This is a genomic window from Dolichospermum heterosporum TAC447 (assembly GCF_024584745.1).
In the GTDB taxonomy this organism is placed as follows: domain Bacteria; phylum Cyanobacteriota; class Cyanobacteriia; order Cyanobacteriales; family Nostocaceae; genus Dolichospermum; species Dolichospermum heterosporum.
The window spans coordinates 4,977,970-5,080,000 of the sequence record NZ_CP099464.1 but is presented as its reverse complement, the minus strand read 5'-3'; the positions used below and the strand labels follow the sequence as shown (position 1 = coordinate 5,080,000).

The following is a 102,031-nucleotide window of genomic DNA, read 5'->3' as shown; positions in this document are numbered from 1 at the left end:
ATTATATTTCCTAGCCAGTGATCACAGCAAGCCGGAAAATTAAGAAAATTAACCCAACGATAAACAGGAAATTGTTGGGATTTATCGAATTTCTTATCTCCAGCACAACTACCAGCTAAAACAATTACCCGATCTGGATCTTGTAAACAGCGATTATAGACATATTCACCAATTACAGCCTCGTCTGGGCGAAATATTCGGGAAATAACGAGGATATCTGGGTAAGCTGTTTTATGTCTAACTTGTGACCCTAGTTGTGATATATTTTCCATAATTAAGCTTGATAAATTAACTGGAATTAGGGTATTATCTTAAATTCAATAAAAAGCTGTTACTTCTGTTCGGTTGTAGCACTACTAAATTCTTGCTGAATTTTGCCGGATATAGAAATAAAGTTTTTAGATATTGCTGATTCAAAAAAAATGCAATACCTTTATTAAATTTGTGAGCATTCAGATTCAGTCAAAATAATAACGGATTTTAGAGTTGTCTGAGATTATTTTTATCAAATATTTCTCCTCTATATTCCCGACTTACCAAGTATTATGACTCCTGAATTGTTATTAAAATTATCAAACACCTGACTGACAAAACTACAAATTGTTACCCTATTTTACCGCTGATCATTGTCCGATTTGCCCAGGTTTACTAATGCTAGATAATTTACCTGCATAATTAAAGATAGTCATGATTTAGAGCTAATACTGCCAAGAGATTACTCAGAAACTGCTTGGAAAATTGTTAAATCTAACTATTTCCCTTAGAATACCCTAAATACTGGCTATTTTAGTGCCAAATCGCCAGAAAATATTAGTGGTCTTGTAATCTGAGTCATAGCATTTACTTGCAAATAATGATTTAATAACCCTGATTATTTCTACCTTTGTTGATTAGGGGTATCAATCATTGCATTTAGCCCAGCTTAAATTTGAATACCTTTAAATGGTAATCGTAGATATATTTCCCATAATAAAGCCTATTTTCAAGGCTAATTTCTTAATCCAACTCAACAATTGATAAATGGCAAGTGTAAAATTTATAATTGTCACTGCACTTACATCACTGATAAAAAGTAAAACCCCCTAAAATATAAGTGCTGAATATTCCATCTCTATCCGGAAAAAATTAGTTAGTAGCAACAATACCTTGTCCATTTTTTGTAGGTCGGGTTAAGCGACAGCGCAACCCGACGCACTTGTTGGGTTTCGTACCTCAACCCAACCTTGTATCTGAGTAATTCATAAGAGTTGTTTTAAAGATCAAATAAAGAGTATCCATTGAGAATGGATACCAGTACAAAAGTATTTAAAGCTATCTTAGCAACCTATAGCATCCCTAAGTTTGCGCTTCAAATCGCTAGAAATAGGTAAATCGTCAATTTCTTTACACAATTTTGCTACTGGCTCTTTTTTCTTTCGCTCCAGATATATTCCTGTTAAAAGACCATCAATACCATATTTACCTAGAGCATCTGCTACTAATCCAGCAACTCCAAGAGCCGCAATACCACCTATCATTCCAAATGGTCCGCCCAAAGCTGCTAAGGCCGTAGTTATAGCAGCACCTCCAGCTAGACCAGTAGCGGCCATTGTCACTACAAGCAATACACCAGGTAAACCTAAAGCCGCAACCTTTCTGACTACTTCATCCATATAGTTATTGAATTAACTTAACTGGGTTTAATTTGATACGGAGAATGGGTATAAGAGTATTCCAACTAAAAAAATGCCCAATTGTCATTGAGTGGGTGTTCTCTTCCCGTAGGATAGTGACAGGTTTTAGATCATTTATTGCTTGAAACACTCTAAGAGACTTCCAAATGAAAAAATGTCCCAAAACTGATGCAGAAATTCTCTCTCTGTGTACTCTGTGCCTCTGTGGTTCGTTTCTTAGGATAATTTATTTCTTGGAAGTCTCTAACTATAAACACTAATATAAAAAAAGCAAGTAGCGAAGGTTAAAATATTCGCCCTCACTACTCACTCTTCTTACCTACGCACCTACAGATTCCTTAGCTGCATACAACACCTCAGCGGAGATATCTTTAAACCCACGTTCACGGGCAAACTTTTCGGTATTTCGCTTCACTTTTCCGCGCACGAAACCAGGAATCTTATTCAATTCCGCTTGACCATCTTTTGTCCAATTCAAACCAGATTCTGCGGAAATTCCTTTGGTAATTACTTCCTTTGTATCGTGTCCACCAAAGATTTCTAAAAGGTGATCTTCCATTCCCAAAGTGAAGGAATTGTAGATTAAATCAGTGATTTGATTTGTGCCTTCATAACCCATAAATGGTTTGTAACCAATGGGGAAATTCTGCACGTGAATTGGTGCTGCAATGACACCACAAGGAATATCCAACCGCTTACCAACGTGGCGTTCCATCTGTGTACCAAATATAGCAGAAGGTTCAACGCGAGCGATCGCATCCCCGATTTCACCATGATCATCTGTAATCAATACTTCATCGCAATATTCGCTCACCTGTTCTCTAAACCAGTCAGCATCATACTTGCAATAAGTACCAGCCCACACCACGTGAATCCCCATTTCCCGTGCCAGAATCTTGGTTAAAGCCGCCGCATGAGTATTATCACCAAAAACCACCGCTTTCTTCCCAGTCAAGTTCTGACAGTCAATAGAACGGGAGAACCAAGCCGCTTGGGATACGTGCAAAGTTTGTTCATTAATGAAGTCTTCATAATTAACTTCCGCACCTTGGGCGTTAATCACTTGCTGAATTTTACGGATACATCTAGCAGTTTCCACCACACCCATCGGCGTAATATCTACGTAAGGTGTCCCGAATTGTTCTTCTAAATATTTAGCTGTAGTTAACCCCAGTTCCCGATAAGGAATTAAGTTAAACCAAGCTTGAGGCATAGTTTTTAACTCGTGAACAGACGCACCTTCAGGAATCACAGTATTTACCTGAATTCCCAAATCAGTCATTAACCGCTTCAGTTCAGTGACATCATGGTTATTGTGGAAACCCAGAGTAGAAACCCCGATAATGTTAACTGAGGGTTTAGCCGTTTTCTCTGTGGTTAATTCCCCGCGCTTCCGGGCTTTCTCAATGTAATATTGGACGATTTGTTGTAAAGTCCGGTCTGCGGCTTGTAATTCATTGTAGCGGTAATGGTTCACGTCCGCCAGCATTACGTCCCCTTTCGCTTCCAACTGCGCCCGTTCGACAAAGTTATGCAAGTCCTCTTGCAAAATACTGGAAGTGCAGGTAGGAGTTAAAACGATTAAATCTGGGTGTTCTTCCGCGTCTTTGCGGATGATGTTGTCTACTACCTTTTCTTGAGAACCTCGCGCTAAAACGTTTCTGTCAACGACGCTGGTTGTAACTGGGGTAAAGTTCCTCTCCCGCGATAGCATAGAACGCATAACGTTGAAGTAATCATCACCCAGGGGTGCGTGCATGATAGCATGAACGTTTTTAAAAGAACTCGCAATCCGCAAAGTTCCAATGTGAGCGGGTCCCGAATACATCCAGTAAGCTAACTTCATCCTGTGTTCTCCCTTGACAAGTTAAATAACTATAAGTGCTTGATTATTAAATCGTTTCTGATTTTCTCAAACCTAACCGCTTTGAACAAATAAGGTTTGTTGCGAGGTTATTTGACGTGAGAGAGGGTGAAACCTAGTTGCTGACTGGGTTATGGCTGATTATTTAAACAATATTTATGTTGTTTAAGTAAATAAATCTTAATGATTTGCAAAATATTTATATCAAAATCAACCATTGTTGAAAAAATTCATTTTAATAAACCTCATCATGGCTGCCAATATCTATCAATAAAATAACCATTTCTAATAACTCCTCATCCTCAGAGAAGTTAAAGATAATTCTACAGTCATACGCAACAGAACAAGACCATAAACCTGCTAACTCTCCTCCTAATTTATGAGACTTCAAAGACGGGGTAAATGGATCATCTGCCAAAAGTATTAACACGTTAATAATTTGATTTTTTAATTGTGGGTTTTTCTTTGTAATCTTCTTGAAAGACCTCTTAAATCCACTACTCCAAACAACTTCCATCATCATCTCCTAGTAAATCAGCAATCAAATCATCAACAGTTCCTCTCTTTGCTGTACCATTTTTAAAAGCCTGTTTAACTTCCTCTGCATTAGTTAAAATTTCAGTTCGTTTTTGATTAATTCGTTGTTTTTGCAAAAACTCAAATAAATACTCTCGATCTTCTGTGGGTAAATTTTCGATAGAATTAATAATTTCCTGTAAAGTCATCATAGAACCTCCTAGTTAAGTAAATCATACGTTTTTTAATTCTATTTTAAGTCATAAAGCTATTTCTTCAGAAATTGGCTCAACGGTATGATTCTGTATTTCATCTCTGCGTTTTTTAGCTTCTGTGTTCCAACTTTTTTGGATATTTTGATCAATACCAGATTCTTCTAGACTTTCAATTAGTTTTTCTACTAAAAATACTCTAGTAGAACTGGGTAAAGACAAGGCTTCCTGAATTAATTCTTCAACTGATAGCATAATTATTTATATTCTTGTGTAAATTGAATTGAGAATAGGCACAAAGAAAGACTTTATCCACAAGCTATTTTATCATTCTTTCTGTGGAAATGTGATATTAACTATGACTGTGTTTCTACATTATTTCGTTTTGACTAAATTTCATCGTGTATTTCTCTAGTGCAACCGTTTTACAGCGGTTTCCGCTCTTATGAGGTACATCTTAGCCCCCTCATCGCTTGCGGGGAGGGGGTTGGGGGTGGGGTTCTTGTACCTCATAACACCGAGAAGTGCTGTATTTCAAACACCTTCTATCAACCAGGAAAAATTTTACCAGAAAGTTGACTTAAACTTAATAGGTGTGTACTATACATTAGTCTGTATATTTTATAGGTGAGTATATGTCTCGTGTATTAGAAGCAGTAATAAATAGTCTTGATAGTTTAATAAAGGAAGAAGGTTCTCTTTATGAACGGTTAATTGTTGCGTCTAAGAGCATGGAGACTGTTTGCGCTGAGTTAAATATTCCAAAAATCACGGAACCTACCCCAGAAGACATAATAGAACAGGTTAAAAAAGTTGCACAACTTTTAAACAGTTTAGATCCAGCGACTAATCAGGATAAACTTGAAGAAGTAGTTGATGAGATAATGGCTTTATATCATGTTTCTATGAAACAACAAAATTATTAACTAAAAAAATATAATTTTAGGTATCATAGGTAATATTTAAAGCTATTTTTTAGCAAGATAGCTGATTTTGATTTGGGGTCGCTTATGGATAGTAGTTCACAGATTGATACTGTTCAAAAGTTTGCAGAGGTTATTGGTGATAATGATGACCTATGGAGTCTTTTAATTGAAAGAGAAGTGAGTCGCTTTGATAGCAATCTTGGATATGAGCATATAATCGCAAAAGGACGTATCATTGATGATGTAACATTTAGTAACAAGGGAAAAGTGATTGAAATCAAACATTTAAAGTCTTCTCATTTATTAGTGATAGTAGATTATGGAGTAGGCTTAATGTTTCATTATGATAAAAAACAATTTATCAGAAAATTTAATCATATTGAACCCTCTATAATATTTGACCAAGGTAAAAAACTATCTTTACTACAAAACATAAAGATTGAACGCTCTATAATATTTGACCAAGGTAAAAAACTATCTTTACTACAAAATATAAAAGACGAATTTGAAAACAACTTTCTTAATGCCGACAACTTTTATCAACTTCATTGTACTGAATACATATCATCTCAAGAATATAAATCTGAAAAATCAAAGTACATACAAAATTGGGTGAAAACAAATTTAAACTTCTCTCATGACCTTGAACAAGCAGCAGCAATTGGTACTGTTGAAAATCATATACAAGTAATAGCTAGGGCTGGTAGTAGTAAAACATCAACCTTAGTCAACCGAGCGATATTTTTACAGAAACATTGTGATATTGCACCAGGGGAAATGTTACTTTTAGCCTTCAATCGCAAAGCAGCAGAAGAAATACGAGAAAGTCTAAAGTTACAATTACAAAATTCTGTTCCCCATGCAATGACTTTCCATGCCTTAGCTTATGCCTTAGTTCATCCCGAAAATATTCTTTTTGATGAACCAGATGGAGAACAGAAGCAAAGCCGCGCTCTACAGATTGTAATTAATGATTACTTACGCGACACAATATTTTATGCAAAAATACGCGACTTGATGATGGCAGCATTTCATGAAGACTGGGAGCGCATAATTTCAGGTGGCTATGATAAAACTCCAGAAGAAATGCTGCGTTATCGTCGCTCATTACCAAGAGAAGGAATTGATGGTAAATACTATAAATCTTTTGGTGAAAAACTAATTGCTGACTTTTTATTTGAACATGGTATTAAATACAAATATGAACGTAACTTTTGGTGGAATGGCATAAATTACCGTCCTGATTTTACAATATTGACTGGAGAAAAAGAGGGAATAGTTATTGAATATTTTGGACTAGAAGGAGATCCAGATTATGATGATATGTCTCATGAGAAGCGAGAGTATTGGGCAAATCGTCCTAACTGGCAGTTAATAGCATTATCACCAAAACCTCTTAAAGATCAAGGAGCAGAATTTTTTTGTGAATTACTCAAGGATAAGTTAGAAAATTTAGGTATTCAATGTAACCGATTGAGTGAAGAAACAATTTGGTCAAGGATAAAAGATAGATCAATAGATAGATTTACGACAGTAGTAAAAGGATTTATTCAACGATGCCGTAAACTTTCTTTAACTTCAGAAGAGTTAGGACAAATTATTTATAAACACGAATGTGTGAGTAAGATTGAAAAACAATTTTTGGATTTAGCATATAGATTTTATAAATCCTATTTAAGATGCCTTGAGGATAGAGGTGAGGAAGATTTTGATGGACTAATGCAAAAAGCTGTAGAGGTACTTGCATCAGGACAAACTATATTTCGCCGTAAATCAGGAGTTGGTGATTTAAAGAGTCTCAGATACATCATGATTGATGAATATCAAGACTTTTCGGAACTATTCTATAATCTAATAGAAGCCATCAGAAAGCAAAATCCTCAAGCACTATTTTTCTGTGTTGGTGATGACTGGCAAGCAATAAATGGGTTTGCTGGTTCTGATCTGCGATTTTATCAGAATTTTCACCAATTTTTCCAACCATCACAGCAATTACATATAGCTACAAATTACCGTTCAGCTTATTCTATTGTTGGTATTGGTAACAAGTTAATGCAAGGATTGGGTACTCCTGCTCGCGCTCATAAAACTATCTCAGGAATAGTTAATATTGCTGATATGTCTAGTTTTGAACCAACTCCCACAGAGCAAGAAAATTATTCTGGTGACAATATAACACCTGCTATCTTACGTCTAATTAACAAGACTATTAAACAAGGTAAAAAAGTAGTATTACTCAGTCGAAAAAATAGTTTACCTTGGTATGTGAATTATCAAAATAAAAGGAGTAAATATAAAAATAGTACACTTGATAGTTTTTTAGAATTAGTGCGCTCATACCTTCCTGAAGAATCAAAAAAATCAGTAACTATATCAACTGCACACAAATATAAAGGTCTTCAAAAAGATGCAGTTATAATACTTGATGCTATTCCTCGTTGTTATCCCTTGATACATCCTGATTTAATGTTTACCCGTGTCTTTGGTGATAGCATTGAGTCTGTAGTAAATGAAGAAAGACGTTTATTTTATGTGGCTTTAACTCGTGCAGTTGAAACTTTATTTATTATTACAGAAAGTACAAATTCATCACCTTTTCTTGACGAATTAAACAGGAGAACAGAAATTTCTATATTAAATTGGTCAGATTATCAAACTTTTATTGGTGTGGGGACTGTACAGTATATTACTGTTAAAGTTGGTAATCAAATTGGTAAAGGTAGCAATGGTACTTACACAATTAGCCATTTGTTGAAAGCTGAAGGTTATGAATGGAATAAAACAAAAAAAGTTTGGTATCGTACCTATCCAGCAGAAGGTTTTTCAATTCCAGAATATTTTAATAATGCAAATTGTATTTCTCAAGCTGTGGGAATTGAAGTGCGGTTTTATGACGACGCGGAAAATGAATTAGCATTTTATCATATTGACTAATATAGCTATGAATATATGTTAAAATTGGATTACCATAAATAGTGGAAAATTATTGCAATGGAAATTACTAAACTATCAACTCAAGGTCAAATTACTATTCCCCAAGTTTTAAGAGATCAGTATCATTGGCAAGATGGACAGGAATTAATAATAATTAATTTAGGGGATGGAATTTTATTAAAGCCTAAAAAAACTTTTCCAGAAACAACATTAGATGCTGCTGCTGGTTGTTTGAATTATCAAGGAAAAGCCAAAACAATTGAAGAAATGGAACAAGCGGTAGCACAGGGAATAGAAGAATTAGGTCATCAATGATTGCTATTGATACTAACATTATGTTTAGAGATGAAAAATTTATTAAAAAGTCTCAAAATTTTACAGTGTTTAACAACTTTTTAAAATGAAAACAGACAGCATATTTTACCGATTATTTCAAGAAATACCCAGCATATTTTTTGAACTCATTGGTAACTCTCCCCAACTAGCAGAACTTTATCAATTTTCATCAGTTGAAGTCAAACAAACAGCCTTGAGAATAGATGGAGTTTTCTTACCTAACCAAAATACAGATAACCCCATCTACTTTTTAGAAGTACAATTTCAATCAGATAAGGATCTCTACCATAGACTTTTTAGCGAAATATTTCTTTACATTCGCCAAAACAACCCCAAAAATCACTGGAGTGCTGTAGTTATCTATCCAACCAGCAGCATAGATACAAAAGATATTCAGCATTATCAAGAATTTTTCACCAGTCAACGAGTGAGAGTGATTTATCTCGATGAATTAGCAGAAACAACATCTTTACCCATTGGTATTGCTACAATAAAACTAATCATCGCTAACGCAGATAATTCCATTACCCAAGCTAGAGAATTAATCACCAGAACTAAACAAGAGATAAATTCTCAACTTCAACAGCAACAACTCTTACAAATTATCGAGACAATTTTAATTTACAAGTTTCCAAGAATGAATAGGGAGGAAATAGAAGCCATGTTTGGATTAAGTGAGTTAAAACAAACCCGATTTTATCAAGAAGCAAAAGAAGAGGGAAAGGAAGAAGGTGAACGCAAAGCTAAGTTAGATGCAGTTCCTGGTTTGATAGGATTAGGTTTAACTAAAGAACAAATCGCACAAGTTTTAAATTTAAGTCTGGAAGAAATTAGCCAGATTATCCAACAACAGAATATCAACACAAAGGACAAATAAAAATGATTTAATCAGTTCCAGAAAATACTACTGTTGAAGAAAAGGAGATTACCTAATCAATAGAATTAAACAAGAGATAGATTCTCCACTTCAACAGTAATACGTATTACAAATCATCTAAACCAGTTTAGTGTATAGAACTTCACAAAAATAAATCTTCAATGAAAGTGACACAAAAAATGATAAGGTTATTACCTTTAAAATACCCTATCGTTTATCAGTATGTCAGTCTCTATCACTATCTCTCAACTGCTTGAAGTTCTTATCGCTGAACCTGTGAATGTATCTGTATCTACCTTAACTCAGTTGGCTATGGGGATACAAACAGATACCCGCATTTTGCAACCAGGGGAAGTGTTTTTGGCTTTGCGAGGAGAAAAGTTTGACGGACATGATTTTGTACCCACAGCGATCGCTCAAGGGGCTATAGTTGCAATAGTTGATCATCATTACGAAAATCCCGGTTTTCCGGTTTTGCGGGTTAAAGATACTTTAAAGGCATATCAACAAATTGCTAAATGGTGGCGCGAAAGCTTTGCTATTCCTGTAATTGGGATTACAGGTTCAGTAGGTAAAACCACAACCAAAGAATTAATTTCCGCAGTTTTAGCCACAAAAGGCAAAGTTCATAAAACCTACGGGAATTTTAATAATGAAATAGGTGTTCCCAAAACTCTTTTAGAATTGACGAAGCAAGATAACTTTGCTGTGATCGAAATGGCTATGCGGGGAAGGGGACAAATTGCCGAATTGACAGAAATTGCTAAACCGACAATTGGGGTAATTACTAATGTAGGCACGGCGCATATTGAGTTACTTGGTTCAGAAGAAGCCATTGCAGAAGCTAAATGTGAATTATTAGCAACCATGCCAAATGATAGTATTGCTATTCTTAATTATGATAATCCATTATTAATGGAAACGGCAGCGAAGTTCTGGCAGGGTAAAGTTATCAGTTATGGTTTTTCTGGTGGCGATATTCAAGGAGAATTAACTGATAATGAAACTGTAGAAGTTGCAGGAATGCGTCTACCTTTACCTTTACCAGGTCGTCATAATGCTACCAATTTTTTAGCAGCTTTAGCAGTAGCCAAGGTATTAGAAATTGATTGGCAATTATTACAATCTGGTATTATGGTAAATATGCCCACAGGTAGAAGTCAACGCTTTACTTTAGCTAATGATGTGGTGATTTTAGATGAAACCTATAATGCCGCCCCAGAAGCCATGTTAGCAGCTTTGCAGTTGTTAGCAGACACACCCGGAAAGCGAAAAATTGCGGTTTTAGGGGCAATGAAAGAACTAGGAGAAAGATCCCCAGAACTTCATCGAAAAGTTGGAGAAATGGTCAAGAATTTGCATCTGGATGGTTTATTGGTATTAGTTGATGGTCAAGATGCGGAAATTATTGCTAATAGTGCCGATAATATATCTTGCGAATGTTTCACAAATCATGCTGATTTGGTAACAAGATTAAAAACATTTATGCAAACAGGCGATCGCTTATTATTCAAAGCCGCCCATTCTGTGGGATTAGATCGAGTTGTTAACCAATTGCGGGCAGAATTTACCAATTAAAAATTCCTGGTATTTCAGACAAAACAAACTTAATTAAGTCTGGTTTTTCGGATAAATATAATACACCGAAAAAATAACTTTTTTCTAGAGATGTTGCATGAAACATCTCTACCATATAGCAAAAAATCAAAATAAAAAGTCTTTTAGTCAAGAAAAAATAATTACTAATTGCCATCAATAACTAGACAAAACTATTTCAATAACGTCTTATTCATTGGGATTAAAGCCTTGAATTTATAAATTCTTTTTGAAAGAATAAAAACTAAGGTTAGTGCATATCACATCTAATCTTACTTATCTTTTATCAAGATAATACATACAAGGAGGAATTATCATGGCTAATATCCAAATATCCGCATTACTTCCTGTTGGTTATGATTTATTTAATGATGCTGCTAGTTTTATGAATGAACTAGCTACCGATGAAGTACAAAACGTTCTCGGTGGTGGTTATCATCATCATCATCATAGCTGTCATTCTCATCACAACCATCATTACTCTCACAAAAGTCATAACGGGAGATATTGGGGTTATTAAAATTCAAAAGATAGCTGTTAACTAACAGCTATTACTAATAGTTAGAATAGTAATTTCTACTTTTACTACTATTCTGACTGTTTATGTATTTTTGGTCAAGAAAATATCTCAAAGAGGAATGATCGTGGCTAATATCCAAATATCCCCACTACTTCCTGTAGGCTATGATTTATTTAATGATGATACTAGTTTTCTTAATGAACTAGCTACCGACGAAATACAAACCATTCTCGGTAGTGGTCATCATGGCAGTCATTATGGTGGTTATAGCGGCAGTTATAGCGGCAGTTATAGCGGCAGTTATATCGGCAGTTATGGCGGCAGTTATAGCGGCAGTTATGGCGGCAGTTATAGCGGCAGTTATAGGGGTGGTTTTTCTCACTAACACTAAACATTGCTAGAGTAAAATCCCCGACTTCTTTAAGAAGTCGGGGATATAGAAAGTTGAAATAAAATTACGTTTTTACTTCTAACTTTTGATTGATACTGTCATTATTTACCTAGAGAAAATAATTGTAGAGGATTTCCCCGCCAGATAATTACTAAAAGATTAGTTAATAAACAGGTGACAGCTAGGGATAACAAGACATACGTGGGTAACATCACTACACCAATCATAAACCAAGTATAAACGTGCAGCATCATGATTGCAGCAAATGTACAGGCTAGTGTCACAGATGCCCAGACTTGACGCATGGGACGATTTAGAAACGCGAGGATAATCGTTAATAAGGTAGTCAAGACATTAGCCGGGACTAGAAAGCCACAGATACCTATACAGTGATTGCGGGAAAATTCAGTTAAGGTGTGAAAATCTAACATTAATTTTGGGGGATAGGTAATTGTAGGTTCTTATGATTAGGTTTTATTATAAATTCCAGGTTACTTAAGTAATCTTATCTCAAAAGTGAGTGGTTACACCATTTATGTTACATTTTTTAAAGAATTAGCCCTAACAACTCAATTTCTTAATTTTAATTATAAGTAGGTTAGCATTGAAAATCGTCGTTATGGCAAGGCAAGAGGCACTCATGCAAGAGGGTTTGGGCGATTTTACTTTTCTTTACACAGATTGGTTTTATTCTGTTCACCTACTTACTCAAAACGGCTTGATTGTTTGATTCTAAAGGTAGGGGGTAAAGTATGAGCTAAACCCCTACACATCTGGGTTCTTTGTCATTTGGCAAAAGTTTAAATCTCACCCATGTTTAGTATATAGAGACGTTGCTTCCAGCGTCTCTATCAGAATGTCAAAATCAAAAAATTCAGCTTGTGGGACTAACCCATCAAAATCACAGTATCAATAACGTGAATTACACCATTATCAGCAATAATATCTGCTGCTAAAACTGTGGCGTTTTTCACCTCAAAACCATCTTCACAATTAATTTTGATGGGAGAACCTTCCACAGAATTGACTGTACCTAGTTTCGCTAAATCATCCTTTGTTAACTTTCCAGGAACAACGTGATAGGTTAAAATCCGTGCTAACTGGGGAATATTTTGTAATAAAGTTGTAATTGTGCCTGGTGGTAACTTAGCAAAAGCGTCATCAGTGGGTGCAAACACGGTGAATGGACCTGGACTTTTTAATGTTTCCACTAACCCAGCAGCAGAAACAGCAGCTACCAAAGTTTTAAACGCATCATTACTAACTGCAATATCAACAATATCAGCCATGAATTTTACCTCTCTAGCAAAGCTTCTACAAGATAGTAAATCATGTTTAAGTTTTATTAATGACAATTCTGATAAAATATAGTCTGATGATTTTCTTCAGTTTTTTTTATACATCAAATGGATAAACGCACTTATGCAATATTAGGAACCGGCGCATTAGGTGGATTTTATGGCGCAAAACTCCAAAAATCTGGTTTAGAAGTTCACTATTTACTCAAAAGTGATTACCAACAGGTAAGGGAAAATGGTCTCATTATTGAGTCTAAAGACGGTGATTTCACCCTCTCCCAAGTTAATGCTCATAACAATGTAGACAAAATGCCACCTTGTGATGTGGTAATAATATCACTAAAAACAACCCAAAATCAACTTTTACCCCATTTATTACCACCAATAGTTAAAGATGACGGGGTAGTATTGGTATTACAAAATGGACTGGATATAGAAGCAGAAGTTGCAGAAATTGTCAATAATGTCAGCATTATTGGGGGTTTATGTTTTCTCTGTGCTAATAAAGTTGGACCAGGACATATTCATCATTTAGATTATGGACAAATTACTTTAGGTGAGTATAAATCTAATTATCAATTAACCGGCATTACTAAAAAAATGCGGGAAGTTACCACAGATTTTGAAAATGCTGGTATATCTATAGAAATGTTAGAAGATCTACTATTAGGACGTTGGAAAAAGTTAGTCTGGAATATTCCCTATAATGGCTTATCTGTAATTCTTGATGGGAGAACAGATGAATTGATGACGGATATTCACACTCGTCAGTTAGTGGAAAGTTTGATGTGGGAGGTAGTCGCAGGGGCAAAAAGTACCGGGAGAATCATTCCTGAAAGTTTTATTCAAACCATGTTAGATTACACCACAAAAATGAAACCCTACCGCACCAGTATGAAAATTGATTTTGATGAAAAGCGTCCTTTAGAAGTAGACGCAATTTTTGGTAATCCATTAAGAAAAGCAGAATTAGCAGGTGTAAATTTGCAGCAAATTCGTTGTTTATATCAACAATTAAAGTTTTTGGATATGAAAAATAGAAGTTAAATCTAAATCCTGACTCATCCTCTAAAAAAAATGGACAAATCAACTATCTCTATAGGTGTTATTTAAAGGGACAAAGGCAAGAAAAAACCTTTACCCCTATGAGAATTTTGGGCAAATCAGGCAAGGCAAATAATATTTATTCGACAACATTCTCCTTCACTAATCTTTGGTCAGATGCTACTGCCAGAAGTTCTTCTACAATATCCCAAGCTGCTGCACATTCACGAGAAGAATCGCCCTTAGTTGTACAAATTGTTCTCGCTTCTTCCCGTGCAACTTCTATTTCGTCTTCAATAAAGATGCGTTTTGGATTTTCAAACAAATCACTTTTTCTGAGGATATCGGTAATTGAGACGATTCCTAATAGCTTACCTTTAATTACAGGAGCGCGACGGATGCCTGTATTGGCAAATAAGCGGGCTACATACTCCACACCAAGTTCAGGATTGACAACAATACAAGGCTTGGTCATAATTTCATAAACTCGCACTTGTTTGGAGTCTTTACCGTAAGCAGCAACTTTATAAACAATATCAGTTTCACTGACCATACCATAGGGGTCATTTTCTGTGCGAGGTTCAACAATTAAAGAGCGCAAACCTTTATATTTCATTAAATCTACAGCTTCTGCTACGGTTGCTGAACCACGAATTGTTACAACTTCTGTGGTCATTATGTCTTCAGCTTTCATCATCGGTTTATAAGTTCCTATCAATAGTTGGATTGAAATTTGTGGGTAACTTTTGAATTGTCATGAATTTGCAAAAATCCCGTTTCAGCTTTCTCCAGATTGCTCATTATTCTTATGTAAATGAGTATGCTTAACTGGGCAAAAAAACATGAATTATTGGATTTAATCTTCGTAAACTCTGGCTTCTAAAGCATCGGGAAATTCCTGACAATACATCTCAAAATAGCTTTTTGGATTTTCCACAAAGTCACTTTTTCTGAGAATATCAGTAATTGAGATGATTCCTAATAGTTTACCTTTAATGACAGGAGCGCGACGGATGCCTGTATTAGCAAATAAGCGGGCTATATACTCCACACCAAGCTCAGGATTGACGACAATACAAGGCTTGGTCATAATTTCATAAACTCGCACTTGTTTGGGGTCTTGACCATAAGCACCAACTTTATAAACAATATCAGTTTCAGTTATCATGCCATAGGGGTCATTTTCTGTGCGAGGTTCGACAATTAAAGAGCGCAAATGGCGTTCTTTCATCAGTGCTACAGCTTCTGCTACGGTTGCTGAACCGCGAATTGTCACAACTTCTGTGGTCATTATGTCTTCAGCTTTAATCATGGTTGAGATCCTGAAAGTAATGAGTATGAATTTTTGGGATTTTCATTTGGTAAATGTCTACATATGGGGGAGAATAAAATAGATTTACTCATCTCTAATATGTGCTGTTTAGAAACTTCTGGAGAAAGATTAGATGTCGTTAATGGTTGAAAATTACTTGGTATTCCAGGTGCGTAAGCTTCAATGACACTTCCATCCAGAGAGCGTATTACCATCAGGTAGTCACAAACTGGACACTCTGTGCGGATAATTTGATTAATCAAAGAATACTTGTGAGCTAGTTTTTCATCAGTTAAAAACTGACGTTTTGCTTGACTACCGCAATTAGGACATGGAAATATATACGCTCTCTGCATGGAGAAACCCCCTCAAGAATGTTAAAGTATTTTGTTTAAAGCCGTGGTGAATTTTTCATAGGGAACTACCCCAACAACTATTTCTGATAATTCACCTTTATTGAAAAACATAACTGCGGGAATACTGCGAATACCGTACTCTTTAGCAATGCTTTGATTTTCGCCGTCACCAACATCTAATTTGACCACTTTTACCTGATCTTTGTATTCTTCGGCTAGTTTATCCATTAAAGGAGCAACCATCCTACAAGGTCCGCACCAAGTTGCGGTACAGTCCATGACAAACAACTCTTCCGCCTCTAATAGCGATTCAAATTCTGATTTTTGGATATATTTAACAAGACTTTCATTCAGACTTTCAGAAGTAGCCATAGGTTTCTCCAGCAAAAATTTAAATTGGTGATTATGTAGTTGTAAGATGGAAAATTGTCAAATAATTGAGGTTATTTGTTGAGGTAACGCAATGCTCAGAAGTTCTATAACTCTGATGCCATAGAAATTGTAATCTTTTGATTTTTCTTTTCTTTCGCATAAAATAGGAAATATTTTTCCAGCAGTTAAATTTTTTTATTTGCTGTTAAATAAGATTTGGCAACGGAATCTTGTAAAAACTGAGTTACTATTTCAACTGAGCGATCGCCATTAATCATAGTTAAACAATTTTGTTGGCGATAATACTGAATTAAGGACGCAGAATGCTCATGATAGAGTTCTATTCGCTTGTAAATACTATCACGACTATCATCTAGGCGGCTTTGTTGCAGTAACCTTGGCAACAAAACATCAATGGGGACATAAAAGCTAAAAACTTGGTCGTAAAGCTGTTTTGATGAAGTATTGTGGTTTTTAGCCTGGATTTCTAATAGTAGTTGATCAAGAAGTTTCGCCTGGGATAAGTTACCAGGAAATCCATCCAGAATCCAACCCTGTTGAGCAGAGGCATGATTTAAGCGTTGGCGGATGATATTCAGCAGGAAATCATCTGGAACTACATCACCTCTTTCTATATAGGGCTTGACTTTTAAGCCGAAAGAAGTCTCCTTGGCGATCGCCTGACGGCATATATCATCTATGGAAATATGCGGAATTTGCCATTGGCTTGACAGTGCTGCCCCCTGGGTACTCTTGCCAGCACCCGGTACTCCCAAGAAAATCAATCGCATTCAAACACCCCCTATTTCCAACTGAAAATGAGATGAAATCAACAACCAATAAGTAGTGAAACAGAATTAATTACACAATGTCATTGCGTTAACGTAGCGTGGCGTTAGCCATAGGGAACGAAGTGAAATGAAGCAATTCCAAGGGTTGTGATTGCTTCCCTTCGCTCGCAATGACTGCAAATATTTTTGTCCAATTACTTACAATCCGTTCTATAAAACTTACCCAAAATTACCAAAATCTAGACACATCTGGACAGCGATAATTTTGGTGTTTACTTTCTGCTTCATCGTGGTCTTAGAATGACTTCTAAGAGGTTTTTCCACTCGACAGACAATCTCGGTAGAACTTACCGTTTCTGACCGTAGTTCCTAAAAGGAACCGCTACGCTACAGGGATAAAAATATCCGCAAACCATCGGTCAATGTTCCGCGCTGCATTTAAGTCCCTATCGGCTTTATAGCCACAATCAGGACAAACATAAACGCGGTTTTTTAATGGCATTTTATGACGATGATTCCCACAGTTAGAGCATATTTGAGAACTGGGGAAGAACCTATCCACAAGGATTAATTCACTCCCGAACTTCTCGGTTTTATACTCTAACTGTCGTTTGAACTCATACAATCGTACCCAACCGATTGACGGTAATTTAATTCTTTTACCATCGTTTTTAATTAACGGTTTCGCCTTAGTCCCTGACTCTAAATAAAAAGAATCGTGCTGTCCTTTTTTCTTGAATCGGGGTTGTTTCGATGTTTTGGAAAAACACCTATCCCATGCTTGGCGTAAGTCAGTTAACGCCTTTTGTGGGACATTTTTGTTAACTTCGTAATACCAAGCGTGTTCAGATTTAACCTCGGCGACTAACTTTTTATGCAAGTCAATCGCTGATGGTAATTTAAGTTTTTCGCCTTCTTTGCGAGTAGCTAAAATATCTATAACTTGAGCATTTGCCCAGTTATAGGCGTGTCTAGCTACTCCAGAAGCCTTGCGAAAAGCTGTAATCTGTCGGTTATTTGGAATTAGTGCAGTTTTGAATGATAAAAGCATTGATTCGACCTTTCAATGTTATATTGTAGTAAGTATACCAACGATTAAGGTTAATGTCAATGAGATTTGAGAAAAATAATAAACTTGGTGCTAAAAAAATCCTCAAAGCTGAGTTAGACGCTCAACCAATTTGTTTTAAAGGTCGGAAAGGGCAAAGGGAGAAAATTAAAACCGTCCCTGACTGGCCGCAACGGTTAAGGGATTTTGTTGATCAACTTATTGAAAACTTAGACAAACAGTAAGATAAGGATAGTTATGGGTAGAAATTATTTAGCTGTTTCTACCCCCAAATATAGGATTCCTCTAGGACTAACCAATATTTGAGATATCATATCTACAGAGGTGATTGAATTCTGAAAACAATGGCAACTGAAAAATCAAAAGACTCTTACCTGTGGGAAAAACTAGACCAAGCCAGGAAAGCGAAAGCTGCCAGTGGCGGCTATGCCGGCTATGGTTCACCTGCTTTTGGTCAACAGTCAGTTAATGGTGAACTAGTAGATAATCCATCTGAACAACAGATCATTGAATTAATTCGCCGTCACCACAAGTCAGGAAAATCACTTCCACAAATTGCCGCGTGGCTAAACCAGCAAGGATATACAACCAAGCGAGGGAGTCAGTGGCAACCTGTATCAGTTAAAAGAGTCCTAGACAGGCTATATGGTAAAATACAGAGGATTTCTGGCATGGATGAAGACTGATGTACTTATTGGCTCTGATTTAAAACCACAAAGCAAAAATGTCTTCTTTTGCCCCTATTTAGATAGGCCAGTTTAAATTTTATCCCCCATTTACCTTTTAATCGGTAAACCCTTTATATATAAACTGTTTCCTCTATTTATCCTTTACATCCCCCGTATCATAACTGAAATTTGTAGAAAATGATATATATATGACAAAAACTTTACAAAACTTCATAAATTAACTTCATCAGCTATTGTGAACCATGCAAATTGATGACCCACTCATTGGCGTTCCCTGTTTAGAAGAGGCGATAGATAGGTATCCACTGGTTGTTGCGCCCCAGACTTCCCTAATTGATGTTGTGAATTTAATGAATCAGACGCGAGGTAATAGTTGTTTATTACCTGATTTTGATTCAGCAATTGGCTTTAGTTCCATGCGAGGTACGCGTTCAAGTTGTATTTTAGTCATGGAAGAAACAGAAATACTGGGTATTTTCACAGAGCGAGATATTGTCAAACTTACAGCGGCGGGTAGAGATTTTGCTCATGTGAAAATAGCTGATGTCATGATGCATCCAGTCATAACCTTAGCGGAAACTGCATTTCGGGATATCTTTGCTGCACTGTTTTTGTTTCGACGATATCGGATTCGCCACTTAGTGATCACCAATGCAGAGAAACAACTCCTGGGGATTGTCTCCCCAGAAAGTATTAGGCAAGTTTTGCGCCCCACCAACTTGCTGAAAATGCGGCGGGTGTCAGAAGTAATGACCACTCAGGTAATTCATGCACCACCCACAGCCTCCGTACTCAGCTTGGCACAGATGATGGCGGAAAATCAAGTTAGTTGCGTGGTGATAGTCAAAACAGATTCCTGGAACGATGTCTTATCAGCTTTTAAACCAGTAGGAATTGTGACAGAAAGAGACATAGTCCAATTCCAAGCATTGGGATTAAATCTGCCTCAAATTCAAGCAAAAACAGTGATGAGTACACCCTTATTTTTGCTTAGTCCAGAAGATTCCCTATGGTCTGCCCATCAAGAAATGCAGCAGCGACGAGTGCAGCGATTAGTTGTATCCTGGGATTGGGGAGCAAAGTTAGCGATCGTCACTCAAACCAGTTTGTTACGGATATTTGATCCACTGGAGATGTATGGAGTCATAGAAACATTACAAATAACTGTAGCTCAATTGGAAACAGAGAAAGCTAAATATTTCCATAGCCAAACTAACTCCACCGAACTACCTCTACAGCCAGATTTAAAGCAGATACAGAAACAACATATAGTTGCTGACGAAAACTTAAATAACTTGATTGCTACTGTGCAAAGCCGGATAGAACATTTGATCAAAAACCCTGATTTATCCACAGAATTACAGCAAATGTATTTAGGTTTAGTGACAACGGAGATGGAAAAAATCCGCCATTGTCTTCATAGCTGAAAAAATATATAGGACTATTGTTTAGTAAGCATTCTAAAAATAAGATGCGTTTGCCCTGGGTTCTGGAACTAGCTCTTCATTAGATTCCATATCAGTTACTGCATCTTTTACTAAATCTGTAATAATATCAATATTAATACTATGTCAATGGGAGCGTTAAACTAATTTGACGTATAAAATCACAAAACCTCTATTCATAACCATTTACCAGATACAGCAGATTTCGCTCTAATGAGGTACAAACTTGAATCATGAAACTCTTGTAGTGCGGGCATCTTGCCCACTGGATATGTACCTCATCACACCGGAAAGTGCTGTATTATTCAGAATAATCACGACCAGAACCAAACTTCCATTTATCTATTAACCGATGCCAATAATATCGTTTTTCTGGTGATAGATTATTAACTAATATTTCTAATCTTGGACTTAGAGAGAACAAACTAGTATACACAATTAAATTAACATAATGTAACAGCCAATCTAATAAACTAAATAAACCAACTTGGGGAATGATTTTCGCAACTAATAAAGGATGAGATAAACCAGTTTTTAACAAAGTTTTTGTTAACGCCCCAAACTGAACAATATCTTGTAAAAAAGGTTTTAAAACAGGTGTTCCTAACTGCTGCATTTGGGCAAATACAGCGGAGAGTAATTGGTTAATTTGATGGGAATCAATTTTCTGATTTACACCTACACTCATCGCTTTTTGGAATAACCAAGTTACACTTAAACTCGGTTGATAGGGTTGCAATATTGCCAAAGATTGGGCAGATAATTGATCAGTTTTTAGTGCTTCTGCAATTCCCAAAGTTAACCTTTGTAAATGACGCACCATAGCCCCAAAACCACCAAAGCTTAAAGGTGATTGATTCCCGCTACTGTCTCCCACTGGTAAAATCCGACTCCAAGGGGTTTGCAGAGGACTTTGACGATAACTAGGAAAGAAACCAAACAACGCCCGTTGAAAATTTAGGCTATTAATTTCCACACCTTGATATCCTGGTAACAGGCGTAAATATTCATCAAATAAAGTTTCTAAACTTAATCGTTGTGCATCGGCATCCATATAAGTAAATAAATATGTGGTTCTACCATCCTTAGCTGGAAAAGCTTCCCAGAAATATTGACATTGATTTTCCAAAGCTGTGAAAGATAACAACAAGTCACCGGAGTTATTTTCCGCAAATCCTTTCGCACAACTTCCCACAACCAAACAAAGCGCATCTGGTTTTTTTCCTTGACGCGCTTGTTGGCTAATGGGGGAAAGATTTCCCATAGCATCCAATAACAATTTCGCGGTAAATTGGTTATTGAGCATAACTCCATTTGGGTGAACTACTGCATCATTAAATGGTGTATTTTCAAATAACTTTCCTCCAAGCTTAAGAAAGCGGGTTTTTAAGGTTTCCAGAAGATAAATAGGATTGACACCAATGTTAAGAACATCTTCTACCCATACTTCTGTCCCTCCTTGAAAGCTAACTCTTGCGGGATTATATTCTGTGACGATAGCTTGTGCTAATTCGTCTGCTGTCAACAATTCCAATTCCCGAAATACTTCTAACTCTTTGCGAGAAATATTCCATTCCTGTTCTCTTCCGCGCAAAATTCCCCTTTCTAGTAAGGCTACATCCATACCACGTACAGCTAAGGCGCAACCAATCAAAATTCCTAAAGTTCCACCGCAAATAATGACATCAAATTCTACAGATTCTAAATTTTTGGGATTTTCTTTAACTACGTTGGGTATGGGTGCGTTACCTTTTCGCAACGATGTTAATATACTGTCAGTACGACGCAAGCCGCCTAAAACATCGCCTGGGAGTTGGGAGAGAAGTTCTTCAGTTAGTGACATAAGGATTAGTTCCATCTATGTGTTTGGTGATATACTAAGTTTATAACTATGTGATAGTTAGTTAATAAAATTATCTAGGAAATATGAAGTCTATATTTTTACCAATACCAAAACAAATAGAATTACCTTTACAATTAGTGGCTCACCAAAAACAATTCACTTTTATTGATCTTTTTGCTGGTATTGGTGGATTTAGAATTGCTTTAAATAAATTAGGTGGTCAGTGTTTAGGATATTCTGAAATAGACAAACAAGCGATTAAGGTGTATCAGCAAAATTTCATTAGTTACTTTAATAAACATGAAATTGAGTTAGGAGATATTACCAATATTAGCGACCTTCCACCTAATATTGACATAATTGTTGGTGGTGTTCCCTGTCAACCTTGGTCTGTTGCTGGTCGTTTAAGGGGATTTGAAGACAAGCGAGGAAAATTATGGTTTGATGTAATTCGACTAGTGAATAAAAATCAACCTAAAGGATTCATTTTTGAAAATGTTAGTGGATTAGCAAGTCCTAAAAATCGGGATAATTTGGAACTGATTCTTAACGAATTGGCAAATACAGGATATTGCATGAAATGGAAAGTTCTTAATGCTTACGATTTTGGTTTACCTCAAAATAGAGATAGAGTTTTTATTGTTGGGATTAGAAGGGATATAGAAAGATGTCAGGAGTATAAATTTCCTAAACCTTTGAATATTCACCCAAAAGTTTTAGATATTTTGGATGAATTAAAAAATATTAATTTTGTTGAAAAAGTTAAACTAGATGCAAATACTTTATTTAAAGGTGTAATTCCACCATCAAGAACAAGATTTCAAAAAGATGATGAGTTAAATGATTTTTTCATTTTTTCTGATTTAAGAAATGGACATACAACAATTCATTCTTGGGATATTATCAATACTAGTGACAGAGAAAAAATGATTTGCTTAACACTTCTTAAATATAGAAGAAGCAAGAAATATGGCAATAAAGATGGTAATCCTTTATGTTTTGATGATTTCCGAGAAATCATCACTGATATAGAGATCAGTGAATTAAATATTTTAGTTAAAAAAGGAATATTCCGGTTAACATCTGATCATAAATATGAATTTGTAAATTCTAAAAATATGACAGGTATTAATAATATTTATAGAATTATTTTACCTACTGCTGAAATTTTCCCAACTTTAACTGCTACTGGTTCTAAAGACTATATTGCAACTGTGTCTATTCATGCTAATCATCCACAGGAATATAAAAATCTTTTCTTAGAAAAAATTTATCAACCGCAGAAATATATACCCATTACTGCAAAACACGCTTGTAAGTTACAAGGATTTCCTCTGAATTTTGAATACCACAAAAAAGATGAGGTTGCTAAAAAACAGTTTGGTAATGCTGTTCCTGTACCTGTTGTTGAATATGTAGCTAAAGAATTACTAAAGATTCTTGATATCTAACTAATTTGGATAAAAAATATCACGAAATTCTTCTGCAAAGTTTTCTTGTCCTAATTCAACAAAAAGTGATTGTAACTCCTCAAATGTATTTTCCTTTCCAGAACTTTTCTATTTTCTTACCTTTGAAAAAATTCCTAATTGATTTTTTGAGATTTTCTTTAATTATCTGTTTAATATGCTTATCCATAATTCAATTAGTATGATATGTTTATGTAATTATTCGCGCATAAACTGGATTAGACAAATATATAGTTTTAGCTAATTTTGTCATGTAAGAAAACATTACATTAGTTATGCGATTTCTGTGGACTGCTGAACGCTATCGCTTTGATCCCTTTTAAATTAAACATATTAATTTATTAATTTAGTGATAAGTACCTGGACAGAATTAATTACATATTGGTTATTTACCAATTCTTTGCCAGTCAAGGATTTCAGCCCGGATTTTTGTGTAATTAATTTTGTCCGATTACTTATATACGGTCATTCTCGTTATCTTATCAGTTTTGGATATATTTTGGCAAATGAAACTGATCTCAGAGTTTATGCCAATCTAGATATAGAAGTCTCTCAATAACTTAATTTACAGGAAACACCCATGAAGCGTTCTCAGATAGTTGCAATTATTACAGGGGCAATTTCTATACTTTTGGCGATCGCATACCTAATTGTTGTCCAGATTATTGATTACCGGGATATGAAACCAGCGCCCATTAGCCAACTCAGCCAACCGGTGATCATTACGGAAAGTAATTTCCCTAATTTCCACCTTGACATAATTGCTAAAGTGTAAAAGTGATGGGGTGGAAAATGCCGCCCCCATACTATAGAAAAATACAATCCATAGAGTTAAAATAATAGTTACTATTTAATAATTCAATGCTTTGAAATATAAGAATTCTTTACAAAAGGTATCGTGGATTTATCTAATTAAATAATTTATTTTTGGCACAGATAACGGTAAGCTATTTCTAATAATATTAAATAAAGATAAATTTCCCTTATCTGTGATCACTAGACTCAGTAGTTGGTGTATTTTCTTTAATTTTTGCTGCAAACTATAGAGGTAATTGAATGGCTCAGTATTTGCTAGACACTGTGTGGCTGATTCCGGTTTATGCTTTGATAGGCGGGCTTTTAGCCATACCCTGGTCTCCGGGGATCATTCGCAAAACAGGTCCTCGACCAGCGGGATATGTCAACATAGTAATGACCTTTGTCTCCTTTTTCCATGCCGTCTTTGCTTTCTTTGTTATTTGGAATCATCCAGCTAAAGAAGTATTTATTCCTTGGCTATCTACAGCAGGGTTACAACTAACCATTAATTTAGAAATTTCTGCCGTCAACGTAGGGGCGTTAATTATTATTACCGGCTTGAACTTGCTGGCGCAGATATATGCCATTGGTTATATGGAAATGGACTGGGGTTGGGGACGCTTCTTTTCCTTATTGGGATTATTTGAAGCTGGTCTTTGTGCCTTAGTTTTGTGTAACGATTTATTTTTCAGTTATGTAATTCTGGAAATCCTGACTTTGGGAACTTACCTATTAGTAGGTTTGTGGTTTAGTCAGCCCTTAGTAGTCACCGGGGCGCGAGATGCTTTTTTGACCAAACGGGTGGGAGACTTATTTTTATTAATGGGTGTCTTGGGACTGTGGACACTTTCAGGGACTTGGAATTATACAGAGTTAGCTGCATGGGCGACTACGGCGAATGTTGACCCGACAATTATTACTTTAGTGTGCTTGGGGTTAATAGCTGGACCTATGGGTAAATGCGCCCAGTTTCCTTTGCACTTGTGGTTAGATGAGGCGATGGAGGGACCTGTTCCCAGTACAATTTTGCGGAGTTCGGTGGTGGTTGCCAGTGGGGCATGGGTATTAATTAAATTGCAACCTGTGTTTAGTTTATCACCTGTGGCATCTTCGACGATAGTGGCGATTGGGGCGGTGACAGCGATTGGTGGGGCGTTAATTGCGATCGCTCAAATTGACATTAAACGCTGTTTATCCTATTCTGTCAGTGTTTACATGGGCTTGATATTTATTGCTGTAGGCACACAGCAGGATGAAACCGCATTATTATTAGTCATCACCCATGCCTTGTCCGCTGCATTATTAGTTATGAGTACGGGGGGAATTGTTTGGAACAGTGTCACCCAAGATGTTACCCAACTCGGTGGATTATGGTCACGCCGCCCCATGTCTGGGATAGCATTTATTATCGGTACATTGGGTTTAATTGGTTTTCCCCCTTTAGGTAGTTTTTGGGCATTGTTTAAATTAGCTGATGGTTTATGGGGAACACATCCGATTTTAGTAGGAATAGTTATTGTGGTTAATGCCTTAACTGCATTTAGTTTAACTAGAGAATTTGCTTTAATCTTTGGTGGTAAACCCAAACAAATGAGTGAACGTTCTCCCGAAGCTTTATGGTTGATGGTTTTACCAATGATGGTTTTATCTGGCTTTGTTTTGCATCTACCTTTAGTTTTACAAAGTTTATCATTACTTCCCGTCTGGGCAACATTAAATAAAGACGTAGCCCTGCTATTAATTTGGTCTAGTATCTTCGGTTGTAGTATTAGTAGCATCATCTATTTAGGCAACATTCCCAAACCAATTCGTTTACCCTGGCAAGGTTTACAAAACCTATTTGCTTACGATTTTTACACCCCTCAAATTTACAAAGTTACCATTATTTTCGGCGTTGCCCAACTTTCTAAATTTGCCGATATGCTGGACAGATTTGTAATAGATGGTATCGTCAATTTTGTGGGTTTATTTTCTCTTTTAGGTGGTGAAGGCTTGAAATATAGTAACAATGGGCAAACTCAATCTTATGCCTTAACAGTGCTTTTAGGAGTTGGTATTTTAGGTGCTTGGGTAACATGGCCTTTCTGGGGGATTCAACTCATGGATTTAATTTTCTAACTATCTATGATTTAGATTGCTGATAATAATCTAAAATGATAATATACCATCTAAATCAGATTAGGAATAATCCAGTGATTAACAAGCACCTTTCTCGCAGAAGCACTTGAATGAGATACATCATAGCCCCATCCTCGCACCCCCCGCACCGGGGGGGAAGAAAAGAAGAAAAGGATAAACTTTTGATATTGGAGGGGATTGGGGATGGGGTTCTTGTATCTCACTCAAGGGAGAACCACTATATTACCAACTACCAATTACCAATTACCAATTACCAACTACCAATTAATAAATATGTTGAGTGTTTTAATTTGGCTACCAATTATAGCCGCTATAATCATCGGTTTTTATCCAGCAAAAAATGTTCCTGCGAGTCAGATTCGGTTAGTATCTTTAATCGTCACAGGTTTAGTTTTGCTGTGGAATATTTTCATTTTGTTAAAATTTGATATCAGCAATCCAGGGATGCAGTTTACAGAATATCTACCTTGGAATGAAACATTAGGTTTGAATTATCAATTAGGAGTTGATGGACTATCAGTATTAATGTTGGTGTTAAATAGCTTACTCACTTGGATTGCTATTTATAGCAGCAGTAAAGATACAGAACGTCCTCGGTTATTTTATTCCCTGATTTTGTTTGTTAGTGGTGGCGTTGCTGGTGCTTTCTTATCAGAAAATTTGCTTTTGTTCTTCCTCTTCTATGAATTGGAATTAATTCCCTTTTATTTACTAATTTCTATTTGGGGAGGAGAAAAACGAGCTTATGCAGGCATGAAATTCCTGATTTACACGGCAATTTCTGGGGCTTTAATTTTAGCCACCTTTTTAGGCATGGTATGGTTAACTGGTTCTCATAGTTTTGCCTTTGATGCTGTGGCGACTCAAAACATTTCTGCGGGAATGCAATTAGTATTATTAGCAGGAATAGTTTTAGGTTTTGGTATCAAGATTCCATTAATTCCTTTCCATACTTGGCTACCAGATGCTTATGTTGAAGCTTCCACACCTATCGCTATTTTGCTAGGTGGAGTCTTAGCGAAACTGGGAACTTATGGATTATTACGATTTGGCTTGGGAATGTTTCCTCAAACTTGGCAGATTATCGCCCCAAATTTAGCAATTTGGGGGGCAATTAGCGCGATTTATGGCGCAGTTGTAGCGATATCACAAAAAGACATCAAACGCATGGTAGCATATAGTTCTATCGGACACATGGGGTATATTTTACTAGCAGCAGCAGCAGCCACACCCTTAGCCTTAGTTGGTGCAGTTTCTCAAATGTTTAGTCATGGAATTATTCTCGCTATTCTCTTCCATTTAGTCGGAGTTATTGAAACCAAAGTTGGTACAAGAGAATTAGACAAACTGAATGGTTTAATGAGTCCTATTCGCGGTTTACCATTAATTAGTGCTTTACTGGTTTTAGGTGGCATGGCTAGTGCTGGTATCCCCGGTTTAACAGGTTTTATTGCCGAATTTATTTCCTTTCAAGGCAGTTTTTCCAGCTTTCCAATTTCCACAATTTTATGTGTAGTAGCATCTGGTTTAACCGCAGTTTATTTTGTTATTCTTCTCAACCGTACCTGTTTTGGCAAACTGCAAAATAACCTAGCTTACTATCCCAGAGTATTATGGAATGAAAAAGTCCCCGCGCTAATTTTGGCATCCTTAATCATCTTTTTAGGAGTACAACCAATTTGGTTAGTGCGTTGGAGTGAAACCACAACTACCGCTATGGTAGCGGCAGTTCCCACCACCGCAAAAACCGTAATTGCCTTGAAGTAGTTATGATCAATATCTCGTTCCCAGTCTCCGAATGGGAATGCTATCACAGAGGCTCTGCCTCTAATTCTAATATTATTGAAGGCAGAGCCTTCTAGAATTAATTCCCACACAGAGTATGGGAACGAGAAAATCCCTAGTTTACTTTAGTAAACTTTAGCTATTAGCCTGGAACTTAAGTTCCAGGCGGGTGTGGAAGCCAACAAATAAACCCAAAACAAAAATATTATGGTACAAACTCCAGCTAAACCAAATACAAAAATCCCACCTTCAAAACACGAATTTGCAGAAATTATTCATCGCTTAGAAGCTGGCGGTTCAATGTTGCCAGATACTCCAGAAAACCTCATGCAAATTATCGGTATTTATAAAGCTTATGCTGTACCGATGGATTTCTACTGGCGGGACTTATTGTACATTGCCGAAAGAGTATTTTTAGATCCTTTGCCAGCTTTTAAATATTTCTTACCCCAAGAATATTTAGACTTACATAATCACTATGCAGGTGATGATGCTGATTTAAGAATTTGGCGAGGTATAGCCACTGCACACCCAGAACTTTTGGCATTTATGGAAAAAGGTGAAACCACCAAAATGCCAAAAATTTTCCATCATTTATTCCATGACAGAATCAACATGGAATTTGCGGAAGCTTGTATGCAAGCTATGTTATGGCATCGTAAAATGTATGCACCAGTTAATCAATTTGATGCCTATTTAGATTCCGAAGAATATAAAACTAATGCTGATAAAGCCATTAAAGCTTATTTTCGGAAAAATCCCCTGATGTTAGGACTTTATAAACTGTTTCCCGATATGTTTTTGGAACAGTGCCGGATGATGTCCTATTATTCTAATCTCGGACTTTTCTGGGAAGTCATGGCACCAGTATTTTTTGAAATGTCAGATATTTATGATGAAGGTGGTTTCCAAGGTGTACCTGATGCCATGAACTTTCTCGTAAATGGCATATTTGCGATCGCCGGTCGTCCCATTTATCATCATGTTTATATTGATGGTGAATGTTATGAAATCATCCCCAAATCTAAAGGTTTTACCTGGTTATATGAAGCCGCATTACCCTATGTAGAAGCTGTTTTTTATCGCACAGCACCATTTAGAGGTACAAAGTCTTATAATGCTCAAGCAGGACAAGTTCCAGAAGATCAAAAAGACTTCCATTATGGCATTCTTTACGCTGATGTCTTTCCCGTTGGTACAGCAGGTATTCCCCCTACATTATTGATGCAAGATATGTTACACTTTTTGCCTCAATATCTTATTGATTATTATCAAGAATATTGTCGAGGAGAAGAGGATATTTTGATTCAATTGGGGGTCACTTTTCAACGTTCAATGTACAATGTCACATCAGCGGTAATTCAAGCTTTAAGGACTGCCCTTTTGTATCCCTTAGATGATGAAAATCCCAAGCATTTACAAGCAAATCGGGAATTTTTTGAAATGCAGCTAAATCGCTTTACTCGCACTGATTATGGTATGCGTGATGCAGCGAGATTACGGGACATTCAAACACAGGATTATAGATAAATGGTGTTGCTGATAGCCTGCGTGGCGTAGCCATATTGAATTGAGGTATAAAATTCCCAAATTTAACCTTTAAAACTCTTACCTTTGCGCCTTTGCGCCTTTGCGTGAGACTAAAATTCATACCCTTAATCAGCAACACCGATAAATTATTGTTTTTACCCGCCTTTTTTCTCTGAATAACTTTGATAACTAAGAAAGAAGCGGGTAGAGATTTTTTAATACCTCATGTCATTATCAGTGATTTTTACAACCACCTTTACCATGATGGTGGTCGTGATTATTTCCATGAGTGCAGCCTTGGAGATTCTGCTGCATGAGGTGTTCACTCATTTGTTTTAAAGACTCATCTACAGCTTTTAAGCCTATCCATGCGTCAATTTTCTCAACATCAAAACCTACTTCTCTTTTATCCCCTACTTGGATCAAGGGACGACGGATTAATAAGGGATCTCTCAGCATCATGACCAAGGCATTTTCAGCGGTGATGTTTTCAGGATTCACCTCTCCTGATTTTACACTAGGCGCAGCTTTATTGAACCATTCACTGACAGGGCGATCGCCAAAAAATGACCGCAATTTTTCCACTGTCCAAGGTTCTGTTAATAGGTTATATACTACTACTTCATGACCTGCGGCTGTTAGCAAAACTTTTTGCTTTATACCACCTTTACAGCCTGGTTTTTCATAGAAAATTACTCTAGCCATTGCTGTCTCTCCTATAAGGTTATGGTTGGATGTTTGGATAGGAAATAATTAACCGCAGATAAACGCAGATAAACGCAGATGGAAGATGATTATTTTGATTGATAGCTAATTCCTTGATTCCCGACTTCTAGCATGAATTATTCATTTATTGACAATATCTAAAAAGAAGTCGGGGATCTTACTTTCTCTAATATTTATCAGCATAATCTGTTATTTCTTTTTTTGCTACTACTTTTAAAATCTTTTAGCAATGTGGTTAGTTACATCAAATTCAAATCTCTGTTTTGGGTTAGTTTCTCCATAAATATTAAATGTTACTGTTGGTTCTTCACCAATGGCTTGAACTTGATGTATTGTTTGCGGTGTAAAACTCACAATATCACCGGGGGATAAATTTATTTCTCCTGTTTTTTCAATTTTATCAGGAAATTCTGGGTGATAACTACGTTTCCAAAATGTATTTTTCTCCTGACCTTTTAAGATTGCCACTATTCCCCATGTTCCATGATTATGAATAGTAGAAGTTGTTCCCGGTGCAAATGTTACTGTTTGTACAGTTAAAGGAAATCCTAATTCATCATATAATAGTAAAACAGAGATTCCCGTTTTTGGATCAGGTTGTAAAGATTGACTTTGTACCCAATAGGAATTTATCATTAATCGTCTTACCAACATTCTAATTTCTGGTAGTCGTGTTGATTCATCTTCGACATTTTTGAGAACGTCTTCGACTTCAGTTAAAAAGCGATAGAGACGATAATTATCACGCAATAAATCCCATGATCTTGCTGATTTACAAACTTGATATTCTCCATTTTCAGCAACAAATAAATCCTGACCTTGCATAAATTTTAAAATATTGACTGTGCAGAATTAGGTAAAAAAATTATAGGAGGAGATGTTTGAGGCATTTTAGTTACAGGAGTCAAGGGAGATGTAGGCATTCCTGGTAGAATCACAGTATTCTGGGTAGAAAATGACGATATTAGCTGGGAATTTGAGTTGAAAGATAACCAATTATTCATGATTCGTAATTTGTTGATTGCTTGTAGTTGTCATTTGTAAGGAGTTTTCCCTATCTTCATATTTAATCGTCTTCTTCTGGTGGACGAGTTAAAATATCGAGAAGAATACCAGCACCAAAATCATTTTTTTGATCAATACTTTTTATTCTGGTACTGATTTCTTTCGCTTGTTCTATCTTTCCTAGTTTAGCTAATACCAAACCTGAAGCAGCATAAGCAGTTAAGTACAATCTGATTTCGGGTTCTTGGTGACGGTTAACTAGGATAGGTTTAAGTTCTTGCCAATTATCAGGTAGACTTTCCGCTTTTTTTATTCTAGCGGTTATTTTCTCTGCTGTTGTCAGTGCTAAGACATAATTATTTTTGTAGTAAAAATATCTATAAGCTGCAACTAAAACATCTGTGTTATCTTCTGTTTTAGCTAACGCTTGCTGCATATATTTTGTAGATTCTTCGGTGTTTTCCCAATTCTGTGCTGCTAAGATCAATAATTCTTTAACATCATCTGTTACATCAAACCATGAAAATCTATTCGTATGATTTTGCATAATAGGTAATTAATCCCATTTGTTCTGGAATATTCGGGATTTCCCATATCTACTATTTAACAGTTTAAATTGTAGTCAGGTGGATAAATTTAATTATTTTATCGTTTGGGTAAAATTAACCCAACAAAGCAGAAAATGGACAAGGTATTGACTAAATAAAAGTATCAACGGATTCATTTTTTTAGTTAGTTGTGTTTATCATAGGTCTAGCTGGAAATATCAAGACAGGAGTTTTAGATATTGTTTGTTGGATAGCGGACACCATTTGGGTGCTATCGCTGCTTTGGCATATCTTCATGAAAACAACACACAACTATGTTTTGATTTTGATAAACTTATTCTCAATGCAGATTTAGAATTTGAGAATAAGGAGTTTATTACTAGTTGTGCGATATCGCCAAGAAGTACCATAAAAATCAGTCAGACCTTTAAGACTACCTGTTCTTTTTGGCTGTGGTACTGACGATTTTCCAGTTAATCAATGTGTTGAAGATGAACGTTTGGAATAGGCGTTCTATTAGAGGGTGTTTGAAAAGTTTTGAATGTATAAATTGACCCCTCTCCAAACCTCTCCCCGACGCGGGGAGAGGCTTTGAAAACCCCATTCCCTGGTAGGGAAGGGGGGCAGGGGGGTTAGGTTTTTGGAGATTATGGGTTTCATCTGATACTTTTCAAACAACCTCTTAGGCGTTTTCAAAAGCAGTCTATTCCTCAAAATATCTATTGGCAAATTTTGTAAGCAGTTCAACAACCAATCCCAACAGAGAATTTTGAGGAAATAGAAATTTACTCAGTGGTGCATGATATCGAGGGAATTTCACCAGGGTTATATAAAAATACACATCTCATTAAAGCAGGTAACTTTCGGGAAAAAACAGGTTATTTGTACATCAATCAAGCTATGGCTAGAGATTGTGCTGTGACGAGAGTTTTTTGTGTCCGATTATTTGAGTTATCAAACTGCTATGCAATTAGCCGGATTTGTCGGACAGGGAGTGTATTTATTTAGCAACTATTGGGGAATAGATTGGAGTGGTATTGGTGCTTTCTATGATGATGAAACCCAGTCCTTTCTAGAAACCAATAAGGACATCTTGTACGCAATGGCAATTGGTAAATAAATAGGAAAATAACGGGAAATGGCGACAACAGAACCTCAATTCCATGCTGATGATAAGCACCCTATACAGCCAACATCAGCAGATATTATGCTTCGGCAACAACTGGAACATTCAATTAGCAAATACTTTTATGAAGGATGCGATCGCATTATTCATAGTTTGTTGTCTAATTGTCGTTGGTATACCACAACTCACGCGAGTATTTTGACTTTAGTAATTGAATGCCCTGACCAAGTTACTAACTGGCAAATTTTGCAACAAATTGTCCCTATGGCAAATGTTCTTTATGGCATTGTTAGTAGTGCCAAAATCCGGGTTTGTCCTCCCGACATTCAAACTGTACCCTTTGAAATGAGAGTAGATGAGTTGCCAGTTTATCGTGATTGGATCTGATGTAATTGAGGATTTGAGATTGTTGATTAAGCCATCACATTCTGTTGGATAATTATAATTAGTTCGGCAAAAACTAAATCAGCAGAACGTTGCACAATAGGACTTAATTCCAGTCCAAAATCCAGATTTTCAGCTTCAATTAAATAGACTGTCACCTCTTGGGGAAAATCATCTAAGAAGATTTTTCTCCCAGCAGCCAAGGCATGATCCCAACGAAAATCATGTAAGTTGTAACTGGGTTCGGGCAGTGCTTCTAGTTCATTCCCTGGGACTCTAAATATAGCACCTGCCTCTGAACCTGTGCAACTAGCATCAAGAATAATTAATCTTTCGCTACCTCTCGCTTGAAACATCACTTCCATTCCCGCAGTTCCACAATCAAAAACGCGGATGTTGGGGTGAGGATTTTGGGCGAGATGTTGCTGTAAACGTTGGGCAATAATTACGCCAACAGCATCATCATTCCGATTCAGATTGCCACAACCAATGATAGTTAGCATGGGATATTTATAATAACATGAATATTATCAACTTCGCACAGAAAATTAAAATTTACGGAAATTATGACTACATCTTTGATCATTGACCTTATAGTAGCTATAGCAGCCAAGATCCCCGACTTCTTTTGTAATCATGTTTATAAACTATCAAGCAATGTTCAGAAGTCGGGGATCTGATATTTATTTTCTCTGCGTTTATCTGTAATGGCTAGTCAAAAATCATTCTTATCCATGACAGAATTGCTATATGCTAGTATTTCGTGATACAGAGACTAAAGGTAGAGGTATATTTGCCCAGCAAGAGTTTGCTAAAGGAGATTTAATTGAAACATCCCCTGTGATTATTATTCCTAAACAGCAAGTTAAGTTAATTACTAAGACGGTGTTATTAAATTATTATTTTGGTTGGCATGGAGAAAGCGGGGCAATAGGTTTAGGTTTTGCTTCTCTTTTTAATCATTCTTATCATCCCAATGCGGTTTATATTAAGAATTTTGCGAAAAATATCATTGATATTGTTGCTTATAAATATATTCGGGAAGGTCAGGAAATTACTATTAATTATAATGGACAGGTTGATGATATTTCTCCTGTATGGTTTGATGTGGAAGATTAACCAAATATGAAACCCCTCTGGTAAACCTCTCCTTTGCACCTCTCCCTAACCCTCTCCTAAGAGGAGAGGGAAAAGGAATAATATTTAATACTGGAGAGGCTTTGAACCTTGTTCTTTGTATGATAAAAAAGTCCAGCTTCTAGCCGTTTTGAGTATAGTCAGCTAAAGCTGACTTTTGATATTAGCCATGGCTTCGCCACGCAGGCTATCAAAATTCATTCTGAGGTGGACTTTGTAAGCTGGGACGAATTTCTGCTAATGCTGTTTGGATACGTTCTGATAATGGCGGTTTAACTAAATCGTGATATAACAAAACTGCATAAACAATTTCATCATCTACAGCATGACGTAAGGCTAATATATTTTCTTGTTTAAGACTTTTAATTAAATTAGTTAGTGCTGCTTTATGTAGAGATTCAATTGCTCTTTGTAACCCCACAGCTACACAACGTTGACTTTCATCCCAGTTAGCAATAATCGCTTCAAACCGATTGATATCTGTAATCAATTCTTCAAGATTATTCATTATTTTTATGGGTTTATCTGGGGTTAATTAGACATCTCCGGTAAAGATTGTAGAGACGTTCCATGGAACGTCTCTACAGGGGTTTTATGTCACGCATATTTAATTTTCGGAGATGTCTATTGGTTATTTTGAAATTAGTTTAGGGCGCAGGCCCTGCGCCCCTACGGATTTATTTAGAGAGATTGTTAAAACCTCATTTCATTTTAAAATCTTGCAAGAGAAAGGGCATAATTGCACCTGTCGTTAAACTAGCTACACTAATGGGAATACAAAGAGGAATTGATGCTTGTGCTAATAATACTAATATAACCGTGCCAATACCACTAGCAATAATAGTTTGACGCAGAAAATATATGGGGTCACGGAATAGTTTACCCTTGAAAAATAACTTAACAGAAAACCAACTTAATTCTAACATATATGCTCCTAATGATTGGCTAATAAATTCAGGATAAATAACCCTAAAATTACCGCAGGAATTACTCCTGCTGGTGCAAATAAACTACCAATTGTGGCTGCAAATTGATATCCTATATCTTTACCCGCAAGGATAATTCCGCCAATTGCACCACCAATCATTGATAAAATTGCTGCGATGATTAACCAAGTAAATCCTGTGGTGAGATTTAATTCTGTATTTAAACTATGCAAGAATTTGACAAATCCTGGATCATTAACTAAATCAAACATAGTCATTCTCCTATTTTGGGGTTAATTTAAGGCAAATGCCTGGATTTCTGCGGTTAAATCTTGTAGGGCTTTGGCTACTATTTCGGCTTGTTCTAATTGCTTATGTTCTGTAAATATTCGCCAAGCTTCTTGATAGTATTCTTCTGCTTTTAAGAGATTTTGGGGATTCCCTAATTCTGGTTTTTCGAGGTCATCGGGTAAGTTGAAGAGGAGGTTAGCTTTGTTAGAAATTGTATTAGCATATTCTAACGGTGTATCTTGAAGATTACGCACTTTTAAAGCTTCATCATAGGCTAAGACAGCGCGTAAATTATTTTCTACAGGATGGGAACTCACTAGATATTGTAAGGCATTTCCTAAATTATTTTGCAACATTGCATACTCTCTAGGATGGTCAATTATGTTAATATGCTTGAGGGCAATTTCAAAGGATTGAACTGCTAAACCTTGACGTAAAGATTCTTGTGCCGATGACATGGGCATGGAAAGATAGGCGATCGCTATGTTATTATACAAAATCGCATATTCTTGGGGGTAATCTTCCCAAGTAAACACCCGCAAAGCCTCATGATAAGCATGAATACTCTCAGTTATCCGGGCTAAATTGTCGGGAACAAGAGATTGTAAAACCAATCCCAAATTCATCTGCACTGCGGCTACTTCCTCCGCCGTTGCCAATTGTTGTAAAATGGGCAAAGCTTCTTCATAATCTGCCCGTGCTTGTTGCAGAAGTTGGGAATCCCCATCAGGAATCATCTGTAATGTCCCTGCAATGCCCACCTTAGCCCGTGCCTTCAGTAAAAGATCCTCCCCGCCACACATCTGATATGCACGCTCAAATAGCCCGATTGCATTGTGTAAATCTTGGGCTGTTTTCGGCTTTTTTTGAAAGCCTGTGCCAATTTCTATCAGCATTTGGATTTTTTCTGCTGTTGTTGCTGACTCGGAAGATATGGATGCAATAGCAGCTTTTACTGCTAAATCTGTAATACTAGATATCATAATTGGCTGATTCTAATCGGTTGGGAAATTGAGTCAATTATTCTTACTATAAAGCAATTTATTCTAAAAATCCTAGAGAGAAATTACGCATATTCATAATAGTTACAACTCAGTTATCACCGCATTAACTGATTTTAGTATCACTATTTTACCAATTATTTTATTTACCAAAAACTAACTATAGTGAGCCTAAATAAATACTTACACAGCACTATTAAAATTAAATAGCATTTCGGGATCTTCCAAAGGCAATACTTCGACATTCTCAGACCTTAACCACTGCTGAAAAGAACGTCCACCTTGTGCAATATACTGAATTAATTCCGGTAAACAACGACGGCGATAAAAACCACATAAAGGTTGCCAAATTTGATTATTTTGTACCAAAGCCGCTATTTTATGGTCTGGAATTGTCTCTAATTGAGATATCCAATCTTGTAATATTTCTAGTCGCAAATTTGGTAAATCACAAGCTAATAACAGAACCCAATTTGTGTCCACTGCTGCTAACCCTTGCATAAAACCTACAAGTGGTCCATGTGTTCGAGGTTCATTTCCAGTTTCCTCAGGTAAAGGAACTTCTGGAATAAATTTACTGTTAGGTGTGAGCAATTTTTGATAACGTTCTGGCCAAGGAGTGACGATATAAACTTTATCAGTACAAGCTTCTGCAATACTACAAATTAATTGCAACATGGGTACACCGCCTATGGGAATTAAGGCTTTATCTCTACCCATGCGAGTGCTTTTACCACCTGCTAAAACAAGAGTCGTAACATCATACCGGGAATCAATATTCATAATATTTGGATTCTATTTAATAAAAATTAACTGTATTTTCTCATAAATCATTTATAATATTTTTAACGAACCACAGAGGCACAGAGATCACAGAGGAAGAGAAAAGGAGAAATGTATGCCTACGGCACGTTACATGAATACATCTTGTTTAGGATTGCTATATAAATCTATATTTTATAATTATCACCAATTTTATGACAGAATTTTTTGAATTTGAAGCGGATTTTATTGATTCTTGGCGTTGTATTCCTATGCAAGTGCGCTATAAACTAGATACTTGCGGTATTAAGCTGAAATTAGCCCAATGGAATCTGATGAATCAAGAATCACGTCAAAATTTAATGACATTACCTTGTGATACAGATATTCAAATTCATGATTATAGACATTATATTCAAGAGTTGGTATTGCAACTGACTGGTAAACCTGTGGCTGAATTACCAATTGAAGCTAATCCAGCATGGGTAGATGTTACCACTATTCCTCACAGTGTCCACGAAAAAGCTCAAGAAATAGGTGTGATAATTACAATTGAGGCATGGAAAAGCCTAACTATCTTACAACGGTTTGCCTTAATTAAACTCAGTCGTCCTAGTCATGAGAATAAAAACTTTTTACCGGCTTTGCAAGAATTTAATTTGTTGCCAAAATCCTAAATTCTGATATATTGCTATAGATGATACTTTTTAATTAGTTGGTAAAAGCAAATGATTAAACTCGACCAGTTTTTGAAGTTTTCGGGCATATCCTCTACTGGAGGTCAAGCTAAATGGATGATTGTTGATGGTGAGGTTAAAGTTAATGGGATAGTTGAAACACGGAGAGGACGGAAATTAGTTGATGATGATGAGGTAACAGTAGGAGGAAAAACTTTAAAGGTGGGGGAAATACTCTCAGATACCGTTGATTAATGCTGACATATATAATCTTAACCTTATATATTTTATTTACTATAATATCTCATAATGCTAATTCTTAAGTTTTATTTAAAAAAAGTTAATTGCTTTAAATAACATCTTAGTTTAAAATAATGAATATTGATCAATAGGTCGTTCTCTACAAGTAAATCCTTTGCAGAAGGGGAAATTATCCCCCTATAGAATCTCTTCAATTGTGCATTATTAACACATCTAAAAATAAATAGCTAATGACTAATGTACTCTGGTTACAAGGTGGTGCTTGTTCGGGTAACACCATGTCATTTCTTAATGCCGAAGAACCTACAGCTTGTGATTTAATTGCTGATTTCGGTATTAAAATACTTTGGCATCCTTCCTTGGGAGTAGAATTAGGTGAAAATGTCCAAACCCTGTTATGGGACTGCATTTCCGGGAAGACCTCTCTGGATATTTTGGTATTTGAAGGTAGCGTAGTTAACGCCCCTAATGGTACAGGAGAATGGAACCGATTTGCCGACCGTCCCATGAAAGATTGGTTAGACGATTTAGCCAAAGTGGCGAAATTTATTGTGGCTGTGGGAGACTGTGCGACGTGGGGAGGAATTCCCGCTATGTCGCCCAACCCCAGTGACTCCAAAGGATTGCAATTTCTCAAACGGGAAGAAGGCGGTTTTTTAGGTAAAGATTTTGTCAGTCAAGCTGGCTTACCTGTGATTAATATTCCCGGTTGTCCTACACACCCCGACTGGATAACGCAGATATTAGTAGCGATCGCCACTGGTCGAATTGATGATATAGTTCTCGATGAACTACACCGTCCCCAAACCTTCTTCAACACCTTCACCCAAACAGGTTGTACCCGCAACATTCACTTTGCCTACAAAGCCACAACCGCTGAATTTGGACAACGCAAAGGTTGTCTATTTTACGACTTAGGTTGTCGTGGACCCATGACCCGTTCTTCCTGTAACCGCATTCTCTGGAACCGCGTCTCCTCCAAAACCCGCGCCGGAATGCCCTGTTTAGGCTGTACAGAACCGGAATTTCCCTTTTTTGACCTCCAACCCGGAACAGTCTTTAAAACCCAAACTGTCATGGGAGTTCCCAAAGAAATACCCCCCGGAGTCAATATGAAAGATTACGCAGTCCTCACCGTTGTGGCAAAAGACGCAGCCCCAAAATGGGCAGACGAAGACTTTTTTACCGTTTAGTCATGAAAAAAGACCTAACCCCCCAACCCCCTTCCCTACCCCTCCCTGACCCTCCCCTACAAGGGGAGGGAAGCGGAAAAACTTTTGTTAGCTGGAAGGGGGAGTCAATTATTTCCCTCTCCTTGTAGGAGAGGGGTTAGGGGAGAGGTCGTGTAACTAATAACTAATAAAGGACAAATATGCCAATTCAAACTTTAGATATTTCACCCGTTGGTAGAGTCGAGGGTGATTTAGATGTGCGCGTCGAAATTGAAAATGGATATGTGACAAACGCTTGGACTCATGCCGAACTTTTTCGCGGGTTTGAAATAATTTTACGCGGTAAAGATCCTCAAGCGGGGTTAATTGTTACTCCTAGAATTTGTGGAATTTGTGGCGGTTCTCACCTCAGTTCTGCATCTTGGGCTTTAGATACAGCTTGGGGAACAGAAGTTCCCAGAAATGCTATTTTAGCCAGAAACTTAGGGCAAATTGTCGAAACAATCCAAAGTATTCCTCGCTACTTTTATGGCTTGTTTGCCATTGATTTAACTAATAAAAATTATCGCCGTAGTCACTTTTATGATGAAGCTTGTCGGCGCTTTGCTGCGTTCACAGGTAAATCCTATGAAATCGGTATTACAATTTCTAGTAAACCGGTAGAAATTTACGCTTTATTAGGTGGACAATGGCCGCACAGCAGTTATATGGTAATAAATTGGGGAATCGCTGATATAGTCAGGATTTCTGAGGATAGGTCTGATTATTCCCTGGCTTTTCCTTAAATTAGACGATAAATCTACCCCCAGCTATATGCCATAACCAAAGATAGCAAGCAGTAAATCCATTTATTTTTCTCTGCCAAAAGTTATTTGGTTTTCTCAAATATTACCTAATTTTTCCCTAACTCTAGATTAGCGATGCCTTCAGCGCACTGGAAGCAACTCCTACAGCAAATTGTCATCAAACCCGGAACAAGAACCCCACCCCCAACCCCCTCCCCGCAAGCGATGAGGGGCTAAGATGTACTTATATGATTGGAAATTGCTGTAGGTCGCGCTTCGCTATCACATAACTGTGGTAAATTTTTAGTACGCAAAGAATAATCTAATGCACCCATCCTCTTTTAATCTTCTTACCCATTATGAATTTCAAACGATGGCAGGAACTCAAGCAAATCCTCACTGAAGACAAAGACTTGTCTAACATCTGGACATATTACATGGATCATTTTGGGGATCATCCCAAATTCATCAAATTGGGTCAACCTGTCCAGAATCCATATATAGATGCAGTTGTCAAAACAACCTGTCAACAACTATTTGGTCAAAACGTCAGAATTACCAATTTTCTCCTTATCCATATTCCCCGGCATCAATTTTTCCATGGCCCATTCCAAGCCAGCGGACGAATAGGTGGTGTGATTTTCTTTGAGGATATCAAAGTCGGTTTAATGGGTATTTCCGCACACTTTCCCCCAACTGATGAGGTGCAATATTCCCGGTTTACCGAAGTAATGGATCTATCACCACCAACAGGTCATGATTTAAACTGAAGCCTTCCTGACCCGCCCCAACCCGAAAATCGTCTAAACTTAAAGAGTTCGCTAACTGCCAAAATCCTATGTCTCGCTGGTTTAATATTGCAGGTCCATGTAAACTCGAAAAACACTATACCATCTCAGCCACAAGTCGTCTTCCTGACCTATCAATGCTGATTGAACAAGAAAGTTATTTTGTCCTTCATGCACCACGACAAACAGGGAAAACTACGGCAATGTTAGCCCTAGCACAGCAACTTACCGCTACAGGACGTTATGCAGCAGTCATGGTATCAGTAGAGGTGGGAAGTGCATTTAATCATGACCCAGGTGCGGCAGAATTAGCGATTTTGGGAACTTGGTATGATAATATTTCCATACGTTTACCCAAAGAACTACAACCACCTGTAAAACAATGGCAACAGGAAGAACCAGGAAACAGAATTAAGGCTTTTTTACAAGGTTGGGCAAAAGCTTCACCCCGACCTTTGGTAATATTGATTGATGAAATTGATTCTTTGCAAGACCAAACTCTAATTTCAATTTTACGTCAATTAAGAGATGGTTTTCCCAATCGTCCCGAAAATTTTCCGACATCTGTGGGATTAATTGGTTTAAGGGATGTGCGAGATTATAAAGTAGCATCTGGTGGTGGTGACAGATTAAATACATCCAGTCCTTTTAATATTAAAGTCAGTTCTATTACTCTGAGAAATTTTAATGCTGAGGAAGTTGTAGAACTCTATCAACAACATACAGCAGCAACAGGACAAATTTTCACACCAGAAGCAACTGCAACAGCTTTTAACTTAACCCAGGGACAACCTTGGTTAGTGAATGCTTTAGCTAAAGAAGTTGTGGAAAAAATGGTTAAACATAGAAATATTGCTATTACAAAAGAACATATTTTAAAAGCAAAGGAAATATTAATTGCTCGTCAAGATACTCATTTAGATAGTTTAGCTGAACGCTTACGAGAACCAAGGATAAAAGCAATTATTGAGCCGATGTTAGCAGGTTTAGAATTGGGGGATATACCCAACGATGATATTCAATTTGTGATTGATTTGGGATTATGTAAAATGCACCCCTACGGAGGTTTAACTATTGCTAATCCCATTTATCGGGAAGTATTACCCAGGGTATTAACAGTAACACCAATGGCTTCTTTACCAATGATTGCACCAACTTGGTTAACCCCAGAAGGTGAATTAAATATAGATGCTTTATTAACAGCATTTCTCAAATTTTGGCGACAACATGGAGAACCGTTATTAGGTAGTACAGGATATCATGAAATCGCACCGCATATAGTATTAATGGCTTTTTTACATCGTGTGGTTAATGGTGGAGGAGTTTTAGAAAGGGAATATGCAATTGGTAGCGATAGAATGGATTTATGTTTACAGTATAAAGATGTAATTTTAGGGATTGAATTAAAAGTATGGCGGGATAAAAAACGCGATCCGCAAGCTGATGGAATTGAACAATTAGAATCTTATTTAGGGCGTTTGGGTTTAGATTTTGGTTGGTTATTTATCTTTGATAGGCGGAAAAATGCCTTGCCAATGGAAGAAAGGTTATCAACTGAGGTGGTGGTGACGGAAAATCAGTATAGAATTACTGTAATTCGGGCGTAAATGTTGATCTATTCCAACACCTTAAAGCTATGGAAAAGTATATAAAACCCATTTCACAGTCTGTATTGCCTCTGTGATTACCTCATCACCCCAAAGCTGTTTCATTATGGGTATTAAATTGTTAATTTCTTCCAATAAAGATTGACGATTATAAGAATAAGAAGAGATTCTTGCTCTCCATAGATAATAGAAATATTCTGCATGATTGCTTACTATCTCAGGAACAATAGAGCTACAAAGCAATGCACATTCTTCCTGTGAAATTCCTTCCATAGATGCAACTGCTTCTAGAGTTCTTAAGATTAAGTTTTCAGGTAAAACACGGGCTAAAATTTTAAGAACTTCTGTTTTTATATATTGTTTTTTTATACCCAAAGCAATGTCAAGGGCTTCTGACTTGAAAGTTTCTGGTAGGCGTGGGGAAATTTTTTCGTAGGCTACTCGTTCTCGTCCATTTTCAGAAAATACCTTCAAAGTTCTAATCATTAGCTTTTCTGGAACATATTCTGCAAAAGTTCCAACATTAAGTTTCATTATAAAGTTTTTCTTCTCTGAATCATCAGTAAAATTTCTCTGTTCTAAATCATCAAGAAGCTGTTCAAACAGATTGCTAGACAGATAAGGCAATACTATACCTATATTAATTACGGCTTTGTTATCTTTGTTGAGTAAGGTTAACTCTAAAACGTTTGGAAGTAATTGCTGACGAACAGATTTTGATAAATAGGGTAATAATTTTTCCAAAACTCGCTCTTTGCTGTACAAATCTGAGATATCATTAATGATCTCAAAAATGTTATTTATTAGCTGATTGCTCCGCTCATAAGGGACAAGTTCAACCAAAACAAGAGCGCGTTTAACCCTATCCTCAATATTTAACGCAATCTCTAACATTTCTTGACGCAGACTAGGAGAAAATGATAAAAATTCAGTCAGAGCTTTGACTTTCTCATAAACGTTTTCAATTAGGCGAACATCTTGAACAGCTTCACTCCAAATATCAGGGGCAAAGTTGGCAATTTTTCTCAGTAACTTTGCTCTAAACTTAGGCTTCTTAAATGAGCGAACAATCAATAAAATTTCTGTGAGATATTTGGGTAATATTTGACCCTTTAAAGAAATAATAACTTCGTTCAAAGCTTGGCATTTATAATATTCATCATGGATTTTATCAATCTCATTTAAGAAAAGAGGAAATAAATCAATCGGTAGATAAGGACAGAATAAACAAATAGCTTCTTGTCTATCTGAATCTTCATAAAGAGTAGAAAATAAATCAAAAATTTCAGGCGTAAATTCTTGTGGCGCATGAACAATCAAATTTTTGATAACAGTTAAAAAAGCTAAGTGATCGTCATTTATAGCTCTTGCTGTAACCAATATCTCATCTAAAAGGTCAGCACTAGCTACAGGTATTAGCTTATCTAAATTTTGATTGCGCCAAATTTCTTCTTTTTGTCTTTTAACACATTCTAAGGCTTCAGGAACTAAATGGGTAAAGTTTAAAGCTAATTCTACCAAGTGTTCAGTTTTATCTTTGTGGTAAGTAATTGCACGAATCTCGTTTAAGGCTTGATTTAATAATTCTTGATCTTTTCGACAAAATCAGCATCACTAACCTGCCATTTCTCGATTTGTTGCCTTACACCAGGATCATTTAAGTAACTCTCGACATATAGCCGAACATCGTTGAGATTATCTTCATCATCATCCTTGATATCTATTCGTTTATTATTATTCATATAGAAATTCTGATCGTCTGCTTCACGGGAAGTAACAATGAAAAACACACCTTGAGGTAAGGCTTTAGGCAAACCAAGAATATTAAGCTCCCCATCTAACGGACTTCTCTTTGCTTCATCTAAAGCATCCACTAAAATAACTACTGTGTTATCTTCTTTGTTATCTTTCACTTTTTCTATTGCTTGTGGCAATAGATCTTCATCTATAAAATTTCTGTAAGTAAGTATTCTTTGTTCTGGTTGACATTCAGGCAATTTTGAATAAGGTAATTCATATTTAACAATCAGTTGAGAACAAATACTAGCCAAAAAACTTTCGGTTGAATCAGTTCCTTCAGTGACAAAATGATGAATCCATTCTCTCTCGTTCACTAAATTTGCCATCAATGCTGTTTTACCAATACCAGGCTCACCTTTAAGAATGATATAGCCTGAAGGAAAACTCTCATCGTTCAAATATTCGTCAATTTGATCATAGATATATTCCCTTCCGACAAATTCCCTTGTCTTGTCATCAACAATATTCTTGAAAGTCTGTTCAGGAATATGTCTTTTAAGTTCTTCTGCTGGGTTATGAGGATTAACGGAATTTTGCAGTCTATTCCATTCTTCTGGATCAACAATGTCGGTAACATCTACCTTTAAGAATTTACAGATTCTTTCAACATAGTAGTTCTCAATTGGTTTACCACCAAAAAATTCTCTTATCTTTTTTTCGTTAATCTGCCCGATTTTAGCAGCTTTGATTTCAGCAGCCATGTCTATAAAATTAATTTCCCTATCTTCATTTCTGGGATTGGGAATGTTACTCTTCAGTTCTTTCAATCGTGTTAGATTCCTTGCTGCAATTTTGCACATAGTTGATTGTTGCTCCTTTTAAGAAAATTACTACACAAACTTGATTTTACGGATCTCCTGACTTTTGAGTTAAAAAGTATAGCAGAATACAGTTTAGTGGCAATAGAGTTGCCTGAACCCTCATAGTAAGGGGTATAAGCATGGCTTGTCGCCCTACACTCATAAAAGTCGAATTAACTCACCAGACTGTGGACTGAGAGTCAGTCAATAAATATTTGACAAAATTTTCCTGTTAGGATACCACAATTCTGGGCTACCAAACCAAAAGTAAGGCGAAACAAAATGAGCTTCTGGATCGGCTGATTGCAGTCTAGTGTCCTTGCTGTGTAGGATTTTTACTTTAAGTTAATACCAAATTCTGCAAGGTGACTTTCCCCGCAACCCCTGTTCCTGTCTGCCCAAATCGTCACTGACAGATAATGAGTCCGAAATATCCGAAATATCCGAAATATCCGAAATATCCGTCCGAAATATCCTCGAAAATCACTAGAACCATGTGTCAATATTGCGTCATGGAAACAGAAACATTCTCTACTAACTACTAAGAGGAAAGTAATTATGCCTGGTACTGGAATGATTGATGCGTTTGAACGCTCTCAGAATCCCTCGAACAACAGTAGCTCAAATGCTTCAACAAGTTCTAACGGTGGTCAAAAACCCTCTGCCGTCGAAGCTGCTGTTACTGGCGCAATAAAAGGTGCTGTTGTTGGTACAGCAATTGCTGGTCCTATGGGAGGAGTCATAGGTGCGAAAGCAGGTGCAGCAATGGCTGGTGCTATTGCTGGTGCTAAATTTGGTGCTGCTGCTGGCGCAACTGCTGGAGCAACAGGCAATCTATCCGCTAATGGTTATAAGACAGAAGCTAAAGTGCTTGGAACGGCAGTGACAGCAAGTTCTGGTGTTGCTGCTGTCTCTAAAGCGGTCAACAGTGCCAAAGATAATAAAAAGAAAGACTAACCAATTTGAAACTTAAAGAGAGAGTGGTACTATCCATTCTCTCGACTTCACAAGTATCCAAACGCCATTCTTAATTATTCAATCAAGGAGGAACAATGACTACTAAACCATCATCTCGAAAATTGATTGAAGAATTTTACGATTTTCCAAAACGTCCAAGTATCACCGATACCATAACCACCACTGACCATATCATGAAAAGGGAGGTAGACGCTGGTTTAACAAAACGTGAAATTCGTAGAGACTAACTAATTTGAAACTTAAAGAGGGAGTGGTTATTCTCCATTCTCTCATTTCCCAAACTTTGCAGTTCAAAAAATGACAACATGTCATCCAAGCATCCAAAAACAATCTCTATTCGAGGACTTCAATCGTGTCAGAAGAAAAATCATGGTCAAATGTAGCTCAGTTCGTCGGCTTATGTGCTGCTACACTGGGCGCACTGGTTGCATCTAGTCGCTCTACACCACCACCACCGCAGCCATCAAGCAACAAATCCAAATCCTAAACTCAGTAAACCAATTTGAACCATAAAGAGGGAGTGCTTATTCTTCATTCTCTCTTTATCCAACAATTATCCAAAAAACATTCTCTATTCGAGGTCTTAAATCATGTCAGAGGAAAAATCAAATCTTCGTGCTATCGCGGGACTTGCCGCATTAACCGCATTATCTGTAGCTGGTCATCTTATGAGTGATTCAAAAGGCAGTAGTTCTAACACTAATAGTTCTACCACCAAAGACTCGAAGAGTTCTAACGTTATTCACGAACTTCGTGGTTCTTAAGAGTCCCTATTCACAGTGCAGTGTCTAGTTAACTGTTCATGGGGAGGAGAGAGTTAGTGATTTCAGTAAATTTTTAGTAGCTTGAAACCCTGACTCTCTTTCTACCCCTAAAAATTTAGTGTAGTGAATTTTGCAATACCTCTATCTAGCACATCTAGGAAAATGCAAAATGTGCTGACTGAAGCTCAACTTAGCCGTTACGTTCTTAAAATTGACATCAAATTAGCATAGGAGAATGATTATGAACTTTTTCAGTTTCATTGCAGAAGCTCTTGGTGCTTCTTTCACGGAAGAAAAAGTAAAAGACAAGCTAGAAAAAGATGGCTTAACTTCTTGGTCTGCATGGGTTATTTCAGCTGTTGGAGTATCTGGTTTAGTGCATTTAATACGAGAAATGTACTCAGCTTATGATTATGAAGCGGTTGAAGTGCTATTGCCTTATCTTAATACGGGGGTAAAAAATGCCTACGGCAAACAAACATGGAAAAAACAAGGATATGCAGAGTGGATTGCATTTGAGGATTATAATGAATTTCAAAAATGGTTTGAGGGTCAATCCCAGAAATACCAACAAGAAACTGTCAGTTTTTGGGCAAGATGGGAAAAACCTGATCCCGCCAGTGTTAGAGGCATACGCGATGAGAAATGGTTGAAAAAAGGCACATCTAAAGCAAAGGTATAAAAAAAGATTAGTAAGGAGGCAAGTTCATATACTGACTTCTCACTTTACTTGTAATAAAACTAAAAATGGTTAAGATCACCTTGGGGTCATTATAGGAAGTTTGACCCCTTGTTTTTTTCTATAAAAATTTAGACTTTAAACTCTATGGCTTGGTTATACTTCTCTTTGGCGGCTGCTTCCTTTGAGTCTCTCCGAGATGTCTTTAGTAAAGTTATCACGAATAAAGGAAATCAATCCTTAGATGAGTATTTAGTTGCCTGGGCATTAAGGGCATTTACCCTTATTATCTATCTACCTTGGTTGTTACTATCACCCAATCCAATTCCTATCATCGGGAAAGATTTTTGGTGGGCTTTATTAGCGGATGCCACCCTTTCAACTATAGGAGGTATTCTATATATGAGGGCTTTGCGCTTTGGGGATATATCTTTGACTGTGCCATTAATGGGATTTTCGCCATTATTTTTAGTGATAGCCTCCCCTTTTATTTTGAATGAATTTCCTTCAAAAGTACAATGTTTAGGTATTTTATTAATTTGTTTTGGTGCATATTTTTTAAATTTAAAGCCCAAGGAAAACAATTATCTCGCACCGTTAACATCTTTAATTAATACCCCATCTTCTCGATTAATGCTGGTAGTCGCTTTTCTATGGGCTTTAACCACTTCTTTTGATAAAATTGGAGCGAAAAACTCCTCACCCTTGTTTTTCTCGGCTTCTCTCTATTTTTGTACAGCTATAATGACATTGCCTATTGTTATGGTTTACTCACCTAATTGGTTGTCTAAATTAAAGGTTAATCTCGCTAAATTAACTTTATTAGGTAGCTTAAAAGCCCTTGATATGTGGTGTCATGTTATGGCGATCTCATCTACAGTAGCGGCAAATTCGGTGGCAGTGAAACAAAGCGGTTTATTGATGAGTGTGGGATATGGCTATTTTCTCTTCCACGAAAAAAACATTAAACAAAGATTTTTCGGTTGTACGATTATAGTGATTGGTGTCTGTTTATTAAGTGTATTGTAGTTTCAATTGATCTACGGAAGCTATCACAAATATGCCTTCACAAGCGGGGGGATTGTTGGACACAACCTCTTACGGTTGAACAACTGATAAAACAGTTTAAACAATCTCTGGCTTAACTGATTACATTATAGGGAGCTTGGGATGGTTTTATAACAATTGAACCTTATAAACCAAATAATAAAGGACTTGAATTAAAGACTCAAGAGAAGTGACTTCAAGAATTACCCAATTTTCTGCTAATAATCTATCTCGAACCTCCCTATCCTCCAACAGTCTAAGATAATAATCTTGGTCATCATCCTCGAAGAAAACCCCTAAAAAGACCTTAGTTCTCTCAGAAATAATGACCCATTCAACCTCAACCCAATCCTCTTTAATCAAACATTTTACTCGATGCTTTACTTGTCAAAAAGGAAACTTTTTTTTAGTAACGCACCGAAAATCAGTAAATAATCATAAATATGGTGCGTTACACTCCGTTAACGCACCCTACAGGATCAGCGAACTGCTTGCAGCAGCGCTTCGCTATCGCAATGCACGATCAAAATTATCCGATGTGATCAGCGATCGCATTAACCCAATATTAGCGATCGCTTCTCTCTCCCTAGTCATTGCACTACCAATGAAGGTTGTTTTCAATTGTGTGAATGTATTGTAAAATAAGAGCAACATTTTTTAGGAGTTGCTGTTTCTGAATGATTTTTTATCAGATGATTTAGCCATTGCTGAAATTCATCAAGCAATTGGTAATCTTGTCATTCGATTTCCATTACTTCATTGCCAAGAATGTGCCAAGACACTCAAACAGTGGCTACAACAACGTAAAATTCCTGGTAAACTTTGGCGACTTTCGACCATATACGACAATGAAGACTTTATTTTGAGCGATCGCCTAGAAAAACACGGTTGCTTTGAAACTATTACGGAAAATGGCGTTCATTACGGTGTTGAAGTTTTTGGCAAAATTTTCGACAACCTTTCCCGACAAGGACTATACCCAGATGACTGGATTCAAGATTTTACTTCTCTATCTAATGAGTTTAAAATAGAAGTAATAGAAGAATTTTGAAAATTTTTAATGGAGTTAAACTCAATGAGTACATTATTTAACTTACTCGAAAAAATTAAAACCAAACCAGGCTTATATTTGGGAACAGCATCTATCAGTAATTTACGGATGTTTATTTTGGGATATCGCTTTTCTCGTTCTGAATTAGGTATTACTAATACTGAAAATGAAAGTGATTTTTATAAAAACTTTCAACCCTGGCTACAAAACCGCTTATCTATCCATACTGTTAACGCTTGGGATAAAATTATTTTACTCACCTGTATTGATGAAAAAGCTGCATTTGATTACTTTTTTCAATTACTAGATGAATTTATCCAAAGAGACAAAAGCCAGGATTTTGAACCAATTCTGGCTGAACCATCCTCTAAAAATTCTCAAAAAGCTGCTTGAAGAATAACAGTGAATCTTAGTGTGCTGGTTGTTTCTGTTGCAGTTAATCCCAGTTAAGGAAGCACAAGACAATGGATTTTTAGCAATTCCTAGGTCGCGCTTCAGTATCGCACTATCCTAATATTTTTTTAACCTCATTGAGTACCTCATTTAAAAAAGGAGCATCTGATTTAATCACATTATCCTCACTTCCATCATGTTTATGATGAGGAAAAGTAGGGAGATTTAATTTTCGATGATGTTCAGTATTGTCATAACGAAAAATTAGTTTATTTTCTGAATCCATATATTGATAACTATACATTTTTCGATCTATGGAGATTTCAACATAGACAAATTCTCGTAAATGCAGCAAAGAATTATCTTCAAAATCAATTTTTCCTTTGATCAATCCTTCATATATTCCTCTTTTTTCACTTTCAATCTTGAATATTTTGACAATTTCTGAAGATTCAATTAAAAGCTGAATCTGTTGAAAATGATTTTCAATTAACAAAATCAATCTCCTCTATAGACTCTTTCATTTGTTGTAAATGTGTCAGCATTCGAGATTCGCCAATCCATTCATCAAAATCAAAATTATGGGATAATTCATCATTATTAAACCGGGTTATAAATTCCTTTGTTGATAATTGATACTTGGTTTCCAATTCTATAATTCGTTCTTCTGTTCTTTTTATTCCTGCTATTACACTTTGTAATCTTTCTGATAAAGCACTTTCAATAATTCGTCTGAGGGAATCTGGATCTTTTGATCTTAGTTTGAGTTCAGCCATTATTTTTTCTCTTCTGATACTGTGCAGTCTAAAAGATGTTCTTGGGGTGAGTAGTTGTTATTCCTTTTTTTATTCTATCACTTGATAATCAAGACGGTAAATACAAGATCGGCGATCTGCTTGCAGCAGCGCTTCGCGATCGCTTACCCATGAGATCGCAGTTAACCACAGTTAAGGAAGCACAAGATAATTTGCTCCAAAGAGAGTGTTACAATGAGACAGAGTGCAAAAAACTAGAATCTGTATCTTTCGTTGAACTTATGCTAACAACCACTCAGTTCGCTCCCATACTTAGGCAATTATCTCACTCCGATAAGCTCTTATTACTTAATTTCCTTGTAGCCGAGTTGCTCAGGGAGTCTGGTATTGTACCGATGTCTATTCAAGATGATGTCCATAGACAAGGTTTACATGACTCTTTTGAGGCTGCTGCCATTTTAGCTCAAGCATTAAAAGAGACACAAGAATTGACTCATGGTTAATAAAGTAAGATTTGCCTTCACTGAGGTAGATCCCAGTCTTGGAGCATTAAGTACACTTCCTTATTTACCACTGAAATTAACGTATCAAAATCAGTCTTTGAACGTTTCGGGTCTGTTGGATACTGGCTCTAGCGTTAATGTCTTGCCTTATGAAATGGGATTAGCATTAGGCGCAGTCTGGGAAAATCAAAGGTTGTCTTTGCCATTAGGCGGTAATTTAGCTAGATTTGAAGCTCGTGCATTAGTTGTGAAAGCCACTGTTGAACAATTCCCTGCTGTGGATTTGGCTTTTGCTTGGACACAAGATAAGTATGCACCGTTAATACTAGGACACATGAACTTTTTTCTTGCGTTTGATGTGTGTTTTTACAGATATGACTTGGTATTCGAGATTAGTCAAAGGTAGTTTTATTAAGAATTGTTTCAACATCTTTCTCAGGCTCATCACAATCTTGAATTAACTTGAGAACTACTTTAGCATAAGCAATTCCACTGCTTGATTCTGAAGGATGGCGAACTGCTTGCAGCAGAGCTTCGCTATCGCTTACCCATGAGATCGCAGTTAATCATAGTTAACGAAGCACAAGATAATGGAAATTGAGCGATCGCTTCCCTCGCCATAGGCATCGCACTACATCATAAAAATTCATGAAAGAGGTTATCGAACGGTTCTGTATTTTTCCAGCGATAGGTGTTAAAATCTCGATAATCAACCGATAAAATTTGGCCATGACCTAATTCTTCTGCCAGGATAACGAGAGAAGCATCGGCTAAATCCATCGGTAAATCTTTATATTTTTCCATTAGTTCTTCAATACGCTGGCAATGATGTTGTTTGAGATCAAAGATTTGTAGTTTTCCCGTAGAAATTTTATTAATAAAGATTTTTGGAGCATCTACTCCTACTCTTTTTTGTAATAGATAGCAAGTTTCTGTGACGACACACCAGGTTGTAATAAATTGCTGATTAGCTAAATCTTGAAATCGTTTTTTGGCGGCTATATGAACTGCATCTTGTTTATTGGCAAGAGCTAACCAAAAGCCTGTATCAACTATGATCATATTTTTGATTAAGTTCACGGTCTAAGTAATTTTTATAGTTTTTTGAGAGGTCTGTTTCAGCTTCTATGCAACCAATAAAGTCTGACCAGTCTGGCAAGGAATTTTCTGAGGATTCCTGTTGATTCAGAAGATAGCGTTTTTTCAGGACTTCTACGAGTTCGACTATGATTTGTTGTGCATCGGGAGGAAGAGACGCAATATCTTGTTGAATTGTATCTAAGTTCATAATCTAATTTTGCTGTTTCCTTGATTATAGTTTAGCAAAAAACGATTCCTGCGGAGCGCTTCGCTATCGCACTAACTCAATATTAGCGAACTGACAAGTCAGCGCTTACGCTATCACAGTTAAGGAAGCACAAAGAAATAGATATTGAGCGATCGCTTACCCATGAGATCGCAGTTAATCATAGTTAACGAAGCACAAGATAATGGATATTGAGCGATAGCGAAGCGCTCCGTAGGAATCGCTTACCCATGAGATCGCAATTAATCGAAGTTAAGGAAGCACAAGACAATGGATTTTGAGCGATCGCTTTGATCGCTTTTCTCAAAGATGTTTAACAGCCCCGTTAGACTGTACCTCACAGACTGCTGTTGAAACGAGACTAAAGTCCCAAACAATAGCGAACTACGGTTTCTATGTCCTGCATTTTAGCATCTGAGAGTTTGCCAGAAGGCTGGCTAGGAAAACGCTTTAAATCAAGTGAACGAATTTGAAAGCATAGAAATACTGTCTCGATTAATAATCCAGTTTCTTCAGGTAAACACCTCACATTTGTTGGGTAGTTTTTGGTGATATTTGTTCCTTTTGTACCAACAACTACTGTAACAACTAATGGTAATTGATTAATAGCATCTACAGAAAGCACTAAAACAGGACGCTCTCCTGCTTGTTCTCTACCTTGAACTGGATTAAGATTGACGGAGTAAATTTCAGATCGCTGAACGCTCATAACCTTTCTATTCCATCCAGTTCAGAGATTTCAAACTCAGCATTAATTAGACCTATCTCTCTTTGGATCTCTGGATCATTTGCCATATCAGTTAAGCTTGTCTCAATCAAAGTCCGCATTTTTAATGTATTAATTAGTTTAGGGTCGTTTAGGCTTATTGGTTGGAATATCTCCTGATCACCGTCTACCTGATCAATCAACTCAGGTAATAAGACAATAACCTTAACACGACTGCCGTAAGGAAATGTTAATGCTTGGTCTAAATTAATCTGCCCATTTGTGTTTACTGTCCCTACTAACTCAACAGCTTTCATAAAGCCTCCTTTGTTTTTTACATCAGTTAATCAAGTCCCCATATTTCTATTTAAGTTAAATTTCCTCCTGGTTGATCAAGAAAATGGATTTTGAGCGATTCCTGCGGGGCGCTTCGCTATCGCATTAACTCAATATTAGCGAACTGACAAGTCAGCGCTTACGCTATCGCAGTTCAGGAAGCACAAGATAATGGATTTTGAGCGATCGCTTACCCATGAGATCGCAGTTAATCACAGTTAAAGAATCACAAAACAATGGATTTTGAGCGATCGCATTCCCCAATATGATCAATCGCACTTAATCGCAGTTAAGGAAGCACAAGATAATGGATTTTGAGCGATCGCACTTAAACTAGAACTAGCGATCGCAGTTAATCGAAGTCAAGGAAGTACAAGAAAGTACAAGAAAATGGATATTGAGCGATTCCTGCGGAGCGCTTCGCTATCGCATTTCCCCAATATTAGCGAACTGACAAGTCAGCGCTTACGCTATCGCAGTTAATCACAGTTAAGGAAGCACAAGAAACTGGAAATGCTTTTCCCAAAGATGTTCAACGGTAAAATTATAAAGTGCATTAATGGAATATAACGCACCCTCCGGGTTGGCTGGACTGCTGGTTAAAGCTTACCAATGAGCTTGTCATATTCTGCGTGAGTTCCGATCCAAAACCAAGAAATACCGCTTTCTACCTCAACTCCTAAAGCCCGATAGTCTAATCCTGCTCGAACTGACCAGTATTTTTTACCGATCTTCTTGAAGTGTAATGATGGATGAGATGGATCAGCTTTCAAAAGTTCGTAACACTGATCTGCTGTTTCCTGAATTTGAGGGGGCAAATCGTCATAGCATTTCCAAAATCTTCGCGTTGTGTAGTGCATCAGAGTTCTCGGCAATGTCCCGCTTTAAACTCAGCGATCGCTTCTTCTGCTAAAGCCTCCAGTTTGCCATCTGCGATGTCTTGTTCTAGCTGCTCGTCCCAATGTTGGTAGTCTACGTCTAAGATCCATTGCCGAAGTCGCTGAAATTGTTCTGGTGGAAGCGTTAGAATAGCTGCTTCAATTTGTTCAATGCTTGACATATCGGATTATAGTTTTTTGACTTCAATCACATTATAGCTTTGTAGAGAGGAGCAATTTTAATTTTTACCCTGCCACTGAATATAAAACACACTCTGCACACATCTTTATTATTGATTTGTTTGGATATTGAGCGATTCCTACGGAGTGCTTCGCTATCGCATTAACCAAATATTAGCGATCGCACTATCACAGTTAAAGAAGCACAAGACAATGGATTTTGAGCGATTCCTACGGAGCGCTTCGCTATCGCATTCCCCAATATTATCAATCGCACTTAATCACAGTTAAGGAAGCGCAAGACAATAGATTTTGAGCGATTCCTACGGAGCGCTTCGCTATCGCACTAACCCAACATTAGCGATCGCAGTTAATCCCAGTGAAGGAAGCACAAGAAAATGGATTTTGAGCGATTTCTAGGTCGCGCTTCACTATCGCACTATCCTAATATTTGTTTAACCTCATTGAGTACCTCATTTAAAAAAGGAGCATCTGATTTAATCACATTATCCTCACTTCCATCATGTTTATGATGAGGAAAAGTAGGGAGATTTAATTTTCGATGATGTTCAGTATTGTCATAACGAAAAATTAGTTTATTTTCTGAATTCATATATTGATAACTATACATTTTTCGATCTATGGAGATTTCAACATAGACAAATTCTCGTAAATGCAACAAAGAATTATCTTGAAAATCAATTTTTCCTCTGATCAAGCCTTCATATATTCCTCTTTTTTCACTTTCAATATTGAATATTTTGACAATTTCTGAAGATTCAATTAAAAGCTGAATCTGTTGAAAATAATCTTCAATTAACAAAATCAATCTCCTCTATAGACTCTTTCATTTGTTGTAAATGTGTCAACATTCGAGATTCGCCAATCCATTCATCAAAATCAAAATTATGGGATAATTCATCATTATTAAAACGGGTTATAAAATCCTTTGTTGATAATTGATACTTGGTTTCCAATTCTATAATTCGTTCTTCTGTTCTTTTTATTCCTGCTATTACACTTTGTAATCTTTCTGATAAAGCACTTTCAATAATTCGTCTGAGGGAATCTGGATCTTTTGATCTTAGTTTGAGTTCAGCCATTATTTTTTCTCTTCTGATACTGTGCAGTCTAAAAGATGTTCTTGGGGTGAGTAGTTGTTATTCCTTTTTTTATTTTATCACTTGATAATCAAGACAGTAGCGATCGCAGTTAATCCCAGTTAAAGAATCACAAGATAATGGAAATTGAGCGATCGCTTACCCATGAGATCGCAGTTAATCCCAGTTAAGGAAGCACAAGATAATAGATTTTAAGCGATTCCTACGGAGCGCTTCGCTATCGCATTTCCCCAATATTAGCGAACTGACAAGTCAGCGCTTCGCTATCGCAGTTAATCCCAGTTAAAGAATCACAAGATAATGGAAATTGAGCGATAGCGAACTCCGTAGGAATCGCTTTTCTCAAAGATATTAAACAGTAAATTTAGCGGGTTTATATTTATAACTGAGTTCAAGAGCATTGCAAAAGCTATTTAGTTGATTAAGCAAAGCATTATAGTAAATGTAAGCATCCTCTCGTTCATCTTGGAGAAGGGCATATAAAGTTAGCTCTGGTTCTGGAGCTAAGTGATTTTTAGGGATATCTAAACCAGCTTCAGTTAAGCGGGTTGACGCGATCGCAGCTAACAATGCTCCAATTGTATTAGATTCACCACTGTGCAGATCACTCAGTCCAGGCAAGATTATCTCAGATCCTGGCAACTCATTGAGATTCATGATTGATCATCCTCCAGATTATCTTCACAACGTTCAATAAATTTCTCGACTCTGCTTCTAAGCATATCAGGATTAAGAGATGGGAATCTGATTAGTTCAGGTGCGATCGCTTCAAAACAATTCCGTAAATCATTCAAAGAGAATAATTTCTGTTTGTACATGGCTTCAATATCTTTAATATCACGGTCAAATCCCCTGGATAGTTTAGAAAGAGCTTGGGCTGTAAAATCATAGTGATAAAAGGAAATTTGACCTTGTTTGCCAATGAATACGCTTCTATCACGCCATCCTGGAAGAGGTGGCAAGAAATCCTGCGGAGATGCTAATTCGATATTAATGTTTAATTCTTGTTTGAGTTTGGCGATTGCTTGAAAAATGCCTGGTGGTTCAGGGTCTAGACGAATATCAACGTCAACTGTGGAGTTACGCCATCCAATTAGTAGCGCACTAGCACCACCTGTAAAGTAGATGCAGCCTGAACCCTGGGCTTCTCTACCTAAGACTTGCATCAGACGTTCTAACTTCTGAGTGTCAATGTTTGCACGCATATTTTTATTGATTTATTTGTTTGGCAATTGAGCGATCGCAGTTAAGGAAGTACAAGATAATGGATTTTGAGCGATCGCATTTCCCCAATATTAGCGATCGCATTTAATCACAGTTAAGGAAGCACAAGAATATGGAAATTGAGCGATCGCATTAACCAAATATTAGCGATCGCAGTTAATCACAGTTAAGGAAGCACAAGGAAATGGATTTTGAGCGATCGCTTACCCATGAGATCGCAGTTAATCACAGTTAAAGAATCACAAGATAATGGATTTTGAGCGATCGCATTTCCCCAATATTAGCGATCGCATTTAATCACAGTTAAGGAAGCACAAGAATATGGAAATTGAGCGATCGCATTAACTCAATATTAGCGATCGCAGTTTGGTATAACGTTCCTGTTGAGCGGCTGAAAGTGATCTTGGCAATCTCGCAATATCTATCAGAAGTCCGCTCCAACCGGGTTTTTATGCAGCGATTATAGTAGCCCTTTACAGAAGTTCTCCGTATCAATTAGTTCTTAACTTCAAAACGAAACCTATTCTAGGTTCTGGAAGGGATGGACTGCATCTGTCAGCCCTACCTGCAACACACATAGTCCGAACTAGAGGAACATTAACCACCTCGAATTGGATAGAACCAAAGTTGGGAATATCCATGCTCCCTGTCTTAGCTAGTTCAAGAAACTGTCCAATCGCTATGGTTGCACCTTTTTCTGCTGCAAACTGAGAGAAATACAAAAACTCTGAGGTAAGTTTTCCTTCAAGTTCTGCCACAAGTTGGCTAGAGAGCGCACCACCAGTAACAGTTGATGCAGCGATATTGACTGCTAAATTTTTGGCAGAAGCCCATTCAACAAAAGATCGGGAGGAAAAATAGGAAAAGGTTTCTCCCGCAGTTTTTTTAGCGCGCATTCGGTCGTAAGTATCATCCAGTTTCTCAACTACTCCTGGAGGTGTCACGCCCAAAGATGAAACCACGCTCCCAATTGATGGAACTTCGCCCTTCAAAACTCTGGCAATTGCGCTGGCATTGAGTGTCAAGTTGCCTAGTCCACCCTGCCCGCAACTCATTGTTGGGGTGGATTCAGTTGTGGTTATGTTGAAAAGGTAAGTGAAATTACAAGTAGCCGAAATTGGTGGAGGTTGAACAGTTTTCCACTGCATTTCAACGTCTGGATATGGAACAGTTTTCCATTGCATTTCTACAGATGGATAGGGAACATCTTTCCATTGCATTTCAACAACAGGTACTTTAACTGTCACGTCTCGGTACTTGTCTACTGGCACATTTGCTCTACTAATACATTTACCCCTGAAGCTGGCTAGACATCTAGATTCCATCTCAACATAAAGCACCTTCTTAGTTTGGGTTTTCATAACCGTGACAGGAACTTTTTCTTTCCGATACTTCGTCACCGGAACTGGAAACTGTTCTTTCCGGTACTTCGTCACCGGAACTGGAAATTGTTCTTTAATCTCGCCATACACATGTCTCGCTCGAGCGACTCCTTCAATCTTGATCTATTTACCCGCGATGTTGTAGCTGATACCTGTAAGCTCATACTTGCCTTCATTGCCGATTTCAGCCCCAGATAAATTAGCCAAAGCACCACTGATTTTACCTCCAATACTTGAAGCTAGGGAATTAACTTGTTCCAAATCTGGTACACACTTTAGCAATCGTGGCTCGGCAATTGGTCTCATCAGATTTAGCACCTCTGGCATTTGGATTTGGCTACATGCACTGAGTTGTGCAATTTCCTCATTAGCTTGAGAAAAATCCGGTTGACAGTCCTTCAGAGTATCTAAATTCGCAAGTGAAGCTTCAACTTCCTCTCTAGTACATATCCTAAGTGGATTAGCTCTAGCTTGTTTGATAAATACCGTTGAAGTTGTAGTCGCAAAAAGAGACATCGCAAAAAACGTTAAACAAAGCTTGTTCATCAATGTTATTCCAACTCTATATGGGTATTATACACAAATTTCTCTGTATATCCCTTAATTAACGTAAAAACCACCATAATTTATACCCAAATTCTTAACCGTGATAATAAACCTGTTCCCATTCCTCTGGATTTTTAGTAACCAAGAATTTCAACTTTTCAACTTCCAACTTCAACCTTTCATTCTCCATCCTCAACGCCAATATTTCATTCTTCTGCAACTCAACTAACGACTTTTGACTAATTACCTCACCAAAGGCTTTTTTCCGGTTTTCAATCCCAAACCATCTTTGATAGGTTTTTGTATGTTCATCAACAGTATGACCTAAATTGTCTGCTGCGGCTTTAATTGGTATTCCCTGAAGATGCGCTCGAATCGCGCAACCATGCCGTAAATCATAGGGTTGAAACTCAATTCCCACCTTTCTAAACCATCTAGATATATCTCTTCGCATCCAATTAATATTTTGTACAGATGCAATTTTTGCCACCTTTTGTTCTAAAATCTTTAATGGTTTGGGATTATGTAAATCAAATAATTCTATCCATTCAGGTACAAAAGGAATAACTTCTCGATATCCAGTTTTGGTATTTTTATTCACTTTCCAAGTATGATCTATATTTTGGGAAGACATCCACCAATTAATATCTGGTTGGACAAATAATTCCCTTGGTCTTAATCCAAACGTCGCCAACATTCCATATACCCAACGCCACATTTCCCAAGTATCTATTTCATCACTAATGTTTGTATTTTTGCGGTTGAGGGCGAATTTTTCAAACAGGTAAAAACCAGATATGATTTTTTGATCATCGGGTATTTCTCGATAAGCAGGAGTGACATGATCTCGTTTTACATCCAATTGAAATCCTAAATTAAAAGTTTTTATCAAAACCGAAGTTACTGCTATTAGTTCATTTTTTTTATTACCTTGAACTGAATTAATAACTTCCTCAAAATTTTCTTTTGTCGCTAAATGGGTGAGAGTCAAGTTTCTTTTAATGACAGATATATAGTTAGCAAAAGTATTTTGACTGGTGATAGTTTTCTGACGGGTTTGATAATATTTTTCATCAAATGTATTTAATAATTCCCCAATAGTTTTTATCTCTTGCTTCTCTCTCGATTTAATTCCTAAATACTTCTCATTCCACTCGAAAGTATGACGAGCAATTAATTTCCCCAACTCATAACTTTCTTCAATTGCAGTTTTTAATCCCTCTAAATTTGCGGGTATTCCTAGAGATAAATCATACTGCTTTTTTGTCTTACCTAAACTGTAATCTCCTGGTTTTAAAGGTAAGGTAGCTCGTAATTGGAGAGAATTGCCAGTTTGTTTAATACTAACTCTTATTCTCTCCCTTTTTAAATTATTATTAGCTTCAATTAACTTCTGTTCAAAAACTGCTTGATACTGTAATTCCGTTGCTTTTATTTTTGCCATTGTGCCTCTATAGCTGCCATCTGTAGTGTTCTGCGGCTCAAAGTCTGCAAACATATCTGCGAACCAGTCCCTTGAGTCTGCATTTGCATCCTCATGTAGAGATGGGGGATAGGTTTCCGATATTACAGTACAGCTATTTTCAGGTAAATAGACCACAAACCGACCTCTCTCCAAACCTCTCTCCTGCAAGGAGAGAGGCTTTGATTTACCCCCCTTCCAGCAACAAAGGTTTTTCTTTTTCCCTCTCCTCTTAGGAGAGGGTTAGGGAGAGGTAGGGAAGGGGCTGGGGGTTAGGTCTAATAATAGTAGTTCAAATACAAGAAAACTGCTGTAACTGTTAGGGATAAAAATTACCCTGACTCATTCCCTAAATATTCCCTTATTTATAAACTGAAATGGTGAAAATAAAATGTTCTGTCCGAGCAAAATTACCTGATAAAATAAGTTACTCAGGAACATTTACAGCATATCACCTGTTGTCATAGCAGTTATATGGTGCCTGGTGGTGTGATGTGCGCCCCAACTTTAACTGATATTACCCGCGCCTGGGCAATTTTGGAATATTTCCGCACCAATTGGTTAGAACCAGTTTGGTTAGGTTGTTCTTTAGAAAGATATGAAGAAATTCAATCTTATGAAGACTTTCAAAAGTGGTTAGATGAAGATGTTAAACATCGAGAATCTGACTTGGGTTTATATTGGCGCATGGGTTTAGATATCGGTTTAGATAGATATGGTGCAGGTGTGGGTAAATATGTGACTTGGGGTTATATTCCCCATGAGGATAAATACAATAAACCCACCATTGAAGGACGTAACGCGGCTGTGATTATGAAAGGCGGTGTTTATGATAGTTTTACGGATACTCATAGCTTGATGAATCAATCCTTTGCTCGTGAGAATTTAACCCATTCTTGGTATGATGAGGGTACAGAAGATTGGCATCCGAGCGATCGCACAACCACACCAATTAATAACAACCAAAAAGACTTTAATGGGGCATATTCTTGGTCTAGTGCAGTCCTCCACCAAGACTTAGGACGTTTAGAAGCAGGACCCCTAGCCCGTCAATTAGTTGCAGGGGGAAATCATGGGGAATCTTGGCAACATTATGACCCATTTATTCTCGATACATTTAAGAAAATGGGTGGTGCAAGTGTTCATCTTCGTCAATTAGGAAGAGTCCACGAAATAGTGAAACTATATCGCCAAGCTGAACGGTGTTTAAGAGAGTTCAAATTAAACGATCCTTGGTATATTAAGCCCGAAGAAAAAGATGGTAAAGGTTGGGGTGCAACTGAAGCCGCTAGAGGTGCATTGTGTCACTGGGTAGAAATCGAAAAAGGTAAAATTAAGAATTATCAAGTTATCGCTCCCGGTACTTGGAATATTGGACCCCGTGACGGAGAAGGACAACTAGGACCAATTGAAAAAGCATTAATTGGAACACCAATTCAAGACCCGAAAGACCCCGTAGAAGTGGGTCATGTCGCCCGTTCTTTTGATTCATGTTTGGTGTGTACTGTTCACGCCCACGACGCGAAAACCGGCGAAGAATTAGCTCGTTTTAGAACAGCTTAATTTATGTTACTTAATACTTAAGATCCCCGACTTCTTAGAGAAGTCGGGGATCTGTTCTTTTCTCTATTTTTCGATAAGTCAGGGTTCTATATAATTGTTATGTGCAGTACAAAAGTTCCCAAATCAGTGGGTTAGTCTGAATTTTAAGGAATAATTGATAATTCCTAACTATCAGATTAAGAATTATCAATTAGGAATTACTAAATACTAAAAGTGGTAACTAATTGTGTCTAATTTAGAACTACATCAATATCTTCCTAAGCTTCCTGAAGCCGCACTCCAAGAATTTATAGAATGGTGTATGTTGGATCAATCAACAGCCGCAGGATTAGAATTTAAACCTGATCAAAGTAAGTTAAAGAATTTAGCACCAGCGGATTATTCTAAGCAATTAGTTGACCAATTTATGAAAGTTAGACCTGACCCCATTAGAGCAGGTTTGGTAGCTGTAATTGCTGGCAAACAAGCCGATAAACACGAATTAACAGGTTTGGCTGCTGTGGTTGATTTTGTTTCTCTTTATGTTAAGTATTTAATTCCTAAAGATGGTACTAATCCAGAAGAAGCAGATGCAATTTTAGCTAAAGCATCACAACATCAATATGAGCAACTTGTAGAAATTGCTAAGAAACATGGTGTGAATTTATAAATTTGTAGGGTGGGCATTGCCCACCTCATGATTGATAGTTAACATGAGGCTTTATATTAATTATATTTACCAAATTAGACAGTTTATGCTTTAGCTGCGACTTTGTATAATTTGCTGACCAATAGACATCTGGTGAAAATTAAATATGCGTGACATGAAACCCCTGTAGAGACGTTCCATGGAACGTCTCTACAATCTTTACCGGAGATGTTTAATAATGAACCTTTACCCGCAGAGTTTAGAAAAACGGGAATAGCATTACCACCACCCTAACAGTTTAAGCCAAAAATTAGCGATCGCATCAATGTTACCATTCTCTAAGGTTTGAGAGGAAGAAGCAACAGGGAACAGAAAAACTCATGTTTAAAAACATGAAATTGAAATAATGACACTGTTTTTTTTCGTAAACCGGGTAAATGTTGGGTAACATACGTCAACCCAACCTTACAAAATGTTTAACTCATTAAATCTTGAAACAATGCGGTGCTTAAATAGCGTTCACCAAAAGAAGGTTGAATCATTACTATTAATTTACCCGCATTTTCTGGGCGTTTACCAACTTCAATAGCAGCAGATAAAGCCGCACCCGAAGAGATTCCTGATAATAAACCTTCCTCCCTAGCTAATCTCCGTCCATATTCAATTGCTGCTGCGTCCTCCACTTGAATTATTTCATCAATTAAATCTTGACGCAAAACATCAGGAATAAATCCCGCACCAATTCCTTGAATTTTGTGAGAACCGGGTTTACCACCTGATAGAATCGGACTGTTACTAGGTTCAACTGCAATAACTTGAAAACTTGGTTTGCGTTGTTTAATTACTTCAGCAATACCAGTAATTGTGCCGCCCGTTCCTACCCCAGAAATTAAGATATCAACTTCTCCGTCAGTATCCGCCCAAATTTCCTCAGCGGTGGTTTCTCGGTGAATTTTCGGGTTAGCTGGGTTGGCAAATTGTTGTAACATAAAGGCATTAGGAGTATTGGCAACAATTTCCTCTGCTTTGTTAATTGCGCCCCGCATTCCCTGGGTTCCTGGTGTTAATTCCAAACTTGCACCATAAGCCCTCAACATAGCCCGTCTTTCTTGGCTCATGGTTTCTGGCATAGTTAAAATTAACTTGTAGCCACGGGCGGCTGCTACCATTGCTAAAGCAATACCTGTATTACCAGATGTTGGTTCAACTAAAATGGTTTTACCCGGTGAAATTAAACCTTCAGATTCAGCGGAAAGGATCATACTTACGCCAATTCTGTCTTTGACAGAAGCCGCAGGATTCATACTTTCTAATTTGACAACTATCCTAGCTACTACTCCCTCGGCTTGGGGAATTTTATTTAACTGAATTAATGGCGTTTTTCCAATAAGTTCTGTTACGTCTTTAGCAATTCGCATTTTTTAACTCCTAAACTCCTAAAGTTTATATATTAATCTATTTCAGTTACATATTTATCTGATTAGTTCTTTATATTAGCCATTTTACCATAACTTCTGTCTATTCCCACAAGAAAATATTCCTAATTGTTAATACCTTCGCCAAATTGAAAAAAGTCTTGATTCGTAGGTTGGGTTGTTCGCGTGAGCGTTGCGGAGCAATAGCATGAAACCCAACATGAGTGTTGGGTATTGATTGTTGAAAATAATACTGTTCTACCTTCCTTAGAATATCTTAATTTTGTTTCTGAGTTATTCAAGATATCTTAGGTCTAGTCTTGTCATGAGATGCTGTCATTTGAGTACAGTTTGTACTTGTGAATCTTCCCTAATAAATATCTCAAACCAATAGCCGATATTAGTTTGGCTTTGAGTACAAAATACCCCGTCCCCTCCCTCAAAAATGCTAGTACCCCACTCAAAAAATACTAGCACCCCCACACCAAATATTTTTTTTAATGCTTGCACAGTCAGGATGACAGACTATGAGTATTATCGTAATCATCTTAATAATATTAATTCAACTCACTTAAAGTTAGGACTAAAAGGGTAACTGATATAAACGATATAGGATTTACGCAGAGATTCCCCTCTACCCCCCGAAGTTCCTAAGATGCAAGTCTGACGAATCAGGGGGGACTTCTTAACTCCTATATTTCTCAAAAGTTATCTCAATCCTGTCTGTATTACTCAATATAAAAGGAAAGAATTTTGTTTTGAGGAGATTTTGATAAGCATATTTTGAATAAAAAAGGTGCGAAAAATAAACCTACTAATAGAAATTTTCTTTCTAGGTAGTTGATACCTGGTAATGGAGAAAACATGAAAGTCAAACTTTTAAATGTGCTTACCGTAAGTTTGGTAACTTTAGCATTAATTTCTCCAGGGGTAGTAGTATTTGCTATAGTTTGGGGACAACATAGAGAGTTCGTTAAAACACAGAATTTATCCTGTGAATTGCCGAAAATAAATATAGCATCTCCTCAATTAGTTCCCCAAACAAGAATTATCAACACTCAGCCATCTTTAGTCAAGGTTAAATTATCTGAAAATAATTTTCTACATCAAATCCAAATTGCGGCAAAAAAATATAAATTAGCAACAATTTTGCAATGGTTATTTTTAGTAACACCGATTTGTATTGGTATAGGAATTATCGCTTATGACAGATATCTTGTCTACCGTGCTGCTGTATTAAAAGAACACATTGCCATGTTGGAAAGAATGTGGCAACAAAGCATCGAACAGTAATTTTTCAAATTAATCATTCACCATAAACTAAATTATCATGACAGATGAACGCCAAACACAGTATTTTAATTTAATTGATGAACTTCTCCAATGTCCTAATGGTCAAGAACCAGAAGTTTTGGAAGCACAACCTGAATTAATTGATTCTGGTTTAGTTCAAGCAATGTTACAAGTAGCCACAATGTTTGCTCATCAAGGTAATCAAGATGGAGCGCAATTTCTATTTTTTGTTGCTAAACAATTAGCAAAAGAATTAGGTTTATACCCTGAAGTTTCTAATCAAGTTGTCACTCAGGAGTAATAATGTTATTGACTGCAACTGATGCCGGAAAAATATCATTAGAATTTCTTTTGGCAGATTGGAATATTGCTGATGATTATAGAGATTGGTTTACAGTGATTAATTCTCGGTTAATGGGTGAGAGTTGGTACATTGTAGAATTGGGTGTAGAGGGATTACCTGATAGATGGGTTATGCAGGTTTATGACACAGGAGTTTGTGATCCTAACTATACTTTTATTTCCCCAATTTCTGGTTCAGAAGGATATACCGATTTGAAAAGTCTACCAGATATCATTGCTGATGTTTTAGTAGCAGAACGCAATTCTCGATAGTTGAAAGTTTTAGATCCCCGACTTCTTAAAGAAGTCGGGGATCTTATTGATTTTATTTATTTTGTCAGGTTTAAATAACAATTATATGTTATAATTAATAGAGTTATGGAAGCTACAGAAGAATCAGTCAGATGATTACTGAAGACATCCTAGCCCAAGAATTTCTTAGAGTCGTAAATGACTATTACCCAGCCGTGGGAGAACTCTTAGAAGGCTGTCATGTGAAAGTTATTACTTGTTTTTGGGGACGACCTGCAAAACGGTTTCAATATATAGGAATTTATTGTCGAGAAGACATAATGCCCTGTATCCAATCCAAAAAAGAAATCCTCAGAGAATTAGCCGAAAATATGGGGTTAATTCAAGTAGTTTGTCTGAATGCTAAACGATTGCTACGTGACCCTATGTCGAAGTTAAAGCAGTCCGAACCTCGATTATGGTTGGAGTTGCAATTAGTCGCAGCCTAATCTAATATTTGGTCAACAATGAAAACAGGACTTTTCTGCAATTACGAAAATCATCACCTAGATGCTAGACGGACTATCTTTGAGCAAGTTTTATTGGTAAAAGAGGCTGAAAGTTTAGGTTTTGAAGAGGCTTGGGTAACGGAACATCATTTTAATGAGTTCAATCTTAGTCCTTCAATTCTGCTGTTATTGGCACATTTGGCGGGTGTAACTTCACAAATTCGTCTAGGAACTGCGGCTGTATTATTGCCATTTCATCAGCCAATCCGCGTGGCTGAAGATATCGCCACTTTGGATAATCTTTGTAGTGGGAGGCTGGCTTTTGGGGTAGCCAAAGGTGGACCATTTCCACAGCAAAATAAACATTTTGGGGTGACAACCCAGGAATCTCGCACCAGAATGTTAGAGTCAGTAGCATTGATTCAAAAGCTGTTATATGAGACTGATGTATCATTTAATGGCGAATATTATCAATGTGAAAATCTCACAATTCATCCCCAACCATTGCAAAAACCAATTCCCATCTATGTTGCTAGTGGTGACGATGATGCAGTTAAATTTGCTGCCGAAAATTCTTTCGGTTTAATGGGTGGTCCACCTTTTTCTCTAGAAAGATTGCGGAAGACAGTCAATAAGTATCGGGAATTTAATTCCAGTGGTGCAGAAAAGTTCCTGTTAGCCCGGTTCTTTTTTGTGGGTAAAACTCATGATGAAGCGGTAAATGAAGCATTGCCTTTTATTCGCCACTTCAGCAAAGAAATGACGGCTAACTCGACTCAAGTAATGCAGAAAAGTCCTCAACAACCAGCATTTAATCGGACAAATATTTGTTTCGATGAAGACTATTTGATTGAGAATTCAATTATCGGTGATGTTAATGGTTGTCGTGACAAAATCAAGAAATTTCAGGACGAATTAGATCTCAGCACACTAGCGTTAAAACCCTCATCTTTTTCTTTGCAAAAAAATCGAGAAAGTTTGCAACGCTACAATCAAGAGGTGCGGAATTATGTCTAAATTTTCTTTGCTTCCTCCCGATGATTTACCTCCGACAAAGGTAACAAAAGAGGATGGTATCCTCCATTTGGAGTTGGAACAGTCTATAGGTAGATGCTTCTTTTATGCGTGCGATCGCATTACCCAAGTATTACTATCTAATTGTCAGTGGTACATGACCACAGATAAGACTACTTTAATGTTAATTGTAGACTGTCCCGATATAGTTGCTTATTGGCACATAGTTAGCAATATTCCCCAATTGGGAAATAGACTGGAAAGATTGACTAAAAATGCCAAAATCCGTGTTTATCCTCCTTTTGGCAAAGGATCACCCTTTGAAATTGGAGTAACTGAAATTTCAGCTTATCGAGATTGGTTGTAAGTCCTAAATTATATTTTAATTACGACAAGATCCCCGACTTCTCAAAGAAGTCGGGGATCTATATGATCTATCTTTTTATTGTTATAATAAAATCAACACAAAAATATAGCAGCCATGATTAGTAACTTTGTCAATAATAAAAAAGAATTATTTGACCGTTGGGCAAATAGTTATGATTGGGCATTTCCTTCTTTCATTTACCAAGCAATCCATAAAAGATTACTGACAAAAGTTGAATTACCACCAAATGCCAATGTACTTGATTTAGGTTGTGGAACTGGACGCTTATTAAATAGATTAGCAACTCAGTTTCCAAAAATCACAGCTACAGGTTTAGATTTGTCTCCCCAAATGTTGCGGGTAGCTAGACAAAATAACCGTCATCGTCCCCGATTAATTTATCTTGAAGGTAATGCGGAAAATCTCCCCTTTGCTGAGGGACAATTTGACGCGGTTTTTAATACAATTAGTTTCTTACATTATCCCCACCCAGAACAGGTTTTAAATGAGGTAGCGAGGGTACTTTCTCCTAGTGGTAAATTTTATTTAGTAGATATTACTGTTAATAACTCATCACCATGTCAAATTACGCCCCATTCTCACACAGGAATTAAGTTTTATAGCCAAAAACAAAGAGAAGAAATGGGTAATAAAGCTGGGTTAACTTGTGTAGGTCACTATAATTTATTGGGGTTTGTATTATTAACTATTTTTCAAAAATAATCTATTTGTAGGGTGCGTTAGTGATAGCGTAACACACCATTTTCCTATCTTAGATAGTTAGTAGATTTAATATTCCAAGTTTAAATTTCCACCTCTTGAACGACCTCTAAAGGTAATTCTAATATTTCTACAATTTCTTGATCAGTTAAACCTAATTGCCGTAATTTTTCAATTTTTCAACTCTCTTTTTATCTAACTTTCTCTTAGGAGGTTTAGAACCAATATTCATACAACCAATTATATTTTGATTAATACTTTTATCACCTAAAAAAATATTTACATTTACCTGTCGTTCAAGAACAGATTTAAGATTACCTTTATCAACTGGTTCATCAAAAATATTAGATAACATTTGGCTACAACTTGAACCTGGTAGGTGTGGCAGAGCTTTTTCTGGTAGAGTCAGTAATTCGGATATTGGGGTTTATGCAGAAACCTTGAACGGGGTAGTTGAATCAGGTGGCGTTGCTGAATCGAGGTATGAAATTTCCAAATTGAACCTTTAAAAATCAAACCTCAGTGCGTCTACTCTTCGAGATCACGAAGCGTGATTGCGCCTTTGCGTGAGACTAAAATTCATACCCTTAATCAGCAACGCCAATCAGGTGATGTTCGTAGATGTGTGATCTGGGTACAAATATGGGGATCTAGTTTCCCTAAATAGCTAATAGAATATATTTACAAAACATCTATTTCTGTTATATAATTAAAGCAAATTTGTAAAATATTGAGAACCTTATGACTCAGATTACAATTGAAGAAGCTACTCAAAATTTATATAAACTTCTAGAACAAGTTGCCAAAGGTGAGCAATTTATTCTGATGAAAGAAGGCAAAGAAATTGCCCGTCTTCTTCCTCCCCAACAGGTAAAAAAAGTATTTCCTAGTTTAAACCATTTTAGAAAATCCATAGTTTTAAAAGGAAGTTCAATGAGTACCACGATATTAGAAGAAAGAGAGAACGAAAGATATTGATTTATTTAGATACTAGTGCCATTGTTTCTTATTATGTGCCTGAAAAATTAAGTGCTGTTGTTGAACAACTATTACAAAAACAAGAAGATAAACCGATCATTAGTCAATTAGTTGAGGTGGAATTATTTTCTGCCTTATCTCGTAGGGTAAGAATGGGTGAAGTTTCCCAAAATGACGCTAGACGGATTACAGAATTGTTTGAAAATCATCTTAATGAAGGTTTGTATGGTCTTGTTTTATTGGAAAATCAACATTACCGTTTAGCTAGAGATTGGATATCCAGGTTTGATCTGCCTTTAAGAACTTTGGATGCTTTGCATTTAGCTGTGTGTAGTATTAATAATCTGTCTCTGGTCTTGCAATTAACCTGATTACTCAAAGCTAATTTCACCCTGACATCTCATACATTGCGTCAGATTCATTGGCCTTGCAATTAACCTGATTACTCAAAGCTAATTTCACCATAAAAACAAGTGGCATGAGTTCTTTGTTAATTGTCTTGCAATTAACCTGATTACTCAAAGCTAATTTCACCATATCTTCCAGACATTGAATACTTGAGTCTAATAACTTGCAATTAACCTGATTACTCAAAGCTAATTTCACCCAGTCAGAACGCATACGTGAGCTAGAACTGCAACTTGCAATTAACCTGATTACTCAAAGCTAATTTCACCGCAAGTGTCCAACCCCAATGGCAAGAAGAATTGGAGCTTGCAATTAACCTGATTACTCAAAGCTAATTTCACCGGTGTTAGCTAGTTTGTGTAGGGAAGTTGGTAAACTTGCAATTAACCTGATTACTCAAAGCTAATTTCACCCTGTAGCAGTGATCTGAGAATCTGTAATTGCCACCTTGCAATTAACCTGATTACTCAAAGCTAATTTCACCTTGCTTCTGGGAGCCAAGTGCAGTTATCTCGAAATTAACTTGCAATTAACCTGATTACTCAAAGCTAATTTCACCTTCATCCTGTTCCGGATCATATAGGTTTGGAGGTTGCTTGCAATTAACCTGATTACTCAAAGCTAATTTCACCCAAGCTGCTGCATTGCTTCAGCCTTCTGATTATGAAGGCTTGCAATTAACCTGATTACTCAAAGCTAATTTCACCTGCCGTATCCCAGATAGTAAGCTGTGTAAAGCTTTCAGATGATGATTGCGCGGATCTCTTTTTTTTCTTAGTTTTGGGAATTTTATTTTCCACTGAATTCGGTGAAATGCTTGATGTGCAAGGTGCGCGAGTATCTGGCTTATTGTCAAGGTTCGGATCGCTTACGGTGTCTAGCTTTGAGGTTGTTTTTGCGGATTTAGGTTTTTTACACCCTCCCTTCCGCGCTTTGTTCCCCTTTTGGGGGGTTAATTGATCGGCATATTCCACCGATGATGCGGCGATCGCTTCCGCTTCCTGCTTCACAGACTTACTAATCGAGTGTTCAGTCTCACTTAGTGGCAAGTCTCCACTAAATAGGATTTCTCCATCAGGCTTAAATTCCCCCGATCCAAGCGAGGTATTTTCTTGATGTGCTTCATACCAATCCCAAAGGCGGTATTCACCACTTTCCAAGAAACTTGATCTTAGCAGATGATTTCTAGCTGCATTTACATCTGCTTGTTGCTTAATCCCAAATAATTTACATTTGGGATTTTTGCAATAAAAATCTGTTTGTGAAGGACGATCACCTTCAGTTCCGCAGCTATGACATAGCTTACTAGAATAATGTGGCTTTGTCAAGAGAAAACTATTTTTACCTCTTAATGTTTCCATCTTATTTTTAGTTTTTTCTCTTAGACCACCCATACCAGCATTAGCCAAAGCCCTGTTTAGACCTGCTTTACGTTTTGCACCATTTTGTTCATATCCGTTACCATCGGCTCTGAGTTTAGCTTTAGGTCTTTTGTTAATGTTATTATGTTGCGTTTCTTCCCAAGCTATAGCCCCAAATGTCCTAACTAAATAGGTGCTAATTTTATGCTGATAAGATGTACGACTACGACGGTTAACTTCATGTTGTTTAGCTAATTGTTGAGATGTTTTTTTAAAGTTTTTACCGTGTTTTTTCTGCCTTGATAGTTTACGTTGTAGTCTTTGTATACGTTTTTCCCTTTTTTCTACTTTAGCATTAGGTTTAATTAATGTACCCTTATCAGTTGCTATAAGTGCCTTAACACCGGGATCTATCCCTACAGCTTTATCTGATTTTTTAATGCCAGCTTTATGTGATTCGTGAATATATAAAGCTGTTTCAAGTTGATTAACTTGTTGCTTTAAATCCGCTTTTTTATCTTCATCCTTTGTTGTTTTAATTTCCTTTTTAACCGTTCTTAATTCTACTTCTAGTGGGCTAGCAACTGTTAAACAAACATACCACCCTGATGGTTCTTTTTTGATAACAGCAGAACGAATATCAGAACCATTTTCAATTCTTAAATGATTGTTATTAACGAAGATAATTCCATCCGTTAAACCAGGAAGTATGAGTTTATTATTCCTTAGTTTTATGCCTTCAGGACTAACACAAAAAAATGAAGAAACAGGTTCTTTTTTGAATTTTGGTATGTGAGCATCACGGCGTTTAACATCAACATAAGCAGCCCAACTCGTAGCCAATCTATTAAGCGTACCCTTTAGGTAAGCTGACATAAGTGTTAACTTGGGCAATCCCTTTTCTTCCCTGATTTTGTCACATTTCTCTTTGGTTAAACATCCAGATAAGGTCTTGTAATCAACAGAACTTCCCATTTTTTTAGTCCCGTCTTTGCCTGGTTTCAGGTGAGCTAGTAGTCGGGATTCTGATGGGAGCGATCGCTTTTCAACTGGTGTATATTTTCCTGATTTATCAATGTACGCAATTCTACAAGAATGTCCGCCTAAACCAAAATATTTATATGTCTTGTCTTTTTCCCATTTAGTAAGTAATTCTTCCATACGCTTAGTGTCAGGCTTCATGGGTAATGACCATCCACTTTTTTTAGATAGACTCAAACAACAGAAATCAATTCCATCTAAGGATATATTGAGTTCAGATGCTTTTTTAGCTAACCATTCGTAGTAGTTGATTGTGTGGTTTTCTATCAAAAGTTCTAGTGCTAAGTTCCACGCCCAAGCAAGATCCGGGGCGTTGCTTTTTAATAAAAAATCTTCTTGATTTTTGGTTAAGATGACTTTTAATTCTAAGGTTTTCATATAAAATATGCTTGTGCGATCGTCCACATCGTACTTACAGTTGTGAATTTATGGTAATTATGACAGAACTAGATTGGGTAGTCTTAATTATACCCATATTATATATGATCAGCTAACCTGCTACTAAATTGAATAATGTAAAAACGTTAAATTTTTATAAAAATTAATGTAATGGGAGCATATTGCTCCCTTGCTTAATCCTGTGTAAATTAAATGCAAAACAGCTTACTAGCGTAAACTAGCCCAAGTTTTGATTAGTTTATCAAAAGAAAATTGCAATTAAACAGAAACCACAACCTTACTAAACAAAAACCCATACCACTCATCTAACCCTTCCCCAGTAGTAGCAGAAACTTGAAAAATTTGGATTTTTGGATTTACCTGTTTAGCATATTCAATACAGCGCTGAACATCAAATTGCAAATAGGGTAATAAATCAATTTTTGTCAAAATCATAATTTCACTATTGCGGAAAATATGGGGATATTTAATTGGTTTATCTTCTCCCTCTGTCACCGATAAAATTACAACTTTAGCAGCTTCTCCCAAGTCAAATAAAGCCGGACAAACTAAATTTCCGACATTTTCAATCATCACCACAGAATTAAGAGGAGGATTCAGTTCTTGTAAACCTCTTTCTATCATTGATGCGTCTAAATGACAGCCTGTACCCGTGTTGATTTGCACAACTTTACAACCTGTTTGTTTAATCTTTTCCGCATCATTAGTTGTTTCTTGATCACCTTCAATCACGCTAATAGATAATTTATCTTTTAAATCATTAATAGTCCGAGTTAATAATGTAGTTTTTCCTGCACCGGGAGAACTCATTAAATTCAAAGCCAGAATATTTCGACCTTTAAACCAGCCGCGATTTTGGGCAGCTAGTAAGTTATTCTTACTTAAGATTTCTTGTTCTAAAGATATGATTGTATTATGTATTTTAGCATGAATTTGGGGTGATTCTTCATGGTGATGAGTATGAGTAATTACAGTTCCATCTGCTAAAGTATGGGTATGATGATCTGCATCTTCCATGTTTGTAATTGTCGTTTGATTATTATCAGCACAACCACAAGTTACACACATAATTCCTCCACTTCAATTTCTTTGATTTTTAATTCTTCACCAGTGATTATATCTAATTGCACACTACCACATTCACAAATACCAAAAGGTTTATCTACATTAAAAGTTGTACCACATTGGCGACATTTAGCCATGCCAGGGATTTCTAAAATTTCTAATCTTGCCCCTTCTACTATTGTACCTTGGGCGCAAATATCAAAACAAAATTTAATTGCATCTGGCATAATTGCTGATAATTTGCCAATTTCTAATAATACTCTTTGAACTTTTTTATTTTGGGCGTTTTCGCTAACTATGGCGATGATGTTTTGGGTTATTCCTAGTTCGTGCATATACTTTTTTTTAAACGAACCACAGAGGCGCAGAGGACACAGAGGGAGGAAGAATGAGGTATTTAACAAATTCTGGGAAGTTGATCACCTACTAGCATATCTATTATTCTTTCTGCACCAAAAGCAGTTTTTAATAATACTATTCCTGATGGTGTGGGAATAATTTCACCAATAATAGATGCGTCTTTTCCTGTGGGATGATTTCGCATTGTTTCTAATATTAAATCGGCTTTTTCTGCTGGTGCAATTATAACTAATTTTCCTTCGTTGGCTAAGTATAAGGGTTCTAATCCTAATATTTCACAAATTCCATTTACTTCTTCTCGAATTGGAATTGCATTTTCATTGATACGTATTCCTACGTTCGCTGTGAGGGCAAATTCATTTAATACTGTGGCTAAACCTCCTCTGGTTACGTCTCGCATGGCGTGAATTTGGGGACAAACTTTGATGATTTCGGCGACTAATTCATGTAATGGTTGACAGTCGCTTTCTATATCTGTTTCTAATGCTAATTCTCCTCTAGCAATTAATATTGCTGCACCATGATTTCCGATTTCTCCATTAATAATTACCACGTCTCCCGGTTGAATGTTGCGAGGAGAAATATCAATATTAGGAGGAATTATGCCAATACCGGCAGTATTAATAAATAGTTTATCAGCACAACCACGATTAACAACTTTTGTGTCTCCTGTGACTATTTGCACTCCAGCTTTTTGGGCTGCTTTCTGCATACTGGCAACTACACGGCGTAAGGTTTCTACTGGTAAACCTTCTTCTAAAATGACGCTACAGGTGAGATATAAAGGTTTTGCACCACTCACAGCTAAATCATTAATTGTGCCATTTATTGCTAGTTCTCCTATGTCTGAACCAGGGAAAAACAAGGGGTCCACTACATAAGAATCTGTAGTAAATGCTAGTCGCTTTCCATGTTGAGAAAGACTGGCTAAATCAAATGTGGCTTGGTCTTCTAATTGGGCAAGTATGGGATTATCAAAACTTTTTACAAATATATCATCTATTAAATCTCTCATGGCTTTACCACCACTACCATGAGATAAATTAATATGAGTATCTCTCACTTTTCCTTGACGACGACGGACTTGTTCGATTTTTTGAAAGAGTGAATTTTGATTAGGGTTAATTGGCATTTTAAAATTGCTTTGTAATTATATTCTTTTCTTGTGGGACAGGCATCTTGCCTGTCATTGTTAATTAATTACCTACCTGTCTCTTCATGTCTACCATTGTGTTTATCGTAATGTAAAATCCCACCAACTGCCCAATCTTCCCGTTCAAATTCGTCAATATGTACGGTTATCCATTCGGGTTTTGTTCCTAAAGCAGAAACTAAAGCATCGGTTACAGCTTTAACTAATTTTCGCTTTTTTTCTATGGAGTGACCTTTACCAATTTGAACAGTGACAAAAGGCATATAATTTTCCTCAAATTGTGCAATTTAGATTGATAGCGATTGTGGAGATACACCTGATTTATCTCTTTTAGCCATAGTCGAAAGTCGCCCATATTTGTAATATGCTGCACAAGCACCTTCGGAAGAAACCATACAAGTCCCTATGGGTGTTTCTGGTGTGCAAGCTGTTCCAAATACTTTACATTGCCAAGGTTTTAAAACTCCTTTCAGAATTTCTCCACACTGACAAGCTTTATGATCTGCTACTTTTAAATTAGGAATGGTAAATTTAACTTCAGCATCAAATTGGGCATATTCTGCACGAATTTTAAAACCGGAATTGGGGATTTCTCCTAAACCTCGCCATGCAAATTTTTCACGGACTGTAAAAACTTGATTCATGGCTATTAATGCGTTTTGATTTCCCCTAGGTTCTACTAAACGATTATATTGATTTTCAACTTGACAACGATTTTCTACTATTTGTTTTAATAACATCCAAATTGATTGGAATATATCTAATGGTTCAAAGCCAGAAATAACGATGGGTTTATGATATTCTTGGGCAATAAATTCATAAGGTTCTGTTCCTATGACTATACTTACATGACCTGGTCCAACAAAACCATCAAGTTGTAAATCGGGGTTTTCTAATAATGCTTGTAAGGCGGGAATTACTAATACATGATTAGAAAACATACTGAAATTAGTAATATTTTCTGCGGCTGCTTGGAGAATGGTAAATGCGGTACTAGGGGCGGTGGTTTCAAAGCCTAAGCCAAAGAAGATGATTTCTTTATTGGGGTTTTCTTTGGCTATTTTCAGACTATCCAATGGTGAGTAAACCATGCGAATATCAGCACCTTGGGCTTTGGCTTGCAATAAGCTGGTTTTTGCGCCAGGTAGGCGCATTGCGTCGCCAAATGTGGTAAATATGATGTTGGGTAGTTGACAGAGTGCGATCGCATCATCTATTCTCCCTTTAGGCATGACGCAAACTGGACAACCAGGACCATGAATTAATTCTATATTATCGGGTAATATTTCTTCGATTCCATATTTAAAAATAGCATGGGTATGTCCTCCACATACTTCCATTATTTTGATATGTTTGTCTATTTGTTGGCTGAGTTTGATTATTTCTTGTTGTAAAGCGAGGGCTTTTTCAGGGTTGCGAAATTCATCTACATATTTCATATTTTGATTTCTCACGCAAAGGCGCAAAGACGCAAAGGAAGAGAGGTTTTTAAGTATAAGATTGGGCTATTTCTTGTAATAATTGTAATGTTTCTGCGGCTTCTTGTTCGTTGATTCTGTTCATGGCAAAACCGACGTGAACTAATACCCAATCTCCTATACATTTTTCTGGTGGGTGTTGTTCGTCAACTATACAGGCTATATTTATTTCTCTTTTGACTCCTCCAATATTAACCATAGCTAGTTTATGTTCGCGGTTGGTTATTTCTGTTATTTGTCCGGGTATTCCTAAACACATTTTAGTTTTCCTTTTTGAAGATTTATCTCACGCAGAGGCGCGGAGACAACAGAGGTTTTTATGTTATTTCTTTTAAGTATTTAGCGGCTGTAATTACACTTTGTCCTAATGATAAACTGCCATCATTTGTCGGTAATATACTGTGAGTTAATACGTTAATTTCTAATTTTTCTAATCGCTTTTTTACCTGTTGTAATAAAATTCGATTTTGAAATACTCCTCCTGTTAATACTACTTGGTAAAATTCCTGTTCTTGTCTAAGTTGTTTAACCATTGTTACAACAGTAATAGCTAAACTTTTATGAAATTTTGCAGCTATTTCTGATGAGGATATGTGCTGTTTAATATCATTGAGGATTTCTCGCCATGTTGGAGATGTATTTATATAATAAATATTATCTGATTTTTTAAATTTAAAGGAATAATTTAGACTTTCTTCATCATTGTTTAAAATATTGACATCAGCTATTGTTTCCATTTCTATTGCTGCTTGTCCTTCATAGCTACATTGTTCTCGACAAATACCTATTGCGGCTGCAACTGCATCAAATAATCTGCCTACTGATGATGTTAAGGGTGAATTAATACCTTTTTCTATGATTTGGTTGAGTAGTTTTGGGTTGTTAGTTTCTAAAAATTTGATGATTTCTAAATCACTGTATTTTTCTTTGATTTCTTCCCAAGTAAAAGCATTAATTAATTGAGAGTATGTATTTCTCCAAGGTTGATAAATTGCCTGTTTTCCTCCTATCATTGCCATTGGTGTAAATGTAGCTAATCTTTGAAAGTTACAATAATCTGCTAGTAAAAATTCTCCTCCCCACAGTGTACCATCTTCACCATATCCTAACCCATCAAAAGCTATTCCTAAAATGGGTTTTGTATCTAAGGAGATTTGATTTTCTGCCATACAGGCAGCAATATGGGCGTGATGATGTTGAATTTCTTCTAATTTAATGTTATTACTTTCTGCTAGTTCTTTGCCAAGTTTAGAAGATAAATACTCTGGATGTTTATCAATAGCAATTATCTCTGGTTGATGTTGAAATAAATTCAGATATAAATTCAATGTTTCTTGATAAGCATTAAAAGCAGCCGCATTTTCTAAATCTCCTAAATGTTGTGATAAAATCGCCTCACTTTCTTGTAATAAGCAAAAGGTGTTTTTTAACTCACTACCCATTGCTAAAATAGGCGGTATATTTTTAAAACCTGGAGGTAAAAGAATTGGTGCTGGTGCATATCCTCTAGCGCGTCTGAGGGTTTGAATTTGATTATCAATAACTCGCACTACAGAATCATCTACTCTATTAACAATATCACGATTATGTAAAAGAAAATAATCAGCTATTTTGGATAATTTATCTTTTGCATCTTCATTATCTATACATTGTGGTTGATCAGAAATATTACCGCTAGTTAAGACTATTGGTACTTTCATTCTTCTGAGAATTAAATGATGTAACGGTGTATAAGGTAGCATAAAACCAAGAGTATTTTGCCCTGGGGCTATAGAAGATGCTAATTTACTCTGATCTTTAATATTTAATAAAACTATTGGTGCAGCAGAACTTGTTAACAATTCCTTTTCTAAATTATTAACATAGCAATATTCAGAAATAATATTAATATCTCTTGCCATTAAAGCCAAAGGTTTATGATAACGAATTTTACGATCTCTGAGTTTTAAAACTGCATTTTCTAAAGTGGCATCGCCAGCTAAATGGAAACCACCTAAACCTTTAATAGCAACAATTTCACCCTTTTGTAATAACGTACAAACAGCATCCACATCATCCAACATGGAAAACATATCAGAAATCACAGGTTTATCGTCAGTCCTTTCTAACCATGCACGAGGTCCACATACAAAACAAGCCACAGGTTGGGCATGAAACCGACGATTTTCTACATCTTGATATTCCTTTTCACATTCCTGGCACATTGGAAAATTCACCATGCTAGTATTATTTCTATCGTAGGGAATAGCGCGAATAATACTCAACCTTGGACCACAATGAGTACAATTAGTAAAAGGATAACGAAAATAACGACTAAAAGGATCAAAAATCTCCCTTTGACATTGGGGACAACTTGCCGCGTCAGGAGAAATCTCAGTTTTCACCACACTATTAACACTACGAGAAATCACAAAAGTATTAAAATCAAACTCCCCTAAATATGGACTTCTAATCAACTCCTTAATTCTTGCCAAAGGAGGACATTCTTGATATAGTTTATTGACAAACTCCGTTATTTCTTCCTCACCACCAGAAACACGAATTAACACCCCTTTCCCATCATTACAAACATCACCCTTTAACCCAAAAACCTTCGCCAAACGATACACAGTAGGACGAAAACCCACACCTTGTACAGTCCCACAAACCCGAATTTCCTCTATTCTCATCCTTCCTCCTCTGCGCCTCTGCGTCTCTGCGTGAAATAATCAAAACTTGCAAATCAAAACGCGATTATTCCCAGAATCAGCAACCACCGCAGTTTCCCCACAAACCTTAATTCCATAACACCAATTTAAACTTTGTCTTGTTGGTAGTCCAAAATTCCGATTTTCGCTTTTATTTGTAAAGTTATCTTGTCCCATCACACCATCAGCGATCGCACCCTGCAATAATAAAACAGATGCTTGTTTCTTCCATCCTAGCAACCGGGAATTAGCTGTATCAGCAACTATTAACCAATCCCCCGCAACATCTACCCCATAAGGCATACTTAAACTACTTGCACTAGGAAAATAAACACCTTGATTTAATTCCACAAAATTGAAGTTTTTTTGTCCTAAAACCACCGCACAAGGGGCATTATTTTCTGTTGGTGTTCCTTCCCAAATCATTACCCGGTTATTACCTGCATCAGCAACAACTAAATTATCATCCCAAAAGGTGATATCATGACACCAACGCATACTGGCTGCGGTGGGAGAACCACCTCCATTTTCATTGCGTGATATCATATCCGGTTGTCCCAAAACTATATCCGCAGGTTGTCCATTTTCTGTGGGTAATTGATTCCAAATTAATAACCGACGATTTCCGGTATCAGCTACAAATAACTTACCTTGATGATAAAAAATACCATAAGGCCAATGTAACGTATTAGCCGCAGGTTGTTGATTACCTCGATTTGGTTCATTATCAATAAAGTTAGTTTGTCCTAATACCAAATCTGCGGGAACATGACTATCTTCTGGTATATTGTACCAGATTAAAATGCGGTGATTCCAAGCATCGGCAACAGCTAAACCATTACCACATTTACAAATACCTGTAGGGACACTAAGTGTAGATTTTCCTGGTGTACCCTTAGCATTTTGTCCTTCATGAAAAAAGTCAGTTTGTCCTATTACCCAGTCCGCGGGTTGATGATCTTTTGTGGGTAAATTTTGCCACCCTAATAAACGATGATGTCCTGTATCTGATACCCATAATGGTCCTGTTGGTGATAATAAACAAGCTGCACGGGGTCCAAACATTGTTGTAGGAGTGGGTGCAAGGGGAACTACTAATTGTTCTGGTGTAATATTGTTTCCTAATATTATTTTTGCACCATGAGGAGAGAGAGGTAAATAGGAGATATTTTGGGTTTTCAATGTAGATAGGAAATTAATATTGGTTAATATTACCAGTTTTTACTCTATGGGAAAACCTGGAACAATTATATCAATTTCCTGCATTATTCGTAAAGTTTCTGTTAAAGCAATGACAATTTTTTGATACCGGTTAATTTCCTCAGTAGATAATTCTCTCTTAGGATTTTTTCTATTTTTCAACCATTTATCTAATACTTGATATCCACCAATTTTAAATTCCCAGATATGTGAGGGAAAGTTGTAAGTAGGTTAGCATTGAAAATTTTCGATTATTATCCTCCTTCCCTGGCTCTGCCGGGGAATGCTATATTTAGCATCAATGTGAATTATGAAGAAAGAGACGCAATAGAATGATTTACTGATAGGATTATTGCAGGAGGTTAGAAATCATTATGACAACACATCAACCAACGGTTATTACCAATGATAATCTTTACGACCAAGATTTTTATCTGTGGACAGAAACAATATGTAAACAATTAAAAGCAGGGAAATTTGCAGAAATTGATTTAGCAAATCTGATAGAAGAAATTGAAAGCATGGGAAAAAGTGAAAAACGGGAGTTAAAGAGCCGTTTAATTGTGCTATTAATGCACTTACTAAAATGGCAATATCAACCTGAAAAACGTAATGAAAGCTGGCGCAGTACGATTATAGAGCAACGTATTTGTATTGAATTATTATTAGAAGATAGTCCTAGTTTGCAACCTCTACTTATAGAAATATTTGCAGATTGTTATGAAAAAGCTCGGTTAAAAGCATCTGAAGAAACAGGAATTAAATTAAACTTTAGCTCCTGTCAGATTTTGACCTTTAAAAGAGCGTCCTTGGAGATTTTGACCGGAGTAGTCTGGTGACATAATCGCATCCGCAAGAGATTATCTATTAGATTTTACACTTATTTGTGGGTATTATTCCCAGTTTTGGTTAAATTTTATTAAATTTGGCTTTTTATAATCCGGGTAAATATTTTTAAACTAATAGGACTTACGCAAAAAACCTATCAAACTCTTATTTCTCTGTGTTCTCTGTGCCTCTGTGGTTCGTTTATTCCGTAACTTGTGCGTAAGTCCTAACTAAATTAAAATAAGAGTTAACTTTTGCAGGAGGATTATGAACAATCAACTCTATGAACGAGATTTTAATGTTTGGCGAGAAACTATCATTAAAAAAATTAAACAACAAGATTTTAATGATATTGATTGGGAACATTTGCTTTTAGAATTAGAAGATATGGGGAAATCAGAAAAACGGTCATTTTTGAGTAATTTAACAATTTTAATTGCTCACTTACTCAAATTAACTGTTCAAGCTGATGCTCCCGAAATGATGAAAGGAAGTTGGTATAGTTCTGTTACTGAACATCGCTTTCGAGTTGAAAAAGATTTGGAAGAAAATCCTTCTTTTAAAAATTATCTCCATGAGGTTATTTTTATTGCTTATGCTGATGCTCGTAAATTGGCAATTAAAGAAAGTAAAAATGCTAAATTAGGAGTAAGAAAACCAGATGAAACAGAATATCCTCTTGATTTTCCTTTTACTATAGAACAGTTGTTAGATGAAGATTTTTATGGGGAGTTAGGGGGGTGATATCCAATTGTTTTCTAAATCATCAACCCAAGGATCAGTATATATGTAAGAATCTGGTAAATAACAATTACCAGATTCAAGGAAAAAAATAACTAACTGTTTCAGGAGGACATTATGGAAGAATCTTGGGTTTATCAGGATATTCTGCAAAAAGGTGAGCAAAAAGGCAAAAGAAGAGAAGCACTAGAATTGATTCTCCGTATGTTAAAACGCCGCTTTGGGAATATTCCAGCCAGAATAGAACAGCAACTTCCTAATTTGGGACTAACTCAACTGGAAGATTTAGCCGAAGAATTATTAGATTTTTCGCAAATAGATGATTTAGTTAAATATATGGCGAATATTTCCTAACAACAAAAACCATTATTATCCTCCTTCCCTGGCTCTGCCGGGGAATGCTATATTTAGCATCAATGTGAATTATGAAGAAAGAGACGCAATAGAATGATTTACTGATAGGATTATTGCAGGAGGTTAGAAATCATTATGACAACACATCAACCAACGGTTATTACCAATGATAATCTTTACGACCAAGATTTTTATCTGTGGACAGAAACAATATGTAAACAATTAAAAGCAGGGAAATTTGCAGAAATTGATTTAGCAAATCTGATAGAAGAAATTGAAAGCATGGGAAAAAGTGAAAAACGGGAGTTAAAGAGCCGTTTAATTGTGCTATTAATGCACTTACTAAAATGGCAATATCAACCTGAAAAACATAATGAAAGCTGGCGCAGTACGATTATAGAGCAACGTATTTGTATTGAATTATTATTAGAAGATAGTCCTAGTTTGCAACCTCTACTTATAGAAATATTTGCAGATTGTTATGAAAAAGCTCGGTTAAAAGCATCTGAAGAAACAGGAATTAAATTAAACTTCTTTCCTAAAGAATCTCCTTTTACTTTAGCAGAAACCCTAAAAAATTACTGTTTGAATAATTAAATTATATCAATTTTCATGTTTATTTGTTCATATTTCAGTCTTTGTTTTAGGGAAAGTTAAGGCTTTTATTCCAGTGATTCTCAGCCTGTGACTCCTAAATCAACTTATTTTCCGTAGTATGGAGGATGCGGTTTGAAGTTATCTATAAAATTGTATCTGTCTAAACTAGATAGGAAATTGAAATTATGAAGATTAATTTACAACTAGCGCTCAATGATGCTGGTATAGATGCAAATCAAACTAGCACTCAACGTCAATTAGTAGTTTCCGTTTCTGCTAGTGGTGAAACAATAGATCGGACTGTGCCATTGAACTTATGCTTGATTCTCGATCATAGCGGTTCAATGATGGGAAAATCCCTAGAAACTGTCAAAAATGCCGCTTGTTTATTGGTAGATCGTCTCACTCCTGAAGATCGCCTCAGTGTGGTTGTTTTTGACCACCGGGCTAAAGTTCTAGTCCCAAATCAGTTAATTAGCGATCGCCAACATATTAAAAAACAGATCATGCAACTCAAAGCTGATGGGGGAACTGCCATTGATGAGGGTTTACGCTTAGGAATTGAAGAGTTAGCCAAGGGTAAACATGATACAGTCTCCCAAGCATTTTTACTGACTGATGGGGAAAATGAACATGGTGATAACGATCGCTGTTTGAAATTTGCCCAATTAGCCGCCAGTTATAATTTAACTCTAAATACATTGGGATTTGGTGACAATTGGAATGATAAAGTTTTAGAAAAAATCGCTGATGCTGGCATGGGTACGTTGTCTTATATTCAACACCCAGATCAGGCTGTATCGGAATTTGGGCGGTTGTTTAGTCGAATGCAAACAGTGGGGTTGACTAACGCTCAACTATTATTATCCTTAATGCCTAATGTGCGGTTAGCAGAACTCAAACCCATTGCCCAAGTTTCCCCAGATACCATTGAGTTACCAGTACAACCCGAAAGCGATGGGCGCTTGGTGGTGAGATTGGGCGATTTAATGAAAGACGGGGAACGGGTAGTTTTAGTTAATATTTATGTGGGACAGTTGCCAGAAGGTAAACAGGCGATCGCTAATGTTCAAGTCCGCTACGATGACCCCGCCCATAACCAAATCGGGCTATACTCCCCCAATCTACCAATTTATGCTCATGTCACCAGGGAATACCAACCAGCACCAAATCCCCAGGTACAACGGTCGGTTTTAGCTTTAGCCAAATATCGCCAAACCCAGTTAGCCGAAACGAAATTACAGCAGGGTGATCGGGCTGGTGCAGCAACGATGTTACAAACTGCGGCAAAAACTGCGCTGCAAATGGGAGATGCTAGTGCTGCAACGGTATTGCAAGTTTCCGCCACCCGCCTACAAGCTGGGGAACAGTTATCAGAAAGCGATCGCAAAAAAACCAGAATTGTCTCAAAAACTGTTTTGCAAGATGCTTCCCCTCAATGAAAGTTCAACTAACATCGGCTCTAAATGATACCAACGTTGATGCTGCCCAACAAAGCAATCAACGTCAACTCTCAATTTCTATTTCCGCCATTCCTGCTGAATTTGAACAAAGTTTACCCTTGAATCTCTGCTTGATTCTCGATCAAAGTGGTTCTATGTCCGGTGAACCCATGAATATTGTCATTCAAGCAGTTGAGCAATTATTGGATCAATTAAAAGTTGGTGACAGGATTTCCATCATCGGTTTTGCTGGCACGTCTGGAGTCATTATCCCCAACCAAATCATCCAAGATATTGAAAGCATCAAAACCCAGTTAAGAGCCAAGCTAAAGGCTGCTGGCGGGACTGTCATCGCCGAAGGTTTATCCTTGGGGATTACAGAACTACTCAAAGGCACAAAAGGGGCGGTTTCCCAAGCCTTCCTCCTCACAGATGGTCATGGGGATAACGGGTTACAGATTTGGAAATGGCAAATTGGACCAAATGACAATAAACGTTGTTTGCAACTTGCCAAAAAAGCCGCCAAACTCAACCTGACAATTAACACCCTGGGTTTTGGTGATGACTGGAATCCAGATTTATTGGAAAAGATTGCTGATGCAGGGGGTGGGACTCTAGCTTATATCGAGAACCCAGAGCAAGCTGTAACTCAATTTGCGCGGCTATTTCGGCGGGTACAATCAGTGGGATTAACAAATGCCCATTTACTCCTATCTTTAGTACCTGTTGTCCGTCTGGCGGAACTCAAACCCGTTGCCCAAGTTGCCCCAGATACCATTGAATTACCAGTGGAAACCGATGCTAATGGGACTCTAATATTGCGGTTAGGGGACTTGATGAAGGATAGCGAAAGGGTTGTTTTAGCGAATATTTATCTGGGACAATTACCAGAAGGGAAACAAGTCATTGGTCATATTCAAATTCGCTATGATGACCCATCCTTGAATAAAGAGGGTTTACTTTCTCCCTTAGTGCCAATATATGCCAATTTTACCAAGAGTTATGAACCTGCTCTCAATTCCCAGGTGCTAAACTCGATTCTGCTTTTGGCTAAATATCGGCAAACTCAATTAGCTGAGGCAAAATTAGAACTAGGCGATCGCCTTGGTGCTGCCACAATGTTACAAACTGCTGCTAATACCGCCTTACAAATTGGTGATACCTGTGCAGCCACCGTGCTACAAGTTTCAGCAACTCGCTTACAAGCCGGTGAAGAACTCACCGAAAGCGATCGCAAGAAGACAAGAATGGCATCCAAGACTATTTTGAAAGAATAGCTGTAGGGTAGGTCTTTTGGCCTACCTGATCAAATTTTCGGCAATTTTCGAGCCAGCGATCGCTCAAAAACCATGAAGTAGGGTTTGCTGATAGCGCAGCGTGGCGTTAGCCATACTTCTAGCAGTTCGTCAAATTTATTTTGACGGGTAATGGAAAAAAACTTCTGTTCTTCCCTCCCCCTCTACCTCCCCCACCTCCCCCACCTCCCCCACCTCCCCTACCTCCCCTACCTCCCCCACCTCCCCCACCCCCCCTGCCTGCCTTCACCCGTCATTTTCGGGTTGACACACTACTAGCCCTCACAGATAACTTTTTCAGCAACCCCTACTTATAAACATCCGCCATATCAGATTTTATTGAATTTGTACACACCTGATAGGAAGATGAATAGGAGTAATTTAAGGTTTAAAGTATCTATATATGGTAAACACCTGGTATATATAAAGGCTTGGCTAACACCCAAGCCTTTTTTATATTTAAATTAATTTGTATAATTTCATATAGACTAATATTTGCAACGCCAATATATATTTCTGTCTTGATTTATCACAGTTAGAGCAATCTGTACACATTCCATAGGAAGATGATATGTGACTAGAGTAGCACTAAATTAATTGAGTACGTTGTTAAGCACAGCAATTATGGAGGTTTGGTCATAGTGCCAAACCTTTTTTTTCGCTTTTCAAATTTTAGCTTAGGGACTTCCAATTAAAAAAATACCCAAAAATTTCTTGTGGTGCGGGACGAATTGCCTGCTGATCATCAAGGACAGGCAGGATGCCCATCCCACAAAATTGGGTAATTTATTTTTTGGTGTTCCCTTAGAGAACTCCTCACTTTAAAAACTCCTTGGGATTTTTTGCTTCCCAACCTAAATAACCGTTAGAACGCATTTCAAAATGAAGATGGGGTTGAGTAGAGGTTGGTTGTCCTGTAGTTCCCACTGATCCTAAAATATCGCCTTTGTTGACCGTTTGACCGAGCGTGACTTTGATGCTGTCAAGTTGGGCGTAACGGCTCTGTGAGCCACCTGCGTGGTTAATAATGACTAATTTGCCGTAACTACCTTGTTCCTTGGCAAAGACGACGATTCCTGGAGCGATCGCTGCCACAGGAGTATTTACTGGTGCTAACAAATCTAGTCCACTATGAAAGAAAACGTCTCCTGTTACCGGGTGATATTGCCAACCATAAGCTAATCCAACCTCTGTAACACTTGGCAAGGGATAACCAGTAATGTTTTCAGCGGGGGTACTAGGTGCCGTAGCAATTACCCCAGCAGCAGGAGTAGGGGCAGTAGTATTAGTTACCCCTGGAAGTATTGGTAAAAAAACAAATCTAGGGGTTTTCTGACAACCATTGATTTCAAAGACTGTATCTGGGCGAACTTTATATTTAGATGCGATTTGTCGCCAGCTTTGATTACGAGGAACTTCCACAACAATGCCATTAAAAGGAAGAATTTGCAATTCTGTACCTGGACTTACCACCCCATTCTTAACAGATGGATTGATTCCCATAATGGTTTCTGGTGATAAATTATAGCGATTAGCTATACTTGCTAAAGTTTCACCGCGATTAACTTGATGACGTTGGATACGAGCTAAGACGGGAACAGGACAACTCCCCGGACTAGCATTAGCACTTTGTAATTGTAATAAGGTGGATAATAAACCTAAAGTGCTAAATAAGCTCAAAAAACATAGTGAACAATAGGAAAATTTCATGTAAAGAAGTCCAGAAACCGCTAATTTTCAGATCTTAGTGGGGAATTGTTAAAGATAGGATAAAGTTTTTCCTCTATCTTTTTACTACCTATTTTGAGTAAATTCATGATGAAATCTAAGAACTAGTGGTCTGTCAAATTTATTTTGACGGGTAATGGAAAAAAACTTCTGTTCTTCCCTCCCCCCCTACCTCCCCTACCTCCCCCACCCCCCACCTCTCTTCTCCCCCTACCCCCCTTCACCCCTCATTTTCGGGTTGACAGACTACTAGATATGATCCCCGAATATGCTGACAAATTTTTGATATTTATCGCTCAAATGATCTGTTCACTGAAGGTTTGCTTGATTACACTAAAGAGATAAGCTTTCATCTGTCCTTGAGTGCCATTATTCTTAATAATTATGAATGTATCTTGGAAGCAACTGGCTGTTTATCTAGGTTTGGTGGTAATTGGCTCTGGTGGTGGTGTATTTGTTAGTCGTTATTTTTGGACGCACAATCTTTCATTTCAAGAATTGAAAAATGTGGCAGTAACTTTACCTGCTGAATCTGCTGCTCCTCAACCTGTCAATGGCATACTTAACACTTCGGGAAGTGATAATATCAATTTTATCGCCACTGCTGTCGGCAGAGTTGGTCCTGCGGTTGTGCGAATTAATGCAATTCGTAAAGTATCAAATCCGATGACTGAAGCTCTCAAAAATCCCTTATTTCGCCATTTTTTTAAAGAGGATGAACAACCAATCCCCTCAGAAAAAGTTGAGCGGGGGACAGGTTCAGGATTTATATTGAGTGAGGATGGTAAGTTATTAACTAATGCTCATGTAGTGGCAGATACAGACACGGTTCAAGTTACCCTCAAAGATGGGCGGAGTTTTGAGGGGAAGGTGGTAGGGGTTGATACGGTGACAGATATAGCCGCAGTTAAAATTTCCGCCCACAAGTTGCCGATAGTCAAGTTAGGTAATTCACAAAATTTAATTCCTGGACAATGGGCGATCGCTATAGGCAATCCGTTAGGTTTAGATAATACTGTCACTATTGGCATTATCAGTGCCACGGACAGAACTAGCGCCCAAGTAGGCGTTCCTAATAAGCGCGTTAGTTTTATCCAAACAGATGCAGCTATTAATCCTGGCAATTCTGGTGGACCACTCTTAAATGCTCAAGGGCAAGTTATTGGCGTAAATACTGCTATCCGTGCTGATGCTCAAGGACTTGGTTTTGCTATCCCCATTGAAACCGCCTTTCGTGTAGCCAATGAACTGTTTACCACAGGAGAAGTTGCTCACCCCTTTCTAGGAATTGAGATGACAGACATTTCCACAACCACAAAAGAGCGACTGAAAGCGGAAGATCAGCTAAACATTCAGCCAGACGTGGGAATTGTTATCAGAAAAGTCATGGAAAAATCACCCGCACAGATAGGAGGATTACTTCCTGGTGACGTGATTCAAAAAGTTAATGGTAAACAAATCAAAATTGCGGCTCAAGTCCAAAAGATAGTCGAATCGAGTAGTGTTGGGGACATTCTTACCATAGAAGTCAACCGCAATGGGAAAACTCAAATCTTTCAGGTTCGTTCGGGAAATTATCCTCAATAGCAGGGGACAGAGAACAGGAATAGGAAGCAGGGGGAGGGGAAGAAACTTTCTTTTTGTTCTTTGTTTTTGGTGAACTCCTGACTCCTGACTCCTGACTCCTATTGATTGGATAAATGTTCCAATTGCATTCTCTGTTCCATTTGGCGGAGAAAATAACCTGTCATCATTGCTGATGCTAGTATTCCCGCTAGATTTTCCCGGTCTGTTGTAATTTGCACATTAAAATGTTCTGTCGGTATCACTCCCACGAGTCCTTGGACATTCTGGGAAATGATTTGTTTAATTTCGGGGCTGACAGCTTGGGCTACACGGGCTAAAACTTCAGGAGATTGATGCTGTAAATATTTCAGTAATTGGTTTGGGTTGTCCCCAAAGCGATCATTCAGAAGTTGATTAGGGTGTTGCTCAGAGTCGTCTTGCAAAAAGTCAGGATCAAACACCATTGGCGATTTATATTAGCTTAACTGCTGATTTTACTCTAAACCATATTCATAGGGTAGCGCATTTTCTACAGAGAAAAGGCAATAGGGAATAGAGAAGGGTTTTTTAATTTTGAATTGTTCCCTCCTCTGCCTCTAATCCTTCTAACTTCAGTTCTAGTTGCTGTTCTTTGTCTGGAATTGCCAAAATTTGGGGTAGTTGTTCGATTTGAAAATACTGATGAAATTTTGGTGTTATTTGCAGGGAAAAGGAGCGAGAATCACTTTCTCGGCGTTTGCGGACGAAACCGGATTCTACTAATTCTTGAACGTGCTGATAAGCTCCTGAACCCCGTAAATTAATCAATTCACTTTGCAATATGGGATTATGGAGGGCGATCGCTGCTAATGTCCGTAATGCCCCAACTCCCAATTCTACTGGTATTATAGCTTGCACTAAATCATGAAATTCTGACCGCAGTTGTAAACTATAACCATGTTCAGTTTCTACGACTTCTAAAGCTGTGTCTTGACGGGAATAATTTTCAATTAGTTGGATAATTCCTTCTTCTGCTGTGAAGCGATCGCATTTCGCATATTCAGCAATTTCACTTAGTGATAAGGGTTTACCCTTTAAATAAAGAATCGCTTCTATTTTGCCGGCTATAGGTATATTCTTGGGCATTCAGTATTTTAGATTTTGGATTTTAGATTTTGGATTTTAGATTTTAGAAAATTTTTCTCCCCCTGCTTGCCCCCTGCTGCCTGCTCCCCTGCTTATTCTCTATAACTAAGTATAAATTCTGCGATCGTCAAATCTTGAGGAGTAGTAATTTTCAAATTAGTCTCTTCCCCCGAAACTATCCTCACCTCAATACCGCATTTTTCAAACAAAGCCGCATCATCAGTCACTTCCCAACCTTGACGGACACCTTCAGCGTGGCACTGTTTTAACAATTTGACATCGAACCCTTGGGGGGTTTGAGCCGCCCAAAGTTGTTTACGTTCTGGTGTACTTTTAATTATGCCATTGTCATCAACAACTTTAATGGTATCTTTAACAGGTACAGCCGCAATTAAACCAGAACAATTGAGAATTGCTTCAGAACAGGCATTAAATAAATCTGGTGTTGCCAAACAACGAGCGCCATCATGGATTAATACCTGTTCCGCATTACTTGGTAATGCCTGTAAGCCATTATAAACTGACTCTTGACGAGTAGAACCACCAGAAATTAATTCTATTGTTTTTTTTAGCTTTAATTCAGCGATAATAGACTTGAACTTGTCCCAATCTTGAGGTTGAGAAACAATTCCTATCCAACTAATAGAACTTGCGGCTTCTGCTGCCAACAAAGTCCAAGCAATCAATGGTTTTGAACGTACCTGTAATAAAAGTTTATTACCATCAGCGCCCATTCTTTTGCCACTTCCAGCAGCGGGAATTAGTAAATGCACAACTTTTCCTTGATCTTTAATTAAATAAATTCAGAATACCCATTCTTGAGAATAACTTCACTAGCAAAATTCAAAAACTCCTAACTTCTAACCCTTGGGCGCACGCCCTGCGCCCCTACATTTTAAGATCGTGACTCATAATTCTCAATACCTATATTCTCCTAAAATATAAAACAATAAACGTTAATAAATATTATGCGTGTAGTAACCCTTGTACCTGGTTCAATTGATAACCAAATTCTTTTTTTTGCCACTCTTGATGATCTTAAGCGTTATTATCCCGACGCGCAGATAGATGTCATTGTCGAACCCCAGTCAAAGGCTGCTTACCGAATAAGCAAGTCAGTTCATGATGTATTAACTTTTGACTACAAAGATCGTAATAGTTTGGCTGATTGGGGTAACTTAGTTGGCATGATCCGCGATCGTGAGTATGATGTCGCTATTATTGTTGGACAAAGTTGGTTAGTAGGCTTGCTAATGTGGTTAACAGGAATCCCCACACGCATTGGCTATCAAGGACAAGGTGCGGTTTTTCTCACTAATCACATTACACCCAACCTATCCCAATATGTGGCAAAAGTGTACCATGACCTACTCAAACCTTTAAAGATTAATACTCCTTGTCCACCACTATCAGTAAATGTGCCAAAAGTAGACATCGAATGGGCGCAAGGAGAACAAAAACGTTTAGGCGTAAGTGAATCAGGTTTTATTCTCATCAATGCTGGTGGATCTAATGTAGATACAACCTACCCTGTAGAAAGTTGGCAAAAAATCATTGCAGCTTGCCAAGAAAAACAACCAGATTTACCCGTTGTTGTCATTAAAGAAGCTGATAATGAGTCGTTTGTGCGTTCAATTTTAGAACATTGTCACAATATTAAAGTTACTTCCCCCGATGATATTGGCAAGCTAACCGCCATCATTGGTGGCGCTAGTTTAATGTTGTCTGTAGAAAATAGTCTTCTGCAATTGAGTATAGCAGTAGAAACATATACAATAGCTTTGCTAAATTCTACGGACTCAGAAAAATTATTACCCGCAAGTGAAAAAGTCTTAGCTATTACCTCACCCACTGGAAAACTAGCAGATATTGCGCCCCAAATAGTCTTAGAAAAAATTTGGGGAACAGGTGACAGGTGACAGGGAACAGGTGACAGGTGACAGGTGACAGGTGACAGGTGACAGGTGACAGGTGACAGGTGACAGGTGACAGGTGACAGGTGACAGGGAACAGGTGACAGGTGACAGGGAACAGGTGACAGGTGACAGGTGACAGGTGACAGGTGACAGGTGACAGGTGACAGGTGACAGGTGACAGGGAACAGGTGACAGGTGACAGGGAACAGGTGACAGGTGACAGGTGACAGGTGACAGGTGACAGGTGACAGGGAACAGGGAACAGGGAACAGGGAAAAAATTTCCTTCTGACTCCTGACTCCTGCTAGATGATTTTGAAGCTAAAATCTAAAATCCAAAATTGATAATAGTTAACTTCCGTTCTATAAAACTTACCCAAAATTACCAAAGTCTAGACACATCTGGACAGCGATAATCTTAGTGTTTATTTCCTGCTTCATCGTGGTCTTAGAATGACTTCTAAGAGGTTTTTCCACTCGACAGACAATCTCGGTAGAACTTACCGTTTCTGACCGTAGTTCCTAAAAAGAACCGCTACGCTACAGGGATAAAAATATCCACAAACCATCGGTCAATATTCTTAGCTGCGTTGAGGTCACGATCCTCTCTATGTCCACAATCAGGACAAACATAAACGCGGCTTTTTAATGGCATTTTATGACGATGATTACCGCAGTTAGAGCATATTTGCGAACTAGGAAAGAATCTATCTACAAGGATTAATTCACTGCCAAACTTCTCAGTTTTGTACTCTAATTGCCTTTTAAATTCATACATCCCACAATCTGCAATTGCACCTGCTAATTTGTGGTTCTTCAAAAATGCCTTAACGTGCAAATCTTCTATCTTAATTATGCTGTGGTTTTTAGCTAGATAGTAGGTTAATTTGTGAATAGAATCCTTGCGAATATTAGAAACTTTGGCGTGTAATTTAGCTAATTTTCTCACAGCTTTTTTACGGTTATTAGAGCCTTTAATTTTCCTGCTCACACTACGCTGTAAACGTTTCATGCGTTTACTCATCCGGCGGTAGGCTTTGGGGTTTTTGAATACTTCACCATTACTGCAAACTGCTAATTCTTTGATACCAATGTCAACGCCAATGGTCGGTCTGTCTGCAAGTATAGGAGGTTTTTCAACTTCGTATTTAACAGAAATAAACCATTTATCAGCTTGTCGGGAAATTACACAGTTATGAGTTGCGGTAATTGGTAAAGGTATGGCTAATCGTACCCAACCGATTGACGGTAATTTAATTCTTTTACCATCGTTTTTAATTAACGGTTTCGCCTTAGTCCCTGACTCTAAATAAAAAGAATCGTGCTGTCCTTTTTTCTTGAATCGGGGTTGTTTCGATGTTTTGGAAAAACACCTATCCCATGCTTGGCGTAAGTCAGTTAACGCCTTTTGTGGGACATTTTTGTTAACTTCGTAATACCAAGCGTGTTCAGATTTAACCTCGGCGACTAACTTTTTATGCAAGTCAATCGCTGAGGGTAATTTAAGTTTTTCGCCTTCTTTTTGAGCAGCTAAAATATCCTTGATTTGAGCATTTGCCCAGTTATAGGCGTGTCTAGCTACTCCAGATGCTTTACGAAAAGCTGTAACCTGTCCGTTATTTGGAATTAATGCGGTTTTGAATGATAAAAGCATTGATTCGACCTTCAATGTTGTGTTATGATATCTAGTATATCAGATATATTAAGATTTGGCAATGCCTCGGATTAAATTTAAGCCACAAAATCAAGTAGCCTCCGATAAATCACCCTTGCAATTTAAGGTTTTACCTGGAGTCAGGGAAAAAATTAAAACCGTCCCTGATTGGCAGCAACGGTTGAGGGATTTTGTTGATCAACTTCTTGAAGACTTGGACAAACAGTAATATATGGATAGTTATGGGTAGAAATTATCAAGCTGCTTCTACCCCTGTCACCTGTCACCTGTCACCTGTCACCTGTCACCTGTCACCTGTCACCTGTCACCTGTCACCTGTTCCCTGTCACCTGTCACCTGTCACCTGTCACCTGTCACCTGTTCCCTGTTCCCTTTCCAAATTAATTAGTTTTTTCAATCATTTCAAAGAAAGCATCATCTAATTCATAGCCCAGAATTTGCGCTAAGGATTTGAGTCGAGATGGACTAACAATATCTTGTTTGTACAACCAATCACTTAAAATAAAGATTTTGTGCATCAAAAATATTTCTAAGGCTTCGGGGTTGTACTGGATACCTTCTTTAGAACTAAACTGATGAGGTACTAACATTGCTGCGTATCTAGATAATTCTCCGGCTTTCCAGTCTAGTAAAAATGGTAACCAAGGATACTTGGCATCAAGACGCACAAACCACAGTCTTACCTCGGGAATTTCCGATAACTCCCGTGGATCATTTTCTTCCTGTTCATAATTAATTTCTAGACGTAGTTGCTGTTCATAGGAGGAAATATTTCCTGCTTGCAGCAGTGGTTCAATCACCATTAAGGCAGGTGATACATCTAAACTATAAATAGAATCGTTGTTGAGGGTGATTGTGATTGTCATGGACTGATAGATAGATACTTACTTACTCAACAGTGTTGACAATTCACAGTAACAGTTTTTTAACCACTTGAGGTAGACATTGAGAGGAATTTTAAGATAAAGTTGTTATGAGTTTTTTTAAATTGAGAATATTATGAGTTAGCAAACAGGCAAAAGGCAAAGTGTTCTTTAATTTTGCGGGAGTGAGTCCTGTCGTGAGGGTATTTTGAATTGATTTCCAATTTCTAGAATTCACAACCTGAAATATGTACAAGCAAGGAAGTTGTCTTAAACCTATTCGTTCCTTAGAAGATGCTTTGGATAGGTGTCAAATGTTAGGAATGCGTGTCAGTCGTCAGAGACGCTTTATACTGGAGTTGCTTTGGCAAGCGAAAGAGCATCTTTCTGCTAGGGAGATTTATGATCGACTCAATAAAGAAGGTAAAGAAATTGGACATACTTCGGTATATCAAAATCTAGAAGCTTTATCTAGCCAGAGTATTATAGAGTGTATTGAACATGGTGATGGACGATTATATGGAAATAATAGTGATTCCCATAGTCATGTTAACTGTATAGATACAAATCAGATTTTAGATGTGCAGATAGAATTACCCGAAGAGTTGCTACGTCAAGTAGAAGCGCAAACAGGGATGAAAATTTCTGAATATACTATTAACTTTTATGGTTATCGTGACAAAGTGAATGATTAGGAATTGAGAATTTAAACTAAGTAGGTGAACACAATAAAACCAAACTGTGTAAAGAAACGTAAAATCGCCCAAACCCTCTTGCCTCTTGCCTTTTGCCTTGCCATAACGACAATTTTCAACGCCAACCTACTTAGCCTAAAAATCAGGAATCAAATCTCTTGTAAAAATGAGCGATCGCCTTTTACAATTCTTATTAATTGACCCAGATCCAATTTTCCGTTTAGGACTAAAGGTAACACTGGAAGCTATTCCTAATTTACAAGTTATAGCAGACGTTGCCACAGATACCGCAGCTTTACAGGTTTTAGCGCAAGTAAATTCTCAGCAAATTAAATTAATCATTTTAGAATTAGGGAATGAACAATTGGGTTTGCAATTCTGTAAACAACTAAAAGCTTTATATCCCCACATACCTATATTACTTTTAAGTTCAAAATCCCAACCAGAAATGCTCATTGCGGCAAAAGCAATAGGAATAAATGGTTATTGTCCTAAAGGAATATCAATTTCTCAATTAGTCCCCATTCTTCAAGAAGTTGCTAATGGTGGTTATTATTGGTTCACAGAACCAGTAATCATTAATTCTCCTTTGCCATTTGCTAAGTTGCGAAATAATTTACAAAATTCAGGAATTAATAATATTGATCAAGCTATTAATCTAGTCACAGAAAAATTAAGAATACCAGGAATACCTTTATTAAATAAAGCAATTTTAGCAGGACAGCGACGCGAACTTCTAGCCGCTCGCTGGGTTGTTAATCACTTATTGACAATACCGAAAGAAAGACAAAAACCACCCCCAGAAAACCAATTACTATCCTTCAGTATTCAGAATCAGGATAATATCATTAAACTAGATGCGGATGTAAGACCATCAATTAATATACCACCTATAGTTAGTTCTCGACAACTGCAATCTGAATTATTTACTTTATGTTTAAATAAATTGCAATTTTCTTTAGAAAATCTTACTAATACACCTTTAGAAATTGATATTCTCCGAGAAAATAAAAAGCGAGAGTTGCTTTATATTATTCTGAGGAAATTTTTTACCCAGGTGGAAGAAATACATACTTTTAATTTCGATAAAAATCAGCTATTTAATTTACAAAATCAGATTTCTCTAGATTTATGGAAATTTGCTATTACGGAATTTTTTGGTAATTATTCTCGGATTATTTTAGATAAACAAGAAATAAATTTAGTCAAGTTTTTATTAGATAAAAATACAGATTTGCAAACAGAAATTATTAATAAAGTGCCGTTATTATTTGAGTTATTGTCGTATTTACTATTACTGACAGATTTATATATTGATAATGTTTCTTACCCAGCAGGAACTAAAGAATCTCAATCACAAGCATTATTAATTTTAGAGAATTTATTGATTCATACAGCTAATGCTGTAATTCAACCATTACTAAATAACTTGGCAGATGAGGAAAGTATTAAACAAAATTTTTATAACTGGCAAATGATTTCTACTAGGGAAATTGAGAAGTTCAGAAATAATCTATCTTGGAAATATCAATTATATCAATATATAACTGAAGCACAAACTATTTTTGAAAGTCGCTATGAGTTCTTTGTTTTCTCCCCTCGTGGAATTACGAAAATATCAATTTATGCTCCTCGAAATCAAGAATTAGCTCAACTTTCCGGTATTCCTTTAGGGGTAACATTAATACTGGAATTTCGGGATGCTATTTCTCCACGTATCCAATCATTGGTAGGGTTTTTAGGAACTGGAATTGTTTTCGTCCTTACTCAAATAGTCGGTAAGGGTTTAGGTTTAGTTGGTAGAGGTATTTTGCAAGGAATTGGTAGTGTTTCTTTGTCAGAAAAAGGACAACGGAAGAATAGGTAATTAGTCATTAGTCATTCAATATTGCTCGGTTAGGGGGAGATAGGGGGTGAATTCAAAAATATTTTGTTCGCGTATGTACTACGGGGGATTCGCGTTGCACCCTTCTTTCTTGACTTGCCATCAGGTGCAATCCATGAATGGTGCGGTTATAAATCCCATACAATTGATTATCATCGCTTTAACTACAAGTCCAGCGCTAACTTTCTCTTGTGCATGAGTCCCTATTTCTTGATCTATTATCTTCACAATCCCTATTTCATCTATAATTCCCGCAATTATCCATAAATGGTCAATGTCTTTAACATCCACTTGTAGTTCTGTTTTCACTTTAAGTAATTGGACAAAAATATTTACAGTCATTGTGAGCGAAGGGAAGCAATCACAACCCTGGCGATTGCTTGATTTCACTTCGTTCCATATGGCTAACGCCACGCAATGCTTACGCAATGACATTGTGTAATTAATTCTGTCTCACTACTTAGCTACCTTTAGTCCACTTAGATTAAAATACCTTTTTTCTGGTTTTACCTACTGAATGTGGGCTATAATAGAATGTAAAATATAAAGTCTTTTCGCCCGAATCCCACAAAAAATAAAATAATGTGTATAAGCATTATATGAAATATTGCAAACATAATATAAAACTGTTACCTTCTGTCCCAGAACCAAAATACGTTGTTTTTACAGATTTTGATGAAACTTATCTTGCTCATCAAAATAGAGAAGATTATAAAAATGATCTCAAAGAACTTGAGGAGTATTTATTAAATGAAACATATCAGAAACAAATCTTTTTTGGTTGGGTTACTGGTAGTAGTTTAACTTCAGTTTTTGATAAAATAAATAAATGTGGTTTGACATTATTACCTCATTTTATTGCTAGTAGTTTAGGGACTGAACTAATCTACTTCAATCAAAACCAATACGCTGAAAAAGATAAAATATGGGAAAACAATCTCATGAAAACTGGATTCTCTGAGAATTTAGTTAATAACTTAGTTAGTTTTTTAAAATTAGATAATATACATTTGACACCACAACCTCAAATAGCAGATTGTCCTTTTTTAAAGAATTACTATTACCATCAACAAAATGATCTAATTGATAATCAGGCAATTTTGAAGATAAAAGAGTTAGTGAAAAAAGCTGGTATTCAAGTAAATATTAGTCAAGCAAATCCTTTATCTGGAGATCCAAACAATTGCTATGATGTTGATTTTATCCCATCAGGGACAGGTAAAAAACATATAGTTAATTTTATTTTACAGCAGACAAATGTAAGCTATCAAAACTCCATAGCTTTTGGTGAAAGTGGTAATGATATTGAAATGCTGCAAACTGTTAGACATGGTTATTTAGTTGGAAATGCAACCAGCGAAGCTAGGAAATTACATTTTCAAATAGCAGAAAATGAATATGCTAAAGGAATATTATCTGTATTAAAAACACTTATTAAATAATCAAGAGTCATGAGTCAGAATGTTTGATATATTACATCCCACATTCCGCAATTATGAAACGCCATATTTTTGGTATTTTTTGTGTAATCCTGAAAAAGCTGAATTGTTTATAACTCAATCAGTCTTAATCATATTTACATAAGAGTAAAGCCACCGTTAATACATAAATATTGCCCTGTAACAAATCTGGACTCATGACTGGCGAAATAAAGCACTGCTTCAGTAATATCCTGTGGAGTACCCCATTGCTGCATGGGAATTCTGACTTGGTAAGCGTCTTTTTTTTCTTGAGGAACGTTTTCATGGCGTTCTACGGGTATCCAACCGGGAGCAACTGCATTAACTGTAATACCAAAAGGCGCTAATTCGGTGGCCATGCTGCGTGTAAATCCCAGTTGTCCATTTTTGGCAGTAACGTAAGCACTGAAGTTATTAACTGAGCGGAAACAAACGTCACTACTAATATTAATAATTCGTCCCCATTGTTTTTGTTTCATGGAGGGTAAACAAATACGAGTTAATAAGTAGGGACTTTTGATAAAAAAATCCAGCATGGTTTGGAAATCTTGCCAGGTGTATTCCTCAAAGGGGATCTGGGGTTGGTTTCCTGTGGCATTTAACACCAAAATATCTACTGCACCCAGTTGAGAGGCGAATCGCTTCATAAATTGCTGCTACATCTTCTTCTTGGGTAACATCCCCACGAACCAAAATAGCTTGGCAACCTTGTTGTTCAAGTTCAGCTAAAGCCTGTTTAGCCCGTGATTCGTTATTGCTGTAATTGATTGCTACCTTAGCACCTGCTTGTCCCAATTTGAGAGCGATCGCTTTCCCTAAACCAGCAGAACTTCCTGTAACTAAGGCCACATGACCATCTAAAGAAAATGACATTTAATTGCTAACCCCTGATGAAAATAATGAAATAAACTTAGACAACGGCAAATTTTTGTAATACTTGAGACAAGTTATTTAAACTCTCTTTCGTTCCCTGCTCAACATCTGATGTTTCTTCATATTCAACCACCCAATATCCCTGATAACCTGCATTTAATAGTTCTTTAATAATCGGTTCCCAGACAATTTCTCCCTCTCCAAAAGCACAGAATTGAGGACTATCATTAACCCATTGCACATCTTTCCAATGACTATAATTTACCCAAGGAAGAATATAGCGGAGTGCCATCAAAGGATCAGTTCCCTGATTCAAAAAATTAGCGGGATCATAGTTAATACCAACAGCAGGACTTTTAATACCTTCCATCATTCTGGACACTCTTTGTCCGGTTGCAGTTGGTCCACCATGATTTTCAATCGTTATTTGAATTCCTCGTTCTTCGGCGTAATCACCGATTTTATTAAAAGCATAATGCAACAGAGGAAAAACATCTGGGAGAATATAATCATTTCTGTGATCACCAGACAATAATCTGACAAATTTTGCCCCTAATTTTTCAGCACTATCAACAAAACGCTCTACTCTTTTAATTTCTGTTTCTAACTCATTTGCATCTGAGAGTGTAAAATTATTTCTTCCTGCTATACAAATAATATCTACTCCTGCTTCTTTAGCCCAATCAGCAATTTTAGATACTGCTTGATCATCACCATCATGTAAAAGATGTTTGGGTGCTTGGGGATGAGCATTCACTTCTACTGAACGAATGCCTTGGTTAGCTATCCAGTGGAAATATTCAGGTATTTCCACTTCTCTCCAGCCCCAAGCAGCACAGCCAATATTTAGTGAATTAATGTTAGACTTTAGCATATTTTTGATTTTGGATTTTAGAAATGATGTGTATAGCTTAGAGGGTAAGCTGTCGTGTATTCAAAATGCACAACAGCAAGTCAAAAGTGAAGAAAATTTGAGGCTTATTTATTGATAGAATAACTTAATGTTTTCACAAACTTGCTCAAGTTCCTGAACGGTTAGTCCTGGATAAATAGGTAAACTCAGGATGCGGCTTGCTTGCATTTCTGCGACAGGAAAACTCCCTGCTGGATAGCTTAATTCTTTACCTGCTGTAGATAGATGAATTGGCACTGGATAATGAATTGCTGTACCGATACCGCGATCGCTCAAAAATTGACGCAATTGATCACGCCGTTCAGCTTGAATAACAAAGGTGTGGTAAACGCATTTTTCCCACTCTCGTTCCCATGGCATTATGATTTGAGGAATACCCGCAAGTTGACTTTGGTAATAGTGAGCATTTTCTTGACGTTGCTGTGTCCATTCCTGGAGGTAACGCAATTTAACTAACAGAATAGCTGCTTGTAGAGTATCTAAGCGAGAATTATGAGACCACATCACACAGTCATCACGAGTTCGTAAACCAATATTCCGCATAATTTTTAACTGGTCATACAGTTCGGAATCATCCGTTACTATTACTCCTCCATCTCCACAAGCATTTAAGTTTTTCAGGGGGTGTAAACTGAAACAACCCACTATTCCCAAAGAACCTACTCGTTGACCTTGATACTCAGCCAGTACAGATTGGGCGGCATCCTCCACTACAGCTATTCCATTTTCCTGGGCAATATCTAAAATTGGTTTCATGTTACAAGGTCTTCCCGTCAGATGTACAGGGATAATTGCCTTTGTTTTGGGAGTAATAGCTGCGGCGATTTTAGTTGGATCAATATTGTAATCATCGCCCACATCAACGAATACAGGTTTAGCACCAAGTATGCGAATACAGGTAGCTGAAGCCACGAAAGAATTAGGGACAGTAATAACTTCATCACCAGAACGAATACCAAGTGCTTTGAGTGC

General features: G+C 37.1%; 119 protein-coding genes, 7 pseudogenes and 1 CRISPR repeat array (2 of these 127 running past the window's edge). Of the genes and pseudogenes, 58 read left to right on the top strand and 68 right to left on the bottom strand.

All coding sequences use genetic code 11. From position 1 onward, the window contains the following. The 6 genes from NG743_RS23170 to NG743_RS23145 all read right to left on the bottom strand — a co-directional run. Nucleotides 1–272: the 5' portion of a glycosyltransferase family 4 protein gene (locus tag NG743_RS23170; protein ID WP_257120976.1), read on the bottom strand. 973 nt of this gene lie to the left of the window's left edge; the window shows 272 of its 1,245 coding nt (coding positions 1–272); its start codon is at nucleotides 270–272; its stop codon lies beyond the left edge, outside the window. A gap of 1,044 nt (nucleotides 273–1,316) precedes the next feature. Continuing rightward, on the bottom strand, nucleotides 1,317–1,652 hold the full coding sequence (locus NG743_RS23165) for a hypothetical protein (RefSeq protein ID WP_027401640.1): 336 nt from the start codon (nucleotides 1,650–1,652) through the stop codon (nucleotides 1,317–1,319). A 340-nt stretch (nucleotides 1,653–1,992) separates the two neighbouring features. After that, complete coding sequence (gene bchB / locus NG743_RS23160) at nucleotides 1,993–3,519, bottom strand: ferredoxin:protochlorophyllide reductase (ATP-dependent) subunit B (RefSeq protein WP_027401641.1); 1,527 nt, start codon at nucleotides 3,517–3,519, stop codon at nucleotides 1,993–1,995. Between the two features lie 253 nt (nucleotides 3,520–3,772). Then, complete coding sequence (locus tag NG743_RS23155; protein WP_039204992.1) at nucleotides 3,773–4,054, bottom strand: type II toxin-antitoxin system RelE/ParE family toxin; 282 nt, start codon at nucleotides 4,052–4,054, stop codon at nucleotides 3,773–3,775. Then, entirely contained in the window at nucleotides 4,035–4,265 is a 231-nt protein-coding gene (locus NG743_RS23150) for a hypothetical protein (protein WP_257120974.1), read from the bottom strand. The genes NG743_RS23155 and NG743_RS23150 overlap by 20 nt, the downstream gene beginning before the upstream one ends. 48 nt (nucleotides 4,266–4,313) lie before the next feature. Further along, a complete protein-coding gene (locus tag NG743_RS23145; RefSeq protein WP_027401644.1) occupies nucleotides 4,314–4,520 on the bottom strand; it encodes an addiction module protein in 207 nt (68 codons plus the stop codon). Between the two features lie 380 nt (nucleotides 4,521–4,900). Here NG743_RS23145 and NG743_RS23140 point away from each other — a divergent pair, with 380 nt between their 5' ends. The 7 genes from NG743_RS23140 (at nucleotide 4,901) to NG743_RS23110 (ending at nucleotide 11,839) form a co-directional block, all read left to right on the top strand. Next, nucleotides 4,901–5,191 (top strand): hypothetical protein, encoded by a 291-nt coding sequence (locus NG743_RS23140; RefSeq protein ID WP_027401645.1) that lies wholly within the window; start codon nucleotides 4,901–4,903, stop codon nucleotides 5,189–5,191. Between the two features lie 84 nt (nucleotides 5,192–5,275). Beyond that, nucleotides 5,276–8,125, top strand: a complete 2,850-nt coding sequence (locus tag NG743_RS23135) for a UvrD-helicase domain-containing protein (protein WP_257120973.1) — start codon at nucleotides 5,276–5,278, stop codon at nucleotides 8,123–8,125. A 57-nt stretch (nucleotides 8,126–8,182) separates the two neighbouring features. Beyond that, nucleotides 8,183–8,440 (top strand): AbrB/MazE/SpoVT family DNA-binding domain-containing protein, encoded by a 258-nt coding sequence (locus tag NG743_RS23130; RefSeq protein ID WP_027401646.1) that lies wholly within the window; start codon nucleotides 8,183–8,185, stop codon nucleotides 8,438–8,440. A gap of 85 nt (nucleotides 8,441–8,525) precedes the next feature. Next, nucleotides 8,526–9,338, top strand: a complete 813-nt coding sequence (locus tag NG743_RS23125; protein ID WP_027401647.1) for an Rpn family recombination-promoting nuclease/putative transposase — start codon at nucleotides 8,526–8,528, stop codon at nucleotides 9,336–9,338. A gap of 222 nt (nucleotides 9,339–9,560) precedes the next feature. Next, a complete protein-coding gene (locus NG743_RS23120) occupies nucleotides 9,561–10,916 on the top strand; it encodes a UDP-N-acetylmuramoyl-tripeptide--D-alanyl-D-alanine ligase (protein ID WP_027401648.1) in 1,356 nt (451 codons plus the stop codon). Between the two features lie 334 nt (nucleotides 10,917–11,250). Further along, complete coding sequence (locus NG743_RS23115) at nucleotides 11,251–11,454, top strand: hypothetical protein (protein WP_257120972.1); 204 nt, start codon at nucleotides 11,251–11,253, stop codon at nucleotides 11,452–11,454. A gap of 124 nt (nucleotides 11,455–11,578) precedes the next feature. Then, nucleotides 11,579–11,839, top strand: coding sequence for a hypothetical protein (locus NG743_RS23110; RefSeq protein WP_071992789.1), 261 nt, complete (start codon nucleotides 11,579–11,581; stop codon nucleotides 11,837–11,839). Nucleotides 11,840–11,946: 107 nt separating this feature from the next. Here NG743_RS23110 and NG743_RS23105 read toward each other — a convergent pair whose 3' ends face one another. Both NG743_RS23105 and NG743_RS23100 read right to left on the bottom strand, forming a co-directional pair. Next, nucleotides 11,947–12,276 (bottom strand): hypothetical protein, encoded by a 330-nt coding sequence (locus NG743_RS23105; RefSeq protein WP_168466069.1) that lies wholly within the window; start codon nucleotides 12,274–12,276, stop codon nucleotides 11,947–11,949. Nucleotides 12,277–12,732: 456 nt separating this feature from the next. Next, nucleotides 12,733–13,134 (bottom strand): fasciclin domain-containing protein, encoded by a 402-nt coding sequence (locus NG743_RS23100; protein ID WP_027401651.1) that lies wholly within the window; start codon nucleotides 13,132–13,134, stop codon nucleotides 12,733–12,735. Between the two features lie 117 nt (nucleotides 13,135–13,251). Between NG743_RS23100 and NG743_RS23095 the strand changes: the two genes are divergently transcribed. Next, nucleotides 13,252–14,190, top strand: a complete 939-nt coding sequence (locus NG743_RS23095) for a putative 2-dehydropantoate 2-reductase (protein WP_027401652.1) — start codon at nucleotides 13,252–13,254, stop codon at nucleotides 14,188–14,190. A 136-nt stretch (nucleotides 14,191–14,326) separates the two neighbouring features. Here NG743_RS23095 and NG743_RS23090 read toward each other — a convergent pair whose 3' ends face one another. The 7 genes and pseudogenes from NG743_RS23090 to NG743_RS23065 form a co-directional block, all read right to left on the bottom strand. After that, nucleotides 14,327–14,884, bottom strand: a complete 558-nt coding sequence (locus NG743_RS23090; protein ID WP_035081470.1) for a CBS domain-containing protein — start codon at nucleotides 14,882–14,884, stop codon at nucleotides 14,327–14,329. Nucleotides 14,885–15,043: 159 nt separating this feature from the next. Beyond that, a complete protein-coding gene (locus NG743_RS27025) occupies nucleotides 15,044–15,097 on the bottom strand; it encodes a CP12 domain-containing protein (RefSeq protein ID WP_371316545.1) in 54 nt (17 codons plus the stop codon). A gap of 9 nt (nucleotides 15,098–15,106) precedes the next feature. Further along, a pseudogene (locus NG743_RS23085) lies at nucleotides 15,107–15,499 on the bottom strand (CBS domain-containing protein); the annotation flags it as partial. Continuing rightward, complete coding sequence (locus NG743_RS26725) at nucleotides 15,496–15,855, bottom strand: hypothetical protein (RefSeq protein WP_306459814.1); 360 nt, start codon at nucleotides 15,853–15,855, stop codon at nucleotides 15,496–15,498. The pseudogene NG743_RS23085 and the gene NG743_RS26725, both read right to left, overlap by 4 nt. A gap of 21 nt (nucleotides 15,856–15,876) precedes the next feature. Beyond that, entirely contained in the window at nucleotides 15,877–16,227 is a 351-nt protein-coding gene (trxA, locus tag NG743_RS23075; RefSeq protein WP_051424255.1) for a thioredoxin, read from the bottom strand. A 185-nt stretch (nucleotides 16,228–16,412) separates the two neighbouring features. Continuing rightward, nucleotides 16,413–17,018 carry a nucleoside monophosphate kinase gene (locus NG743_RS23070; protein WP_257120971.1) on the bottom strand — a complete coding sequence of 202 codons (606 nt, stop codon included), beginning with the start codon at nucleotides 17,016–17,018 and terminating at the stop codon, nucleotides 16,413–16,415. Nucleotides 17,019–17,400: 382 nt separating this feature from the next. Beyond that, nucleotides 17,401–18,069 (bottom strand): RNA-guided endonuclease InsQ/TnpB family protein, encoded by a 669-nt coding sequence (locus NG743_RS23065; protein WP_257120970.1) that lies wholly within the window; start codon nucleotides 18,067–18,069, stop codon nucleotides 17,401–17,403. Nucleotides 18,070–18,122: 53 nt separating this feature from the next. Here NG743_RS23065 and NG743_RS23060 point away from each other — a divergent pair, with 53 nt between their 5' ends. The 3 genes from NG743_RS23060 to NG743_RS23050 all read left to right on the top strand — a co-directional run bounded on the left by NG743_RS23060 (nucleotide 18,123) and on the right by NG743_RS23050 (nucleotide 20,203). Continuing rightward, nucleotides 18,123–18,311, top strand: coding sequence for a hypothetical protein (locus NG743_RS23060; RefSeq protein WP_306459813.1), 189 nt, complete (start codon nucleotides 18,123–18,125; stop codon nucleotides 18,309–18,311). 120 nt (nucleotides 18,312–18,431) lie between these two features. Further along, nucleotides 18,432–18,773, top strand: a complete 342-nt coding sequence (locus tag NG743_RS23055; RefSeq protein ID WP_027401655.1) for a recombinase family protein — start codon at nucleotides 18,432–18,434, stop codon at nucleotides 18,771–18,773. 245 nt (nucleotides 18,774–19,018) lie between these two features. Next, nucleotides 19,019–20,203 (top strand): CBS domain-containing protein, encoded by a 1,185-nt coding sequence (locus NG743_RS23050; protein WP_257120969.1) that lies wholly within the window; start codon nucleotides 19,019–19,021, stop codon nucleotides 20,201–20,203. Nucleotides 20,204–20,522: 319 nt separating this feature from the next. On the opposite strand, the gene NG743_RS23045 is transcribed toward NG743_RS23050, so the two are convergent. Continuing rightward, nucleotides 20,523–22,064 (bottom strand): FAD-dependent oxidoreductase, encoded by a 1,542-nt coding sequence (locus NG743_RS23045; RefSeq protein WP_257120968.1) that lies wholly within the window; start codon nucleotides 22,062–22,064, stop codon nucleotides 20,523–20,525. A gap of 83 nt (nucleotides 22,065–22,147) precedes the next feature. Here NG743_RS23045 and NG743_RS23040 point away from each other — a divergent pair, with 83 nt between their 5' ends. The 6 genes from NG743_RS23040 (at nucleotide 22,148) to NG743_RS23015 (ending at nucleotide 29,785) form a co-directional block, all read left to right on the top strand. Next, on the top strand, nucleotides 22,148–23,515 hold the full coding sequence (locus tag NG743_RS23040) for a DNA cytosine methyltransferase (protein WP_027401658.1): 1,368 nt from the start codon (nucleotides 22,148–22,150) through the stop codon (nucleotides 23,513–23,515). 367 nt (nucleotides 23,516–23,882) lie between these two features. Further along, nucleotides 23,883–24,092: a hypothetical protein gene (locus NG743_RS23035; protein WP_152540426.1), complete on the top strand. Its 210-nt coding sequence runs from the start codon at nucleotides 23,883–23,885 to the stop codon at nucleotides 24,090–24,092. A 21-nt stretch (nucleotides 24,093–24,113) separates the two neighbouring features. Next, nucleotides 24,114–24,308 (top strand): hypothetical protein, encoded by a 195-nt coding sequence (locus NG743_RS23030; RefSeq protein ID WP_027401659.1) that lies wholly within the window; start codon nucleotides 24,114–24,116, stop codon nucleotides 24,306–24,308. A gap of 281 nt (nucleotides 24,309–24,589) precedes the next feature. Next, nucleotides 24,590–26,449, top strand: a complete 1,860-nt coding sequence (locus NG743_RS23025) for an NAD(P)H-quinone oxidoreductase subunit F (RefSeq protein WP_027401660.1) — start codon at nucleotides 24,590–24,592, stop codon at nucleotides 26,447–26,449. 294 nt (nucleotides 26,450–26,743) lie between these two features. Further along, entirely contained in the window at nucleotides 26,744–28,237 is a 1,494-nt protein-coding gene (locus NG743_RS23020) for an NADH-quinone oxidoreductase subunit M (RefSeq protein WP_027401661.1), read from the top strand. A 225-nt stretch (nucleotides 28,238–28,462) separates the two neighbouring features. Next, entirely contained in the window at nucleotides 28,463–29,785 is a 1,323-nt protein-coding gene (locus tag NG743_RS23015) for a CO2 hydration protein (protein WP_039201152.1), read from the top strand. A 234-nt stretch (nucleotides 29,786–30,019) separates the two neighbouring features. Here NG743_RS23015 and NG743_RS23010 read toward each other — a convergent pair whose 3' ends face one another. The 3 genes from NG743_RS23010 to NG743_RS23000 all read right to left on the bottom strand — a co-directional run bounded on the left by NG743_RS23010 (nucleotide 30,020) and on the right by NG743_RS23000 (nucleotide 32,063). Then, a complete protein-coding gene (locus NG743_RS23010) occupies nucleotides 30,020–30,490 on the bottom strand; it encodes an ArsC/Spx/MgsR family protein (RefSeq protein ID WP_027401663.1) in 471 nt (156 codons plus the stop codon). 234 nt (nucleotides 30,491–30,724) lie between these two features. Continuing rightward, on the bottom strand, nucleotides 30,725–31,336 hold the full coding sequence (locus tag NG743_RS23005; RefSeq protein WP_027401664.1) for a cysteine dioxygenase family protein: 612 nt from the start codon (nucleotides 31,334–31,336) through the stop codon (nucleotides 30,725–30,727). A 241-nt stretch (nucleotides 31,337–31,577) separates the two neighbouring features. Next, entirely contained in the window at nucleotides 31,578–32,063 is a 486-nt protein-coding gene (locus NG743_RS23000; protein WP_027401665.1) for a hypothetical protein, read from the bottom strand. Between the two features lie 157 nt (nucleotides 32,064–32,220). Here NG743_RS23000 and NG743_RS27020 point away from each other — a divergent pair. Together NG743_RS27020 and NG743_RS22985 are read left to right on the top strand one after the other, a co-directional pair. Continuing rightward, nucleotides 32,221–33,184 (top strand): annotated as a pseudogene (locus NG743_RS27020) (nitroreductase family protein); the annotation flags it as partial. Between the two features lie 18 nt (nucleotides 33,185–33,202). Then, a complete protein-coding gene (locus NG743_RS22985) occupies nucleotides 33,203–33,577 on the top strand; it encodes a hypothetical protein (RefSeq protein WP_039201154.1) in 375 nt (124 codons plus the stop codon). Between the two features lie 26 nt (nucleotides 33,578–33,603). Here the strand turns inward: NG743_RS22985 and NG743_RS22980 are convergent, their stop codons facing one another. Then, on the bottom strand, nucleotides 33,604–34,077 hold the full coding sequence (locus tag NG743_RS22980) for a hydrogenase maturation protease (RefSeq protein WP_027401668.1): 474 nt from the start codon (nucleotides 34,075–34,077) through the stop codon (nucleotides 33,604–33,606). Nucleotides 34,078–34,324: 247 nt separating this feature from the next. Between NG743_RS22980 and NG743_RS22975 the strand changes: the two genes are divergently transcribed. Continuing rightward, on the top strand, nucleotides 34,325–34,693 hold the full coding sequence (locus NG743_RS22975; protein ID WP_027401669.1) for an SET domain-containing protein: 369 nt from the start codon (nucleotides 34,325–34,327) through the stop codon (nucleotides 34,691–34,693). Between the two features lie 229 nt (nucleotides 34,694–34,922). Here NG743_RS22975 and NG743_RS22970 read toward each other — a convergent pair. The 5 genes and pseudogenes from NG743_RS22970 to NG743_RS22950 all read right to left on the bottom strand — a co-directional run. After that, nucleotides 34,923–35,219, bottom strand: a pseudogene (locus NG743_RS22970) (NifU-related iron-sulfur-binding protein); the annotation flags it as partial. 193 nt (nucleotides 35,220–35,412) lie between these two features. After that, nucleotides 35,413–35,637 (bottom strand): hypothetical protein, encoded by a 225-nt coding sequence (locus NG743_RS22965; RefSeq protein WP_027401670.1) that lies wholly within the window; start codon nucleotides 35,635–35,637, stop codon nucleotides 35,413–35,415. An 8-nt stretch (nucleotides 35,638–35,645) separates the two neighbouring features. Then, nucleotides 35,646–35,909 (bottom strand): asr0689 family protein, encoded by a 264-nt coding sequence (locus tag NG743_RS22960; RefSeq protein ID WP_027401671.1) that lies wholly within the window; start codon nucleotides 35,907–35,909, stop codon nucleotides 35,646–35,648. A gap of 21 nt (nucleotides 35,910–35,930) precedes the next feature. Then, the gene (locus NG743_RS22955; RefSeq protein ID WP_257120967.1) at nucleotides 35,931–36,911 is read right to left on the bottom strand and encodes a hypothetical protein; all 981 of its coding nucleotides are present in this window, start codon (nucleotides 36,909–36,911) and stop codon (nucleotides 35,931–35,933) included. Nucleotides 36,912–37,112: 201 nt separating this feature from the next. Further along, nucleotides 37,113–37,712, bottom strand: a complete 600-nt coding sequence (locus NG743_RS22950; RefSeq protein WP_027401673.1) for a molybdenum cofactor guanylyltransferase — start codon at nucleotides 37,710–37,712, stop codon at nucleotides 37,113–37,115. A gap of 194 nt (nucleotides 37,713–37,906) precedes the next feature. On the opposite strand from NG743_RS22950, the gene NG743_RS22945 reads away from it, so the two are divergent. The 6 genes and pseudogenes from NG743_RS22945 (at nucleotide 37,907) to NG743_RS22920 (ending at nucleotide 42,981) form a co-directional block, all read left to right on the top strand. After that, the gene (locus tag NG743_RS22945) at nucleotides 37,907–38,368 is read left to right on the top strand and encodes a nitrate reductase associated protein (RefSeq protein ID WP_027401674.1); all 462 of its coding nucleotides are present in this window, start codon (nucleotides 37,907–37,909) and stop codon (nucleotides 38,366–38,368) included. Nucleotides 38,369–38,419: 51 nt separating this feature from the next. Next, nucleotides 38,420–38,623 carry an RNA-binding S4 domain-containing protein gene (locus NG743_RS22940; RefSeq protein WP_027401675.1) on the top strand — a complete coding sequence of 68 codons (204 nt, stop codon included), beginning with the start codon at nucleotides 38,420–38,422 and terminating at the stop codon, nucleotides 38,621–38,623. A gap of 236 nt (nucleotides 38,624–38,859) precedes the next feature. Further along, nucleotides 38,860–39,822 carry a hydrogenase small subunit gene (locus tag NG743_RS22935; protein WP_027401676.1) on the top strand — a complete coding sequence of 321 codons (963 nt, stop codon included), beginning with the start codon at nucleotides 38,860–38,862 and terminating at the stop codon, nucleotides 39,820–39,822. A gap of 179 nt (nucleotides 39,823–40,001) precedes the next feature. After that, a pseudogene (locus NG743_RS22930) lies at nucleotides 40,002–40,514 on the top strand (nickel-dependent hydrogenase large subunit); the annotation flags it as partial. Between the two features lie 431 nt (nucleotides 40,515–40,945). Then, on the top strand, nucleotides 40,946–41,356 hold the full coding sequence (locus NG743_RS22925) for a hypothetical protein (RefSeq protein WP_027401678.1): 411 nt from the start codon (nucleotides 40,946–40,948) through the stop codon (nucleotides 41,354–41,356). A 68-nt stretch (nucleotides 41,357–41,424) separates the two neighbouring features. Next, nucleotides 41,425–42,981: an ATP-binding protein gene (locus tag NG743_RS22920; RefSeq protein WP_257120966.1), complete on the top strand. Its 1,557-nt coding sequence runs from the start codon at nucleotides 41,425–41,427 to the stop codon at nucleotides 42,979–42,981. A 27-nt stretch (nucleotides 42,982–43,008) separates the two neighbouring features. On the opposite strand, the gene NG743_RS22915 is transcribed toward NG743_RS22920, so the two are convergent. Together NG743_RS22915 and NG743_RS22910 are read right to left on the bottom strand one after the other, a co-directional pair. Then, nucleotides 43,009–44,502: a hypothetical protein gene (locus NG743_RS22915; protein WP_257120965.1), complete on the bottom strand. Its 1,494-nt coding sequence runs from the start codon at nucleotides 44,500–44,502 to the stop codon at nucleotides 43,009–43,011. 56 nt (nucleotides 44,503–44,558) lie between these two features. Next, a complete protein-coding gene (locus NG743_RS22910) occupies nucleotides 44,559–45,581 on the bottom strand; it encodes an ATP-binding protein (protein WP_257120964.1) in 1,023 nt (340 codons plus the stop codon). Between the two features lie 558 nt (nucleotides 45,582–46,139). Here NG743_RS22910 and NG743_RS22905 point away from each other — a divergent pair. The 4 genes from NG743_RS22905 to NG743_RS22890 all read left to right on the top strand — a co-directional run bounded on the left by NG743_RS22905 (nucleotide 46,140) and on the right by NG743_RS22890 (nucleotide 49,031). Further along, the gene (locus tag NG743_RS22905) at nucleotides 46,140–46,538 is read left to right on the top strand and encodes a hypothetical protein (protein ID WP_257120963.1); all 399 of its coding nucleotides are present in this window, start codon (nucleotides 46,140–46,142) and stop codon (nucleotides 46,536–46,538) included. 95 nt (nucleotides 46,539–46,633) lie between these two features. Next, nucleotides 46,634–46,786 carry a hypothetical protein gene (locus tag NG743_RS22900; RefSeq protein ID WP_257120962.1) on the top strand — a complete coding sequence of 51 codons (153 nt, stop codon included), beginning with the start codon at nucleotides 46,634–46,636 and terminating at the stop codon, nucleotides 46,784–46,786. Between the two features lie 778 nt (nucleotides 46,787–47,564). Beyond that, the gene (locus NG743_RS22895) at nucleotides 47,565–48,005 is read left to right on the top strand and encodes a hypothetical protein (protein WP_257120961.1); all 441 of its coding nucleotides are present in this window, start codon (nucleotides 47,565–47,567) and stop codon (nucleotides 48,003–48,005) included. A gap of 144 nt (nucleotides 48,006–48,149) precedes the next feature. After that, nucleotides 48,150–49,031: a DMT family transporter gene (locus NG743_RS22890; protein ID WP_257120960.1), complete on the top strand. Its 882-nt coding sequence runs from the start codon at nucleotides 48,150–48,152 to the stop codon at nucleotides 49,029–49,031. A 147-nt stretch (nucleotides 49,032–49,178) separates the two neighbouring features. Here the strand turns inward: NG743_RS22890 and NG743_RS22885 are convergent, their stop codons facing one another. Next, nucleotides 49,179–49,412, bottom strand: coding sequence for a hypothetical protein (locus tag NG743_RS22885; protein WP_257120959.1), 234 nt, complete (start codon nucleotides 49,410–49,412; stop codon nucleotides 49,179–49,181). A gap of 301 nt (nucleotides 49,413–49,713) precedes the next feature. On the opposite strand from NG743_RS22885, the gene NG743_RS22880 reads away from it, so the two are divergent. Then, entirely contained in the window at nucleotides 49,714–50,100 is a 387-nt protein-coding gene (locus NG743_RS22880) for a papain fold toxin domain-containing protein (protein ID WP_257120958.1), read from the top strand. 24 nt (nucleotides 50,101–50,124) lie between these two features. Further along, nucleotides 50,125–50,493: a hypothetical protein gene (locus NG743_RS22875; protein WP_257120957.1), complete on the top strand. Its 369-nt coding sequence runs from the start codon at nucleotides 50,125–50,127 to the stop codon at nucleotides 50,491–50,493. Between the two features lie 112 nt (nucleotides 50,494–50,605). On the opposite strand, the gene NG743_RS22870 is transcribed toward NG743_RS22875, so the two are convergent. Both NG743_RS22870 and NG743_RS22865 read right to left on the bottom strand, forming a co-directional pair. Then, nucleotides 50,606–50,989: a toxin-antitoxin system TumE family protein gene (locus tag NG743_RS22870; RefSeq protein ID WP_193962785.1), complete on the bottom strand. Its 384-nt coding sequence runs from the start codon at nucleotides 50,987–50,989 to the stop codon at nucleotides 50,606–50,608. Further along, complete coding sequence (locus NG743_RS22865) at nucleotides 50,979–51,269, bottom strand: hypothetical protein (RefSeq protein WP_015079369.1); 291 nt, start codon at nucleotides 51,267–51,269, stop codon at nucleotides 50,979–50,981. Before NG743_RS22865 ends, NG743_RS22870 begins: the two co-directional genes overlap by 11 nt. Nucleotides 51,270–51,529: 260 nt before the next feature. Here NG743_RS22865 and NG743_RS22860 point away from each other — a divergent pair, with 260 nt between their 5' ends. Both NG743_RS22860 and NG743_RS22855 read left to right on the top strand, forming a co-directional pair. After that, a complete protein-coding gene (locus NG743_RS22860; RefSeq protein WP_015079365.1) occupies nucleotides 51,530–51,751 on the top strand; it encodes a hypothetical protein in 222 nt (73 codons plus the stop codon). Beyond that, nucleotides 51,744–52,157, top strand: a complete 414-nt coding sequence (locus NG743_RS22855) for a hypothetical protein (protein WP_168695715.1) — start codon at nucleotides 51,744–51,746, stop codon at nucleotides 52,155–52,157. The genes NG743_RS22860 and NG743_RS22855 overlap by 8 nt, the downstream gene beginning before the upstream one ends. A 230-nt stretch (nucleotides 52,158–52,387) precedes the next feature. On the opposite strand, the gene NG743_RS22850 is transcribed toward NG743_RS22855, so the two are convergent. The 15 genes from NG743_RS22850 to NG743_RS22780 all read right to left on the bottom strand — a co-directional run bounded on the left by NG743_RS22850 (nucleotide 52,388) and on the right by NG743_RS22780 (nucleotide 60,928). Continuing rightward, nucleotides 52,388–52,813 carry a type II toxin-antitoxin system VapC family toxin gene (locus tag NG743_RS22850; RefSeq protein ID WP_257120956.1) on the bottom strand — a complete coding sequence of 142 codons (426 nt, stop codon included), beginning with the start codon at nucleotides 52,811–52,813 and terminating at the stop codon, nucleotides 52,388–52,390. Further along, nucleotides 52,800–53,039: a hypothetical protein gene (locus tag NG743_RS22845; protein ID WP_257120955.1), complete on the bottom strand. Its 240-nt coding sequence runs from the start codon at nucleotides 53,037–53,039 to the stop codon at nucleotides 52,800–52,802. The genes NG743_RS22850 and NG743_RS22845 overlap by 14 nt, the downstream gene beginning before the upstream one ends. 379 nt (nucleotides 53,040–53,418) lie before the next feature. Beyond that, on the bottom strand, nucleotides 53,419–53,766 hold the full coding sequence (locus NG743_RS22840) for a type II toxin-antitoxin system PemK/MazF family toxin (RefSeq protein WP_027401686.1): 348 nt from the start codon (nucleotides 53,764–53,766) through the stop codon (nucleotides 53,419–53,421). Then, complete coding sequence (locus tag NG743_RS22835) at nucleotides 53,763–54,080, bottom strand: hypothetical protein (RefSeq protein ID WP_015079366.1); 318 nt, start codon at nucleotides 54,078–54,080, stop codon at nucleotides 53,763–53,765. Before NG743_RS22835 ends, NG743_RS22840 begins: the two co-directional genes overlap by 4 nt. 163 nt (nucleotides 54,081–54,243) lie before the next feature. Beyond that, entirely contained in the window at nucleotides 54,244–54,378 is a 135-nt protein-coding gene (locus NG743_RS22830; protein ID WP_257120954.1) for a hypothetical protein, read from the bottom strand. 320 nt (nucleotides 54,379–54,698) lie between these two features. After that, complete coding sequence (locus NG743_RS22825; RefSeq protein ID WP_027401687.1) at nucleotides 54,699–54,959, bottom strand: ParE family toxin-like protein; 261 nt, start codon at nucleotides 54,957–54,959, stop codon at nucleotides 54,699–54,701. Next, the gene (locus NG743_RS22820) at nucleotides 54,959–55,159 is read right to left on the bottom strand and encodes a hypothetical protein (RefSeq protein ID WP_027401688.1); all 201 of its coding nucleotides are present in this window, start codon (nucleotides 55,157–55,159) and stop codon (nucleotides 54,959–54,961) included. Before NG743_RS22820 ends, NG743_RS22825 begins: the two co-directional genes overlap by 1 nt. A 437-nt stretch (nucleotides 55,160–55,596) precedes the next feature. Beyond that, entirely contained in the window at nucleotides 55,597–55,980 is a 384-nt protein-coding gene (locus tag NG743_RS22815) for a toxin-antitoxin system TumE family protein (protein WP_027401689.1), read from the bottom strand. Beyond that, nucleotides 55,970–56,260: a hypothetical protein gene (locus NG743_RS22810; RefSeq protein WP_027401690.1), complete on the bottom strand. Its 291-nt coding sequence runs from the start codon at nucleotides 56,258–56,260 to the stop codon at nucleotides 55,970–55,972. Before NG743_RS22810 ends, NG743_RS22815 begins: the two co-directional genes overlap by 11 nt. A 369-nt stretch (nucleotides 56,261–56,629) precedes the next feature. Beyond that, nucleotides 56,630–56,935, bottom strand: coding sequence for a hypothetical protein (locus tag NG743_RS22805; RefSeq protein ID WP_257120953.1), 306 nt, complete (start codon nucleotides 56,933–56,935; stop codon nucleotides 56,630–56,632). Then, the gene (locus NG743_RS22800; protein ID WP_168503736.1) at nucleotides 56,932–57,483 is read right to left on the bottom strand and encodes a DUF6036 family nucleotidyltransferase; all 552 of its coding nucleotides are present in this window, start codon (nucleotides 57,481–57,483) and stop codon (nucleotides 56,932–56,934) included. Before NG743_RS22800 ends, NG743_RS22805 begins: the two co-directional genes overlap by 4 nt. Nucleotides 57,484–57,805: 322 nt before the next feature. Continuing rightward, on the bottom strand, nucleotides 57,806–57,997 hold the full coding sequence (locus tag NG743_RS22795; RefSeq protein WP_257120952.1) for a hypothetical protein: 192 nt from the start codon (nucleotides 57,995–57,997) through the stop codon (nucleotides 57,806–57,808). Next, a complete protein-coding gene (locus tag NG743_RS22790; protein WP_257120951.1) occupies nucleotides 57,994–58,938 on the bottom strand; it encodes a hypothetical protein in 945 nt (314 codons plus the stop codon). Before NG743_RS22790 ends, NG743_RS22795 begins: the two co-directional genes overlap by 4 nt. Nucleotides 58,939–59,007: 69 nt before the next feature. Continuing rightward, nucleotides 59,008–59,430, bottom strand: a complete 423-nt coding sequence (locus NG743_RS22785) for a hypothetical protein (RefSeq protein WP_257120950.1) — start codon at nucleotides 59,428–59,430, stop codon at nucleotides 59,008–59,010. A gap of 94 nt (nucleotides 59,431–59,524) precedes the next feature. Further along, entirely contained in the window at nucleotides 59,525–60,928 is a 1,404-nt protein-coding gene (locus NG743_RS22780; RefSeq protein ID WP_257122174.1) for a site-specific integrase, read from the bottom strand. Between the two features lie 426 nt (nucleotides 60,929–61,354). Between NG743_RS22780 and NG743_RS22775 the strand changes: the two are divergent. Together NG743_RS22775 and NG743_RS22770 are read left to right on the top strand one after the other, a co-directional pair. Further along, nucleotides 61,355–62,455, top strand: a pseudogene (locus NG743_RS22775) (nickel-dependent hydrogenase large subunit); the annotation flags it as partial. Between the two features lie 226 nt (nucleotides 62,456–62,681). Further along, entirely contained in the window at nucleotides 62,682–63,104 is a 423-nt protein-coding gene (locus tag NG743_RS22770; RefSeq protein ID WP_027401694.1) for a hypothetical protein, read from the top strand. Nucleotides 63,105–63,559: 455 nt separating this feature from the next. Here NG743_RS22770 and cysK read toward each other — a convergent pair whose 3' ends face one another. Continuing rightward, nucleotides 63,560–64,501 (bottom strand): cysteine synthase A, encoded by a 942-nt coding sequence (cysK, locus tag NG743_RS22765; protein WP_027401695.1) that lies wholly within the window; start codon nucleotides 64,499–64,501, stop codon nucleotides 63,560–63,562. 861 nt (nucleotides 64,502–65,362) lie between these two features. Here cysK and NG743_RS22760 point away from each other — a divergent pair. From NG743_RS22760 to NG743_RS22730, 7 genes are all read left to right on the top strand, one after another. Next, nucleotides 65,363–65,791 carry a hypothetical protein gene (locus NG743_RS22760; RefSeq protein WP_027401696.1) on the top strand — a complete coding sequence of 143 codons (429 nt, stop codon included), beginning with the start codon at nucleotides 65,363–65,365 and terminating at the stop codon, nucleotides 65,789–65,791. A 37-nt stretch (nucleotides 65,792–65,828) separates the two neighbouring features. Then, nucleotides 65,829–66,092, top strand: coding sequence for a hypothetical protein (locus NG743_RS22755; protein WP_015079389.1), 264 nt, complete (start codon nucleotides 65,829–65,831; stop codon nucleotides 66,090–66,092). 2 nt (nucleotides 66,093–66,094) lie between these two features. Next, nucleotides 66,095–66,406 carry a hypothetical protein gene (locus tag NG743_RS22750; RefSeq protein ID WP_027401697.1) on the top strand — a complete coding sequence of 104 codons (312 nt, stop codon included), beginning with the start codon at nucleotides 66,095–66,097 and terminating at the stop codon, nucleotides 66,404–66,406. A 131-nt stretch (nucleotides 66,407–66,537) separates the two neighbouring features. Then, nucleotides 66,538–66,873 (top strand): hypothetical protein, encoded by a 336-nt coding sequence (locus NG743_RS22745; protein ID WP_027401698.1) that lies wholly within the window; start codon nucleotides 66,538–66,540, stop codon nucleotides 66,871–66,873. A gap of 18 nt (nucleotides 66,874–66,891) precedes the next feature. After that, complete coding sequence (locus NG743_RS22740; RefSeq protein WP_027401699.1) at nucleotides 66,892–67,890, top strand: LLM class flavin-dependent oxidoreductase; 999 nt, start codon at nucleotides 66,892–66,894, stop codon at nucleotides 67,888–67,890. Next, the gene (locus tag NG743_RS22735; protein ID WP_193962844.1) at nucleotides 67,883–68,254 is read left to right on the top strand and encodes a hypothetical protein; all 372 of its coding nucleotides are present in this window, start codon (nucleotides 67,883–67,885) and stop codon (nucleotides 68,252–68,254) included. Before NG743_RS22740 ends, NG743_RS22735 begins: the two co-directional genes overlap by 8 nt. A gap of 114 nt (nucleotides 68,255–68,368) precedes the next feature. Continuing rightward, on the top strand, nucleotides 68,369–68,977 hold the full coding sequence (locus NG743_RS22730) for a class I SAM-dependent methyltransferase (RefSeq protein WP_257120949.1): 609 nt from the start codon (nucleotides 68,369–68,371) through the stop codon (nucleotides 68,975–68,977). A 151-nt stretch (nucleotides 68,978–69,128) separates the two neighbouring features. On the opposite strand, the gene NG743_RS22725 is transcribed toward NG743_RS22730, so the two are convergent. Continuing rightward, nucleotides 69,129–69,329, bottom strand: a complete 201-nt coding sequence (locus NG743_RS22725) for a hypothetical protein (RefSeq protein WP_051424260.1) — start codon at nucleotides 69,327–69,329, stop codon at nucleotides 69,129–69,131. Nucleotides 69,330–69,715: 386 nt separating this feature from the next. On the opposite strand from NG743_RS22725, the gene NG743_RS22720 reads away from it, so the two are divergent. Both NG743_RS22720 and NG743_RS27015 read left to right on the top strand, forming a co-directional pair. Next, nucleotides 69,716–69,952: a type II toxin-antitoxin system Phd/YefM family antitoxin gene (locus tag NG743_RS22720; RefSeq protein WP_213717327.1), complete on the top strand. Its 237-nt coding sequence runs from the start codon at nucleotides 69,716–69,718 to the stop codon at nucleotides 69,950–69,952. A gap of 35 nt (nucleotides 69,953–69,987) precedes the next feature. Beyond that, a pseudogene (locus NG743_RS27015) lies at nucleotides 69,988–70,248 on the top strand (type II toxin-antitoxin system VapC family toxin); the annotation flags it as partial. 59 nt (nucleotides 70,249–70,307) lie between these two features. Continuing rightward, a CRISPR array of direct repeats spans nucleotides 70,308–71,067; the repeat unit is 37 nt; unit sequence CTTGCAATTAACCTGATTACTCAAAGCTAATTTCACC. A gap of 528 nt (nucleotides 71,068–71,595) precedes the next feature. Here NG743_RS27015 and NG743_RS27010 read toward each other — a convergent pair. The 10 genes and pseudogenes from NG743_RS27010 to NG743_RS27005 all read right to left on the bottom strand — a co-directional run. After that, nucleotides 71,596–72,597: pseudogene (locus NG743_RS27010) on the bottom strand (transposase); the annotation flags it as partial. 822 nt (nucleotides 72,598–73,419) lie between these two features. Further along, entirely contained in the window at nucleotides 73,420–74,229 is an 810-nt protein-coding gene (gene hypB / locus NG743_RS22715) for a hydrogenase nickel incorporation protein HypB (RefSeq protein WP_257120948.1), read from the bottom strand. Further along, nucleotides 74,220–74,561, bottom strand: coding sequence for a hydrogenase maturation nickel metallochaperone HypA (gene hypA, locus NG743_RS22710; protein ID WP_027401704.1), 342 nt, complete (start codon nucleotides 74,559–74,561; stop codon nucleotides 74,220–74,222). The genes hypB and hypA overlap by 10 nt, the downstream gene beginning before the upstream one ends. Before the next feature lie 62 nt (nucleotides 74,562–74,623). Continuing rightward, the gene (hypE, locus tag NG743_RS22705) at nucleotides 74,624–75,718 is read right to left on the bottom strand and encodes a hydrogenase expression/formation protein HypE (RefSeq protein ID WP_257120947.1); all 1,095 of its coding nucleotides are present in this window, start codon (nucleotides 75,716–75,718) and stop codon (nucleotides 74,624–74,626) included. A 68-nt stretch (nucleotides 75,719–75,786) separates the two neighbouring features. Continuing rightward, nucleotides 75,787–76,002, bottom strand: coding sequence for a tautomerase family protein (locus NG743_RS22700; protein WP_168464984.1), 216 nt, complete (start codon nucleotides 76,000–76,002; stop codon nucleotides 75,787–75,789). A gap of 24 nt (nucleotides 76,003–76,026) precedes the next feature. Beyond that, complete coding sequence (hypD, locus tag NG743_RS22695) at nucleotides 76,027–77,178, bottom strand: hydrogenase formation protein HypD (protein ID WP_257120946.1); 1,152 nt, start codon at nucleotides 77,176–77,178, stop codon at nucleotides 76,027–76,029. Between the two features lie 49 nt (nucleotides 77,179–77,227). Next, nucleotides 77,228–77,476, bottom strand: a complete 249-nt coding sequence (locus tag NG743_RS22690; protein WP_027401708.1) for a HypC/HybG/HupF family hydrogenase formation chaperone — start codon at nucleotides 77,474–77,476, stop codon at nucleotides 77,228–77,230. A 58-nt stretch (nucleotides 77,477–77,534) separates the two neighbouring features. Then, nucleotides 77,535–79,886 (bottom strand): carbamoyltransferase HypF, encoded by a 2,352-nt coding sequence (hypF, locus tag NG743_RS22685; RefSeq protein ID WP_257120945.1) that lies wholly within the window; start codon nucleotides 79,884–79,886, stop codon nucleotides 77,535–77,537. Nucleotides 79,887–79,925: 39 nt separating this feature from the next. After that, nucleotides 79,926–81,086, bottom strand: coding sequence for an NHL repeat-containing protein (locus NG743_RS22680; protein WP_257120944.1), 1,161 nt, complete (start codon nucleotides 81,084–81,086; stop codon nucleotides 79,926–79,928). A 39-nt stretch (nucleotides 81,087–81,125) separates the two neighbouring features. Beyond that, nucleotides 81,126–81,266, bottom strand: a complete 141-nt coding sequence (locus tag NG743_RS27005) for a hypothetical protein (RefSeq protein WP_371316455.1) — start codon at nucleotides 81,264–81,266, stop codon at nucleotides 81,126–81,128. A 212-nt stretch (nucleotides 81,267–81,478) separates the two neighbouring features. Here NG743_RS27005 and NG743_RS22675 point away from each other — a divergent pair, with 212 nt between their 5' ends. The 6 genes from NG743_RS22675 to NG743_RS22650 all read left to right on the top strand — a co-directional run bounded on the left by NG743_RS22675 (nucleotide 81,479) and on the right by NG743_RS22650 (nucleotide 86,343). Continuing rightward, nucleotides 81,479–81,943 carry a DUF29 domain-containing protein gene (locus tag NG743_RS22675; RefSeq protein WP_257120943.1) on the top strand — a complete coding sequence of 155 codons (465 nt, stop codon included), beginning with the start codon at nucleotides 81,479–81,481 and terminating at the stop codon, nucleotides 81,941–81,943. Between the two features lie 256 nt (nucleotides 81,944–82,199). Continuing rightward, a complete protein-coding gene (locus NG743_RS22670) occupies nucleotides 82,200–82,676 on the top strand; it encodes a DUF29 domain-containing protein (RefSeq protein ID WP_051424262.1) in 477 nt (158 codons plus the stop codon). 114 nt (nucleotides 82,677–82,790) lie between these two features. After that, nucleotides 82,791–83,027, top strand: coding sequence for a DUF4351 domain-containing protein (locus NG743_RS22665; protein WP_168697129.1), 237 nt, complete (start codon nucleotides 82,791–82,793; stop codon nucleotides 83,025–83,027). Nucleotides 83,028–83,162: 135 nt separating this feature from the next. Further along, nucleotides 83,163–83,624: a DUF29 domain-containing protein gene (locus NG743_RS22660; protein WP_027401712.1), complete on the top strand. Its 462-nt coding sequence runs from the start codon at nucleotides 83,163–83,165 to the stop codon at nucleotides 83,622–83,624. 185 nt (nucleotides 83,625–83,809) lie between these two features. Then, nucleotides 83,810–85,066 carry a vWA domain-containing protein gene (locus NG743_RS22655; protein WP_027401713.1) on the top strand — a complete coding sequence of 419 codons (1,257 nt, stop codon included), beginning with the start codon at nucleotides 83,810–83,812 and terminating at the stop codon, nucleotides 85,064–85,066. Then, entirely contained in the window at nucleotides 85,063–86,343 is a 1,281-nt protein-coding gene (locus NG743_RS22650) for a vWA domain-containing protein (protein WP_027401714.1), read from the top strand. The genes NG743_RS22655 and NG743_RS22650 overlap by 4 nt, the downstream gene beginning before the upstream one ends. Before the next feature lie 834 nt (nucleotides 86,344–87,177). Here the strand turns inward: NG743_RS22650 and NG743_RS22645 are convergent. Then, on the bottom strand, nucleotides 87,178–88,071 hold the full coding sequence (locus tag NG743_RS22645) for a LysM peptidoglycan-binding domain-containing M23 family metallopeptidase (protein WP_257120942.1): 894 nt from the start codon (nucleotides 88,069–88,071) through the stop codon (nucleotides 87,178–87,180). A 402-nt stretch (nucleotides 88,072–88,473) separates the two neighbouring features. On the opposite strand from NG743_RS22645, the gene NG743_RS22640 reads away from it, so the two are divergent. After that, complete coding sequence (locus NG743_RS22640; RefSeq protein WP_027401716.1) at nucleotides 88,474–89,676, top strand: HhoA/HhoB/HtrA family serine endopeptidase; 1,203 nt, start codon at nucleotides 88,474–88,476, stop codon at nucleotides 89,674–89,676. Nucleotides 89,677–89,774: 98 nt separating this feature from the next. Here NG743_RS22640 and NG743_RS22635 read toward each other — a convergent pair whose 3' ends face one another. The 3 genes from NG743_RS22635 to ispD form a co-directional block, all read right to left on the bottom strand. Beyond that, nucleotides 89,775–90,119 carry a DUF760 domain-containing protein gene (locus NG743_RS22635; protein WP_027401717.1) on the bottom strand — a complete coding sequence of 115 codons (345 nt, stop codon included), beginning with the start codon at nucleotides 90,117–90,119 and terminating at the stop codon, nucleotides 89,775–89,777. Nucleotides 90,120–90,222: 103 nt separating this feature from the next. Continuing rightward, complete coding sequence (scpB, locus tag NG743_RS22630; protein ID WP_027401718.1) at nucleotides 90,223–90,780, bottom strand: SMC-Scp complex subunit ScpB; 558 nt, start codon at nucleotides 90,778–90,780, stop codon at nucleotides 90,223–90,225. A gap of 92 nt (nucleotides 90,781–90,872) precedes the next feature. Then, nucleotides 90,873–91,553, bottom strand: a complete 681-nt coding sequence (gene ispD / locus NG743_RS22625; protein ID WP_257120941.1) for a 2-C-methyl-D-erythritol 4-phosphate cytidylyltransferase — start codon at nucleotides 91,551–91,553, stop codon at nucleotides 90,873–90,875. Between the two features lie 195 nt (nucleotides 91,554–91,748). Here ispD and NG743_RS22620 point away from each other — a divergent pair, with 195 nt between their 5' ends. Next, the gene (locus tag NG743_RS22620) at nucleotides 91,749–92,699 is read left to right on the top strand and encodes a glycosyltransferase family 9 protein (protein WP_027401720.1); all 951 of its coding nucleotides are present in this window, start codon (nucleotides 91,749–91,751) and stop codon (nucleotides 92,697–92,699) included. Between the two features lie 531 nt (nucleotides 92,700–93,230). Here NG743_RS22620 and NG743_RS22615 read toward each other — a convergent pair. Beyond that, entirely contained in the window at nucleotides 93,231–94,349 is a 1,119-nt protein-coding gene (locus tag NG743_RS22615; RefSeq protein ID WP_257120940.1) for an RNA-guided endonuclease InsQ/TnpB family protein, read from the bottom strand. A 61-nt stretch (nucleotides 94,350–94,410) separates the two neighbouring features. Between NG743_RS22615 and NG743_RS22610 the strand changes: the two genes are divergently transcribed. Further along, nucleotides 94,411–94,578, top strand: coding sequence for a hypothetical protein (locus tag NG743_RS22610; RefSeq protein WP_168465365.1), 168 nt, complete (start codon nucleotides 94,411–94,413; stop codon nucleotides 94,576–94,578). A 13-nt stretch (nucleotides 94,579–94,591) separates the two neighbouring features. Further along, on the top strand, nucleotides 94,592–94,792 hold the full coding sequence (locus NG743_RS22605; RefSeq protein ID WP_257120939.1) for a hypothetical protein: 201 nt from the start codon (nucleotides 94,592–94,594) through the stop codon (nucleotides 94,790–94,792). On the opposite strand, the gene NG743_RS22600 is transcribed toward NG743_RS22605, so the two are convergent. Next, a complete protein-coding gene (locus tag NG743_RS22600) occupies nucleotides 94,751–95,236 on the bottom strand; it encodes a CRR6 family NdhI maturation factor (protein WP_027401722.1) in 486 nt (161 codons plus the stop codon). The genes NG743_RS22605 and NG743_RS22600 overlap by 42 nt on opposite strands. Nucleotides 95,237–95,481: 245 nt before the next feature. Here NG743_RS22600 and NG743_RS22595 point away from each other — a divergent pair, with 245 nt between their 5' ends. Both NG743_RS22595 and NG743_RS22590 read left to right on the top strand, forming a co-directional pair. After that, a complete protein-coding gene (locus NG743_RS22595; RefSeq protein ID WP_193963775.1) occupies nucleotides 95,482–95,928 on the top strand; it encodes a Fur family transcriptional regulator in 447 nt (148 codons plus the stop codon). A gap of 166 nt (nucleotides 95,929–96,094) precedes the next feature. Continuing rightward, nucleotides 96,095–97,795: a DUF3685 domain-containing protein gene (locus NG743_RS22590; protein WP_257120938.1), complete on the top strand. Its 1,701-nt coding sequence runs from the start codon at nucleotides 96,095–96,097 to the stop codon at nucleotides 97,793–97,795. A 120-nt stretch (nucleotides 97,796–97,915) separates the two neighbouring features. On the opposite strand, the gene NG743_RS22585 is transcribed toward NG743_RS22590, so the two are convergent. Further along, a complete protein-coding gene (locus tag NG743_RS22585) occupies nucleotides 97,916–98,155 on the bottom strand; it encodes a DUF4277 domain-containing protein (RefSeq protein ID WP_051424263.1) in 240 nt (79 codons plus the stop codon). 242 nt (nucleotides 98,156–98,397) lie between these two features. On the opposite strand from NG743_RS22585, the gene NG743_RS22580 reads away from it, so the two are divergent. After that, nucleotides 98,398–99,255 carry an HAD-IIB family hydrolase gene (locus NG743_RS22580; RefSeq protein WP_081424236.1) on the top strand — a complete coding sequence of 286 codons (858 nt, stop codon included), beginning with the start codon at nucleotides 98,398–98,400 and terminating at the stop codon, nucleotides 99,253–99,255. Nucleotides 99,256–99,389: 134 nt separating this feature from the next. Here the strand turns inward: NG743_RS22580 and NG743_RS22575 are convergent, their stop codons facing one another. The 4 genes from NG743_RS22575 to NG743_RS22555 form a co-directional block, all read right to left on the bottom strand. Further along, nucleotides 99,390–99,920, bottom strand: coding sequence for an SDR family NAD(P)-dependent oxidoreductase (locus NG743_RS22575; RefSeq protein ID WP_257120937.1), 531 nt, complete (start codon nucleotides 99,918–99,920; stop codon nucleotides 99,390–99,392). After that, entirely contained in the window at nucleotides 99,838–100,146 is a 309-nt protein-coding gene (locus NG743_RS22570; protein ID WP_306459812.1) for an SDR family NAD(P)-dependent oxidoreductase, read from the bottom strand. The genes NG743_RS22575 and NG743_RS22570 overlap by 83 nt, the downstream gene beginning before the upstream one ends. Nucleotides 100,147–100,183: 37 nt before the next feature. Next, nucleotides 100,184–101,020 (bottom strand): sugar phosphate isomerase/epimerase family protein, encoded by an 837-nt coding sequence (locus tag NG743_RS22560; protein WP_257120936.1) that lies wholly within the window; start codon nucleotides 101,018–101,020, stop codon nucleotides 100,184–100,186. Between the two features lie 108 nt (nucleotides 101,021–101,128). Then, a protein-coding gene (locus NG743_RS22555) for a DegT/DnrJ/EryC1/StrS family aminotransferase (RefSeq protein ID WP_015078120.1) crosses the window boundary here: on the bottom strand, nucleotides 101,129–102,031 show its 3' portion. Its footprint extends 219 nt past the window's final position; only the last 903 of its 1,122 coding nucleotides appear in the window; its start codon lies beyond the right edge, outside the window; its stop codon occupies nucleotides 101,129–101,131.

What these genes read in the sequence shown, in the direction of transcription:
- NG743_RS22620 (WP_027401720.1), top strand. Translation starts at nt 91,749, where the DNA reads ATGCGTGTAGTAACCCTTGTACCTGGTTCAATTGATAACCAAATTCTT.
- NG743_RS22950 (WP_027401673.1), bottom strand. Translation starts at nt 37,712, where the DNA reads ATGAATATTGATTCCCGGTATGATGTTACGACTCTTGTTTTAGCAGGT.
- NG743_RS22640 (WP_027401716.1), top strand. Translation starts at nt 88,474, where the DNA reads ATGAATGTATCTTGGAAGCAACTGGCTGTTTATCTAGGTTTGGTGGTA.
- NG743_RS22925 (WP_027401678.1), top strand. Translation starts at nt 40,946, where the DNA reads ATGAATTTCAAACGATGGCAGGAACTCAAGCAAATCCTCACTGAAGAC.
- NG743_RS22655 (WP_027401713.1), top strand. Translation starts at nt 83,810, where the DNA reads ATGAAGATTAATTTACAACTAGCGCTCAATGATGCTGGTATAGATGCA.
- NG743_RS23045 (WP_257120968.1), bottom strand. Translation starts at nt 22,064, where the DNA reads ATGTCACTAACTGAAGAACTTCTCTCCCAACTCCCAGGCGATGTTTTA.
- NG743_RS23120 (WP_027401648.1), top strand. Translation starts at nt 9,561, where the DNA reads ATGTCAGTCTCTATCACTATCTCTCAACTGCTTGAAGTTCTTATCGCT.
- NG743_RS22725 (WP_051424260.1), bottom strand. Translation starts at nt 69,329, where the DNA reads ATGTTATCTAATATTTTTGATGAACCAGTTGATAAAGGTAATCTTAAA.
- trxA (WP_051424255.1), bottom strand. Translation starts at nt 16,227, where the DNA reads ATGGCTACTTCTGAAAGTCTGAATGAAAGTCTTGTTAAATATATCCAA.
- NG743_RS22590 (WP_257120938.1), top strand. Translation starts at nt 96,095, where the DNA reads ATGAGCGATCGCCTTTTACAATTCTTATTAATTGACCCAGATCCAATT.
- NG743_RS22575 (WP_257120937.1), bottom strand. Translation starts at nt 99,920, where the DNA reads ATGAAGCGATTCGCCTCTCAACTGGGTGCAGTAGATATTTTGGTGTTA.
- NG743_RS23030 (WP_027401659.1), top strand. Translation starts at nt 24,114, where the DNA reads ATGAAGCGTTCTCAGATAGTTGCAATTATTACAGGGGCAATTTCTATA.
- NG743_RS22585 (WP_051424263.1), bottom strand. Translation starts at nt 98,155, where the DNA reads ATGACTGTAAATATTTTTGTCCAATTACTTAAAGTGAAAACAGAACTA.
- NG743_RS23150 (WP_257120974.1), bottom strand. Translation starts at nt 4,265, where the DNA reads ATGATGACTTTACAGGAAATTATTAATTCTATCGAAAATTTACCCACA.
- NG743_RS22610 (WP_168465365.1), top strand. Translation starts at nt 94,411, where the DNA reads ATGCCTCGGATTAAATTTAAGCCACAAAATCAAGTAGCCTCCGATAAA.
- NG743_RS22865 (WP_015079369.1), bottom strand. Translation starts at nt 51,269, where the DNA reads ATGGCTGAACTCAAACTAAGATCAAAAGATCCAGATTCCCTCAGACGA.
- hypD (WP_257120946.1), bottom strand. Translation starts at nt 77,178, where the DNA reads ATGAAATATGTAGATGAATTTCGCAACCCTGAAAAAGCCCTCGCTTTA.
- NG743_RS22980 (WP_027401668.1), bottom strand. Translation starts at nt 34,077, where the DNA reads ATGCTAACTATCATTGGTTGTGGCAATCTGAATCGGAATGATGATGCT.
- NG743_RS23100 (WP_027401651.1), bottom strand. Translation starts at nt 13,134, where the DNA reads ATGGCTGATATTGTTGATATTGCAGTTAGTAATGATGCGTTTAAAACT.
- NG743_RS23090 (WP_035081470.1), bottom strand. Translation starts at nt 14,884, where the DNA reads ATGATGAAAGCTGAAGACATAATGACCACAGAAGTTGTAACAATTCGT.
- NG743_RS22975 (WP_027401669.1), top strand. Translation starts at nt 34,325, where the DNA reads ATGCTAGTATTTCGTGATACAGAGACTAAAGGTAGAGGTATATTTGCC.
- NG743_RS22785 (WP_257120950.1), bottom strand. Translation starts at nt 59,430, where the DNA reads ATGAACAAGCTTTGTTTAACGTTTTTTGCGATGTCTCTTTTTGCGACT.
- NG743_RS22905 (WP_257120963.1), top strand. Translation starts at nt 46,140, where the DNA reads ATGCCTGGTACTGGAATGATTGATGCGTTTGAACGCTCTCAGAATCCC.
- NG743_RS22875 (WP_257120957.1), top strand. Translation starts at nt 50,125, where the DNA reads ATGAGTACATTATTTAACTTACTCGAAAAAATTAAAACCAAACCAGGC.
- NG743_RS22735 (WP_193962844.1), top strand. Translation starts at nt 67,883, where the DNA reads ATGTCTAAATTTTCTTTGCTTCCTCCCGATGATTTACCTCCGACAAAG.
- NG743_RS23130 (WP_027401646.1), top strand. Translation starts at nt 8,183, where the DNA reads ATGGAAATTACTAAACTATCAACTCAAGGTCAAATTACTATTCCCCAA.
- NG743_RS23065 (WP_257120970.1), bottom strand. Translation starts at nt 18,069, where the DNA reads ATGCTTTTATCATTCAAAACTGCACTAATTCCAAATAACCGACAGATT.
- NG743_RS23015 (WP_039201152.1), top strand. Translation starts at nt 28,463, where the DNA reads ATGGTACAAACTCCAGCTAAACCAAATACAAAAATCCCACCTTCAAAA.
- NG743_RS22895 (WP_257120961.1), top strand. Translation starts at nt 47,565, where the DNA reads ATGAACTTTTTCAGTTTCATTGCAGAAGCTCTTGGTGCTTCTTTCACG.
- NG743_RS23020 (WP_027401661.1), top strand. Translation starts at nt 26,744, where the DNA reads ATGTTGAGTGTTTTAATTTGGCTACCAATTATAGCCGCTATAATCATC.
- NG743_RS23155 (WP_039204992.1), bottom strand. Translation starts at nt 4,054, where the DNA reads ATGGAAGTTGTTTGGAGTAGTGGATTTAAGAGGTCTTTCAAGAAGATT.
- NG743_RS22805 (WP_257120953.1), bottom strand. Translation starts at nt 56,935, where the DNA reads ATGAATCTCAATGAGTTGCCAGGATCTGAGATAATCTTGCCTGGACTG.
- NG743_RS22700 (WP_168464984.1), bottom strand. Translation starts at nt 76,002, where the DNA reads ATGCCTTTTGTCACTGTTCAAATTGGTAAAGGTCACTCCATAGAAAAA.
- NG743_RS22600 (WP_027401722.1), bottom strand. Translation starts at nt 95,236, where the DNA reads ATGACAATCACAATCACCCTCAACAACGATTCTATTTATAGTTTAGAT.
- NG743_RS22560 (WP_257120936.1), bottom strand. Translation starts at nt 101,020, where the DNA reads ATGCTAAAGTCTAACATTAATTCACTAAATATTGGCTGTGCTGCTTGG.
- NG743_RS22910 (WP_257120964.1), bottom strand. Translation starts at nt 45,581, where the DNA reads ATGTGCAAAATTGCAGCAAGGAATCTAACACGATTGAAAGAACTGAAG.
- NG743_RS23165 (WP_027401640.1), bottom strand. Translation starts at nt 1,652, where the DNA reads ATGGATGAAGTAGTCAGAAAGGTTGCGGCTTTAGGTTTACCTGGTGTA.
- NG743_RS23000 (WP_027401665.1), bottom strand. Translation starts at nt 32,063, where the DNA reads ATGCAAAATCATACGAATAGATTTTCATGGTTTGATGTAACAGATGAT.
- NG743_RS23050 (WP_257120969.1), top strand. Translation starts at nt 19,019, where the DNA reads ATGCAAATTGATGACCCACTCATTGGCGTTCCCTGTTTAGAAGAGGCG.
- NG743_RS22670 (WP_051424262.1), top strand. Translation starts at nt 82,200, where the DNA reads ATGAACAATCAACTCTATGAACGAGATTTTAATGTTTGGCGAGAAACT.
- NG743_RS23105 (WP_168466069.1), bottom strand. Translation starts at nt 12,276, where the DNA reads ATGTTAGATTTTCACACCTTAACTGAATTTTCCCGCAATCACTGTATA.
- NG743_RS22615 (WP_257120940.1), bottom strand. Translation starts at nt 94,349, where the DNA reads ATGCTTTTATCATTCAAAACCGCATTAATTCCAAATAACGGACAGGTT.
- NG743_RS22840 (WP_027401686.1), bottom strand. Translation starts at nt 53,766, where the DNA reads ATGAGCGTTCAGCGATCTGAAATTTACTCCGTCAATCTTAATCCAGTT.
- hypA (WP_027401704.1), bottom strand. Translation starts at nt 74,561, where the DNA reads ATGCACGAACTAGGAATAACCCAAAACATCATCGCCATAGTTAGCGAA.
- NG743_RS22755 (WP_015079389.1), top strand. Translation starts at nt 65,829, where the DNA reads ATGACAGATGAACGCCAAACACAGTATTTTAATTTAATTGATGAACTT.
- NG743_RS22940 (WP_027401675.1), top strand. Translation starts at nt 38,420, where the DNA reads ATGATTAAACTCGACCAGTTTTTGAAGTTTTCGGGCATATCCTCTACT.
- NG743_RS22810 (WP_027401690.1), bottom strand. Translation starts at nt 56,260, where the DNA reads ATGGCTGAACTCAAACTAAGATCAAAAGATCCAGATTCCCTCAGACGA.
- NG743_RS23010 (WP_027401663.1), bottom strand. Translation starts at nt 30,490, where the DNA reads ATGGCTAGAGTAATTTTCTATGAAAAACCAGGCTGTAAAGGTGGTATA.
- NG743_RS22675 (WP_257120943.1), top strand. Translation starts at nt 81,479, where the DNA reads ATGACAACACATCAACCAACGGTTATTACCAATGATAATCTTTACGAC.
- NG743_RS23070 (WP_257120971.1), bottom strand. Translation starts at nt 17,018, where the DNA reads ATGCGATTGATTTTCTTGGGAGTACCGGGTGCTGGCAAGAGTACCCAG.
- NG743_RS23025 (WP_027401660.1), top strand. Translation starts at nt 24,590, where the DNA reads ATGGCTCAGTATTTGCTAGACACTGTGTGGCTGATTCCGGTTTATGCT.
- hypB (WP_257120948.1), bottom strand. Translation starts at nt 74,229, where the DNA reads ATGTGTGTAACTTGTGGTTGTGCTGATAATAATCAAACGACAATTACA.
- NG743_RS22730 (WP_257120949.1), top strand. Translation starts at nt 68,369, where the DNA reads ATGATTAGTAACTTTGTCAATAATAAAAAAGAATTATTTGACCGTTGG.
- NG743_RS22935 (WP_027401676.1), top strand. Translation starts at nt 38,860, where the DNA reads ATGACTAATGTACTCTGGTTACAAGGTGGTGCTTGTTCGGGTAACACC.
- NG743_RS26725 (WP_306459814.1), bottom strand. Translation starts at nt 15,855, where the DNA reads ATGCAGAGAGCGTATATATTTCCATGTCCTAATTGCGGTAGTCAAGCA.
- NG743_RS22780 (WP_257122174.1), bottom strand. Translation starts at nt 60,928, where the DNA reads ATGTTTGCAGACTTTGAGCCGCAGAACACTACAGATGGCAGCTATAGA.
- NG743_RS22985 (WP_039201154.1), top strand. Translation starts at nt 33,203, where the DNA reads ATGGCGACAACAGAACCTCAATTCCATGCTGATGATAAGCACCCTATA.
- NG743_RS23115 (WP_257120972.1), top strand. Translation starts at nt 11,251, where the DNA reads ATGGCTAATATCCAAATATCCGCATTACTTCCTGTTGGTTATGATTTA.
- hypE (WP_257120947.1), bottom strand. Translation starts at nt 75,718, where the DNA reads ATGCCAATTAACCCTAATCAAAATTCACTCTTTCAAAAAATCGAACAA.
- NG743_RS22605 (WP_257120939.1), top strand. Translation starts at nt 94,592, where the DNA reads ATGGGTAGAAATTATCAAGCTGCTTCTACCCCTGTCACCTGTCACCTG.
- NG743_RS22890 (WP_257120960.1), top strand. Translation starts at nt 48,150, where the DNA reads ATGGCTTGGTTATACTTCTCTTTGGCGGCTGCTTCCTTTGAGTCTCTC.
- NG743_RS23135 (WP_257120973.1), top strand. Translation starts at nt 5,276, where the DNA reads ATGGATAGTAGTTCACAGATTGATACTGTTCAAAAGTTTGCAGAGGTT.
- NG743_RS22645 (WP_257120942.1), bottom strand. Translation starts at nt 88,071, where the DNA reads ATGAAATTTTCCTATTGTTCACTATGTTTTTTGAGCTTATTTAGCACT.
- NG743_RS22850 (WP_257120956.1), bottom strand. Translation starts at nt 52,813, where the DNA reads ATGATCATAGTTGATACAGGCTTTTGGTTAGCTCTTGCCAATAAACAA.
- NG743_RS23125 (WP_027401647.1), top strand. Translation starts at nt 8,526, where the DNA reads ATGAAAACAGACAGCATATTTTACCGATTATTTCAAGAAATACCCAGC.
- hypF (WP_257120945.1), bottom strand. Translation starts at nt 79,886, where the DNA reads ATGAGAATAGAGGAAATTCGGGTTTGTGGGACTGTACAAGGTGTGGGT.
- NG743_RS23145 (WP_027401644.1), bottom strand. Translation starts at nt 4,520, where the DNA reads ATGCTATCAGTTGAAGAATTAATTCAGGAAGCCTTGTCTTTACCCAGT.
- NG743_RS22690 (WP_027401708.1), bottom strand. Translation starts at nt 77,476, where the DNA reads ATGTGTTTAGGAATACCCGGACAAATAACAGAAATAACCAACCGCGAA.
- NG743_RS22800 (WP_168503736.1), bottom strand. Translation starts at nt 57,483, where the DNA reads ATGCGTGCAAACATTGACACTCAGAAGTTAGAACGTCTGATGCAAGTC.
- NG743_RS22750 (WP_027401697.1), top strand. Translation starts at nt 66,095, where the DNA reads ATGTTATTGACTGCAACTGATGCCGGAAAAATATCATTAGAATTTCTT.
- NG743_RS22650 (WP_027401714.1), top strand. Translation starts at nt 85,063, where the DNA reads ATGAAAGTTCAACTAACATCGGCTCTAAATGATACCAACGTTGATGCT.
- cysK (WP_027401695.1), bottom strand. Translation starts at nt 64,501, where the DNA reads ATGCGAATTGCTAAAGACGTAACAGAACTTATTGGAAAAACGCCATTA.
- NG743_RS23055 (WP_027401655.1), top strand. Translation starts at nt 18,432, where the DNA reads ATGGCAACTGAAAAATCAAAAGACTCTTACCTGTGGGAAAAACTAGAC.
- NG743_RS22745 (WP_027401698.1), top strand. Translation starts at nt 66,538, where the DNA reads ATGATTACTGAAGACATCCTAGCCCAAGAATTTCTTAGAGTCGTAAAT.
- NG743_RS22740 (WP_027401699.1), top strand. Translation starts at nt 66,892, where the DNA reads ATGAAAACAGGACTTTTCTGCAATTACGAAAATCATCACCTAGATGCT.
- NG743_RS22820 (WP_027401688.1), bottom strand. Translation starts at nt 55,159, where the DNA reads ATGTCAAGCATTGAACAAATTGAAGCAGCTATTCTAACGCTTCCACCA.
- NG743_RS23060 (WP_306459813.1), top strand. Translation starts at nt 18,123, where the DNA reads ATGTCAATGAGATTTGAGAAAAATAATAAACTTGGTGCTAAAAAAATC.
- NG743_RS22665 (WP_168697129.1), top strand. Translation starts at nt 82,791, where the DNA reads ATGGAAGAATCTTGGGTTTATCAGGATATTCTGCAAAAAGGTGAGCAA.
- NG743_RS23095 (WP_027401652.1), top strand. Translation starts at nt 13,252, where the DNA reads ATGGATAAACGCACTTATGCAATATTAGGAACCGGCGCATTAGGTGGA.
- NG743_RS22960 (WP_027401671.1), bottom strand. Translation starts at nt 35,909, where the DNA reads ATGTTTGATTTAGTTAATGATCCAGGATTTGTCAAATTCTTGCATAGT.
- NG743_RS22855 (WP_168695715.1), top strand. Translation starts at nt 51,744, where the DNA reads ATGGTTAATAAAGTAAGATTTGCCTTCACTGAGGTAGATCCCAGTCTT.
- scpB (WP_027401718.1), bottom strand. Translation starts at nt 90,780, where the DNA reads ATGCCCAAGAATATACCTATAGCCGGCAAAATAGAAGCGATTCTTTAT.
- NG743_RS22570 (WP_306459812.1), bottom strand. Translation starts at nt 100,146, where the DNA reads ATGTCATTTTCTTTAGATGGTCATGTGGCCTTAGTTACAGGAAGTTCT.
- NG743_RS22900 (WP_257120962.1), top strand. Translation starts at nt 46,634, where the DNA reads ATGACTACTAAACCATCATCTCGAAAATTGATTGAAGAATTTTACGAT.
- NG743_RS22720 (WP_213717327.1), top strand. Translation starts at nt 69,716, where the DNA reads ATGACTCAGATTACAATTGAAGAAGCTACTCAAAATTTATATAAACTT.
- NG743_RS23040 (WP_027401658.1), top strand. Translation starts at nt 22,148, where the DNA reads ATGAAGTCTATATTTTTACCAATACCAAAACAAATAGAATTACCTTTA.
- NG743_RS22955 (WP_257120967.1), bottom strand. Translation starts at nt 36,911, where the DNA reads ATGATATCTAGTATTACAGATTTAGCAGTAAAAGCTGCTATTGCATCC.
- NG743_RS22860 (WP_015079365.1), top strand. Translation starts at nt 51,530, where the DNA reads ATGCTAACAACCACTCAGTTCGCTCCCATACTTAGGCAATTATCTCAC.
- NG743_RS22595 (WP_193963775.1), top strand. Translation starts at nt 95,482, where the DNA reads ATGTACAAGCAAGGAAGTTGTCTTAAACCTATTCGTTCCTTAGAAGAT.
- bchB (WP_027401641.1), bottom strand. Translation starts at nt 3,519, where the DNA reads ATGAAGTTAGCTTACTGGATGTATTCGGGACCCGCTCACATTGGAACT.
- NG743_RS22825 (WP_027401687.1), bottom strand. Translation starts at nt 54,959, where the DNA reads ATGCACTACACAACGCGAAGATTTTGGAAATGCTATGACGATTTGCCC.
- NG743_RS23140 (WP_027401645.1), top strand. Translation starts at nt 4,901, where the DNA reads ATGTCTCGTGTATTAGAAGCAGTAATAAATAGTCTTGATAGTTTAATA.
- NG743_RS22835 (WP_015079366.1), bottom strand. Translation starts at nt 54,080, where the DNA reads ATGAAAGCTGTTGAGTTAGTAGGGACAGTAAACACAAATGGGCAGATT.
- NG743_RS22660 (WP_027401712.1), top strand. Translation starts at nt 83,163, where the DNA reads ATGACAACACATCAACCAACGGTTATTACCAATGATAATCTTTACGAC.
- NG743_RS22635 (WP_027401717.1), bottom strand. Translation starts at nt 90,119, where the DNA reads ATGGTGTTTGATCCTGACTTTTTGCAAGACGACTCTGAGCAACACCCT.
- NG743_RS22760 (WP_027401696.1), top strand. Translation starts at nt 65,363, where the DNA reads ATGAAAGTCAAACTTTTAAATGTGCTTACCGTAAGTTTGGTAACTTTA.
- NG743_RS22965 (WP_027401670.1), bottom strand. Translation starts at nt 35,637, where the DNA reads ATGTTAGAATTAAGTTGGTTTTCTGTTAAGTTATTTTTCAAGGGTAAA.
- NG743_RS22945 (WP_027401674.1), top strand. Translation starts at nt 37,907, where the DNA reads ATGACAGAATTTTTTGAATTTGAAGCGGATTTTATTGATTCTTGGCGT.
- NG743_RS22845 (WP_257120955.1), bottom strand. Translation starts at nt 53,039, where the DNA reads ATGAACTTAGATACAATTCAACAAGATATTGCGTCTCTTCCTCCCGAT.
- NG743_RS23005 (WP_027401664.1), bottom strand. Translation starts at nt 31,336, where the DNA reads ATGCAAGGTCAGGATTTATTTGTTGCTGAAAATGGAGAATATCAAGTT.
- NG743_RS22920 (WP_257120966.1), top strand. Translation starts at nt 41,425, where the DNA reads ATGTCTCGCTGGTTTAATATTGCAGGTCCATGTAAACTCGAAAAACAC.